This window comes from Enterocloster sp. 210928-DFI.2.20 (genome assembly GCF_020554465.1).
Classification (GTDB): Bacteria; Bacillota; Clostridia; order Lachnospirales; family Lachnospiraceae; genus Enterocloster; species Enterocloster bolteae.
In genome coordinates, this window is the sequence record NZ_JAJCHK010000004.1 from 115,344 (window position 1) to 230,686 (window position 115,343).

The 115,343-nt window shown below is 50.7% G+C and carries 110 protein-coding genes and 2 riboswitches (2 of these 112 cut by a window edge); of the genes, 105 read left to right on the top strand and 5 right to left on the bottom strand.

Annotated elements, in window-relative coordinates:
- Nucleotides 1-1,322: the 5' portion of an NAD(P)/FAD-dependent oxidoreductase gene (locus LI015_RS06205; protein ID WP_002566318.1), read on the bottom strand. Its footprint begins 91 nt before the window's first position; the window shows 1,322 of its 1,413 coding nt (coding positions 1-1,322); it begins with the start codon at nucleotides 1,320-1,322; its stop codon lies beyond the left edge, outside the window.
- Between the two features lie 58 nt (nucleotides 1,323-1,380).
- Nucleotides 1,381-1,476: riboswitch (purine riboswitch) on the bottom strand.
- Nucleotides 1,477-1,760: 284 nt separating this feature from the next.
- Here LI015_RS06205 and LI015_RS06210 point away from each other — a divergent pair.
- The 3 genes from LI015_RS06210 (at nucleotide 1,761) to mfd (ending at nucleotide 6,966) form a co-directional block, all read left to right on the top strand.
- Nucleotides 1,761-2,474, top strand: a complete 714-nt coding sequence (locus LI015_RS06210; RefSeq protein ID WP_227124315.1) for a biosynthetic peptidoglycan transglycosylase — start codon at nucleotides 1,761-1,763, stop codon at nucleotides 2,472-2,474.
- Between the two features lie 219 nt (nucleotides 2,475-2,693).
- Nucleotides 2,694-3,344: an aminoacyl-tRNA hydrolase gene (gene pth, locus LI015_RS06215; protein WP_038282527.1), complete on the top strand. Its 651-nt coding sequence runs from the start codon at nucleotides 2,694-2,696 to the stop codon at nucleotides 3,342-3,344.
- Nucleotides 3,345-3,363: 19 nt separating this feature from the next.
- On the top strand, nucleotides 3,364-6,966 hold the full coding sequence (gene mfd, locus LI015_RS06220; protein WP_227124316.1) for a transcription-repair coupling factor: 3,603 nt from the start codon (nucleotides 3,364-3,366) through the stop codon (nucleotides 6,964-6,966).
- Between the two features lie 84 nt (nucleotides 6,967-7,050).
- On the opposite strand, the gene LI015_RS06225 is transcribed toward mfd, so the two are convergent.
- Both LI015_RS06225 and LI015_RS06230 read right to left on the bottom strand, forming a co-directional pair.
- The gene (locus tag LI015_RS06225) at nucleotides 7,051-7,368 is read right to left on the bottom strand and encodes a DUF1622 domain-containing protein (RefSeq protein WP_002566314.1); all 318 of its coding nucleotides are present in this window, start codon (nucleotides 7,366-7,368) and stop codon (nucleotides 7,051-7,053) included.
- Between the two features lie 17 nt (nucleotides 7,369-7,385).
- Nucleotides 7,386-7,637, bottom strand: a complete 252-nt coding sequence (locus LI015_RS06230) for a TM1266 family iron-only hydrogenase system putative regulator (RefSeq protein WP_002566313.1) — start codon at nucleotides 7,635-7,637, stop codon at nucleotides 7,386-7,388.
- 432 nt (nucleotides 7,638-8,069) lie between these two features.
- On the opposite strand from LI015_RS06230, the gene LI015_RS06235 reads away from it, so the two are divergent.
- The 58 genes from LI015_RS06235 (at nucleotide 8,070) to LI015_RS06520 (ending at nucleotide 63,091) form a co-directional block, all read left to right on the top strand.
- Nucleotides 8,070-8,849, top strand: coding sequence for a nucleotide-binding protein (locus LI015_RS06235; protein WP_002566312.1), 780 nt, complete (start codon nucleotides 8,070-8,072; stop codon nucleotides 8,847-8,849).
- Nucleotides 8,842-10,191, top strand: coding sequence for a nitrogenase component 1 (locus tag LI015_RS06240; protein WP_227124317.1), 1,350 nt, complete (start codon nucleotides 8,842-8,844; stop codon nucleotides 10,189-10,191). Before LI015_RS06235 ends, LI015_RS06240 begins: the two co-directional genes overlap by 8 nt.
- Complete coding sequence (locus LI015_RS06245) at nucleotides 10,173-11,408, top strand: nitrogenase component 1 (RefSeq protein WP_117627130.1); 1,236 nt, start codon at nucleotides 10,173-10,175, stop codon at nucleotides 11,406-11,408. Before LI015_RS06240 ends, LI015_RS06245 begins: the two co-directional genes overlap by 19 nt.
- A 72-nt stretch (nucleotides 11,409-11,480) precedes the next feature.
- Nucleotides 11,481-12,713, top strand: coding sequence for an ABC transporter substrate-binding protein (locus tag LI015_RS06250; RefSeq protein ID WP_002570465.1), 1,233 nt, complete (start codon nucleotides 11,481-11,483; stop codon nucleotides 12,711-12,713).
- 45 nt (nucleotides 12,714-12,758) lie between these two features.
- Nucleotides 12,759-13,778: a FecCD family ABC transporter permease gene (locus LI015_RS06255; protein WP_002566308.1), complete on the top strand. Its 1,020-nt coding sequence runs from the start codon at nucleotides 12,759-12,761 to the stop codon at nucleotides 13,776-13,778.
- A complete protein-coding gene (locus LI015_RS06260; RefSeq protein WP_002566307.1) occupies nucleotides 13,775-14,584 on the top strand; it encodes an ABC transporter ATP-binding protein in 810 nt (269 codons plus the stop codon). The genes LI015_RS06255 and LI015_RS06260 overlap by 4 nt, the downstream gene beginning before the upstream one ends.
- Nucleotides 14,584-15,657, top strand: coding sequence for a [FeFe] hydrogenase H-cluster radical SAM maturase HydE (gene hydE / locus LI015_RS06265; RefSeq protein WP_118017125.1), 1,074 nt, complete (start codon nucleotides 14,584-14,586; stop codon nucleotides 15,655-15,657). The genes LI015_RS06260 and hydE overlap by 1 nt, the downstream gene beginning before the upstream one ends.
- Nucleotides 15,658-15,764: 107 nt before the next feature.
- Nucleotides 15,765-16,313, top strand: coding sequence for a stage V sporulation protein T (gene spoVT, locus LI015_RS06270; protein WP_002566305.1), 549 nt, complete (start codon nucleotides 15,765-15,767; stop codon nucleotides 16,311-16,313).
- A 173-nt stretch (nucleotides 16,314-16,486) separates the two neighbouring features.
- Nucleotides 16,487-17,806 (top strand): C40 family peptidase, encoded by a 1,320-nt coding sequence (locus LI015_RS06275; RefSeq protein ID WP_319638719.1) that lies wholly within the window; start codon nucleotides 16,487-16,489, stop codon nucleotides 17,804-17,806.
- 29 nt (nucleotides 17,807-17,835) lie between these two features.
- The gene (locus LI015_RS06280; RefSeq protein WP_002566294.1) at nucleotides 17,836-19,056 is read left to right on the top strand and encodes an N-acetylmuramoyl-L-alanine amidase family protein; all 1,221 of its coding nucleotides are present in this window, start codon (nucleotides 17,836-17,838) and stop codon (nucleotides 19,054-19,056) included.
- A 22-nt stretch (nucleotides 19,057-19,078) separates the two neighbouring features.
- Nucleotides 19,079-20,287 carry an N-acetylmuramoyl-L-alanine amidase family protein gene (locus LI015_RS06285; RefSeq protein ID WP_227124350.1) on the top strand — a complete coding sequence of 403 codons (1,209 nt, stop codon included), beginning with the start codon at nucleotides 19,079-19,081 and terminating at the stop codon, nucleotides 20,285-20,287.
- A gap of 445 nt (nucleotides 20,288-20,732) precedes the next feature.
- Nucleotides 20,733-21,038 carry a flagellar hook-basal body complex protein FliE gene (locus LI015_RS06290; protein WP_002570457.1) on the top strand — a complete coding sequence of 102 codons (306 nt, stop codon included), beginning with the start codon at nucleotides 20,733-20,735 and terminating at the stop codon, nucleotides 21,036-21,038.
- 29 nt (nucleotides 21,039-21,067) lie between these two features.
- Complete coding sequence (fliF, locus tag LI015_RS06295) at nucleotides 21,068-22,675, top strand: flagellar basal-body MS-ring/collar protein FliF (protein WP_002566291.1); 1,608 nt, start codon at nucleotides 21,068-21,070, stop codon at nucleotides 22,673-22,675.
- A gap of 1 nt (nucleotide 22,676) precedes the next feature.
- Nucleotides 22,677-23,684: a flagellar motor switch protein FliG gene (gene fliG / locus LI015_RS06300; protein WP_002566290.1), complete on the top strand. Its 1,008-nt coding sequence runs from the start codon at nucleotides 22,677-22,679 to the stop codon at nucleotides 23,682-23,684.
- Entirely contained in the window at nucleotides 23,677-24,483 is an 807-nt protein-coding gene (locus tag LI015_RS06305) for a FliH/SctL family protein (RefSeq protein ID WP_002566289.1), read from the top strand. The genes fliG and LI015_RS06305 overlap by 8 nt, the downstream gene beginning before the upstream one ends.
- Nucleotides 24,484-24,495: 12 nt before the next feature.
- Nucleotides 24,496-25,800: a flagellar protein export ATPase FliI gene (fliI, locus tag LI015_RS06310; RefSeq protein WP_002566288.1), complete on the top strand. Its 1,305-nt coding sequence runs from the start codon at nucleotides 24,496-24,498 to the stop codon at nucleotides 25,798-25,800.
- Between the two features lie 10 nt (nucleotides 25,801-25,810).
- Nucleotides 25,811-26,260, top strand: coding sequence for a flagellar export protein FliJ (gene fliJ, locus LI015_RS06315; RefSeq protein WP_002566287.1), 450 nt, complete (start codon nucleotides 25,811-25,813; stop codon nucleotides 26,258-26,260).
- A gap of 32 nt (nucleotides 26,261-26,292) precedes the next feature.
- Nucleotides 26,293-27,717, top strand: a complete 1,425-nt coding sequence (locus LI015_RS06320) for a flagellar hook-length control protein FliK (RefSeq protein WP_002566286.1) — start codon at nucleotides 26,293-26,295, stop codon at nucleotides 27,715-27,717.
- Nucleotides 27,718-27,748: 31 nt separating this feature from the next.
- Entirely contained in the window at nucleotides 27,749-28,435 is a 687-nt protein-coding gene (locus LI015_RS06325; protein WP_227124321.1) for a flagellar hook assembly protein FlgD, read from the top strand.
- An 82-nt stretch (nucleotides 28,436-28,517) separates the two neighbouring features.
- Nucleotides 28,518-28,913, top strand: coding sequence for a TIGR02530 family flagellar biosynthesis protein (locus LI015_RS06330; RefSeq protein WP_002566284.1), 396 nt, complete (start codon nucleotides 28,518-28,520; stop codon nucleotides 28,911-28,913).
- 70 nt (nucleotides 28,914-28,983) lie between these two features.
- Complete coding sequence (locus LI015_RS06335; protein WP_002566283.1) at nucleotides 28,984-30,669, top strand: flagellar hook protein FlgE; 1,686 nt, start codon at nucleotides 28,984-28,986, stop codon at nucleotides 30,667-30,669.
- Nucleotides 30,670-30,689: 20 nt separating this feature from the next.
- On the top strand, nucleotides 30,690-30,896 hold the full coding sequence (locus LI015_RS06340) for a flagellar FlbD family protein (RefSeq protein WP_002566282.1): 207 nt from the start codon (nucleotides 30,690-30,692) through the stop codon (nucleotides 30,894-30,896).
- 38 nt (nucleotides 30,897-30,934) lie between these two features.
- A complete protein-coding gene (locus LI015_RS06345; protein WP_002566281.1) occupies nucleotides 30,935-31,819 on the top strand; it encodes a motility protein A in 885 nt (294 codons plus the stop codon).
- Between the two features lie 12 nt (nucleotides 31,820-31,831).
- Nucleotides 31,832-32,938, top strand: a complete 1,107-nt coding sequence (fliN, locus tag LI015_RS06350) for a flagellar motor switch protein FliN (RefSeq protein ID WP_054354131.1) — start codon at nucleotides 31,832-31,834, stop codon at nucleotides 32,936-32,938.
- 2 nt (nucleotides 32,939-32,940) lie between these two features.
- On the top strand, nucleotides 32,941-34,995 hold the full coding sequence (gene flhA, locus LI015_RS06355; RefSeq protein WP_002566279.1) for a flagellar biosynthesis protein FlhA: 2,055 nt from the start codon (nucleotides 32,941-32,943) through the stop codon (nucleotides 34,993-34,995).
- 6 nt (nucleotides 34,996-35,001) lie between these two features.
- Nucleotides 35,002-35,778 carry a sigma-70 family RNA polymerase sigma factor gene (locus tag LI015_RS06360; RefSeq protein WP_002566278.1) on the top strand — a complete coding sequence of 259 codons (777 nt, stop codon included), beginning with the start codon at nucleotides 35,002-35,004 and terminating at the stop codon, nucleotides 35,776-35,778.
- A gap of 4 nt (nucleotides 35,779-35,782) precedes the next feature.
- Nucleotides 35,783-36,523, top strand: a complete 741-nt coding sequence (locus LI015_RS06365) for a flagellar hook-basal body protein (protein WP_002566277.1) — start codon at nucleotides 35,783-35,785, stop codon at nucleotides 36,521-36,523.
- A gap of 13 nt (nucleotides 36,524-36,536) precedes the next feature.
- Nucleotides 36,537-37,304 (top strand): flagellar hook-basal body protein, encoded by a 768-nt coding sequence (locus LI015_RS06370; RefSeq protein WP_054354132.1) that lies wholly within the window; start codon nucleotides 36,537-36,539, stop codon nucleotides 37,302-37,304.
- A gap of 51 nt (nucleotides 37,305-37,355) precedes the next feature.
- Nucleotides 37,356-39,116 carry a DUF342 domain-containing protein gene (locus LI015_RS06375; RefSeq protein ID WP_002566275.1) on the top strand — a complete coding sequence of 587 codons (1,761 nt, stop codon included), beginning with the start codon at nucleotides 37,356-37,358 and terminating at the stop codon, nucleotides 39,114-39,116.
- Nucleotides 39,116-40,516, top strand: a complete 1,401-nt coding sequence (locus tag LI015_RS06380) for a hypothetical protein (RefSeq protein ID WP_002570445.1) — start codon at nucleotides 39,116-39,118, stop codon at nucleotides 40,514-40,516. The genes LI015_RS06375 and LI015_RS06380 overlap by 1 nt, the downstream gene beginning before the upstream one ends.
- A complete protein-coding gene (locus LI015_RS06385) occupies nucleotides 40,503-40,895 on the top strand; it encodes an EscU/YscU/HrcU family type III secretion system export apparatus switch protein (RefSeq protein ID WP_002566273.1) in 393 nt (130 codons plus the stop codon). Before LI015_RS06380 ends, LI015_RS06385 begins: the two co-directional genes overlap by 14 nt.
- An 18-nt stretch (nucleotides 40,896-40,913) precedes the next feature.
- Entirely contained in the window at nucleotides 40,914-41,564 is a 651-nt protein-coding gene (locus LI015_RS06390) for a flagellar brake protein (RefSeq protein WP_227124322.1), read from the top strand.
- A gap of 44 nt (nucleotides 41,565-41,608) precedes the next feature.
- Nucleotides 41,609-42,535 carry a M15 family metallopeptidase gene (locus LI015_RS06395; protein ID WP_227124323.1) on the top strand — a complete coding sequence of 309 codons (927 nt, stop codon included), beginning with the start codon at nucleotides 41,609-41,611 and terminating at the stop codon, nucleotides 42,533-42,535.
- Between the two features lie 207 nt (nucleotides 42,536-42,742).
- Nucleotides 42,743-44,242, top strand: coding sequence for a flagellin N-terminal helical domain-containing protein (locus LI015_RS06400; RefSeq protein WP_117627148.1), 1,500 nt, complete (start codon nucleotides 42,743-42,745; stop codon nucleotides 44,240-44,242).
- Between the two features lie 219 nt (nucleotides 44,243-44,461).
- Nucleotides 44,462-45,232, top strand: coding sequence for a ParA family protein (locus tag LI015_RS06405; RefSeq protein ID WP_227124324.1), 771 nt, complete (start codon nucleotides 44,462-44,464; stop codon nucleotides 45,230-45,232).
- Nucleotides 45,225-45,743 (top strand): late competence development ComFB family protein, encoded by a 519-nt coding sequence (locus tag LI015_RS06410; protein WP_118017136.1) that lies wholly within the window; start codon nucleotides 45,225-45,227, stop codon nucleotides 45,741-45,743. Before LI015_RS06405 ends, LI015_RS06410 begins: the two co-directional genes overlap by 8 nt.
- Nucleotides 45,744-46,138: 395 nt before the next feature.
- Nucleotides 46,139-46,441 carry a flagellar biosynthesis anti-sigma factor FlgM gene (locus tag LI015_RS06415; RefSeq protein WP_002570440.1) on the top strand — a complete coding sequence of 101 codons (303 nt, stop codon included), beginning with the start codon at nucleotides 46,139-46,141 and terminating at the stop codon, nucleotides 46,439-46,441.
- Between the two features lie 12 nt (nucleotides 46,442-46,453).
- Nucleotides 46,454-46,900: a flagellar export chaperone FlgN gene (gene flgN, locus LI015_RS06420; RefSeq protein ID WP_227124325.1), complete on the top strand. Its 447-nt coding sequence runs from the start codon at nucleotides 46,454-46,456 to the stop codon at nucleotides 46,898-46,900.
- 27 nt (nucleotides 46,901-46,927) lie between these two features.
- Nucleotides 46,928-48,397 (top strand): flagellar hook-associated protein FlgK, encoded by a 1,470-nt coding sequence (gene flgK / locus LI015_RS06425; protein WP_002566265.1) that lies wholly within the window; start codon nucleotides 46,928-46,930, stop codon nucleotides 48,395-48,397.
- Between the two features lie 10 nt (nucleotides 48,398-48,407).
- Nucleotides 48,408-49,391 carry a flagellin N-terminal helical domain-containing protein gene (locus LI015_RS06430; protein WP_002566264.1) on the top strand — a complete coding sequence of 328 codons (984 nt, stop codon included), beginning with the start codon at nucleotides 48,408-48,410 and terminating at the stop codon, nucleotides 49,389-49,391.
- 21 nt (nucleotides 49,392-49,412) lie between these two features.
- The gene (locus LI015_RS06435; protein WP_002566263.1) at nucleotides 49,413-50,012 is read left to right on the top strand and encodes a DUF6470 family protein; all 600 of its coding nucleotides are present in this window, start codon (nucleotides 49,413-49,415) and stop codon (nucleotides 50,010-50,012) included.
- A 49-nt stretch (nucleotides 50,013-50,061) separates the two neighbouring features.
- Nucleotides 50,062-50,508: a flagellar assembly protein FliW gene (gene fliW / locus LI015_RS06440; RefSeq protein WP_002570439.1), complete on the top strand. Its 447-nt coding sequence runs from the start codon at nucleotides 50,062-50,064 to the stop codon at nucleotides 50,506-50,508.
- Entirely contained in the window at nucleotides 50,502-50,780 is a 279-nt protein-coding gene (gene csrA / locus LI015_RS06445) for a carbon storage regulator CsrA (RefSeq protein WP_002566261.1), read from the top strand. Before fliW ends, csrA begins: the two co-directional genes overlap by 7 nt.
- Nucleotides 50,767-51,243 (top strand): hypothetical protein, encoded by a 477-nt coding sequence (locus tag LI015_RS06450; RefSeq protein ID WP_002577272.1) that lies wholly within the window; start codon nucleotides 50,767-50,769, stop codon nucleotides 51,241-51,243. Before csrA ends, LI015_RS06450 begins: the two co-directional genes overlap by 14 nt.
- Nucleotides 51,244-51,254: 11 nt before the next feature.
- Nucleotides 51,255-54,131, top strand: coding sequence for a flagellar filament capping protein FliD (fliD, locus tag LI015_RS06455; RefSeq protein WP_227124326.1), 2,877 nt, complete (start codon nucleotides 51,255-51,257; stop codon nucleotides 54,129-54,131).
- A 16-nt stretch (nucleotides 54,132-54,147) separates the two neighbouring features.
- Complete coding sequence (fliS, locus tag LI015_RS06460) at nucleotides 54,148-54,528, top strand: flagellar export chaperone FliS (RefSeq protein WP_002566258.1); 381 nt, start codon at nucleotides 54,148-54,150, stop codon at nucleotides 54,526-54,528.
- Nucleotides 54,529-54,549: 21 nt separating this feature from the next.
- Nucleotides 54,550-54,906, top strand: coding sequence for a flagellar basal body rod protein FlgB (flgB, locus tag LI015_RS06465; RefSeq protein WP_002566257.1), 357 nt, complete (start codon nucleotides 54,550-54,552; stop codon nucleotides 54,904-54,906).
- An 11-nt stretch (nucleotides 54,907-54,917) separates the two neighbouring features.
- A complete protein-coding gene (gene flgC, locus LI015_RS06470; RefSeq protein WP_002566256.1) occupies nucleotides 54,918-55,352 on the top strand; it encodes a flagellar basal body rod protein FlgC in 435 nt (144 codons plus the stop codon).
- Nucleotides 55,353-56,198, top strand: coding sequence for an OmpA/MotB family protein (locus LI015_RS06475; protein ID WP_002570436.1), 846 nt, complete (start codon nucleotides 55,353-55,355; stop codon nucleotides 56,196-56,198).
- Nucleotides 56,191-57,081, top strand: coding sequence for a flagellar motor switch protein FliM (locus tag LI015_RS06480; protein WP_054354136.1), 891 nt, complete (start codon nucleotides 56,191-56,193; stop codon nucleotides 57,079-57,081). The genes LI015_RS06475 and LI015_RS06480 overlap by 8 nt, the downstream gene beginning before the upstream one ends.
- Nucleotides 57,082-57,096: 15 nt before the next feature.
- A complete protein-coding gene (locus tag LI015_RS06485; protein ID WP_002566253.1) occupies nucleotides 57,097-58,068 on the top strand; it encodes a FliM/FliN family flagellar motor switch protein in 972 nt (323 codons plus the stop codon).
- Between the two features lies 1 nt (nucleotide 58,069).
- On the top strand, nucleotides 58,070-58,447 hold the full coding sequence (locus LI015_RS06490) for a FliO/MopB family protein (RefSeq protein WP_002566252.1): 378 nt from the start codon (nucleotides 58,070-58,072) through the stop codon (nucleotides 58,445-58,447).
- Entirely contained in the window at nucleotides 58,440-59,216 is a 777-nt protein-coding gene (fliP, locus tag LI015_RS06495) for a flagellar type III secretion system pore protein FliP (RefSeq protein WP_227124327.1), read from the top strand. The genes LI015_RS06490 and fliP overlap by 8 nt, the downstream gene beginning before the upstream one ends.
- Before the next feature lie 18 nt (nucleotides 59,217-59,234).
- The gene (gene fliQ, locus LI015_RS06500; RefSeq protein WP_002566250.1) at nucleotides 59,235-59,498 is read left to right on the top strand and encodes a flagellar biosynthesis protein FliQ; all 264 of its coding nucleotides are present in this window, start codon (nucleotides 59,235-59,237) and stop codon (nucleotides 59,496-59,498) included.
- 15 nt (nucleotides 59,499-59,513) lie between these two features.
- Nucleotides 59,514-60,293 carry a flagellar biosynthetic protein FliR gene (locus LI015_RS06505; protein ID WP_002566249.1) on the top strand — a complete coding sequence of 260 codons (780 nt, stop codon included), beginning with the start codon at nucleotides 59,514-59,516 and terminating at the stop codon, nucleotides 60,291-60,293.
- Between the two features lie 82 nt (nucleotides 60,294-60,375).
- Nucleotides 60,376-61,437 (top strand): flagellar biosynthesis protein FlhB, encoded by a 1,062-nt coding sequence (gene flhB, locus LI015_RS06510; protein ID WP_002570434.1) that lies wholly within the window; start codon nucleotides 60,376-60,378, stop codon nucleotides 61,435-61,437.
- Complete coding sequence (gene ftsE, locus LI015_RS06515) at nucleotides 61,438-62,169, top strand: cell division ATP-binding protein FtsE (RefSeq protein ID WP_002566247.1); 732 nt, start codon at nucleotides 61,438-61,440, stop codon at nucleotides 62,167-62,169.
- Nucleotides 62,159-63,091: a cell division protein FtsX gene (locus tag LI015_RS06520; RefSeq protein ID WP_002566246.1), complete on the top strand. Its 933-nt coding sequence runs from the start codon at nucleotides 62,159-62,161 to the stop codon at nucleotides 63,089-63,091. The genes ftsE and LI015_RS06520 overlap by 11 nt, the downstream gene beginning before the upstream one ends.
- A gap of 136 nt (nucleotides 63,092-63,227) precedes the next feature.
- Here LI015_RS06520 and LI015_RS06525 read toward each other — a convergent pair whose 3' ends face one another.
- Nucleotides 63,228-65,102 (bottom strand): DUF885 domain-containing protein, encoded by a 1,875-nt coding sequence (locus LI015_RS06525; protein WP_002566245.1) that lies wholly within the window; start codon nucleotides 65,100-65,102, stop codon nucleotides 63,228-63,230.
- Between the two features lie 274 nt (nucleotides 65,103-65,376).
- On the opposite strand from LI015_RS06525, the gene metG reads away from it, so the two are divergent.
- The 31 genes from metG to LI015_RS06680 all read left to right on the top strand — a co-directional run bounded on the left by metG (nucleotide 65,377) and on the right by LI015_RS06680 (nucleotide 97,560).
- Nucleotides 65,377-67,371: a methionine--tRNA ligase gene (gene metG / locus LI015_RS06530; protein ID WP_227124328.1), complete on the top strand. Its 1,995-nt coding sequence runs from the start codon at nucleotides 65,377-65,379 to the stop codon at nucleotides 67,369-67,371.
- Between the two features lie 170 nt (nucleotides 67,372-67,541).
- Nucleotides 67,542-68,933: a glycosyltransferase family 4 protein gene (locus tag LI015_RS06535; RefSeq protein WP_227124329.1), complete on the top strand. Its 1,392-nt coding sequence runs from the start codon at nucleotides 67,542-67,544 to the stop codon at nucleotides 68,931-68,933.
- A gap of 155 nt (nucleotides 68,934-69,088) precedes the next feature.
- A complete protein-coding gene (locus LI015_RS06540) occupies nucleotides 69,089-69,862 on the top strand; it encodes a TraX family protein (RefSeq protein WP_227124330.1) in 774 nt (257 codons plus the stop codon).
- Between the two features lie 4 nt (nucleotides 69,863-69,866).
- Entirely contained in the window at nucleotides 69,867-70,631 is a 765-nt protein-coding gene (locus LI015_RS06545) for a TatD family hydrolase (RefSeq protein WP_002566241.1), read from the top strand.
- A 171-nt stretch (nucleotides 70,632-70,802) separates the two neighbouring features.
- Nucleotides 70,803-71,681: a 16S rRNA (adenine(1518)-N(6)/adenine(1519)-N(6))-dimethyltransferase RsmA gene (rsmA, locus tag LI015_RS06550; RefSeq protein WP_002589317.1), complete on the top strand. Its 879-nt coding sequence runs from the start codon at nucleotides 70,803-70,805 to the stop codon at nucleotides 71,679-71,681.
- Nucleotides 71,682-71,818: 137 nt separating this feature from the next.
- Entirely contained in the window at nucleotides 71,819-73,603 is a 1,785-nt protein-coding gene (locus LI015_RS06555; protein WP_002566239.1) for an oleate hydratase, read from the top strand.
- 103 nt (nucleotides 73,604-73,706) lie between these two features.
- Nucleotides 73,707-74,105, top strand: a complete 399-nt coding sequence (locus LI015_RS06560; RefSeq protein ID WP_054354140.1) for a zinc ribbon domain-containing protein — start codon at nucleotides 73,707-73,709, stop codon at nucleotides 74,103-74,105.
- Nucleotides 74,106-74,312: 207 nt separating this feature from the next.
- Nucleotides 74,313-74,672, top strand: coding sequence for a hypothetical protein (locus tag LI015_RS06565; RefSeq protein WP_227124331.1), 360 nt, complete (start codon nucleotides 74,313-74,315; stop codon nucleotides 74,670-74,672).
- 278 nt (nucleotides 74,673-74,950) lie between these two features.
- Nucleotides 74,951-76,090 carry an ABC transporter ATP-binding protein gene (locus LI015_RS06570; RefSeq protein WP_227124332.1) on the top strand — a complete coding sequence of 380 codons (1,140 nt, stop codon included), beginning with the start codon at nucleotides 74,951-74,953 and terminating at the stop codon, nucleotides 76,088-76,090.
- A gap of 9 nt (nucleotides 76,091-76,099) precedes the next feature.
- Nucleotides 76,100-76,966, top strand: a complete 867-nt coding sequence (locus LI015_RS06575; RefSeq protein WP_117627159.1) for a carbohydrate ABC transporter permease — start codon at nucleotides 76,100-76,102, stop codon at nucleotides 76,964-76,966.
- Nucleotides 76,966-77,877, top strand: a complete 912-nt coding sequence (locus LI015_RS06580; protein WP_227124333.1) for a carbohydrate ABC transporter permease — start codon at nucleotides 76,966-76,968, stop codon at nucleotides 77,875-77,877. Before LI015_RS06575 ends, LI015_RS06580 begins: the two co-directional genes overlap by 1 nt.
- A gap of 94 nt (nucleotides 77,878-77,971) precedes the next feature.
- Nucleotides 77,972-79,417, top strand: coding sequence for an ABC transporter substrate-binding protein (locus tag LI015_RS06585; protein ID WP_227124334.1), 1,446 nt, complete (start codon nucleotides 77,972-77,974; stop codon nucleotides 79,415-79,417).
- A gap of 28 nt (nucleotides 79,418-79,445) precedes the next feature.
- Nucleotides 79,446-80,186: a glycerophosphodiester phosphodiesterase gene (locus LI015_RS06590; RefSeq protein WP_227124335.1), complete on the top strand. Its 741-nt coding sequence runs from the start codon at nucleotides 79,446-79,448 to the stop codon at nucleotides 80,184-80,186.
- Between the two features lie 28 nt (nucleotides 80,187-80,214).
- Nucleotides 80,215-81,066: a Cof-type HAD-IIB family hydrolase gene (locus tag LI015_RS06595; RefSeq protein ID WP_227124336.1), complete on the top strand. Its 852-nt coding sequence runs from the start codon at nucleotides 80,215-80,217 to the stop codon at nucleotides 81,064-81,066.
- 149 nt (nucleotides 81,067-81,215) lie between these two features.
- Nucleotides 81,216-81,325: riboswitch (TPP riboswitch) on the top strand.
- A 196-nt stretch (nucleotides 81,326-81,521) separates the two neighbouring features.
- A complete protein-coding gene (thiW, locus tag LI015_RS06600) occupies nucleotides 81,522-82,058 on the top strand; it encodes an energy coupling factor transporter S component ThiW (protein WP_002566230.1) in 537 nt (178 codons plus the stop codon).
- 23 nt (nucleotides 82,059-82,081) lie between these two features.
- A complete protein-coding gene (thiM, locus tag LI015_RS06605) occupies nucleotides 82,082-82,921 on the top strand; it encodes a hydroxyethylthiazole kinase (RefSeq protein ID WP_227124337.1) in 840 nt (279 codons plus the stop codon).
- Nucleotides 82,908-83,588 (top strand): thiamine phosphate synthase, encoded by a 681-nt coding sequence (gene thiE, locus LI015_RS06610; protein ID WP_118024136.1) that lies wholly within the window; start codon nucleotides 82,908-82,910, stop codon nucleotides 83,586-83,588. The genes thiM and thiE overlap by 14 nt, the downstream gene beginning before the upstream one ends.
- 574 nt (nucleotides 83,589-84,162) lie before the next feature.
- Nucleotides 84,163-85,731 (top strand): anthranilate synthase component I family protein, encoded by a 1,569-nt coding sequence (locus LI015_RS06615; RefSeq protein ID WP_195632681.1) that lies wholly within the window; start codon nucleotides 84,163-84,165, stop codon nucleotides 85,729-85,731.
- Nucleotides 85,728-86,360: an anthranilate synthase component II gene (locus LI015_RS06620; RefSeq protein ID WP_002570419.1), complete on the top strand. Its 633-nt coding sequence runs from the start codon at nucleotides 85,728-85,730 to the stop codon at nucleotides 86,358-86,360. The genes LI015_RS06615 and LI015_RS06620 overlap by 4 nt, the downstream gene beginning before the upstream one ends.
- Nucleotides 86,361-86,420: 60 nt before the next feature.
- A complete protein-coding gene (trpD, locus tag LI015_RS06625; RefSeq protein ID WP_002566225.1) occupies nucleotides 86,421-87,455 on the top strand; it encodes an anthranilate phosphoribosyltransferase in 1,035 nt (344 codons plus the stop codon).
- On the top strand, nucleotides 87,452-88,282 hold the full coding sequence (trpC, locus tag LI015_RS06630) for an indole-3-glycerol phosphate synthase TrpC (RefSeq protein ID WP_002570417.1): 831 nt from the start codon (nucleotides 87,452-87,454) through the stop codon (nucleotides 88,280-88,282). Before trpD ends, trpC begins: the two co-directional genes overlap by 4 nt.
- Before the next feature lie 86 nt (nucleotides 88,283-88,368).
- Complete coding sequence (locus LI015_RS06635) at nucleotides 88,369-88,989, top strand: phosphoribosylanthranilate isomerase (protein ID WP_227124351.1); 621 nt, start codon at nucleotides 88,369-88,371, stop codon at nucleotides 88,987-88,989.
- A 29-nt stretch (nucleotides 88,990-89,018) separates the two neighbouring features.
- On the top strand, nucleotides 89,019-90,203 hold the full coding sequence (gene trpB / locus LI015_RS06640) for a tryptophan synthase subunit beta (protein WP_002566222.1): 1,185 nt from the start codon (nucleotides 89,019-89,021) through the stop codon (nucleotides 90,201-90,203).
- Nucleotides 90,196-90,969, top strand: a complete 774-nt coding sequence (gene trpA / locus LI015_RS06645) for a tryptophan synthase subunit alpha (protein WP_117627168.1) — start codon at nucleotides 90,196-90,198, stop codon at nucleotides 90,967-90,969. Before trpB ends, trpA begins: the two co-directional genes overlap by 8 nt.
- 202 nt (nucleotides 90,970-91,171) lie before the next feature.
- Nucleotides 91,172-91,546 carry a DUF5655 domain-containing protein gene (locus tag LI015_RS06650; RefSeq protein ID WP_002566220.1) on the top strand — a complete coding sequence of 125 codons (375 nt, stop codon included), beginning with the start codon at nucleotides 91,172-91,174 and terminating at the stop codon, nucleotides 91,544-91,546.
- Nucleotides 91,547-91,785: 239 nt separating this feature from the next.
- Nucleotides 91,786-93,813 (top strand): BglG family transcription antiterminator, encoded by a 2,028-nt coding sequence (locus LI015_RS06655; RefSeq protein WP_227124338.1) that lies wholly within the window; start codon nucleotides 91,786-91,788, stop codon nucleotides 93,811-93,813.
- Nucleotides 93,810-94,256, top strand: coding sequence for a PTS sugar transporter subunit IIA (locus LI015_RS06660; protein ID WP_002566203.1), 447 nt, complete (start codon nucleotides 93,810-93,812; stop codon nucleotides 94,254-94,256). Before LI015_RS06655 ends, LI015_RS06660 begins: the two co-directional genes overlap by 4 nt.
- Before the next feature lie 37 nt (nucleotides 94,257-94,293).
- A complete protein-coding gene (locus LI015_RS06665; RefSeq protein ID WP_002566202.1) occupies nucleotides 94,294-94,623 on the top strand; it encodes a PTS fructose transporter subunit IIB in 330 nt (109 codons plus the stop codon).
- 4 nt (nucleotides 94,624-94,627) lie between these two features.
- On the top strand, nucleotides 94,628-95,716 hold the full coding sequence (locus LI015_RS06670; RefSeq protein WP_002577313.1) for a PTS fructose transporter subunit IIC: 1,089 nt from the start codon (nucleotides 94,628-94,630) through the stop codon (nucleotides 95,714-95,716).
- Nucleotides 95,717-95,750: 34 nt separating this feature from the next.
- Complete coding sequence (locus LI015_RS06675) at nucleotides 95,751-96,623, top strand: class II fructose-bisphosphate aldolase (protein ID WP_117627172.1); 873 nt, start codon at nucleotides 95,751-95,753, stop codon at nucleotides 96,621-96,623.
- Nucleotides 96,624-96,642: 19 nt separating this feature from the next.
- Nucleotides 96,643-97,560, top strand: coding sequence for a class II fructose-bisphosphate aldolase (locus tag LI015_RS06680; protein WP_002566199.1), 918 nt, complete (start codon nucleotides 96,643-96,645; stop codon nucleotides 97,558-97,560).
- A 23-nt stretch (nucleotides 97,561-97,583) separates the two neighbouring features.
- On the opposite strand, the gene LI015_RS06685 is transcribed toward LI015_RS06680, so the two are convergent.
- Nucleotides 97,584-98,471 (bottom strand): AraC family transcriptional regulator, encoded by an 888-nt coding sequence (locus LI015_RS06685; RefSeq protein WP_117627173.1) that lies wholly within the window; start codon nucleotides 98,469-98,471, stop codon nucleotides 97,584-97,586.
- Nucleotides 98,472-98,657: 186 nt separating this feature from the next.
- Between LI015_RS06685 and LI015_RS06690 the strand changes: the two genes are divergently transcribed.
- From LI015_RS06690 to LI015_RS06750, 13 genes are all read left to right on the top strand, one after another.
- Nucleotides 98,658-99,071: a hypothetical protein gene (locus LI015_RS06690; protein WP_227124339.1), complete on the top strand. Its 414-nt coding sequence runs from the start codon at nucleotides 98,658-98,660 to the stop codon at nucleotides 99,069-99,071.
- Between the two features lies 1 nt (nucleotide 99,072).
- The gene (locus LI015_RS06695; protein WP_227124340.1) at nucleotides 99,073-100,386 is read left to right on the top strand and encodes an aminotransferase class V-fold PLP-dependent enzyme; all 1,314 of its coding nucleotides are present in this window, start codon (nucleotides 99,073-99,075) and stop codon (nucleotides 100,384-100,386) included.
- Nucleotides 100,386-100,826 carry a SufE family protein gene (locus LI015_RS06700; protein WP_002570406.1) on the top strand — a complete coding sequence of 147 codons (441 nt, stop codon included), beginning with the start codon at nucleotides 100,386-100,388 and terminating at the stop codon, nucleotides 100,824-100,826. The genes LI015_RS06695 and LI015_RS06700 overlap by 1 nt, the downstream gene beginning before the upstream one ends.
- Before the next feature lie 101 nt (nucleotides 100,827-100,927).
- Entirely contained in the window at nucleotides 100,928-102,379 is a 1,452-nt protein-coding gene (locus LI015_RS06705; RefSeq protein ID WP_227124341.1) for a hypothetical protein, read from the top strand.
- Between the two features lie 363 nt (nucleotides 102,380-102,742).
- Nucleotides 102,743-105,352, top strand: a complete 2,610-nt coding sequence (locus LI015_RS06710; RefSeq protein ID WP_227124342.1) for a cation-translocating P-type ATPase — start codon at nucleotides 102,743-102,745, stop codon at nucleotides 105,350-105,352.
- 226 nt (nucleotides 105,353-105,578) lie between these two features.
- A complete protein-coding gene (locus tag LI015_RS06715; RefSeq protein WP_002566192.1) occupies nucleotides 105,579-106,175 on the top strand; it encodes a cytidylate kinase-like family protein in 597 nt (198 codons plus the stop codon).
- Between the two features lie 109 nt (nucleotides 106,176-106,284).
- Entirely contained in the window at nucleotides 106,285-107,586 is a 1,302-nt protein-coding gene (gene guaA, locus LI015_RS06720; protein ID WP_002570402.1) for a glutamine-hydrolyzing GMP synthase, read from the top strand.
- A 528-nt stretch (nucleotides 107,587-108,114) separates the two neighbouring features.
- Nucleotides 108,115-109,476: an alanine/glycine:cation symporter family protein gene (locus LI015_RS06725; protein ID WP_002566128.1), complete on the top strand. Its 1,362-nt coding sequence runs from the start codon at nucleotides 108,115-108,117 to the stop codon at nucleotides 109,474-109,476.
- A gap of 162 nt (nucleotides 109,477-109,638) precedes the next feature.
- Nucleotides 109,639-110,028 (top strand): VOC family protein, encoded by a 390-nt coding sequence (locus LI015_RS06730; RefSeq protein ID WP_002566127.1) that lies wholly within the window; start codon nucleotides 109,639-109,641, stop codon nucleotides 110,026-110,028.
- 184 nt (nucleotides 110,029-110,212) lie between these two features.
- Nucleotides 110,213-110,935, top strand: coding sequence for a FadR/GntR family transcriptional regulator (locus tag LI015_RS06735; protein WP_227124343.1), 723 nt, complete (start codon nucleotides 110,213-110,215; stop codon nucleotides 110,933-110,935).
- A gap of 557 nt (nucleotides 110,936-111,492) precedes the next feature.
- Nucleotides 111,493-113,214, top strand: coding sequence for a dihydroxy-acid dehydratase (ilvD, locus tag LI015_RS06740; RefSeq protein WP_227124344.1), 1,722 nt, complete (start codon nucleotides 111,493-111,495; stop codon nucleotides 113,212-113,214).
- 134 nt (nucleotides 113,215-113,348) lie between these two features.
- Nucleotides 113,349-114,710, top strand: a complete 1,362-nt coding sequence (locus LI015_RS06745) for a GntP family permease (RefSeq protein WP_002566124.1) — start codon at nucleotides 113,349-113,351, stop codon at nucleotides 114,708-114,710.
- Between the two features lie 381 nt (nucleotides 114,711-115,091).
- On the top strand, nucleotides 115,092-115,343 hold the start of the coding sequence (locus tag LI015_RS06750) for a LacI family DNA-binding transcriptional regulator (protein WP_117625724.1). 771 nt of this gene lie beyond the right edge of the window; only the first 252 of its 1,023 coding nucleotides appear in the window; it begins with the start codon at nucleotides 115,092-115,094; its stop codon lies beyond the right edge, outside the window.

Below are 115,343 nucleotides of genomic sequence, written 5' to 3' on the forward strand. Positions count from 1 at the left end.
TCTCCGATTGCCCGCAGTCCCCTGATGCTGGTTTCAAAGTCAGCGTTGACCACCACCTTATTGGAATAGAACTTGACCTCAACACCGTAGAGCAGAGTTTCGTCGCTGGCAATGCCGGGAGTCACCTTGTCCAGGGCCAGAAGCATTTCCTTGATATCCGTCATGATGCGGTGGGGGAATACCAGGGACAGGTCACCCGGCACGGCATCCTTCAGGGTGGGAATCAGGTTGTTGCGGCAGAGGCGCTCCTCCGTGGTCCGGCGTCCTCTCTGGAAGTCACCGAAGGTCTGAACCATGATTCTTCCTCCGCAGAGCATGTTGGACAGCTGGGCAATGTGCTTGCCGTATTCAATGGGTTCGTTGAAGGGTTTGGTAAAGTTCTTGCTTACCAGAAGGGCAAAGTTGGTGTTGTTTGTCTTATACTCCTGGGATTTGTACGCATGGCCGTTTACCACTGCAAGGCCGTTTTCGTAATATTCTGTGGCCACCTCCCCGGAAGGATTGGTACAGAAGGTGCGGACCTTGTCGTCGAAGGTGGGGGTATAGTATACCAGCTTGGCTTCATACAGGTTTTCGTTTAAGAACTTCATAACCTCATCCCGGACTTCCACACGTACGCCTATGTCCACAGTGCCTACCTGGGTCTGGATTCCGTGGTTTCCGCAGATGTGTGAAAACCAGTCAGAACCCTCCCGTCCGATGGCGGAAACCACCTCAGGCGCGTAGTAGGTTTCGTCCTTGTCTGTGATGATGCCCTTTACGGTATCGCCTTCAATAATAATGTCCCTGACCATGGTGTTGAATTCCATGGTAATGCCCTGGGCCAGAAGGTGCTCCTGAAGCCGGGTATAAATCTTATACCCCTCCTCGGTTCCCAGATGTCGGATGGGACATTCAATCAGCTTTAAGTTAGCGCCAATGGCCTTGCGGCGGATTTCCTCTATTTCCTTCTGTTTGTCCATGCCGTATACATTGGTATCAGCGCCGAATTTTAAGTAAATATTATCAGATTCCTTTAAGAGTTCAACTGTTTTATCATACCCCAGGATTTCCGGAAGATTGCCTCCCACATCAGGGGACAGGGACAGCTTGCCGTCAGAAAATGCGCCTGCGCCTGCGAAGCCCGTGGTGATGGAACAGGGTTTGCAGCCCACACATGCCTTGGTGGTGCGTTTTGGGCAGACTCTCTTTTCGATGGGGCGCCCTTTTTCCACCATGAGGATTTTCATGCCGGGTTTCTTCTGGATTAATTCATACGCGCAGAAGATGCCGGAGGGACCTGCGCCAATAATGATTACGTCGTAATTTGTGGTTGGATTCATAGGGAAACTCCTTTCTTTCACTGCCTGATTTGCCTGGTTTCATGGCACAAAAAAACCAGTATACAAAATAGAAGCATGTAGTCAACTATTCCGGTAGCTGGTAGAAACGTTCATCCAATCATGAACTTATACAGGCATCACAACGGTTATAGTTTAGCATAGTATGTGGTGTTATGCAAGGGCGGAAAGCCGTAAAGTGCTTATGGAAAAGGCTTCGGTAAAGGTTCCGGTAAAGGCCTGGAGAAAGGCCCGGTGAAAGGCCTGAAAACCTTAAGAAAAACCAATCAGACCTTTAGAAAAAATTTCATAAATAGTCAGAGAATAGTCACGGTATATTAAGGCAAATTCAAAGATTATTGTATTCTCTTATGCTATGATACATATATGAGATAAGATGATTCCAACATATATGATTCAGAAGAGAAAGCAGGTGAAAGGATGAAGGTGCGTACAGGTATCAAGTGGGTGGCAGCTATAATGCTTATGGTGGTGCTGTGCTTCAGCGTGACAGTGGCTGTGAAGGGATACGGAATGTACCGGGAAGCCGTGGACAGTATGAGCCTTGAAGATAAAGTGGCGTCCATACGTGCCAAGGAAAACTATACCACCTTTGACCAGCTTCCTGAGATTTATGTGGATGCGGTGCTGTCCGTGGAGGACCACAGGTTCTATAACCATCCGGGAATCGACGTGATAGCCATTGGAAGGGCTGTATTCAATGATATAAAGGCAGGGGCCTTTGTGGAAGGCGGAAGCACGGTGACACAGCAGCTGGCCAAGAATATGTATTTCAGCCAGGAAAAGGAGCTGGTCCGCAAGGTGGCTGAGGTCCTGGTGGCATTTGATTTAGAGAGGAATTACAGCAAGAATGAGATTCTGGAGCTGTATGTGAATACCATTTATTATGGAAACGGATATTACTGCGTGAGGGATGCAAGCAATGGCTACTTCGACAAGGAGCCTGAGGACATGACGGATTATGAGAGCACATTGCTGGCCGGGATTCCCAACGCCCCATCCTGCTATGCACCCACTGTGAGCCAGGAACTGGCAGCCAGACGCCAGCAGCAGGTTCTGGACCGTCTGGTGAAATGCGGATATTTTACAGAGGAACGGGCTTTGGAAACCATGGCAGTTGGAAGCAGCCGGTGATGACGGGAATATGATTAACAGATAGAGGCTGGCAGATGGAGGAAAGAGCCCTCCATCTGCTTTACTTTTTAAGCGTAATCTGATAGAATGATGGAACGGAAAAAAGCGTTAGATACCCCCATGTGGTTTGTATCTAACGCTTAAAGGCGTGTTATAAATATAGGAATATATTGGAAAATGCGGGCAAATCATAAAACTGGAAGGCAAAGTGACGGAAAAATGAGCGGAATATGGGAGAAAATAAAAGAGCGGCTGGGATTTGGCAGGAAGGCAGAAGGTGATAAGGAGGATGACAGGGTAATGTACATCATTGCGGGGTTAGGCAATCCCACCAGGGAGTATGAGAAGACGAGACATAATGTGGGCTTTGAGGTTATAGATGTCCTGGCTGACCGTCTGGGCACCACCGTGGAGGAGAAAAAGTTCAAGGGATGTTACGGAAGAGGCATCATCGGCGGACAGAAGGTTCTGCTTTTAAAGCCCCAGACCTTCATGAACCTGAGCGGCGAGAGCGTAAGGGCTGCGGCTGATTTCTATAAAGTGGACCCGGAACATATTATTATTGTATATGATGATATCAGCCTGGATGTGGGGCAGCTGCGAATCCGGAAAAAAGGCAGCGCAGGGGGCCATAACGGGATTAAAAACATCATTTCCCACCTGGGAACCCAGGAGTTCCCGCGCATTAAGGTGGGAGTGGGCGACAAACCTAAGAAAATGGACCTGGCTGACTATGTACTGAGCCGGTTCTCCAAAGAGGACAGGGCTGTCATGGAGGACGCGTTCAGGGAAGCTGCCGGGGCAGTGGAGATGATGATTACTCAGGGCGCTGACGCGGCAATGAATCAGTTTAACGGCCATAAGGGCTGATAAGGGGTGCAGGGATAAAATGGAAAATCCATTATTAGAATTACAGGAGTATGACAATCTGGTTCAGGCACTGAAATCCGGAAAGGGACCGCTGCAGGTAACAGGGACCCTGGATTCGCAGAAGGTACATCTGATGTACGAGCTGGGAGAGGCAAGCGCATTTTCCTGGAAACTGGTGGTCACGTATGATGACACCAGGGCCAAGGAAATCTACGATGATTTACGCAGCTTTACCAGCCGGGTGTGGCTGTATCCTGCCAAGGACCTGCTGTTTTACAGTGCGGACATTCATGGAAACCTGATGGCCAGACAGCGGATTGCTGTGCTGCGCCGCCTCATGGAGGACAGGGAGGGCGTGGTGGTCACCACTATGGACGGCCTTATGGACCATCTGCTGCCGCTCAAATATCTGAGGGAGCAGTCCATCACGGTGGAGAGCGGACAGGTGATTGATTTGGATGTCTGGAAGGAACGCCTGATTGCCATGGGCTATGAGAGGGTGGCCCAGGTAGACGGCATGGGCCAGTTCTCCATCAGAGGCGGAATCGTGGACATTTTTCCGCTGACTGAGGAAGTGCCGGTGCGCATTGAGCTGTGGGATGATGAGGTGGATTCCATCCGTACCTTTGATCTGGAAAGCCAGCGATCGGTGGAGCAGTTAGAGAACATCACCATTTATCCGGCTGCGGAGGTGGTGCTTTCAGCAGACCAGCTGGCTGCCGGAATCAGAAGGCTGGAAAAGGAAGAAAAGACATATGAGAAGGCACTAAGGGAGCAGCATAAACCGGAGGAAGCCCACCGAATCCACACCATTATCGGGGAGCTGCGAAGCGGACTGGACGAGGGGTGGAGGATTGGCGGGCTGGATGCTTATATCCGGTATTTCTGCCCGGATACGGTTTCCTTCCTGGAGTATTTTCCCCAGGGTGAGAGCGTGATCTTTCTGGATGAGCCCGCCAGATTAAAGGAAAAGGGCGAGACCGTGGAGCTGGAATTCAGGGAAAGCATGGTGCACAGGCTGGAAAAGGGGTATCTGCTGCCGGGCCAGACCGAGCTTCTCTATCCAGCGGCCGAGATCCTGGCCAGGATGCAGAAACCATATGCTGTTATGCTTACAGGGCTGGACCAGAAGCTTCCAGGCATGAAGGTAAATCAGAAATTCAGCATAGATGTTAAAAATGTGAACTCATACCAGAACAGCTTCGAGATTCTCATTAAGGACCTGACCAGGTGGAAGAAGGAAGGATACAGGGTTATTCTTTTATCTGCTTCCAGGACCAGGGCCAGCAGGCTTGCCAGCGACCTGAGGGAATATGACCTGAGGGCCTATTGCCCGGATGGGCGGGAAGGGGAAAGCGGAAATGCAGGAGGAGAGGGCGCCGGCAGCGCGGATACCGGAAATCCGGGCGCTGTAAATACCTCTGTCCGCAAGGTCCGGCCAGGAGAGATTCTGGTCACCTACGGCAATCTCCACAGGGGATTTGAATATCCTCTTTTGAAGTTTGTATTTATCACAGAGGGCGATATGTTCGGCGTGGAGAAAAAAAGAAAGCGCCGTAAAAAGACAAACTACCAGGGCAAGGCCATACAGAGTTTCACAGAGCTGTCCGTGGGGGATTATGTGGTCCATGAGGAGCACGGCCTGGGTATATATAAGGGCATCGAGAAGGTTGAGCGGGATAAGGTCATCAAGGACTATATCAAGATTGAGTATGGGGACGGAGGCAATCTGTATCTGCCGGCCACACGTCTGGAAAGCATCCAGAAATACGCTGGAGCAGAGGCCAAGAAACCTAAGCTCAACAAGCTGGGAGGGACCGAGTGGAATAAAACCAAGACCAGAGTCCGTGGGGCTGTCCAGGAGATTGCCAGGGATTTGGTGAAGCTTTATGCGGCGCGCCAGGAAAAGGCCGGATTCCAGTATGGAACGGATACGGTGTGGCAGAGAGAGTTTGAGGAACTGTTCCCCTATGATGAGACGGATGACCAGATGGATGCCATTGACGCGGTGAAGAAGGATATGGAGAGCAGGAGAATCATGGACCGCCTGATTTGCGGTGATGTGGGGTACGGTAAGACGGAGGTGGCCCTGAGGGCTGCATTTAAGGCTGTCCAGGACAGCAAGCAGGTGGTATACCTGGTGCCAACCACGATTCTGGCCCAGCAGCATTATAATACATTTGTGCAGCGGATGAAGGATTTTCCGGTGCGGGTGGATATGCTGAGCCGGTTCTGCACACCGGCCAGGCAGAAAAGGACCCTGGAGGACCTGCGCAAGGGAATGGTGGACATTGTAATCGGCACCCACCGGGTCCTGTCCAAGGATATGCAGTTTAAGGACCTGGGACTGCTGATTATTGACGAGGAGCAGCGGTTTGGCGTTGCCCATAAGGAAAAGATCAAGCACCTGAAGGAAAATGTGGATGTACTCACCCTGACAGCCACGCCTATTCCCAGGACCCTTCATATGAGCCTGGCAGGCATACGCGATATGAGTGTGCTGGAGGAGCCGCCGGTGGACAGGACTCCCATTCAGACCTATGTGATGGAATACAATGAGGAGATGGTGCGTGAGGCAATCAACCGCGAGCTGGCAAGAAACGGTCAGGTGTATTATGTATACAATCGTGTGACGGATATTGATGAGGTGGCTGGCCGTGTTCAGGCCCTTGTGCCGGATGCTGTGGTCACATTTGCCCATGGCCAGATGCGGGAGCATGAGCTGGAACGGATTATGGCGGATTTTATCAACGGGGAAATTGATGTGCTGGTGTCCACCACCATCATTGAGACCGGCCTGGATATATCCAATGCCAATACCATGATTATCCATGATGCGGACCGCATGGGGCTGTCCCAGCTGTATCAGCTGAGAGGCAGGGTAGGGCGTTCCAACAGGACCTCCTATGCCTTTCTCATGTATAAGAGGGATAAGCTTTTGAGGGAGGAGGCTGAGAAGCGCCTCCAGGCCATCCGGGAATTTACGGAATTGGGATCCGGTATCAAGATTGCCATGCGGGACCTGGAAATCCGGGGCGCGGGCAATGTGCTGGGGGCGGAACAGCACGGCCACATGGAAGCCGTGGGGTATGATCTGTACTGCAAAATGCTGAATCAGGCCGTGCTGGCCCTTAAGGGAGAGACCTTGGAGGAGGATTCCTACGATACCGTTGTGGAGTGTGATATTGACGCATATATTCCGGGACGTTATATCAAGAATGAATACCAGAAGCTGGATATCTATAAACGTATTTCCGCCATTGAGACAGAGGAAGAGTATATGGATATGCAGGATGAGCTGATGGACCGCTTTGGGGATATACCGCGCAGTGTGGAGAACCTTCTTAAGATAGCGTCCATCAGGGCTCTGGCACACCAGGCCTATGTGACAGAGGTGGTGATTAACCGCCAGGAGGTAAGGCTTACCATGTATCAGAAAGCCAAACTACAGGTGGAGAAGATTCCGGACATGGTGAGGTCCTATAAGGGTGATTTGAAACTGGTGCCCGGGGATGTGCCTTCCTTCCACTATATTGACAGAAGGAATAAGAACCAGGACAGCCTTGAGATGATGGGGAAGGCAGAAGAGATTCTGAAAAGTATGTGCGGGATACGCATATAAAATACTATGATAACACCCAGATACAGGAAGGCCGCGAGAACAGGAAAATTCCCCTGTTTCTCGCGGCCTTTCTGTGTCAGGACCTTATTCGGCCCGTTCCTCTTCTTTGATTTCCCAGTGAATCAGGAAGGTAAGGGCGGCCCTTAATGCAATGATTCCGGCCACGATTCCGATTTCCTTCCACTCACGGACCACCACCGTGCGCAGGATTTCGCTTCCCATCTTAAATTCCAGTCCCATGGCCAGGCCCTTTGCCAGATAAATCTTGGTGTCCGGGGACCGGCGGAGAAATTTAAGGAAGCTTGTGAGACCTGAGTATATGATGATACCCACGCCGATAAATTCAAAAATAATGATTGCGGTGTTTGCTACCAGAGACAGCAGCCATTCCAAATGTTCCATGGTTTGTTCCCTTTCTTTTACTTGTTCACCGGCACCTGAATGGATTTTACCTTTACACCGTCCACCTTTCCCAGGTCTCCGGCAAAGGAACTGATTTGGTTCTGGGTTCCGTGCAGGACCACGCTGATGACGGATACCCCGTAATCCCGGCAGGGAACACCCAGGCGGGCGATAATCAGACCGGACTGAAGGTGGAATTTTTCATTTACCGTTGCCACGGAATCAGGATTGCTGATGATGCAGCTGATGACAGCCAGACGGTCTTCCATAAAGTATGTCCTCCCTTATTGTTTTCTACCCGGCAGGCTTTTACAGTAGCTGTATTCATGCTTTTTTCCGGGCCGGGGTTATCTGTGGTTATGATATCACGGGTATTGACCTTTCGTAAAGCCCAAACAAGGCGCAGGACAAGATGATTTTTTAACCCTTGCTTTTTCCTTCTGGCTGGAATATGATGGTAATAACTAAATAGAACCTTTCTCTGATGCGAAGCAACCCTGAGATAAAGAGAGAGCGGAACTGTCCTGGCTGTGCAGGAGTTGTTTTGCGTGGTTTGCCAGTGTGTGCCGTATGCAGGCACGGTTGGCATGAACCGCGTATATGTGCCTGTTGGTGAAGCCTCGGTATGCTGATGATATCCTCTCTCTGAATTTCGGAGAGAGGTTTTTTGTGTTTTAAAGACAAGAGGGGGAGGATAGAACATGTTAAAAATAGCGGTTTACGGAAAAGGCGGAATCGGAAAGTCCACCATTTCATCCAATTTATCAGTGGCGCTTTCAGAGCGGGGATACAAGGTGATGCAGATAGGCTGCGATCCCAAGGCGGACTCTACCATACAGCTTCACCAGGGACATACAGTGACCTCTATCCTGGATATCATCAGGGCCAGGGGAGATAAGGCGGGGCTTGATGAACTGGTGACAGAGGGAAGCGGGGGTGTGCTCTGTGCTGAGGCGGGAGGTCCTACCCCGGGCATGGGATGTGCCGGCCGCGGGATTATCACTGCTTTTGAGGCGCTGGAGGAGAGGAATGCCTTTGAGGTCTATAAACCGGACGTGGTCATCTACGACGTGCTGGGCGACGTGGTCTGCGGAGGCTTTGCCATGCCTATCCGGGAAGGATATGCGGACAAGGTATTTATCGTGACGTCCGGGGAAAATATGGCAATCTATGCGGCTGCCAATATAGCCGCGGCGGTAAAGTCCTTTGAAGCCAGGGGGTATGCCAGCCTGGGAGGCATCCTCCTCAACCGCCGCGGCGTGAAGCGGGAACAGGAGAAGGTGGAGGAGCTGGCAGAGGACATGGAAACGGAAATCATAGGCTCCCTGGATTACAGCCCTCTGGTGGGAGAGGCGGAGGAGCTTGGAAAGACTGTCATGGAGGCTTATCCTGACAGCGATATGGCCGGGCAGTACAGGAAAATGGCGGACGCTGTTTTAGCGGCCTGCGGAGAGGAAGAGGTGAAGAAGGCCTATGCTTAAGAGACTGCATGACACTGCGGGGCAGGATACGGCCCTTGCCCTGTCCCAGGTGGACAGCCTGGCACCTTTTACATACGGATTGGAATACAGCGCCCCGGCCAGGGGAGGATGGACCATTGTCCATATAGGAATGCTGCTGCCTGAGAGCCATCAGGTATTCGTATGCGCCCAGAGCTGCCTGAGGGGCGTGGTACTGTCGGCTGCGGAGCTTGGCGACAGCAGCCGTTTTTCTACCATATCCGTGGATGAGGATTCGGTGCTGGAGGGAAACTGCGAGGAGATCATCATTGAGGGAGTGACTCATATTCTGGAGGGACTGCCTGCGCTGCCAAAGGCCCTGCTGCTGTTTACAAGCTGTATCCATCATTTTCTGGGAACGGATATGAAAATCGTATTTGGGGAGTTAAACACACGTTTTCCACAGGTGGGATTCGTGCAGTGCTGGATGAACCCCATTATGAGAAAGACTAAAATGCCGCCGGACCCTTTTATGAGAAAACAGCTGTATTGCCTTTTAAAACCTGCTGATATGTGTACGAAGCAGGTAAATGTCATCGGCAATAATCTGGCTCTGCGGAAAAGTTCAGAGCTTTATAATATCTTGAAAAAAAATGGATTTAATATTAAGGATATATGTACCTGCCGTGATTTCCGGGAATATGAGACCATGGCCTCATCAAAGCTCAATCTGGTGACGAATCCTCTGGGGCGGCCTGCGGCGAAAGAGCTTTGCGGGCGCCTGGGACAGGAATGGGTCTATCTGCCGGTGAGCTATGACTGGGAACAGATAAGGGAACACTGGAAATGCCTGTCGGATTTGCTGGAACTGGATTTTGACTCCATCTGGAAAGAAGTAGAGATGGATCAGCTATGGCAGAAGGCAGAGACGGCCCTGGAAACGCTTGCGGGAGAGCTTGCGGGGTGGTCTGTGGCCATTGACTACACGGCATCTTCCAGGCCCTTTGGCATGGCGAAGCTGCTTGTCAAATGCGGTTTCCGGGTGGAACGTATTTATGCGGATACCATATCGCCGGAAGAAGAGGATACCTTTGCCTGGCTTAAGAAGCAATGTCCCCGGATGCTGCTCTGTCCCACGGTATACCACAAGATGGCGGTTCTGCCCAGGACATGGTGCCGGGAGGCGGGAGGAAAGGTGCTGGCAATCGGGCAGAAGGCAGCCTACTTTACAGGGACTTCTCATTTTGTAAATATGGTGGAGGACGGAGGACTGTACGGGTACGGCGGTATCCTGGAGCTGGCCGCCATGATGGAAGAAGCTGCCGGGGAAGAAAAGGATACGGAAAAACTGATACAGGTAAAGGGATGGGGGTGCTGCTGTTGAAACGGACAAACCGGATTCTGCCGGTATACGCGGCGGATATATCAGGAATCTGCTCGGCCTTATATGAGCTGGGCGGGATGACTGTGATGCATGATGCCTCAGGCTGCAATTCCACCTACACCACCCATGATGAGCCCAGGTGGTACTCCATGGACAGTATGGTGTATATCTCAGCCCTGTCGGAGCTGGAAGCAGTCATGGGGGACGATGAAAAGCTGGTGCGGGATATCGTGGACGCAGCGCTGAATCTTTGTCCGGCATTTATATGCATTGGGGGAACCCCTATTCCCATGATGATGGGAACTGACTTTAAGGGGATTGCCAGAATGATTGAAAATAAGACCGGAATCCCCACGTTTGGTATTGCCACCAATGGAATGCATTCCTATGTCCGCGGGGCAGGGGAGGCTCTGAGGTGGATTGTGAAACGGTTCTGCCCGCCCGGGATTAAGGCGGACAGGCCGGCAGCCCTGAAAGTTAATATACTGGGAGTCACTCCGCTGGATTTTTCCCTTACGGGAAACACAGCAAGATTAAAGGATTTTCTCAGAAGCCATGGAATGGAGACCGTGGGATGCTGGGCCATGGAAAGCGGCCTGGATGAACTGCGGCTGGCGGGTCTGGCCGACGTAAATCTGGTGGTATCGGCAGTGGGACTTCCGGCGGCCGCAGAGTTAAAGAAGATGTACGGAACGCCCTGGGTGGTGGGAACACCTGTGGGCAGGAGAACATCCGGGCGTCTGGCAGAATGCATCCGGCAGGCGGCGCGGACCGGTGAAAACCAAAGCCTGTTTGATGGTGCCGGGTATGTGCCCTCATGGGATGCAGACGCGTGCATCCGGCCTGATTTGGGGCTTGCCGGTCTGCCTGAGGATTTATCCGGCAGAAAGGTTCTTATCATTGGGGAACAGGTCATAGCAGGTTCCCTGCGGTGCTGTCTGCGGGAGGAGTGGGGCGCAGACCAGGTAACCGTGCTTTGCCCCACAGAGGGGGAGAAGGCCCTTGCTCTGGAGGGAGACATCATTGACTGGGATGAGGATGAAGTTATCCGCGCAATAGCGGAAAGTACGGTTGTGGTGGCCGATCCCCTGTACCGTCAGGTGTGTCCTGCCCACAGGAATATTGTGTTTGTGGATTTTCCCCATGAGGCATGTTCCGGCAGAATGTATCACAGTATTATGAGGCCCTTTGTGTGCACCCCGGATGATTCGGTTTAAGGGTAAACAGGTATAAATACAGGTGATACACAAAGGGTAAAAATAAAGGGTTGTAAGGAGAGGAAGAGTATTATGAAAAAGTTAACAGCAATCATTTTAAGCGTGTGCCTTGGGGCCGCCGGATTAACAGGCTGCCAGGCCGGGGCATCAGAAACACCGGCTGCGTCAAGCCGGGCCGCAGACACCAGCCGGCAGCAGGCGGAAAAGGAACCGAAAGAGGAGACAAAAAGCCGGGAAGACTCCGCCGGGGAACCAGATGCATCCCAATCCGGCGGCACTGTTATTATAACAGACCATGCGGGCAGCCAGGTGGAAATACCCAGGGAGGTGAACCGTGTGGTGGTAACGGATATCCTTCCCCTCCCCTCCATCATCACGGTGTTCCTGGGATCCGGGGAGAAAATCGTGGGTATGGCGCCAGCCAGCATGAGCGCCGCCAGGACAGGGCTTCTGGGAGAGCTGTTTCCCGACATCCTGAATGCCAGCACGGATTTTATGAACGGCAGTGATATCAACATGGAAGAGCTCATGAAACTGGAGCCGGATGTGGTATTTTATAATGCGGGCAGCAAGGAAATCGGGGAGGCGCTGCGCTCTGCCGGGTTTGCGGCAGTTGCGGTATCTGTAAATAAATGGAATTACGACAGTATAGAGACTTACGACCAGTGGATTAGCCTGCTGAGCCAGATTTTCCCGGAAAAGGGTGATACGGCGGAGCAGGTGTCCCGGTACAGCCAGAACATATATGAGGATATCCAGAATAAGGTGTCCGGTTTAAAGGATGAGGAGAAGAAGGATATCCTGTTCCTGTTTAATTACAGTGATACCACCATGGTGACCTCGGGTAAGAAATTTTTCGGACAGTTCTGGTGCGACGCAGTGGGAGGCCGCAATGTGGCGGAAGGTGTGGCGGCTGAGAATTCCAATGCGGTTATCAACATGGAACAGGTCTATGAGTGGAACCCGGATATTATTTTTATCACTAACTTTACCCCGGTCCAGCCAGAGGACCTCTATGAAAATGCGGTTGGACAGGACGACTGGAGTCCGGTAAAGGCGGTACAGGACAAGAATGTATATAAACTTCCTCTCGGCACCTACAGAAGTTATACACCCAGCACGGATACGCCCATGACGCTTCTGTGGATGGCAAAACAGGTATATCCGGACCTGTTTTCGGATGTGGACATGACCCAGGAGGTAAAGGATTATTATAAGGAACTATACGGCGTGGATTTAAGCGGAGAGCAGGTACAGAGGATGTACCATCCTGGCCGGGAGGCAGCGGCCGGATATAAGAAATAGGCGTTAATGCACAAAGCCGGAATGATATGAGGGTGGAATAAACGTATGAATGGAAGTAAACGAAGCTGGAACCGGTACTGGACCCTGGGTTCCCTGGCAGTAATTTTTGCAGCCGCGGCCGCGGCCATGGCAATCGGCCGGTTTACCATTGCTCCCAAGGAGCTGGCGGCTGTGCTGATACCTGGTTCCTTCCCGGATGTCCAGGTTTCGGGACAGGTGAGGACGGTCATATCCAATATCCGTTTTCCCAGGGTGGTGCTGGCCCTTTTGTCCGGGGCAGGGCTGGCGGCAGCCGGGGCGGCATTTCAGGGATTATTTGCCAATCCCCTGGCTACCCCGGATACACTGGGAGCTGCCAATGGCGCTTCCTTTGGGGCTGTCCTGGGTATTCTGTTAGGTCTTCCGGCCTTCGGCATACAGACCCTTGCCATGATTACAGGAGTTGCGGCCGTGCTCATGGCCTGGAGCGTGGCCCAGGTAAGGGGCACCATTCCTCCGCTGATGGTTATACTGGCAGGCATGGTGGTCAGCTCCCTGTTTTCCGCCCTGGTATCTCTGGTGAAGTATGCGGCGGATCCCCAGGACGTACTTCCTTCCATTACATACTGGCTTATGGGAAGCATGGCATCCACCACCAGGACCACTCTTATTATGGGGGCGCCTTTTATCCTTGCAGGAAGCCTGCTTTTGTTCCTTTTGAGATGGAAGCTTAATACCATGTCGCTTCCTGAGGACGAGGCAAAGTCCCTGGGCATTCCGGTAAAGAGAATCCGCAGCCTGGTGATTCTGGGGGCAGCCATGGTGACCGCGGCTGTTGTCTCCATGTGCGGACAGATTGGCTGGATAGGACTTCTCATTCCCCACATGGTGCGCATGATATTCGGAAATGACAACCGATCAGTGGTTCCCGCCAGTATGGCATCGGGAGCCCTGTTTATGCTCATAATTGATACCGCGGCCAGGTCGGTCATGGCCACGGAAATACCTGTATCCATATTGACATCTCTTATAGGAGCGCCCTGTTTCATACTGCTCCTCAGAAAGACAGGAGGTATCCGTTTATGATATTTGAGGTAAGGGACGGAGGATTCGGCTATTCCTCCCATGAATGTATATTAAAAAATGTAAACTTCTCCCTGGATGAACCCCAGGTGCTGTCTGTCCTGGGAGCCAACGGCGCAGGAAAGACCACTTTGCTTAAATGTATGCTGGGACTTCTGGAGTGGAACACAGGAGGCACCTTTGTGGACGGCGTCAACATAAAAGACATCCCATATAACCAGCTGTGGCAGAAGATTGGGTACGTACCCCAGGCAAAGGCGTCGGCCTTTGCCTACAGCACGCAGGAGATGGTGATTTTAGGAAGAAATGCCCATCTGGGCACTTTCAGACAGCCTAAAAAGAGGGACTGGGAAATAGCAGAGGCCTGTATGGAAGAGATTGGAATAGGATATCTTAAGGGTAAGCTATGCAGCCACATCAGCGGCGGAGAACTGCAGATGGTGCTTATTGCCAGGGCGCTGGCTGCAAATCCGTCCATTCTGGTGTTGGATGAGCCGGAATCCAACCTGGACTTCAGGAACCAGCTTATTGTGCTGGAGGCCATTGAACGCCTGTGCAGGGAAAAGCATATATCCGCTGTTGTGAACACCCATTATCCGGAACACGCTTTGTCCATTTCCCAGAAAGCCCTGCTGCTCACCGCCCATGGGACCACCCTGTTCGGACCAACGGATGAGATACTGAGCGAGGAACATCTCAATGAGGCGTTTGGGGTGGAGGTCAGGCTGTATCCGTTAACCTTAAGGAACAGGACGTATACCTGTGTCCTGCCTTTGGGACTGAAAGAAAGAATGGAAAGAGGTGCATGATGGAGCGGGTGATTACGCTGGTGGATAAACTGGCCAAGTCTCATGTGCTTTCCAGGGAGGAATTTAGTTTCCTGCTGGATAACATAGGGGAGGAGGACTCATATCTGTACGAAAAGGCCAGGGAGGCAGCCCTTGCTAATTACGGAAACAAGATATATGTCCGGGGGCTTATGGAGTTTAGCAATTATTGTAAAAACGACTGCTACTATTGCGGTATCAGGAGAAGCAACCAAAAGGCTTCCCGATACAGGCTGTCACCGGAGCAGATTATGGAGTGCTGCAGCATTGGCTATGGGCTGGGATTTCGGACCTTTGTGCTTCAGGGCGGCGAGGATCCGTGGTTTACGGATGAGAAGATTGCCTATCTGGTGGAGCGCATGAAAAAGCAGTACCCGGATTGTGCGGTCACACTTTCTGTGGGTGAAAAAGGGTACGATACCTATAAGCGCTGGTTTGATGCGGGTGCAGACCGCTATCTGCTTCGCCATGAAACAGCCAATCCGTGCCATTATGCCAGTCTCCATCCGCCTCAGATGTCTTCTGAGTACAGGAAGGAATGTCTGCATAACCTGAAGGCCATTGGCTACCAGACAGGCTGCGGAATCATGGCAGGCTCACCGTATCAGACCACGGCCCATATAGCGGAGGACCTGGAATTTATGCACGGCCTTCAGCCGGAGATGGTGGGGATCGGCCCATTTATCCCTCATCACGATACCCCCTTTAAGGACAGGCCTGCCGGCACCCTGCGCCAGACCCTTCTGCTGCTGGCCATTGTACGGCTCATGCTGCCGGATGTGCTTCTGCCTGCCACCACGGCTCTGGGGACCATAGAGCCGGATGGAAGGGAACAGGGCGTGATGGCAGGGGCCAATGTGGTAATGCCAAATCTGTCGCCCATGGAAGTGAGAAAAAAGTACATGCTTTACGACAATAAAATCAGCACAGGCATGGAGGCCGCGGCCAATATTAAAGAATTAAAACGCAGAATGGCGTCCATAGGGTACGAGGTGGTCACTGACCGGGGCGACCACAAAAAAATAAAAGAAGTTCCTGCCCTTAAAACCTCATAATTACTTTGAAGGTTACTTTAAGTATAAATTCCTCTGTTTGACAGATACTACATTTACGGGCAACAAAGAAGATAAATGACAGAAAGTAAAATGGAGGAATTTTGTTTATGAAAGCTACAGGAATAGTCAGAAGAATTGATGATCTGGGCCGTGTGGTCATTCCAAAGGAAATTCGGAGGACCCTGAGGCTCAGGGAAGGTACGCCGTTAGAGATATTCACAGACAGGGAAGGAGAAATCATCCTTAAAAAATACTCGCCTATGATGGAGCTCACCTCATTTGCCGTGCAGTATGCAGAGGCCATGGCACAGTCCACCGGCCTTTTCGTATGCATCACGGACAGGGACCAGGTCATAGCTGTGGCAGGAGGGGCCAAAAAGGACCTGCTCCAGAGAAATATCAGCCGTCAGCTGGAACAGGCAATCAATGAGCGGAGCACTGTCATCGCTGCCAGGGAAGACAAGGCATTTATCCAGTTAGTGGACGAGGAGCTGGAGGGAATCAGCGCCCAGGTGGTGGCGCCTATTATCTGCGAAGGCGACGCCATTGGCGCCGTGGCTCTCATGAGCCGTGAGCCAAGGGCCAAGTTCGGGGACGCCGAGATGAAGCTGGCATCCACGGCTGCCGGGTTTCTGGGACGGCAGATGGAAGGCTAACCGTTATATATGGAATTTTCAGTGGTATCCCGGCACGGGGAAGCGTTATCGCAGCCCTGTGCCGGGATGTTTCTGTTTTCAGGCTTTTTTCCTGGTTACATTTGTGTTATACTGGCATTGTTAAAAAGTGATATGTAATTTGGGAAGGGTAAATAGGTATACATAAGAACGGTATGGGAATCAATGGTAACCGGGGGCGCCAAAGGAAGGCGATACTGATTTTGGCAGTCCTTGCGCTGGCGGTCCAGGCGCCTTTGCCGGGCCGGGCATCACCTGTCACGAGGGCTGAACAGGAGAGGCGCAGGGCAGAGGAGGAGAAGTCCAGGGCAGAGTCTGAGGCGCAGCAGCTGGAAGAGAAGCTGGGGCAGTCCAGACAGAAGGAACAGGCCCTGGAGGAAGAATTGGTAAGGCTGCTGGCCCTTAAGGATATACTGGAATCCGATATGGAAGAGCTGAAGACCCAGATTCAGGGGGCAGACAGGGATTACCGTCAGGCCGAGGAAAAACGGCAGAGACAGTATGACATCCTTAAAAAGAGGATTCAGTTCCTGTATGAGGAGGGGGATATCACATATCTGGATATCCTTTTAAAGGCAAAGAACATAGGGGATGTAGTCAGCCAGACCGAATATTTCAGGCAGCTTTATGAATACGACCAGGAAATTATACAGAGATATGAGAAGCTAAAGCAGGAAGCTGCCGGGAAAAAGGAGCTGCTGGAGGAGAAACAATCCCAGCTTGAGGTCATGGAAGAGGAAAATGAGTCCCAGCAAAAGGAACTGGAAGGATTCATTGAGGCGAGGAAAACGGAGAGCAGCAGTTTTGCCCTTGAACTGGAGGAGGCCCAGGCCCGTGCAGCCCAGGCTGCCGGGGAAGTGATAAGGAAAACAGAAGAAATACGTATCCTCAGGGCAAGGCAGGAGGAAGAGCGTATCAGGCAGGAGAAAGAGCGCATCAGGCAGGAGCAGGAAAGCGCAGGGCGGGAGCCGGGAAGCGCAGGACAGGCATCAGGGGCCGCAGGGCGGGAGCCAGGGGCCGCAGGATGGGAGCCAGGGGCCGCAGGGCGGGAGCCAGGAGGCGCAGGACGGGAATCAGGAGGCGCAGGCACGGCCGGCGGCCGGCCTGTGAAAAGCATAGGCGGCACTGAATTCGGCAGAAATGTGGCAGACTATGCCCTGCAGTTTGTAGGCAATCCCTATGTATACGGAGGTACAAGCCTTACCGGCGGAACAGACTGTTCCGGTTATACCCAGTCGGTATACCGGCATTTCGGCGTCAGCATTCCCAGGACGTCGGGGGAACAGGCGGGATTTGGCAGGGAGATACCATATGAGGAAATGGAGCCGGGTGATCTGGTCTGCTATTCCGGCCATGTGGCCATGTATATCGGAGGAGGCCGCATTGTACACGCCAGTTCCAGAAAAGAAGGCATTAAGGTGAGCAATGATCCGGCCTACCGGACCATTGTATCCATACGCAGGCCATGGCAGTAATGGGGATAAAGGATAAGGGGAGGTTTATGATGGGGATTAGGAACCGGTTCATATATTTTGCAGTCAGGGCAGGAGCAGGAGTATGTCTTGTGCTGGGAATATGGTGGTCTTGCGCCATGACTTCTTTTGCAGACGAAGCCATTAAGTCAGTGACCATAGCCGTTACCTCATCCGTGGAGATGGGGGGCAGCGGAAGCGTGTCTGCCACGGCGGACAGCACCAAGTATCATGTGGTGTCCTGCGAGTTTATCAACGGAAAGACATCCTGGAAGGCGGGGGAAATCCCGCGCATATCCATTGAGCTGGCGGCTGAGGAGGATTACTATTTCGGAAGCATCAGTTCCTCCAACGCGCATATACGGGGGGCCGAGTATGTGTCATCCAAGAAAAGCGACGCAAAGCGCAGTCTCACCATTACTGCCAAATTAAAAGGGGTCAAGGGGACTCTGGACCAGGTGGAGGAGGCTTATTGGGAAGAAACGCCTTTGGGAAAAGCCAGGTGGTCTAAGGTAGATGGGGCTTCCTCCTACGAGGTAAAGCTGTTCTGCGACGAGAGCATGGTCTACCATGTGCCCAGGACCAATTCGGTCAGCTATGATTTCTTTCCCTATATGACGGAAGAAGGGGATTACTATTTCAAGGTGAGGGCGGTGGCAAAGACCGAGTCTGAGTCTGATTACCTGAAAGCAGGCGGATGGACGGAGTCTGACAACCAGCAAATCACCAGAAAGGATGCCCAGGCAGCGGATAAGCGGGCTGTGTCCCAGGGAAAGGGAACTGCCGGTGTCAGCGTGAAGGACGGAACCGGCCCCAATGCCCAGGCTCCGGGGTGGGCCCAGGACGGAAACGGCTGGTGGTACAGGAACCAGGACGGAAGCTATCCGGTGGGCTGTTGGCAGGAGATTGGAGGAAAATGGTATCTTTTTGACATAAACGGATACATGCTTACAGGCTGGCAGTGGAAGAACGACAGGGAATACTACCTGACATCCAATGGGGACATGGTTACGGGCTGGCTCCAGTTCAACCGCATTTGGTATTACCTGGACCCGGAGAAGGGAAAACTGACAGGGCAGTGGCTGCAGCAGGGGAATGACTGGTATTATCTGAATCCGGACGGCAGCATGGCTGCCGGGTGGCTGCAATGGCAGGGCAGCTGGTACTATCTGGATCCGTCAAGCGGGCAGATGGTGCGGGATAAAGCCGTGGACCAGCATTATGTGAATCAGGCGGGGATATGGGTCCCGTAGCCGGCAGAAGGAGGAAATGATGATGTATGGATGGAAGAAGGCGGCCGCGGCATTGGGAATCTGGGCGGTCCTCACAGCTGTATTTCCTGCTGTTTCCATAGCAGCAGTCAAGACAGAGACGAGGACACCCATCACCAGCGTATCGCTGAAGGTGCGTTCCGATGTACAGGCGGATTATGAGCTCAATGAGGCCACGGTGTATGCCACCACGGACAGCAGCCTGTATACCATCGGCGCTTATAAATGGGCTGCCAAGAATAATAAGGATTACTGGGAACCGGGGGATGAACCAAAAGTGCAGATTGAGATACATGCCAGAAGCGGCTACTATTTCAACAGGACCACAGGTCCAAGCAAGTTCCAGATTGACGGGGCAACCTATAAGTCGGTGAAAAGGACCAATAATGATGAGACACTGCTTCTTACGGTATTGCTGACTCCTGCTTCCGGCACACTGGAGATACCGGATACAGCTGAGTGGATGGGATACCCGCCGGGAAAGGCTACCTGGGCCCAGGTGCCCTATGCCGGCGCTTACGAGCTGAAGCTTTACCGGAATGGACAGATGGTCCAGGGCATACCAAAGGTGATTGCCACGAATTATGATTTTTACCCCCTGATGACCACAGCGGGAACCTATCAGTTCCGCGTCAGGGCCATACCCAAGGACACGGAGGAGACAGCTTACATCACCAGCAGCGACTGGGTGTATTCCGATGAGCTGGATATAGATGCGGATGAGGTCTGCACTCTGAGCGGAGGCGCGGTGGGCGGTCCGGACAAGGCTGATGCGCTGACCCCTTCCCAGCTGGGATGGATTAAGGATGATGAGGGCTGGTGGTACAGGAACACAGACGGCACCTATCCCATCGGTACATGGAAGAACATTGACGGCAGGTGGTATCTCTTTGATTTCAGCGGATATATGCTGACGGGCTGGCAGCAGAAGGATGGCAATTACTATTTCCTGGATATGAATGGAATTATGCAGACAGGCTGGCTTCAGGACAGCCGGAAATGGTATTATCTGGGAAATGATGGAATCATGTATAAGGGATGGCTTACAGCCGGAGACGGCATGTACTTCTTTGACCAGGACGGAAGCATGCATACGGGCTGGCTGCTGGACGGCGGCAATTGGTATTATATGAGCCCGGAAAATGGGCGCATGGTTAAGAATGCTTATATAGAGGGACGGTACCTGGATGGTTCCGGGATTTGGCATAATTAATGACAGGCAGAACCCATAGAAGGGCTGCAGCTGAGCTGCGGCAGAGGTCTTGTAAGACCGGAATCATATATGGCATAAATCAGATACGGCAGAAGCAGAATACAGCAGAAGCAGAATACAGCAGAAGCAGAATACATACAGAAGCAGAACACAACAGAAGCAGAATACAACAGAAGTGAGATACGGCATAATATAGCACATTAAGTTACCCAATCAGAAAAGAGCAGCAGCAGGTTTACAAAGAAACATCCTGAGGCTGCTTTTTTGTCCCCCATCCATCATATGGGAAAAATTACCAACATCCGGTTTTTCCTATAAACAGAGTCAAAATGGTTACAAAACAGTTTCTAAAACATTTATTTTTGTTGACGGAGTGACTGAATGGGGATATACTTAAAATATTGGATAATTGTGTAAATAACGTGGGTTAAACGGGGGGAAGATTATGTTTATCATACCGGTGACAAGGATGGAGGGGGTAGGAGACTTAACTGACTTAAAAAAGGACAGCACAGTTAAGGCGGTTCCGGAGAAACGCTTTGACAGTGTGCTGAAGGAGGCAGTCAGGGAGGCGGACCAGGCCATTAAGGATACCCAGATTATGGATATGAAGCTTGCGTCAGGACAGGTAGACAACCTGCATACCGCGCTGATACAGGCGGAAAAGACAGCAGCAGCAGTGGAATTCACTACACAGATTACTACAAAGGCAGTGAATGCCTATAATCAGATTATGGGTATGCAGGTCTAATACTGGATGAAGGATGTTACAATTGAATCATGGGGATAAAGGATAAGATAAAACCAGGAGCCGGCGGAAACGGCGTCATAGGACGGATCCTGGGAAGCGGCAGAAAGAAAGCCATGGCGGCTGGGGCAGCAGCGGCAGTAGTAGTAGCCCTGGCAGCCAGCATTATGTTAAACAGAGGAAATGCCGGCAGCTATGTAACATTGTTTCCAGGGATATCCAGGGAAGAGAATAACGAAATTCTGGCAGTGCTGGGCGGAAGAGGCGTGGCTGCCAAAAGGAATGATGAGGGCGAAGTGACGGTTCCGGAGGATCAGTTGGGCGACATCATGATAGAGATGTCAGAGCTGGGATATCCGAAAACGGCGCTTCCTTTTGATATTTTCTCGGATAATATGGGTTTTACTACCACAGAGTTTGAGAAACGGCAGTACCTTCTTATGAATCTTCAGGATCGTCTGGAACGCACTCTGAAGGACATGACAGGCATTAAGAATGCCATTGTCACATTGAATGTGCCGGATGAGAGCGCTTATGTATGGGAGGACGAGGATTCCGGCAGTACAGGTTCTGTCTCTCTGACTTTAATGCCTTCCTATGATTTGTCGCCGGAGAAGGTATCGGCTATCAAGAATCTGGTAGCGGACAGCGTACCGCGTCTGGCGCCTGAGCGTGTGACTGTGGTCAACGCGGAGACCATGCAGGAGATGGTATCGGACGACATAGGAAACACGGCTTACGGCCTGAACCGCCTGGATTTTGAGGCCAAGGTGGAGGAACGCCTGCAGAACAAAATCAAGAATGTGCTGACGCTGGCCTACTCTCCGGATAAGATCCGGGTATCTGCCACGGTCGTCATAGACTATGACAAGATGATAACCGAGAATCTGGAATATGAACCCCAGGAGAACGGACAGGGCGTGGTGGACCACTACCGGGAAAGCAGAGGCGTGGCAGGCGGCCAGATTGGGGCAGGCGGTATTGCCGGGGAAGAGAACAACACGGACATACCTGCTTACGGCACTGCCGGAACAGGCGGTACGGCCCAGGGGACCGGGGATTATTACAGGGATGTGGATTACCTTGTAAGCTACATAAAGAAACAGATTGAAAAGGACAATGTAAAACTTCAGAAGGCAACTGTGGCCATTACGGTCAACGATGATAACCTGACAGAGTCCAAAAAGCAGCAGTTAATTGACGCGGCGTCCAAGGCAGCCAACATTGCGCCGGAGGACATCGTGGTATCCAGCTTCCGCGAAGTGCCGAAGGAGACAGCTCCGGCCAAGCCGGCGCTGCCTGTGCAGGCGCCTGTGGACACGGGAATTGATTACCGGACCATAGCCATTGCGGCCGGAGCCGGAATTCTTCTGTTCCTTCTGATACTGTTCCTGATTTTTGGCCGCAGGCGCAGAAGACAGATGAAGGAGGACCAGGAGCTGTTTGCTCCTTTTGAGGGAGAGGTGCCGCCGTCTGCGGATATGGAAGAGCGGGCGGAGGAGGCAGCGGTGCAGAATGATTTGGGCCGCATGCAGGTGAATCCGGAGGACCCGGTGGAGCAGGTACGTTCCTTTGCACAGATGAATCCGGAAATCATTGCATCCATGATAAGTTCATGGCTGAAGGAGGATAAAAAATAAGATGCCTGCAGAAGAGAGAAGGCCAGCAGAGAAAGCCGCGGCTGTTATATCCATACTGGGAAGCGAACGGGCATCTGAGGTGTTCCGGTATCTCACTGAAAATGAGGTGGAACAGCTGTCCATGGAAATCACCCGTCTTCCCCGTCTGGCTGAAGATGAATTAGAGGATATTGCCAAGGATTTTTATAACTGCTGCGTGACAGAAAAGGTCATAACCGAGGGCGGACGTGATTACGCCAAGGAGGTCCTGGAAAAGGCGTTTGGGCAGCAGCAGGCCAGAAATCTGATGGACCGGGTCAGCAAGGCCCTGAAAACCAAGGCATTCAGTTTTATCAGAAAAGTGGACTATAAGACCCTGATGGCAGCCATACAGAATGAGCATCCCCAGACACTGGCGCTCATCCTGTCCTATGCCACACCGGAACAGGCGTCGAAGATCATTGCAAATCTGTCCCAGGATACCAGAGTGGATGTGGTGGAGCGAATCGCCAACATGGACCGGGCCCTGCCCATGGCTATCAAGATAGCCGAGGAGGTCCTGGAAAAGAAAATCGGTTCCTCCTCATCCGAGGAAACCATGGAGGTGGGCGGTCTCAATTACATAGCGGACGTGATGAACCATGTGGACCGCAGCACGGAGCGGGACATATTCGATGAGCTGAATATGAAAAATCCGCAGCTGGCCGAGGACGTGCGCAAGCTCATGTTTGTATTCGAGGACATCGCCTATCTGGACCCTCTGTCCGTACAGCGGTTCCTGCGTGAGATTGATTCCAAGGATTTGTCTGTGGCCCTTAAGGTTGCCAACAGGGATGTGACGGCAACCATATTCTCCAATATGTCCAACCGTATGCGCGAATCCATACAGAGCGATATGGAATACCTTCATAATATACGTATGAGCGATGTGGAGGAAGCCCAGCAGAGGATTGTGGCTGTTATCAGGCGGCTGGAGGAGGAAGGCGAGATTGTGATTTCCAAGGATGGAAAGGATGAGATAATTGTCTAAGGTATTGAAGCAGGGACAGACCTTTACCGGAAGCGCCAGGGTCAGGGTGTACCAGCCTGAGCCGGGAATGCCGGGACAGGCTGGTACCGGGGAAAGCACAGACGGGACAGAGAATCAGGAAGCGGACAGCGCCGGGGCCGGCGGACAGGACACAGCCGGAAAACGGTATGCCCTCATATCAGAAGAAAAGCGTAAAATTCTGGAACACGCCAGGAAACAGGCAGAACAGTCGGCTGCCAGGATATTGGAGGAGGCATATGCCCAGAGGGATAACATAGTGAACACGGCCCGGGGCGAAGCCGGAAGGATACATGACCAGGCGAAAACGGAGGGCTATAACCAGGGACTAAACCAGGCCCTGGAGGACATTTCACAGGATATGGCCGGCATACAGGCGGCAGTTGACAGGCTGGGGCAGGGACTGGAAGAATTCAAGCGCCAGATGAATGAAAGAGTGGCGGGACTGGCCTTTATGATGGCAGAAAAAATACTCAGGAAAAAAGTGGAGTATGACGAGGCCGAGCTGGCCGACATGGTGGCGGGCGCCGTGCTCTCGGAGCGTGATAAGGAGAATATAACGGTCCACATTCCGGAGGACGCTGTGGGGTTGGTGGAGGCCCTTGAAAAGCGCCTGGAACCCTTAAGGGATAAAATGGGCGGCGTGCTGCGCATTAAGACAGAAAGCAGGCCACCGGGATTTGTCCAGGTAGAGACAGAAGAAGGCATTGTGGACGCATCGCTGGATGTACAGCTGGATAACCTGAAAAAACAGCTGATGGCTTTAAACAGCCGGGAGTAAGGCGGTAAATATATGGAACTGGATCAGATAGAACGGGTAATAGAGAACGCGGGTCTGTATACATACCTTGGCAAGATAGACAAAATTGTGGGAACCACAGTGGAATCCACGGGGCCTGCCTGCAGGCTGGGTGACGTATGCACCATTGATGTGGTGGAGGGCGGTTCTCCTGTCATGGCCGAGGTGGTGGGATTCCGGGAAAATAAGGTGCTGCTGATGCCCTATGGGGAGACAGAGGGAATCGGTTACGGCAGCGCGGTCCGCAATACAGGGGAACGCCTGCACATAGCGGTGTCCAACCATCTCATCGGCAGGACCGTGGACGCCATGGGTAATCCCATAGATGATTTGGGACCTGTGGAGGATGTGTCATACTATTCCATTACAGGCAGACCTTCCAACCCCATGACCCGTCCCAGAATCGACACAATCATACAGATGGGGGTAAAGGCCATAGACGGCCTTATGACGGTTGGCAAAGGCCAGAGAATGGGAATCTTCGCAGGAAGCGGCGTTGGAAAAAGTACGCTGATGGGCATGATTGCCAAGAACGTAAAGGCAGACGTCAACGTCATTGCCCTGGTTGGGGAGAGAAGCAGGGAGGTTGTGGAGTTCATTCACAGGGATTTGGGGGAGGAAGGGCTCAGACGCTCGGTCCTTGTGGTGGCCACCTCCAACCAGTCCGCCATGATGCGTTCCAAGTGTACCATGACAGCTACCACCATCGCAGAGTATTTCAAGGACCAGGGCATGGATGTGCTTCTTATGATGGACTCCCTTACCAGGTTTGCCATGGCCCAGAGGGAGGTGGGGCTGAGTATCGGAGAACCGCCGGTGGCCAGAGGGTATACCCCATCCATTTATTCAGAGCTTCCTAAACTGCTGGAGCGTTCCGGCAATTTTGAGGAAGGATCCATTACCGGTATCTATACGGTGCTGGTAGAAGGAGATGATGCCAATGAGCCCATATCAGATACGGTGCGCGGAATCATAGACGGGCACATCATGCTGTCACGGAAGGTGGCAGCCAGGAACCATTATCCGGCTATTGACATATTATCCAGTGTCAGCCGTCTTATGAATGATATTGTGACGCCGGAGCATAAAGCGGCTGCCGGAAAGCTCCGAAGGCTTTTATCCGTATATGAGAGCAACCGTGATTTGGTCTCCATCGGAGCTTATAAGAAGGGAACAAATCCGGAACTGGACGATGCATTGGAACGAATCGACCGTATTTATGGGTTTCTTCAGCAGAAGACAGATGAGAGTTTTTCACTGGACGAGTCAGTGATTCAGATGATTCAGGCAACAGATTAAGGGGCGGGTCATGAAAAAGTTTGTATTTACGCTGGAGCGCATGCTGGCATACCAGGAACAGAACCTGGAAAAGGAAAAGGGCATTCTTGCAAGGATTATGGCTGAGCGGGATAAGCTGGAGGAGGACAGACGTGATAAGGAGTTAAGAATCCGTCATATCCAGGAGGATATCGGACAGCGCCAGATTCAGGGGACAACTGTTTTTATCCTGAAAGGCTGTTACTCTGTGCTGGAGGGAGTCAGAATCCGGCTGGAAGAGATCGAGACAGAGCTGACCCGGACACAGGCCAGGGCGGAGAAGCAGAGGCGTGTTGTGACGGAGGCTTCCCAGGAAGTAAAGAAGCTGGAGAAGCTGAAGGAAAAACAGATGGAGGAATACCGCCATGAGGAGGCAAAGGAGCAGCAGGATCTTATTATCGAGCATGTTGCAGGAACATTTGTCAGGAATGGCGTTTCCTAAATAGATATTATCTGCGAAAGGAGGTGAAAAAGATGAATGCAGGAACATTAACACAGGCCCTGACAGCCAGCCGTTATAAGGCAAATCCAACGGCCGGATCCAGGGAAAAGCAGGATGATACCGTCAGCTTTATGGACATGTTTGCGCAGAATTTAAAGGATGCCCGCAAGACCGGGACCAAAGCAGCAGACAAGAAAAGGGACGGGGCGGCTGATTCAAAGGCGCAGGAAATGGGAGATACAGGCAGAAACCAGGCGTCTGTTGACCAGGGAAAAAAATCCGAATCCTCTGAACCCATTGAAGACGGAACATGCCGGGATGACAGTAAAAAGGCAGAGTCAGGAGTGGAGAATACGGATAAGGACAGCGATTCCGGAAAGCGCCATAATGAGGGCGCGGCGGAGGAGGCCATAAACCTCCAGGCTATGTCGCTTCTGATGCAGGAGGTGCCGGTTCCCGCGCAGGCAGGGGAAGCGCAGGACAAACAGGCCGCACAGGACGCTGCCATGCTGACGGAATATGTTCCGGAACCAGGAAAGACGGAACAGACCCTTTTATCCAACACAGCTTTAGCGGGTTATGAGCAGACGGCAGCCCTTCAGACTCAGGAGCTGGTTCAGCCGCCATACGCAGAAGCAGTCCGGGAGCAGATGGCTCAGGAAACAGCTGCCAGATCTGCGGCTGGACAGGAACCATCAGGAAAGACTTCAGATACGGTCCGACCGGTACAATCAGATACCATGGAAGCAGATATGACGGCCGTGGTTCAGGGACACAAGGAAACCCGGCAGTCCGGTGAGGATATGTTTTTCAGTGCGGACAGCAGGCAGAACAAGACTCTGAATCAGCTGCGGGAACAGACCGGGACAGCGGATGAGGAACCAAAGGATGCCAACCAGGTGCTGGAGGAACTGAAACGGAACGCAGATGCCAGGGGGATTGACCTGACCGGCAAGGCAGTACAGAACAGAATGAATTACGGCTTAAGGCCGGTGTCTGACGCCAGGGAACAGCAGATAGATACTCCGGTGCTGGAACAGCTTAAGACAGGAGTGGAACGGGCCGCCCAGACAGGAAACAGGGAGCTGACCATCCACTTAAAACCCGAAGGTCTGGGAGATATTGTGGTCCACCTGACAAGCTCCGGGGACAAGACGACGGTGCGAATCGGAGTGACCAATCCTGAGACTGAGAAGCTGGTCACCAGCCAGATGGAGAGTCTTAAGGATATGCTGAGGCCTTTGAATACAGAAGTCCAGGAGGTTTACCACAGCAGCCAGAATGCCATGGATTTTTCAGGATTCAGCCAACATATGCAGGAGCGCCGGGGACAGCAGTCCCATACCGGATACAGTTTCCATGCAGCAGAGGACAGCGGGTCAGAGGAGGAACTTCTGATGGAAGCAAAACGGATGATGGCAGAGAGCCGCATGAGCAGGCTTTACGCCTACATTTAGCTGTATTCAAAAGAAAGAATAGGAGAGAACAATGCCCATACAGTCAAATTACAGCTCGCCGTACACAACGGGCGCAGGCACTGCATCCGGGCCGGGAGCCGGTTCCAGATCCGCACTTTCGGGAACCGCTTCGTCAAAAGCCAGGGCGCTTTCCGATGACAATGGCGAAGATACAGAGAAGTCAAACAGCTCAGATAAGACAAACGGTTCAGAAAAAACAAACAGCAAAGAGGGAACAAACAGTACGGACAGTACAGGCAGCTCCGGCAATGTGATTGACGCTGTCTTTGGAGACGGGGATGACAAGAAAGTCAGCATGGATGATTTTCTTACCCTGATGGTGGCGCAGCTGAAAAACCAGGATTTCATGAATCCGGTGGATGACACCCAGTATGTGACCCAGCTTGCCCAGATATCCACCATGCAGCAGATGGAGGAAATGGCCTACAATGCCAAGAGCTCCTATGTGGCTTCCCTGGTAGGAAAGAATGTGTCCGCTGCTAAGTTTACGGTATCGGGAGAACTGAAAAAGGCAGACGGAGTGGTGGAAAAAATATCCCTGCTGGACGGAAAATTCGTAATTTACGTGGACGGCGAAGCCTTTTCCATGGATGAAATCATGGAGATCAAGGACAAACCGGCAGCAGAAGGTTCCGGCGAAAACAATGAAACCCCGCCCGATGAAACCCCGCCCGATAAGACTCCTCCGGATAAGTAAAACCCGTCCGGCGGTAACGTGTGATGGCTGTTTTTATGAGCAGCCGGTTAATGAACCAGAATAAGGGACTGGAGGATGAACAATGGATTCAATGATTTATAATAAAATGCTTCATACCCCCATCTATACGGGGACTCCGGGTGAGCCGCCCAAGAGCAGGCCCCGGGAAAAAACAAACGACAATGCATTTAAGGAACTGCTGGAGCAGAGACTGAAGGAAGAAAGCCAGGTATCTTTTTCCAAACATGCCATGGAGCGTGTGGTGGAACGGGGCGTGGATGTTTCCTCTGAAAAGCTGGACCGTCTGAACGAGGGCGTCCGCATGGCGGAGGAAAAGGGACTGAGGGAGCCGCTGATTCTGTTGGGGACCACTGCCTTTGTCGTAAATGTAAAAAATAATAAAGTTGTAACTGTCGTGAATGAAGACAGCCTGAAAGGCACTGTTTTCACGAATATTGACGGAACCGTAATGATATAGCCGGTCCTTTTGGAGGCTATCCTTACCCCGAATGACGGACGGGTAAGCGGTTAGAAAAGGAGAATTTAATATGTTAAGATCACTATTTTCAGCTGTGTCCGGTATGCAGGCCCACCAGACAAAGCTGGATGTCATCGGCAATAATATTGCCAACGTTAATACATACGGCTTTAAGTCAAGCCGGGCACGTTTCCAGGATGTATATTACCAGACACTGCAGAGCGCTACAGGCGGTGATAACAATAAGGGCGGTACCAATGCCAGCCAGGTAGGCTACGGCGCACAGCTGGCAGGCGTTGACCTTAATATGGGACGGTCAGCCCTCCAGTCCACAGGCAGACCCATGGATGTTGCCATTACAGGAGAAGGTTTTTTCCAGGTAATGGATTCTGACGGAAATATATTCTATACAAGGGCAGGAAATCTGCAGCTGGACAACAACAGCGGCAATCTGGTGGACGCTAACGGGTATACGGTGCTTGGCGTAACAGGCGATCCCCTTGGAAAGGCTGCAGGAGCTGATAAAATACATTTAAGCATACCGGGAAAGAACAATGCCCAGTCCGCTAACTCCCAGACCATCAACGGAATCGAGTATACCATAACATCCCAGAACACTACTTCCGCAGCCAATGTCACCATTTCATTCCGGCTGGACGACACACTTCCCGACGGGGCGGATATAGTGGTGAAATCAGGGGAGTTAAAGGATTCCAGTATTACGGTGAGCGTGAATAAAAACGCAATCTTTACAAGTTTATCTGATTTTAACAGCAAAATGAACGCCGCCATCACACGGGCCAATAACGGAAAGGCCCACCCGGCAGGGGATTTCACAATAACAGCGGTTCCGGCTGACAAGATATTTAAAACCAGCCTTACGGGGGAGGAATTGTTAGGCGAGAACTTCGGAATCAAGGCAGGTGTCCAGAAATTTACGGATGCTGCGGACATCAAGGACGGCATATTTGGAGGGCTAAAACCTTCCAGCACCAGTACAGAACCTAAATTCACGGCTTCGGGTAAGGTGAGCTATGAAATGACGCTCCAGGCAGCCACGGATACTGAACCTGCTGCATGGATTATCAAGGCTACGGTTGAAAGTGATGACGGATCGAAAAGATATTTTACAGGCAAGGTCAGCGAAAACAGCACCTCAGCCAACAGTGTATGGCTGAAAGAGGACGGAACTACGCCGTTAAACGACCAGCCCGGCCAGTACATCGAACTGAAGCATCCGGGTTATGCCGCCATTAACGATGCGTGTAAGGATCTTGCAACTGGTGACCTGACAAAGACAGATGTAGGCACCATCACTGCCGCAACCAATTCCAATGACCTGGGGCTTAAGAGCAAGAACTTTACCCTGACAAACGGCAGCGAGGGCGGGGATGTGGCCCTGTCAGGCGTGGGTGTGACCATTCTTTCCAACGGTATCATCGAGGCAACCCACCCGGACCTTGGCAAGATTCAGATAGGGCGTATTGATCTGGTTACGTTTGATAACCCCTATGGTCTGGAGGGCGTGGGCAATTCCTACTTCAAGACAACGGCCAACTCCGGCGATCCCAAGCTGTGCCAGGCAGGAGAGAACGGCACAGGCGCATTAAAGACCTCGTCCCTGGAAATGTCCAATGTGGATATCTCCACGGAATTTGCGGATATGATAGTCACACAGAGAGGATTCCAGGCCAACTCCAGAATCATCACGGTATCGGATTCCATCCTGGAAGAGCTTGTAAACCTTAAGAGATAAGATAACGGGAGGGTGGTATCATGATTATCCTTAAAAAGCTGAACGGTGAAGAGTTTGTGTTAAACAGCGAATTGATCGAAACCATTATGGAGACGCCTGACACCACCATACTCCTGACCAACGGAAAGCATCTGATTGTCAGGGAGTCCAAGGAAGAAGTGGTAAAGAAGGTAGTGGAATTCCGCAGAGATGCTTTCCGCGGCATTCTGGAACAGATTAAAGGCTGATGCAGTAAGATAAAAGTTGAGGAAAAGGATGTAAGGGTATGGATGTCTTGTCAATTTTAGGTTTTATATTAGCAGTTGGACTGGTGATGTTTGGTATGACATTTGACCAGGAGTCTATGAGGATTGTGTACCATAACCTTAAGGCTTTTCTGGATATTCCCAGTATGGCCATTACCATTGGAGGTACTCTTGGGGTTATGATGATTTCATTCCCGGCAGGGGCCTTTAAAAAGATTGGAAGCCATCTGAAAATCATTGTCAAACCATATCAGTACAGCCCCACGGATTCAGTGGACCAGATAGTGAATCTGGCCACAGAGGCCCGTATGAAAGGGCTTCTGTCCCTGGAGGATAAGCTGAACGAGATTGACGAGCCCTTTCTGCACAACAGCCTGATGCTGGTGGTGGATTCCGTGGATTCGGAGAAGGTGCGAAAGGCCATGGAGACTGAGCTGGAACAGCTGGATGAACGCCATGCCCTGGACCGGCGCTTCTATGAGAAGGCGGCCAGCTTTGCGCCTGCCTTTGGTATGATTGGTACACTGGTAGGACTGATTCTCATGCTGGGAAATATGTCGGATGTGGACGCTCTGGCAAAGGGCATGGCAGTGGCGCTTATAACCACTTTATACGGTTCACTGCTGGCCAACGTGGTCTGCCTGCCCATGGCAAGCAAGCTGAAAGCGCGGCACGACGAGGAATTTCTGTGCAAACAGCTGGTCATGGAGGGAGTCCTGGCGATTCAGGAGGGGGAAAATCCCAAGTTCATTGAAGAAAAGCTGTACAAGCTTCTTCCGGCCAGCTATAAAAAACCGGCGGATAAGGGCGAAAAGCAGGACGGAAATAACGACGGCAAAAAGAACAGCAAAAAGAAGGGCATAGGAAAACGCCGCAGGTGGAACAAGAAAGAGATTGAGGAATAGAAGGAGTAAACCATGGCAAAGGCAGAGGGAGGCCAGGATGTCACCGCAATGACAGACGGGCAGATGTTTGAAGAACTTATAAAGATTCACGCACAGTCGGCAGGGGAGGCCATATCCTCCATCCTGAGGGCAGACATAGAGATAGGCGCACCCAGACTTCAGGAGATGACAATAAAGGATGTGGAGTACGGCATCCTGGAACCAGCTATCTTTGTAAAGAGCTGCCTGACCTCCCAGGTGGCAGGCAACATTGTCCTGGTTCTTCGCCAGAGGGATATGCAGGTGTTCTTAAATGAGCTCATGGGTGTGGATGACCTTCCGGATCCGGACTTTGTCTTTGACGATGTGGCCATGAGTGCGGCAGGGGAGCTGATGAACCAGATGTCCCATGCCTCCGCCTCGTCCATGGCTGAGTATCTGGGCGACACCATGGATTTGTCAGACTGCCAGCTGGTGCTCTCTGACGGAAGCCAGGACCTGGCTCTTGTCATCGGGGAGCCAAAGGACGCAAAGGTTATGGTTGTCAGCTACACCATGAAGATTAAGGATATGGTGGAGTCAGAGTTTATAGAATGCATCTCGTCCACTGCCATGGACAGTCTGACAGAGGAGATACAGGCCAGAAGAGCGGCCTGTGAAAAAGCCCGCCAGGAAGAGGAGGAGGCCCAAAAGCGCGCCCTTATCATGGAGCAGAATTCCGTCATAGGACAGGACAGGCCCTCCGGCACAGGCGGGGGACAAAGCCCCGCAGATGCAGGGACGCAGAAATCCGCATATTCAGGCGCTGTCCGGGGCACCACTGCTTCCGGCGGCAGATTTATGGGAATGCCGGGATCCATGCTGCAAAACCAGTCCATGAACGGAAACCTGAGCCTTATCATGGATGTGCCCTTAAACGTGTCCGTGGAGATCGGCAAGACAAGGCGCCGGTTAAAGGATGTGCTGAATTTCAGCAATGGCACCGTGGTGGAGCTGGATAAGCAGTCAGACGCCCCTGTGGACATCATTGTCAACGGACAGCTCATTGCCCGGGGAGAAGTGGTTGTGATTGATGATAACTTTGGTGTGCGTATCAGCGAAATAGTAAATACGAGAAGCATTATTGGAAATGGTGAATAAATTTGAAACGGTTTAATATCCTTGTAACAGCGGGAATCATCGGTATCATATTCCTGATACTGATACCCCTTCCCACGCCCATACTGGACTTTTTATTTATACTGAACATATCATTGTCTTTATTGATTCTTGTGATGTCCATGTATATCAGAGAGACGCTGGAATTTTCCGTGTTTCCTTCCCTGCTGCTGATCACAACCCTTTTCAGGCTGGGACTTAACATATCATCCACAAGAAAAATCCTGTTTGACAATGGATACGCGGGACAGGTGGTCAAGACCTTCGGACAGTTTGTTATCCGCGGAAACGCGGTTATCGGTTTTATTATATTCCTGATTATTGTGCTGGTTCAGTTTATCGTTATCACAAAGGGTTCCGAGCGTGTGGCTGAGGTTGCCGCAAGGTTTACCCTGGATGCCATGCCCGGCAAACAGATGGCCATTGACGCTGATTTAAACAGCGGCCTTATCGACGAACAGCAGGCAAGGGAACGCCGGTCTAAAATCCAGAGGGAAGCTGACTTCTTCGGCTCCATGGACGGTGCCACCAAGTTTGTAAAGGGCGATGCCATTATCTCCATTATCATCACCTTTATCAACTTTGTGGGCGGCCTTATTGTGGGAATCATGAACAGCCAGGGAAGCATACAGGATATCATGCAGATTTACACCACATCCACCATTGGCGACGGTCTGGTGTCCCAGATACCGGCCCTGCTCATATCGGTTGCCACCGGTATGGTGGTGACCAGGTCCGCTTCGGAGAACAGCCTCAGCGAGGACCTGACAAAGCAGTTCCTGGCCCAGCCAAGAGTGCTTATGACGGCTGGAGGCGCGGCCGCGTGCCTGTGCCTTATACCCGGCTTCCCTGTTCTTCAGATACTGATTATATCCGCAGGCATGGTTGGGGGCGGTTATTATCTGTACCGGCACCAGAAGAGCCTGGTGGAGGAGACTGCGGAAGAACTGGTGGAGACAGAGGTAACCAGCGAGGCGTCCTATTATAAGAATATTGAAAATGTATACGGTCTGCTGAACGTGGAGCAGATTGAAATGGAGTTTGGCTACAGCCTGATTCCCCTGGCCGATGAAGGCAACGGCGGGAATTTTATTGACAGGGTGGTTATGTTCCGCAAACAGATGGCCCTGGATATGGGATTTGTAATTCCCTCTGTCCGTATCAAAGACAGCGGACAGCTCAATCCCAACCAGTACAGCATCCTCCTTAAAGGGGAGGAGGTGGCCAGGGGGGACATACTCATGGACCATTACCTGGCCCTGCCTCCCGGCACGGATGCAGACGATGTGCCTGGAATAGATACCATTGACCCGGCTTTCCATATACCGGCAAAATGGATAAGCGGGGACAGGAAGATACAGGCCGAGCTGGCCGGTTATACCCTGATAGACCCCACTTCCGTGGTAATCACCCACCTGTCGGAGGTGGTAAAGGAACACCTCCATGAGCTGTTAAACAGGCAGGAGGTCAACAACCTGCTGGAGGCCCTTAAAAAGACCAACAGCAGTATTGTGGAGGACACCATTCCGTCGGTTATATCGGTGGGAGGCCTTCAGAAGGTCCTGGCCAATCTTTTGCGTGAGGAGATTCCCATTCGGGATATGGAGACCATTGTAGAGACATTAGGTGATTACGGCAGCCAGGTAAAGGATACGGATATGCTTACCGAGTATGTGCGCCAGGCATTAAAGCGCACCATATCCCGGCGGTTCTCAGAGGCGGGGCAGATGAAGGTCATCAGCCTGGACGACCGGATTGAGAACATGATTATGTCGTCCGTGAAGAAGATGGATACAGGCTCCTATTTGGCCTTAGAGCCCACAGCCATCCAGAGCATAGTGGCGTCAGCCACGGCTGAGATCAATAAGATAAAGGATCTGGTCAATGTACCCATTGTACTGACCTCGCCTGTGGTGCGGATTTACTTTAAAAAGCTCATTGACCAGTTTTACCCCAACGTAGCGGTGGTATCCTTCAGTGAGATTGACAACAATATACAGATACAGGCATTGGGAAATATTTCCCTTAGCCAGAGGTAACAGGATATGCTGATGGAACAGACAGACAGTGAGGATATGGTTCGGGTTCTGGAGGAGTACAGAAAAAACGGCAGCCAGGAATTGAGAAACAGGCTGATTATGCACTATCTTCCCATTGTGCGTTCCGCGGCAGTGCAGCTGCGGTCCATGGCCGGATCCCTTCTGGAGCAGGAAGAGCTTATAGACCAGGGGGTGCTGGCGCTGATTGAATGTCTGGAACGGTATGACCCGGACAGGGGCGCCAGGTTTGAGACATTTGCGTTCATGCGGGTAAGGGGTGCCATGATTGACTATATACGCAGCCAGGACTGGGTGCCTCACAGAGCGAGAAATTTCCAGAAAAAGGTAGAAGAAGCATGCTCCATTTTGTCCCATAAGCAGATGAGGGAGCCGGATGTAAACGAAGTGGCGGATTATCTGGACCTGCCCGTGGAAAAGGTGGAAAACCACATTAAATATATGAACCACGCCAACCTTCTTTCCTTTGAGTCCGTGCTGCAGGATATGACGGCCATAGTGGCAAAAGGGGAGCTGGAGTCCGGTGATATAGAGGGCAAACCAGAGGAAAACCTGTTTTACAAGGAACTGATGGGAACACTTACATCGGCCATAGACGGGCTGGGGGAAAAGGAACGGCTGGTCATTACCTTATATTACTATGAAGAGCTGAAGTATTCGGAGATTGCCCAGGTTATGGGCATAGGACAGTCCCGGGTATGCCAGATACATACCAGGGCAATCCAAAAGCTGAAAGCCAGCCTGGAAGATTATATGAGAGGATAAAACTATGTTTTCAGGATTTTATACAGCCGCTTCCGGCATGCTGATGAATCAGAGATCATTAAACATGGCTGCCAATAATATAGCCAATGTTAAGACCAGCGGTTACAAACCGAAACGGCTGGTTAAGACAACCTTTGACCAGCAGCTGGTGCGGGAAATGAACGGAAGGACAGAAGGACTGGGCCAGGGGTCCACCATATCGGTGGGAACCAGGGAGATGACAACCCATGGACAGGGGCCTATTGAGGATACCGGAAAGACCTATGATTTGGCTATCAATGGAGACGGGTTCTTTGTCATACAGGGAGAAAACGGCCAGTATCTGACGCGCAACGGCCATTTTACCAGGGATGACGAGGGAAATCTCATGCTTCCGGGAGTGGGCCAGCTTATGGGAGACGGCGGTCCGGTATATGTGGATGAGGAGGGTTTCCGCGTTGGCGCGGATGGAATTATCTACGACAATGAGGACGGCGCCCTGGACCAGATTCAGATAGTGGTGCCGGACAATTACGACAGCCTGGAGTTCTATGACAACGGAACCTACGGCGCGGGGGCGGGCGTGGAGCTCAGCCAGGTTTATCCCACGGTGTATCAGGGAAAGTTAGAACAGTCAGGAGTAAATCTGAACAATGAGATGACCAGGGCCATGGAGGTGCAGAGGGCGTTTCAGTCCTGCGGAAAGGCCCTGACCATCATAGACCAGATGAATCAGAAAACAGCCAACGAGATTGGAAAGCTGTAGGGGGGAACCACAGATGAATATATCGTACTATACAGCAGTATCGGCCATGAACGCATTCCAGAAGGACCTGGATGTGACTTCTAACAACATGGCCAATATAAGCACCAACGGCTACAAGTCCATGCGCAGCAGCTTTAATGATTTATTGTACACCCAGATGGACATGCGGCCTCAGGCCCAGGTGGGACACGGAGTCCGCAATGACGGGCCGGGAACCACGTTCCAGCAGGGGATTTTCCGCAAGACGGACCGGGAACTGGATTTTGCCATATCGGGCAATGCGTTTTTCGCCATCCAGACCAGCGAGGACGAGGAAGAACCGGCTTATACCAGGGACGGCGCATTCCAGATATCCTCCACGGATGACGGCAATTACCTGACCACCAGCGACGGAAGCTATGTCCTGGACCAGGACGGGGAGCCCATAGAGCTGGAATACAAGACATCAGAGGACGGCGGAGACAATGATGCAGGGGAGCTGGACTTAGACGGGCTGGCAGAACGGATCGGGCTGTTTGTGTGTGAGAATCCGGAAGGGCTGCAGCATGTGGGCATGAACCTGTTCCGCACAGGAGAAACCTCCGGTGAATGGCTGTCCATGGATGATTTGGACGATGAACAGGAGAAAAGCAAGGCTATGAGCCATGCCCTGGAGATGTCCAACTGCAACATGTCCACAGAGATGGTCAATCTGATGCAGACGCAGCGTGCGTTTCAGCTTAACAGCCGGATCGTCACAACCGCGGATCAGATGGAAGAGATGATAAATAACTTAAGGTAATGACATACAAGGCAATGACATGCGCTGAACTTACTGAAAGGGGAGATGCCCATGAACGAAAAGAGTCTGATTTACAGCTTGTTTTCCAAGTTCCTGGATGAGGGGCAGGATGAGATACCCCGGGAAGAGGACGGCAAAGAAAGCCCGGAACGGGAACAGGATAAAAAATCACGGCCCCAGGGGCAGCCCTATGACAGAGCGGACGAGACGGAACATGCGGACAGAAACCATGACAACAGGGTGGAAACAGTGGAGGACTGGAATGAAACCGAACAGAGGCGGCGCCAGCAGATGGAGCGCGAGCTTCTGGGGCAGGAGCATCCGGAAAGCGCCACGCAGGAGTCGGAGTCATATGATGAGGACCGGTCCGTTTCCGGGGACGGCGGTGCTTATGAAGGCAGCGGCGCACAGAAGGACGGCATAAAGAAAGAAGAAGTTACCCGGGATGCCTGGGTGGAGGTTCTTGTCTCGGATGACAGGATGTCGGTGTCCATGATGGTTTACGGACCATCCGGAGGCGGAAGTGATATAACGGAGGAAATGGTGTATGATGTGCTGGAGCAGAAGGGGATCTGTTTTGGCATAGACCAGAAGAAGATAAGCTGGGTTGTCAGCGGGCAGCAGTATATGCAGATGGTTATGATAGCTGCGGGCGAGCCTGCCAGGAACGGGGAGGACGGCCATATTAAAGACTATTACCCCAGGAAGGCCCAGATTAAGTACGCTTCCAAGGGAAACGGCGGAATCGACTTTAAAAGCACCAATCTGATACATAATGTAAAAAAAGGTGATGTTGTCTGCGATATTACACTTCCCACGGAACCCGGAGACGGCATGGACGTGTTTGGCCAGCCTGTGCGGGGGAAGAAGGGAACCATGCCGCCCGTTCCCCAGGGCAGGAACATCGTTTATTCTGAAGACAGGGATAGGCTGCTGGCAGCCTGCGAGGGCAATCTGACCTTCCGGTCCGGCCGTTTCCATGTGGAGAATGTATTTACCGTGTCCGGCAATGTGGACAATTCCGTGGGGAATATCAACTTCACAGGCAGCGTGGTGATTCACGGGGATGTTCTGGAGGGATACAGCGTCAAAGCAAAGGGCGATATTACGGTTATGGGAATCGTGGAGGGCGCCCGGCTCAGCGCGGGGGGAGATATTCTGCTGCACAAGGGCATGCGGGGCATGAGAACCGGCGTGCTTGAGGCGGAGGGCGATATCACGGCCAAGTTTCTGGAGGACTGCAATATCTTTTCCAGAAATAATATCCAGGCAGAATATATCATCAACTCGGAGGTGTCCTGCGGCCACGATTTGACATTGATTGGAAAAAGAGGGGCATTTATCGGCGGAAGCTGTTCTGTATATAACTGCATGAATGTGAAGGCAGTGGGAGCACCCAGCCATATCGCCACCTCTGTGACCCTGGGCCTGACGCCCCAGCTCATGGATGAGATGGAGGCAGTGGGCAAGGAGATGATACTGCTCTCCAGAAAGCTGACGGAGCTGAACAAAGATATTTCTTATCTGAGCGGTAAGCTGAAGGAAGGGACCATCACTCCATCCCAGCGGGAACGGTTATCCAAGTTAAAGCTGGAAGCCCCCATTAATTCGCTGAAGGAAAAGAAACTGAAGCAGCAGGGAGCTGAGCTTTCCAGGAAACTGAGGGAGGTGGGCAAGTCCAGGCTTACGGCCAGGGAGGTATACCCCGGAACCGTTATTAATATCGGGGATTGTAAGATGAGCATTTCCAAGAAGGAGGATAGTTGCACCTTCTATTATCTTGACGGGGAAATCAAGAAAGGAATTCGGTAATGGCAGATATCCTGCGGGTGACCTCTCCGGTTATCAACAAAAACATCATACAGCCGGATAAGGCGTTAAAGGACCCGTCGGTTCCCTTTGATATGCAGGAGATCAGGCATATTACAAAGAACCCGTCGGGCAGCGGTCTTTTGGGCCATCACAATGTGCTGGAAGGAGAGGCCGGGGCAGCCACCCTTATGAACCTGTTAAAGGACCCGGCCGTGACCGTCAACTATCTGAAAAATATTTATATGCTGGAGGAAATCATCAATCTGCTTCCGGTGAACAACAATACGGTGACCCAGGAAATCCGCCAGCTCTTTGACGCCCTTCTCATTGACCCGGACCATATCGTGGACGAACTGGTAGACCAGGAGTACGCGTCCACCCTGTTCAAAGGGGAGCTCTTTGATTTGCTGAGGGGAATTCTGGAGAAAGCGCCGGATTTGCGGATGGAGACAGCTGAGCTTTTAAAGGCGGTGAACGCCAGCATATCCAGGCAGGATGTGCTGGACTCTGTGGCCAACAGCCTGGAATACCTGTCTGAGCAGCTGACAGGCAGCAGAAATCTGTCAGGTATGTTTTCACAGCTTGCGGCCCGTGTCAGGGAGAGCCGGGGGAGCCTGGAATTCGAGGAACTGAAGCCCCAGGTGCAGCAGGCCCTAAAGGAGCTGGAGGAGAGCGTGCTCTATACGCCCCAGGCTGCCAGGGTCATTCCCAACATACTGTACAATATGTCCCGCTATCAGGACAATGACGCCTTTCTCCAGGAAGCCCTTATGAATCTTCTCATCCATGTGAACGACAGGGAGGAAAAGGCCCATATCAGGGAACTGGTGAAGGAATATATCGCCGGTTTCAGGGAGCCGGAGCGCCAGATGAACCGTTCCCGCATCATGGACACCCTGGCTAAAATCATTGCCAAACAGGACAGGGAGACTCCCATGAACAGCCTGAACGGGGAAAAGATAGAGAAAATCATCACAAGTCTTTTGTCATCCCCATGCAACTACACGCCTCTCCTGCACTTTGTGATACCTGTGGATTACCAGGGAATGAAGGCATTTTCCGAACTGTGGATAGATCCCAAGGACGAAGGCAGGAATGGGGAGCCGGGAAGCAGGGAGGGCGGTCATGTCCATGTGCTCATAACCTTTGATGTGCCGGGGGTGGGTCAGATGGAAGCCGAGTTTATGATGGCGGGAAAGGAACTGGGATTCCATCTGTATTGTCCGGAATCCTATATAGGTATATTTGAAAGCCTGGTTCCGGAGTTCCGCAATATCATGGAGGAACACGGATACAAGGCGTCAGGCATAGAGGTGGAGCGCATGGACCATGTGCGTTCCCTGATGGAAGTATTCAAAAATCTGCCGTTTAAAAGGACGGGTGTAGATGTCAAAATATAAGAAAAATAAAGCGGTTGCTTTAAGATACAATGTAGATGAGGACACATCCCCGGTGGTGATTGCCTCGGGGTATGGAACGGTTGCGGAACACATCATTGATATTGCGGAAAAAAAGGGGATTCCGGTGTTCAAGGACGACAGCGCGGCATCCCTGCTGTGTATGCTGGATGTGGGTAGCAATATACCGGTGGAGCTGTACGAGGTGGTTGCAGCCATTTACTGCAAGCTCATTGAAACCTCCGCCCAGATACGGGGAGTGGAAAAAAGCCGTTCAGAATCCGCATCTGCCGGACATAAAGAGGAAGCCAGCCAGCCCGGCCGCCTGCGCCGGAACCTGGTATCCAGACACAGCAAGGATGACAGTCAACAGACAGTATGATAACAGGGGGTGTGGAAGATGGTTGATTTGCTGGACGGGTATGTAGGTTCGTCCTGCGTCATAAAGGCTAAGAACAACGACCTGATCAGTATGGGGGTACTGCATCGTATAGGCAAAAACTTCATAGATGTGGGCAGTTCCCGCAATGAGCTGCCGGGAATTCCGTACAATTTGCTTATTAAGCTGGAGATATACAACACACAGCTTGGATTTAAGGTGCTCATGGGCCGGGTATACCTGTCCTCTCCCAAGCTGGTCCGGATCGTGGAATTAAGCGAGGCCACCAATGACGAGCGCCGGGAGTATTTCCGGATCAGTACCAGGGACGAGGGAATCATTTATAACTGCATACGTGGAAATGACACCCTGGACATGGGGGAGGAGTCAGAGGATTACAACGGCCTGAAGGTGCGTCTGGTGGATATCAGCCTGGGAGGCCTGATGTTCTGCACCAGGGAGGAATTCAAGGTCAATGACCGTTTCAACATCGTCATACCGGCCATGGGGGATTCCATGCTGTTCATATGTGAAATACGCCGCCGGGTGGAACGTCCGGAGGGGGGCTTTGGCTATGGCTGCGAATTCGTGGAAATGGCCACAAAGCAGGAGGACCTGCTGTACCGGTATATTCTCAGACGGCAGGGGGATCAGCTGCGGAGAATACGGTAGGTCAGAGAGATGAGAGAAGGGATTGTTAGGAGGAAACGCGTATTATGGCTCAGAGGAGACCCAGGGACCAGCGTGTGGTCAGGAACCGGCGGGTGGCAATCTACACCTTCCTGCTGATCCTGACCCTGTTTTATATATCGGCCCACAGGACGGTCCAGAAGGAGCGGGAGTTGGAGGCGCTGCGGGCCGAGACGGCGGAGGAAGGGCCGGGGGAGCAGGTGAAGGAACTGGCGGAAGGATGGCCGGGAGGGATGCCGGAGGAAGTAGTGGGAGGACAGACAGGGGGACAGCCGAAGGAACCGGTACAGGAACAGCCGGAAGGGTTGCCGGGAGCGCGGGTTTACAAAGAACGAGGCGAGATGGATGCAGATGGAGGTCTTAAAATTCTGCCGGAGGATATGTGGTGTCTGATACTTACCAACGCAGAGTATCCTGTGCCGGAAGACTATGAGGTGGAACTGGAAGCCATTCCCGGTACGGAGCAGTCAGTGGATAAGAGAATCTATGAGCCGCTGATGGCTATGATTGGCGATATGAAGGACCAGGGATTGTCTCCGATAGTGTGCTCCGGCTACAGGACGCTGGACAAGCAGGAAAAACTGTTTAACAGGAAGGTCTTGTCCTTTGTGAAGGCCGGACATACCAAGGAGGAGTCCTACAATCTGGCCAGACAGACCATATCCATTCCCGGTTCAGGAGAGCACTGCCTGGGATTGGCAGTGGACTTCTATACCAGGAGATACCACAAGCTGGAAAGGGCCTTTGAGGATACACCGGAGAGTAAATGGCTGGTGGAACATGCCCAGGATTACGGTTTTGTCATGCGGTATGGGGAGAATAAGACGGATATTACCGGAATCCAGTATGAGCCCTGGCATTACCGCTATGTAGGGGTGGAAGCGGCAAACTATATGAAGGATAATGAGCTGTCCCTGGAAGAGTTTTATATTGAACAGAGTTTATATGGTTAAAGTGCACGAAAATTAACTGTGATTTTTGTGCACTTTTTTGGTGAACAAAATGGGAGGGGCGTACGATAAATATTACAGAGCGGAAGAGATGGAATGTTTCGGAAACTCGGTCCAGTGTCCGACAGGGCCCGTCGCTCATTGGAAGAACAAGAAAATAAGAGGGACAGGGAAGTCCCGGTATAAAACAATTACATGGAGGTAATTAGTATGAGGATTCAGCACAATATTATGGCACTTAATTCCAACAGGCAGTTAGGTGTAAACAACAGCGCAGTAGCAAGGTCACTGGAAAAGCTATCTTCTGGTTACAGAATCAACCGTGCAGGTGATGACGCCGCCGGACTGGCTATTTCTGAGAAGATGAGAGCGCAGATTAAAGGCCTGGAAGCAGCTACCGACAACTCTCAGGACGCAATCTCCCTGGTACAGACAGCAGAGGGTGGATTACAGGAAGTTCATTCCATGTTAAACCGTATGACCGAGCTGGCAACTAAGTCCGCCAATGGTACTTATACGGATGACGTTGACCGTAAGGCATTGCAGGATGAAGTCTCTGCTTTGAAGGATGAGATTAACCGTATTGCAGATGGAACTGATTTCAATGGTATTAAGTTATTAGATGGTACAATGGGTGTTGGAACGACTGGCGTTGAAAAGGAAATTGATTTAACTGCAAATAATATAGCAAAATTCAATGTCACAGTATCAGGAGCCGAAGAAGGAGTACAGGTAGCGTTTGCAGCAGGAGCTGCGGCTGGTGGTACAAAGGTGTCTGCCGCTTGGGATTTAGCAGGTAAACTAACATTTACCATTTCTGGTGCTAACGATACTGCAGAAATTACCCAGGAAGATCTTGATCGTGCATTGTCGGCGGCTAGTGGCGCACCAGATAATGCAAAGAATATTAAGGTAACATTGGATAAGAATATTAAGTTTACCGATGCAGCAGGAAGTACGACGGGGGTAGCATCAGTAGCTACGACTGCGACAACTGGCAAACCCGTTCAGGCAGTTGGAGAGATTGCGGCTGAGAATATAACTGTAACTGCTGATAAAGCAGGCGTAGATACTCGCACCCTTACTTTTTCAAATACGGGAGCAGTTGGAGTAAGCGTTGGTGCAGATGGTAATGTAACGGTGGGATTAGAGTCTGCAAAATCTTATACATCGGCTGAAATTAATAAAATGTTGGCAGATGCCGGTGTTGGCATGAGTGTAAATTATGAGGGTGGTAAGACCGGGGCAGGTTTAAATGCGAAGACGGCTACATTAGGAGCTAAAGTAGCTGGTAGCGGTCTTTCTGCCGGTGGTGGACTTAAATTACAGATTGGTGATACAAGTGAGAGCTATAATCAGCTTGAGTTAAGTATTGCAGATATGCATGTTAATGCCCTGGATCTCTCGTCTGTTGACATCAGCACCAGAGACGGCGCAGCAGCAGCCATGAGCAAAATCAAAACCGCCATCAACACCGTATCCACCAGCCGCGGCAAACTGGGCGCTATCCAGAACCGTCTGGAGCATACCATCAATAACCTGGGTGTTACCACTGAGAACATCACTTCCGCAGAATCCCGTATCCGCGACGTAGATATGGCTAAGGAAATGATGAACTACACCAAGAACAGCGTTCTGGTTCAGTCTGCACAGGCCATGCTTGCACAGGCGAATCAGCAGCCACAGTCCGTATTACAGTTATTACAGTAATTACAGTAATCGGGCAGGTTAACAGTGTAATATCTTCAAACAATAAACAGATAATATAAAAAAGGCGCTGCAAAAAGGCTGTGGCAGCACAGTCATGAAGCAGCGCCTTTTTGAGCCCTGCTATGGGGGTATACAATAAAATACAATTGTCTGTTTCGGCATTTCTTGCTATAATATATCATAATGTGAGAGAAATATTAGGTCCCTGGGGGAGTAGCCATGTCGTTAACAATTGTGTTGTCCAATCAGAAGGGCGGTGTTGGGAAAACCACGTCAGCCTATGTGCTGTCAACAGCGCTGAAGGAAAAGGGTTATAAAGTCCTTGCGGTGGATATGGATCCGCAGGGTAATCTGAGCTTCGCCATGGGGGCGGACACTGAGAGCGCCACCATATACGATGTGTTAAAGGGGGAGTTAAAGCCCAGGTATGCGGTTCAGAAATCAGCCCTGGTGGATATCATTCCCTCTAATATACTTCTCAGCGGCATTGAGCTGGAGTTTACCGGCGCGCGCAGGGAGTTTCTTTTGAAGGAGGCGCTGGAATCACTAAAAAGTTCCTATGAATATATTCTCATTGATTCTCCGCCGGCCCTGGGAGTGCTGACCGTGAACGCGTTTACTGCGTCTGATTACGTCCTGGTGCCCATGCTTTCCGATATATTCAGTCTTCAGGGGATAACCCAGTTGGATGAAACCATATGCCGTGTCAGGAATTACTGTAATCCCCGGATCCAGATACTTGGGGTATTTCTCACCAAGCACAACCCCAGGACAAATTTCAGCAAAGAAGTGGAAGGCGCCCTGCGCATGGTGGCAGAGGATTTGGATGTTCCGGTTCTGGACACATTTATCCGGGACAGCGTTGCGCTTCGGGAAGCCCAGTCCCTTCAGCGCTCCGTGCTGGAGTATGCGCCTGAGTGCAATGCGGTGCAGGATTATAAGAAGCTGATACAGGAATTGATTCAAAGGGGGCTTAAGGCAGATGTCTAAGAGCAGGACAGAGATTGACAAGGAAATAATGTACCGCAAGATTATGCCGTCTGCCTCTAAAAGAGATGCAAAGACGGCGCAGGCAGATACCGGAAATTCAGGCGCAGGGCAATCAGATACCGCGCTTTATGACCGTGTAAATGGAGGCGAAGGCGCCATGGGTATGCCGGCCTTATCAGCGCCTTCGGCTGCTGCTATGGCAAAGACCCTTAAGCGCAGCCCGGTAACATTTCCTTTTAAGGAAGAAAATAATATGGTATTGGTAAACCTTATGGAGGAACTGGTGATTAATAAGCTGGATTCCACCCTGGACCGGTTTAACTGCTGTAAATGTGATAAGTGTAAGAAGGACATAGCGGCGCTGGCCCTGAACCGTCTGAAGCCGCGGTATGTGGTGATGAAGGAAGTAGAACAGGAAAAGCGCAGGAAGGCGGAGCTGGAAAATGGTTCCGAGGTAACCGGGGCTCTGGTGCAGGCTATCCTGGTTGTGAAAAAGGCACCCTGGCACTGATAGGTATTGGATCGTACACATTGGATGGTGCCAATTATAGGAAGCCAATTAAATAAATACCATGGGCCGTTAACAGGCAAAATCCCAGGATTCTGCTTGTTAGCGGTTTTTATTAACCCTGAAATTATTTCTCCCATCTGTCACCCTGCCTGCTGTCACCCCACCTGTCTCTTGACCGGTCACTGGATAATCCGGACCCGACCACGTCCTTCCCCCTTCCGTCCACACCCCTGTCTAACCCGGCAAACCTGCCGCAATCATATTAAAAAAATAAAAAAAATTCCCTGGCACACTATAAAGTTTTATCCGCCATGTACGATAAGTACTATAGAAATATCACAACCACTTATCAGGACCACCATACAAAGAGCATGTAAGGAAAGGAAGCCGGACATATGGATATAAAGGTATCAAGAAATTACGCAGCCTATCAGAAGGCAGTAAGCAATGCAAAACATACGGAAAAAAGCCTTTCCGCTCCCGTACAGGCAGCCGGTAAGGCTAGAGGAGACGCTATCTGCATCAGCAGCGAGGGTGTGAAAAAGAGCGGTGCATCCTCATTTTCAGCCGCACTGTCAAGGTCCATGGAAGAAGGGGCTCCGGCTGACCGGATTGCCGCCATAAAGCAGCAGGTGCAGGAGGGGACATACCAGGTGCCGGCAGAGCAGATTGCCAGGCGCCTTATGAGCGGTCTGTAGGAGGGGAAAATATTGGAAGAAATCATTGATTTTTTGGGAGAATATGCAGAAACACTGGAGGCCATGGAACAAAAGCAGATTGAAAAGCTGGGACTTCTGATGACCAGGGAACTGGATAAGGTTGAGCAGACCATCATGATGCAGGAGGCCATGGATAAGAAGCTGGAGAACATGGAGCAGAGGCGCCGGAAGCTGTTTGTCTCCTATGGGATTGAGGGCAGGACCTTAAAGCAGATTGCTGAGGATGCAGGCCCGGAGCAGAGTAAGGAACTTATGGACCTGTACCGTAGAATGGACGGAGCCATTGGCAATATACAGTATTACAACCAGAAGGCGGAGGCGTTAGCCAAGTCGGAGCTGGAACAGATGGGAATTGACTCCCGGTATGTGGGAAATCCCACCGGCATCTACGGGCGTCCCGCGTTCAGCAAGGGCAGTAAACTGGAGAAAAAGGCCTGACAGAGGCTGACATAGGAGAGTGGTAAAGTGAGACCGACATTTATGGGGCTGGAGACAGCCAAAAGAGGAATTCAGGTTAATCAGAAGGCCATTGATATTGTAGGCAATAATATAAGCAATTCCAAAACAAAAGGGTATACCAGGCAGCGTCTGGATACAGTGAGTGTCCATACCTATGGAAGCAGCCAGTATAACTACAGTTCCATCCCCCTGGCCGGGCAGGGTGTGGATGCCAGGGGAGTGGCGCAGATCCGCAATCCGTACCTGGATGCCAAGTTCAGGCAGCAGTACGGCGATGTGGGGTATTACGACCAGAAGGCAGCCATTATGGACCAGATAGAGGGAATCATCAGCGATCCGGAGGTAGAGGGAACCGGTATCAAGGCAGCATTGACCACCTTATCCCAGGCACTGGCGGATTTCAGCCAGTCCCCTTATCAGGAGACCAATGCCAACATAGTCATGAACGCATTTAAGGGTGTGACCCAGGTCCTCAATGAGTATGACGCCAATTTAAAAACCCTGATGGAACAGACTAAAAATGACCTGTCAGTGGCTGTTGAGGATATCAACACAAAATTGGACCAGCTGTCTGAACTGAACAGCTCCATTGCCCATGAGATATTCAGCAACAACGATTATGATGGAGTCAACTATGGGCCCAATGACCTTCTGGACCAGAGAAATGTTATACTGGATGATTTGTCGCGGTACGGCGATGTGCAGGTAACGGACCTGGAGGACGGAAAGATTCAGGTTAAAATCAATGGGAAAGTGGTGGTGGACGCTTCTGGGGCTTCCTACACCAATGATAAGCTTAACATAGGCAGCGACGGCGTTACTCTGACGTGGAACAGCAACAACCAGAATGCCAATCTGGGAGCAGGGGCCATCAGAGGATTTACGGATATGCTGACTGGTGCTGACCCAATCAATGCGGGAATACCTTACTACCAGAATAAGATGGACAATTTTGCCCAGACCCTGGCAGATGTGTTTAACAATAAAATTCATGCGGATGACCCTGATTTCCCTGATAAGTACAAGTTTCTTCTCCAGGGAGGTGTTGACGGCAAGGTTACAGCGGGAAATATCAGCATCAGTGACCAGTGGGCCGATGACGTGTCCTACATAATCCGCAAACAGAATCCGGACGGAGAGCTGGACAATCAGGATATTCTGGATATGAAGGCGGCGTTTGAGCAGGATTTTAATTTTGGAGGGGAATACACGGGTACATTCAGCGAATTTATTACCAGCGTCACCAATACACTGGGAAGCGGAATCAAGACAAACAGCGCCAGGATGAGTGCTTCCCTGGCTATTGCGGAAAGCGCTGATTCGGAGCGTATGGGCGTGTCCGGCGTTTCCCTGAATGAAGAAGGAATCAGCATGATGACATACAACAAGGCTTATCAGGCTCTGGGAAGGCTTATGACCACCATGGACGAGCAGCTGGATATGATTATCAACAAGATGGGCATAGTAGGGCGTTAAGGAGGAGCATATGAGAATCACGGAAAATATGATGACATCTACCTATAACAGGAATCTCCAGAGGAATATATCTGATTTGGCGTCCTCCAACCTGAAGCTGTCGTCCAAGCGTCAGTATAATCATGTATCGGAGGACCCGGCAACAGCGTCAAAGGCCTTTGCCATCAGGGACCAGATTGCCAGGTCTGAGGAACATATCAGCGTGGTGAAGAACGCAAGGGGAGAGCTGGATACAGCGGATTCCAACATTGTTACCCTGAACTCCATACTTGAAACAGTATACGAAAAGGCCACCAAGGCAGGCGGCGCCAGCAGCCAGGATTCCATGGATGCCATTGCGGAGGAGCTGGGCGGTCTTAAGGAGGAGATTCTGCAGACCATGAACGCCAAGTATGGGGACAAATTCCTGTTTTCCGGTTCGTCCAATAGCGAAGCTCCGTTCACCGTGGATGGGGACGGAAATCTGCTGTTTAACGGCAAGCCGGTGGATGCCTATGATAAGAACGATCCGGACACGTATTTTGACGAGAATAAGCCGGTTTATCTGGATATCGGATTCGGTACATACGCGTCGGGAACCAACACGGCAAAGACAGGAATTAAGATTTCCACATCAGGCGTGGATGTGCTGGGATACGGAAAGGACGAGAACGGGCTTCCCAACAATCTGTACAGCCTCATAGGCAAGGTGGAGGAGCAGTTAAGGGGCGGCGATAAGGAGGGGGCAATGGATACCCTGTCGCAGCTTAAGAAGAAGCAGAGCAATATTTCCATTGCCACATCTGAGCTAGGAACAAGAGAAAAACTTCTGGACCGCACAGAGGACCGTTTGGAGACAGGACTTATTAATTTACAGAAGAGCCAGACAGACCTGGAGTCGGTTAAGATTGAGACGGAGGCTATTAACAACAAATCATGTGAGACAGCCTGGATGATTACCCTTCAGCTGGGATCCAGCATCATACCGCCGTCCATATTTGACTTTATGAAATAAGTTGAAAAGAGGTGTCTGAGGATGAACGTCCTAAAAATCACATCTACCCCCATTAAGCTGTCCATGACCTCCCAGCGCGCCAGGCTTGAGAGCAGGCTGCCGGACCCTGAGGTGGGAATCATCCGCAATCCGGGGAAGCTGAACATGAAATCAGATCATATCAAGGTGGATATTGATACGTCCCGTTCCAGGGACAGCCTGGGATTCAAGACCGCCAGAGGGCTTATGAAGGATGCTGCCAGCGCAGGCCTTAAGGCTGCATCGGATGCCACTGCCCAGTATTCCAGGGTGGGCAACCAGATGATGCAGATTCAGGACGGGGTGACGGTATCCGGCATTATAAAGAATCAGATGATGGCCCAGACCAATGTGGTCACGGGGATTGCCTTTATTCCGTCAGTAGGTCCGGATATTTCCTGGGAGCCCGCTGATCTGTCCATTGACTTTGCGCCTGCCCAGCTTGCGTTTGATCCTCAGGTGCAGGAGCCGGCGGCTAGGTATGTGCCGGGCGAGCTCAGCGTAAATGTGGAACAGTATCCCAAAGTAGAAATAGAATATATGGGAGATCCCATATACGTACCGCCCAGCGCCAATCCGGCCGGAAATGAAGGGCCGCAGTAACAGGCGGTATGAATGACACCAGGGCCAGGGATGAGATAGGGGGATATGCTTGAAGATAGAGACGCGGGATTTTGGAATCCTTGAGATAGAAGAAAGAAATATTATAACATTTAAACAGCCCATATTCGGATTTGAAGAATATACGCAGTTTGTACTTGTAAATGATTCCAACATGGGAAATGGAATCTGCTGGCTGCAATCCATTGAGCAGAAGGACATATGCTTTATCATGCTGAATCCTCTGGAAGTAAAACGTGATTATGCTCCGGTTGTGATGCAGGATATATTAATCCTGCTGCAGGCGGTTCCTGAGGATGATTTGGACTGCTGGGTTCTCATGGTCATCGGAGAGACGTTCCGCAATTCCACAGTAAACCTGAAAAGCCCTGTCATCATTAATCATAAGACGAATCTGGCTGTCCAGGTAATACTGGACCAGGATTATCCCATACGGCAGTCCATATTCAGCCAGGGAGAGAGGGACGGCCTATGCTGATTTTATCCAGGAAAAAAGGCGAATCAATTAAAATTGGCGATGATATTGAGATATTTGTGTCCGAGATTAAAGGCGACAAGGTGCGGCTTGGCATTTCAGCGCCCGGCGATATGAAGATATGCCGCACGGAGCTGTATCTTACCATGGAGAATAACAAGGAAGCATCGGATAAGGTGGATCTGCTTAAGGTGTTCCAGCTCTCCAGAAACCTGAAAGCTCTTGCCCAGGAGGATGAAAAGGAAGTTAGGGAGGAGAAAAATGGAAGTGCTTGAGCAGATGAGGATGCTGCTCAGGGAAAAGGCCATTCTGTTCGGACAGTATGAGCAGGAGACCCTGAGACTGGATACGGATGACCTGGACGCGGTGGACGATATCGTGGATGCAGTACAGGCACGGCAGGCCCTTATAGATAAGATAAACGGACTGGACCGGAGGATTGCCGCTATCGGGGAAGCATCGGCTTACGGCGCGCGCTGTTTTCATATTGGGAAAAATCAGTGCGATTATGCCGGCCTTACTGAGGCTGAGCAGGCAGTATTCCGGGTCGGGCAGGAGGTATTTGCCATCATGACCAGAATCCGGGAGCTGGAAGAAGGAATACCGGGAAAGATGGCAGTGATTCAGGAACAGCTCCAGGAAAAGATAAAAAAGAATAATGTAAACGGTAAATTTACCGGATATCTGAAACAGATGGGACAGGGGAGCAAAGGGGTGCTCTATGATAAACGCAGATAGGGGGACAAACAATGTCATCAATCAATACAGTCAGCGGCAACGGCAATAAGAATTACGTATCAGGTCTTGCTTCCGGCATGGATACGGAGAGTATTGTCAAGAGTTTTCTGATGGGTACCCAGACCAAAATAGATAAGCAGTCAGGATTAAAGCAGCAGCTTGAATGGAAACAGGATATTTACAGGGACCTGATAACAAAAATCAATACCTTTAGTGATAAATATTTTTCTTATTATGGTTCGGGCGATACCAATCTCATGAGCCAGAGCCTGTTTAAGACAATGACCGGAATCAGCAGTTCCGGTGCCATTAAGATAAGCTCTGTCTCATCCAATGCGGTCAGCTCCATGAATATAAGCGAGATACAGCAGCTGGCAACAGCTTGTTCGGTAAAATCATCAGGTAACGTGACCGGTGATCCAAAGGGACAGGAGGCAAAGCTGTCCGAGTTGGAACCGGGAGAGCACTCTTTTTCCCTAACACTGGATGGGGTAAACAGGACCATAACGTTTACAAAGGGAGCAACGGAGCAGGATACGATTAATAATATTAACCAGGTGTTATACCGTAATTTTGGTACATCGGTGGGGATGGACCTGGTTAAAGTTGGTGAAGATGATAGCGGCAATGACATAAATGTCGTGAAGCTTGTAAAGCTGAATGAAGAAAGGAAATCTGCTGGCGAACCCGTGGACTCATCCAGAAGAGTTATCATAGAGTCAGCCGGCAACAATGATACGATTTCCAAGCTGGGATTTTCCGGCGGATTTTCCAACAAGCTGGATTATGGTACATCTATAAAAAATATGAATTTTGCCACGCCCCTTGAGGGAAACAGATACGAGTTCCAGATAAACGGCGTGACCATAAAAGGACTGACCGGGGAATCTACGCTCAGTGATGTAATCAGTGCTATCAACAGCAGCGACGCAGGGGTAAGGGTATCCTATTCCTCGGCGGCTGATAAATTTATCATGGAATCATCTTCAACCGGAGAGATATCCGATATAAAGATGTCCCAGACCTACGGGAATCTGCTGACCACCATGTTCGGCGTGGAGGCAACGGGTGTGCAGTCATCGCTGTTTTCCCAGGAAATCCCTAGTGCAAGTTCCGTGGACTTTAATGCCATTGTAGAGAATCTTAATAGTGGAAAGGACCAGTCCCTTACATTCCAGGTAGATGGAGAAGATTACACGGTAAAGTTGGAAGGAAAAAACGGTGTTGGTAATTATAAGAACACGCAGGCTGTTATTGACGCCATTAATTCCAAGCTTTCCAGGGAGTTTGGCAGCGGGAAGGTGAACTTTTCGACGAAGAAGGACCCTAGCAATGCAGTATACGATTTCGTAGTAGTGGAATCATCTGAGCATAGGATTAATTTTACATCTGATAATATAAATGGCGGTGGGGCTAAGGCGTTTGGATTTGCTGAAAACCAAACTAATGTGCTCGGCAAAGACACCACATGGAATGATGCTGGGCTGATAGGGGAGATAAAGGTTAATGGTGGAGCAGCAATTAATATTTTGGATAATCCCACATTGGAAACGGTGGCTTTCAGGCTTCAGACTGCTATAGGTGGAAATGCAAAGGTAGAGTATAAGGATGGCAGGTTTAATATAACCGGGCTTACTAATGATGTAATAATTGAGGGTGTTGATGGAAATGTAACAAATCCAGATGGAAGTGTCGTAAAGAAAAATCCTGTAAATATGATGTTTGGTAAGAGTACCATAGAGATATCTCATAAATCCTATAGACCTTTAATCTCAAAACAGGTCAAGAATACTGATTTTTTAAAAGGAAAGTTAAAAATAACTGTCGGAGAAACAACCACAGATATTAACGTCAACACTCTGGGAACTTCTGAAAGCTTTGATAATTTGCTACAGGAACTTCGGAATGTTACCGGGGGAACTGTAACGTACGCAGATAATAAAATACAAATAGATGGGGTAGAGCTCACTATAGAGGGAACGGATGCAGACGGTAAAGCGTTAATGAACAGCCTTTTTGGCAGTGATACGATATCGAACCACACGTCCGCTGACATAACCGCCGGCCAGAACGCCCGCCTCACAGTAGACGGCACTGTCATTGAGCGTAATTCAAACACCTTTGAACTGGATGGAATTACCATGGAATTAACCTCGGAATACCATGATACAGGCACCCCAATACGCTTGACTACATCCCGGGATACTGATAAAATAGTAGACAGTTTAAAGAGTTTTGTAGAAGATTACAACGCGCTTGTGGAAGAACTGAATGAACATCTGAAAGAGACTGCAAATTATAAGAAATACGCGCCTCTCACCGATGAACAGAAGAAGGAAATGAGCGACAAGGAGATTGAACTCTGGGAGGAAAAATCCAAGGAGGGCCTTCTCCACAATGACGCCAACATTACCAGCTTTCTGGGCGATATGAGAATGGTTCTTTACAGCAGTGTGGAGGGCGCAGGGCTGTCCCTTTATGATATCGGCATTGAGACATCCGATAACTGGAGGGATAACGGCAAGCTGGTCATTGACGAGGATGTTCTTAAATCCATGGCCGCCACCAACCCTGATGCCATATGCAAGCTGTTTACAGACAGGGACCAGGGGCTGGGAACCGGCATGCAGAATGCCCTTAAGGACGCAGCCAATGTCAGCAGCGGAAGCCCCGGCACCATGGTGCGCTATGCGGGAACAAAGGATGTTCTTACCACCAGCAATACCCTCTATGAGGAGATGAAGCACATTTCAGAGACGCTTTCCAATCTGAATACCAAGTATCAGCTGGAAAAGACACGGTACTGGAATCAGTTTAATGCCATGGAACAGGCCATATCGAATATGAACAGCCAGAGTTCCTGGCTTACCCAGCAGTTCTCATCATGATGAAGGAGTAATCACTATGCAGAATCCATATGCAAAATATAAACAGCAGTCCATAATGACCATGACCCAGGGAGATATGATTAACCTTCTGTTCGATGAGACAATCAACCGTCTGAACAAAGGTCTTGCGGGGCTGGAGGCAGGGGACTGCGAAGCAACCAATACCCATTTTAAGAAGGCCCAGGCTATTATCAGCCATCTGGCATCCACACTGGATCCCCAGTATCCGGTTTCCAAGGGATTGTCTTCTCTCTATGAGTATTTTAATTACCAGATCATACAGGCCAATGTGAGGAAGAACCCGGAGACGGTGAACGAGATTCTCCCCATGATAGAGGAACTGAAAGAGGCATTTGCCCAGGCGGATAAACAGGTACGTATAGGCCACACAGGCTGATGAGAGACAAGGAGGCGGAACATGCCGTTATTTGATGACAGGGCTTTGGGAGCTCTGGAAAGAGGTATGGATGGCATGTGGCTGAAGCAGCAGATTGCCAGCCACAACATTGCAAACGTGGAGACGCCGGGTTATAAGGCGAAGAAGGTGGAATTTCGGGATGTTCTTTACGAGACAGCCCAGGGAACAGAGCGTATATCCAAACCAGTGGTGGAAGAGGATGGAAACACCCAGGCCAGGCCGGACGGCAATAATGTCCAGGTGGAAAAGGAAGAACTGGAGCTGTGGAAGGCCTATACCCAGTATTCGGCTCTCACAGGGCGTGTGTCAGGCAAGCTGTCCACGCTGCGGTATGTAATTAATAACACAGGCAAATAAAGGAGACAGATATGGGGTATTTGGATTCTCTTAATATAACGGGTTCCGCTCTCACAGCAGAGCGGTTCCGCACGGATATCATCATGCAGAACCTGGCAAACCAGAACACCACCAGGACGGCAGAGGGAGGTCCCTACAAGAGGAAGCAGGTTGTGTTCAGGGAAAATACACTGAACTTTAAGAGCGAGCTGGGAAAGGCCATGACAAAGGCGGAGAATGGCGGCGTATTTGTGGAGGAAGTGGTGGAGAGCCAGAATCCTTCGGTGCCGGTCTATGATCCGGACCATCCGGATGCGGATGAGGATGGGTATGTGATGATGCCCAATGTGAACAGTGCGGAGGAGATGGTGGATCTGATGGCTGCCTCCCGCGCCTATGAGGCGAATGTCACGGCCCTTAATGTTGCAAAAAGCATGGCTCTAAAAGCACTGGAGATTGGTAAATAAATGAAAAGGCAGAAGGATGAAGAAGGAGGCCAGGAGTGGTTAAATACCTACGCGGATATGATAACCCTTGTCCTGACCTTTTTCGTATTATTATACAGCATTTCAAATGTAAACCTGACCAAACTGGAGGAGGTTGCGTCTGCCATGCAGAGGCAGCTGGGAATCGAGGCAAAGACCGAAATTGAGGACGTGCCTTCCGATTTGAAATATCCTGTTGTAGGGGAAGGCGCCCAGGCGCCGGAAGACGCGGAGGCACCGCTGCAGCAGACACAGCAGCAGTACCAGGCATCGGCCAGGGAAATGGCTGATATGGCCAGGGATATACAGACATATTTTGATTCGGAGAATCTGGACGCGGTTGTCAGCAACAGTGAGAACGCGGTGTACATCCGTTTTAAGAATGATTTACTGTTTGCGCCTGACAACGCAAATCTTACGGATGCCAGCAAATCCATGCTGGACGCGGTTGGAATCATGCTGAAGGAAAAGCAGGACAATATCCTGGCCATTTACATAAACGGACACACGGCCCAGGCAGCCAATTCCCTGATTAACGACAGACTCCTGTCCTCAGAGAGGGCGGATAATGTGGCCATTTACCTGGAGGAACAGGTGGGAATCCCCCCAAAAAAGCTGATATGCCGCGGTTACGGAAAATATTATCCTATTGCGGATAATACCACCAGGGAAGGCCGCGAACAGAACCGGCGGGTGGATATGATTATTCTCGGAACCGGATATAAACCGCCGGATACGGTCCAGGGAATGGAGACAATGGATCCCCTGTTTCCGGTGACCATGCCGGGGGATGAGACTATGATGCAGGAAGGAACAGCCAGTGATTAAGAGTTACGATTTTAAATCACCAAAGAAATTTACAAAGGAGCGCATGAGTACGGTGGAGAATCTGTATGACAGCTTCGCCCGTGCCCTTGCGCCGTATCTCACAGGTCTTCTCCAGTCGTTTTGCGAGATTAATATTAATGGTATAGTGGAGAAGCGTTACCAGGAATTCAGCAGTTCTGTGCAGGATCATTCCCTTTTTGGCATGATTACCATGAGTCCTGCAAATAAAGATTATAATGAGGCGCCTCTGACCATGGAAGTGGATACCAGGCTGGCGTTTTTTATGATTGAACGTCTTTTGGGCGGAGTCGGGTCAGAGTATGATTTATCCAGGGACTTTACGGATATTGAGAAGGCTATTTTACAGTATGTCCTGAAAAAAATCACTGAGTTTTTAGGGGAAGCCTGGGGACAGTACCTGGACATCGAAGCATCCCTGACAGGGCTTCAGACCAACCCCCACCTGCTTCAGATGAGCGCCCAGGAAGATGTGGTTATCCAGGTGGAGCTGGAGGTGGTAATTGAGAAACTGAGAGCCAGAATCAACATGGTGATGCCGGCCCCCAATGTGGAGGAGCTCACTTCCAAGTTCGGCTATTCCTTTGCGGTCAGCCATAAGAAACAGGATGAGGACAAACAGAAATCCAAACGGCACTATATTGAACAGCACCTGTTGGAATCGGAGGTTGAGTTGAGGGCCATACTTCACGAGTTTACCCTGGATGCCCAGGATATACTGCAGCTTGCTCCGGGGGATGTGATTCCCCTCAATAAAAAGGTGGACAGCGCCATATCCCTCTATGTGGAGGATGTGGCCTGTTTTGAGGCCAGGGCGGGTCAGACAAAGATGCGCAAGGCAGTGGAAATCAGCAGAGAATTGTAGCCAGGAGGAAAAGGCATGTTATCAATGGACAAAGAAGCCATAAAGGAGCTGACGGAGATGGAAGCAGTTCCTATATGCAATATATTAGGCTCCCTGCTGGGCAGAAGCGTGAAGATGTCGGTGTCAAAGGTGGAGGAGACAGACATGGGTTCGCTGGCAGAGGGCCTGCCCCACTTTAATGTGGCCATAGAGAGCAGAAAAGCTGTGGGGGGCATGTCGGCGGACCAGCTGTACATCTTTGCCAAGGAGGACATGATAAGGCTTACCAACTATATCATGGGTGTGCCGGTGGATGCCCAGAGCCCCCTGGATGAGATTGCCCTCAGCACCTTGAAGGAAGTTGCTTCCCAATGTGTGGGCGCTGCCATGGATGAACTCAATGACTTCCTGGGAAGGGATATGAGGGACACAATAACCAGGATATCGGCGTTTGACAACACAGAGAGGATCCAGGATATTATTCGCAGCTGGAATGCGGAGGATTCCGTGCTTTTAATGGGGCTGCACTATGTTATTGACGGGGTGGTGGAGTCAGATGCATATATTGTTGCCGCCCAGGCACTAAAACAGGTGCTGGGTATTTCGGATATGGCGGACATGCCCTGTCAGGAGACAGGGGGGCAGACCCCGGGGATGCCGGCAGCAGGGATGCAGACGGCAGAACACAAGGAGGCCATTGCCGTCCAGGAGGTGTCCTTTCCGGAATTTAAGTACACACCTATCGTGTATGCCAAAGAACAGATAGGGGAAGAAAAAAAGAAGTTGCTGGACATAACGCTGGATGTATCAGTAAGGCTTGGCAGTACGGTTTGCAGTGTAAAGGATATACTTTCCCTTAAGGAGGGTCAGCTGTTGGTACTGGACAAGCAGGCAGGTTCACCGGCTGATGTGGTTGTGAACGGAGAACTGATTGGCAGAGGGGATGTGCTGGTAACCGGGGACCGATTCGGGGCGCGTATCATCGAAGTCGTGGGCAAGAGGGAATAATATGGCATTTTTAAAGATACTGTTTTACCTTATTGTCCTGATTGCGGTACTGGTGCTGGCCTATTACACCACCAGGATGCTGGGGCGGGGAATGGGACGGACCCGGGGTACCGGGGGAATGGAGATTCTGGACCAGATGGCACTGGGCCGTGACAGCTATCTGCTGGTGGTAAAGGTGCAGGAGAGGATTTTCCTGATAGGGGTATCTCCGGGCAGGATATCCAAGGTAGAAGAGCTGGAATCCTACGATAAGAAGGGGGAGACAGAGGGGGCGCCGGATTTTGTTTCCCTTCTGTCATCCCATATGAAGGAGCATTTTCAGGAAAAGGGACAGAGGAACAGACAGGATAAAAAGGCAGGAGAAAAGAATCATGAGTAAAATACTGCGAAAGACAGGGAAAATCATAGGCGCCGGGACCTTTGCCTGGATGTGGGCGCCGGGCGCTGTTACATCCTATGCGACGGATGTGTCTCTGACCCTGCAGGGGTCCTCCGGCACAGGAAAGCCCATGGATATGCTGGATATCATGTTTTTATTCCTGTTTCTGGCTGTGGTTCCCTCCCTTATCATTATGATGACAAGCTTTACCAGGATTGTGATTGTGCTGTCGTTTCTGCGCAATGCTCTGGGCACACAGCAGTCGCCGCCCAACCAGATTCTGGTAGGGCTTGCCTTGTTTCTGACCTTATTTATCATGAGTCCTGTAATTGCCTCGGTCAACACCCAGGCATACCAGCCTTACCGGGAAGGGAAGATTACCAGGGAACAAGCCTTTGAGCGGGCCCAGGAGCCCATGAAGGAATTTATGCTGAAACAGACTGAGAAAAAAAGCCTGGATCTGTTCCTGTCCATATCCAAAGCACAGCCGCCGGATATATCCCAGGGGCAGGAAGGGTATATGAAGCTGGGGCTTACCACCATAGTGCCCTCCTTTATTCTCAGTGAGCTGAATAAGGCATTTACCATGGGATTCCTTATATTCATTCCCTTTCTGATTATCGACCTGGTGGTGTCCAGTACGCTTATGTCCATGGGCATGGTTATGCTGCCCCCTACCATGATTGCACTACCCTTTAAAATCATGATGTTTGTGCTGGTGGATGGATGGAGTCTGGTGATTAAGACCCTGGTCCAGAGTTTCAGGTGACGCTGAGGAGGAATTTGTATGAGCGCTGAACAGGTAATGGAAATCATGAAGGAGGCCATGCTGGTTGCATTTGAAATCGCAGGTCCCCTTCTCATCATAAGTATAGCGGTTGGGCTGCTGGTGGCCATCTTCCAGGCAGCCACCCAGATTCATGAACAGACCCTTACGTTTGTGCCCAAGCTGATTGTCATTGCCCTGGTGCTTTTAGCCCTGGGGTCCTGGATGAGCAAGGTCATGAATGAATTTGTAGTGGAGCTGTTTGCCATTATGGCAGCTCTTTGATGAGAGTGGTGCGGTATGGACAGCAGTGTATTTGAGTATTTTGATATCTTTCTTTTGGTCCTGGCAAGAATGGGAGGACTGGTCTTTATCAACCCCGTGTTTTCACGCAGAGGAGTTCCGCCCATGGTACGCACCGGGCTGGTGCTGGCCCTCAGTCTCCTGATTGCGCCCGGAGTCAGAAGCGGAGCCGGACAGGTCATGGCTTTTAGTACCTTTGACATGGTGGAGTCCCTTATAAGAGAAGTCATACTGGGCCTGGTGATTGGCTGTGTGTTTCACATATTTTTTTATATGCTCTATGTGGCAGGGGACTTTCTGGACACGGTGTTCGGACTGGCCATGGGAAAGGTCATGGACCCGGCAGGCGGAGTCCAGACCTCTATTCTGGGCCAGTTTGTCAACGTGTTTTTTTACCTCTATTTTTTTGCCACGGGCTGCCATCTGACCATGGTGCGTCTTTTTGCCTACAGCTACCAGGTGGTGCCGGTGGGAGCCGGGGCCATACTGGGAGGGCGTATCCTGTGGTATATCATAACCCTGTTCGGTTCTGTATTCCTCATGGTGATAAAGCTGGTTCTGCCTTTTGTGGCAGCGGAGTTCATTCTGGAGATGACCATGGGAGTGCTTATGAAGCTGATTCCCCAGATTCATGTGTTTGTCATCAACATACAGTGCAAAATCCTCCTGGGAATCATGCTGATGATGCTCTTTGCCTATCCCATGGGCGCATTTATGGACCGGTATACAGAGGCCATGATGACGGAGGCCCAGAAGCTGCTTATGATGTTTGGGTGACGGGTTCTGGGCATAGCCCCGGTTAATGTTGAATGACCGGGCGCGGATTGAAACAATACATGGGGAGAGGAAGTGGTGACAGGTGGCTGCTGAGGAAAAGACTGAGAAAGCCACGCCAAAACGGCGGCAGGACGAGCGCAAAAAGGGAAATGTGTTCCAGAGCAATGACGTGGCTGCGGTGTGCTCGCTGCTGGTGCTGTTCCACTCCCTGAAGGCCCTGGCGCCCATGATGTATGAGAGCTTTGGGGAGTGTATGCATCTATTTTTTTCATATGCCTCATCGCCGGATATATTCTGGCAGGAAGGGGGGAAGGGACTGTTTATGAAGGCCGTGCTGGTGTTCTTCAAGGCGTCCCTGCCCCTGCTTTTTATCGGGGTGCTGACAGCGGTTATCGTCACCTTTTTCCAGACCAGAATGGCATTTTCATGGGATGTGCTCAAATTCAAGTTTGACAGAATCAGCCCCCTTAAGGGTTTTAAACGTATGTTTTCCCTGAGATCTGTGATTGAACTGTTAAAGTCCCTGATTAAGATTACAGTGCTGGGATGGGTGGTGTGGTTTTTCCTCAAAGGCAGACTGACGGAGCTGACAGGACTCATGGAGGGCACAGTGGCTTCTGCCTTGATTTATGTGGGCAATACAGTGGTTTCCCTGGTGGACACAGTGGGAATTGCCTTTGTGTTCCTGGGAGCCGTGGACTACCTTTACCAGTGGTGGGAATATGAGAAGAATCTGCGCATGAGCAAACAGGAGATAAAGGAAGAGTATAAGCAGACGGAAGGCGACCCGCAGATCAAGGGAAAAATCCGTGAGAAGCAGCGCCAGATGGCATCCAGGCGCATGATGCAGAATGTCCCCAATGCAGATGTGGTAATCCGTAACCCGACCCACTTTGCAGTGGCCCTGGGGTATGATTCCGAGAAGAACAGGGCGCCTGTGGTGCTGGCCAAGGGGGCGGATCATCTGGCCCTTAAGATAGTGGAGGTGGCTGAGGCCAGCGGCGTGTATATCATGGAGGACAGGCCCCTGGCCAGGGGACTCTATGATACGGTGGAAGTTGACATGGAGATTCCGGAGGAGTATTATCAGACAGTGGCTAAGATACTTGCCTTTGTCTATAAACTCCAGAAAAAGGACATGTGATTGTGGATAAATTTCCTGGAAATGAGGTTTGCAGTGGATAACAGTATGATTTTCTTTGACAGGGTCACTAAAATATACGGAAACGGGCAAAAGGCCCTGGATAATGTGAGTCTTAAGGTTGGCAGGGGGGAATTTGTGTTTCTGGAGGGGGACAGCGGTGCGGGAAAGACCACTATGCTGGAGCTGATTTTAAAAGAGACCGATCCCACCCAGGGGAATATACAGGTCAATGGGATTGAGCTGGCAGGCCTCAGAGAACGTCAGATTTACCAGTACCGCCGTTATATAGGGATGGTATTTCAGGATTTCCGGCTCTTTTCTGATTTTACGGTATATGAGAATGTGGCATTTGCCCAGCGGGTCGTGGAGGCGGATTACAAAACCATGAAGCGCAGGGTTATGGAAGTGCTGAATCAGGTGGGGCTTGGTTCCAAGGCAAAGTACTACCCGGACCAGCTCTCCGGCGGGGAAAAACAGCGTACCGCCATTGCCAGGGCCATTGTGAACCGGCCGGTGCTTCTTCTGGCCGATGAGCCTACGGGCAATCTGGACCAGAAGAACGCAGAGGATATCATGCGCCTGCTGGAGCGGATTAACGGCCAGGGGACAACAGTGCTGGTGGTTTCCCATAACCAGGAGCTGGTAAGGAGCATGCACAGAAGGCAGGTGGTGCTGCGCAGAGGACAGGTGGCCAGGGACCTTGCAAGGGAGGCAGCGGCATATGGGTATTAGGACATTGCTCTACCTGTTCCGTCTGGGGCTTAAAAATCTGTGGCATCACAGAGTGTATACGGCGGCGTCTGTCATTACCATGTCGGCCTGTATTTTTCTGTTCGGCCTGTTTTATCTGGCGGCAGCCAATGTGGACAGCATGGTAAAAAAGACAGAGCAGGAAGTCTATGTGGCTGTGTTTTTTGATGAGGGAATACTGCCGGAGCGGGTGGAAGAGATAGGAAACCTGATTCAGAGCCGTCCGGAAGTGCTGCGGACCGTGTATGTGTCGGCAGACGAGGCCTGGAGCGGGTTTAAAGAGAAATATTACGAGAATGCGGAGGCATTGGACGGAATCTTCGAAACGGATAATCCGCTGGCTTCCAGTGGGAACTACCAGGTATATATTGACCGGATAGGCAGCCAGGAAGGCTTTGTGGAGTATGTGCAGAGCATTGAAGGCGTGAGGAAAACCACCCATTCAGCGGATACGGTCATGGCGCTTTTAAAGCTGCGCCAGGGGGCGGCCCGCCTGATTGCGGGAAGCGCGGTGCTGCTGGTACTGATATCAGTGCTGCTGATTCACAATACCCTGTCTGTGGGCATTGAGGCCCAAAAGGAGAAAACAAGGGTCATGCGCCTTATGGGAGCGCGGGAAGGCTTTGTGAAAATTCCTTTTATGGCGGAGGCTGTTGTTATGGGAGCGGCAGGAGTGGTTATCCCGCTGATTCTTCTGATGTGGCTGTACCGTTGGGGACTTGCCTTTGCCGTTTCCGGTCTGAATGGTCTGGGCAGCCTGAGAGGACTGGAGTCCGGGCTTCTCACCGAGGCCCAGGTATTTCCCGGACTTATCCGTGCATCCGTACTTCTGGGGATTTTTACAGGGGTTGCGGGAGGATTGTCTGTTATGGGGAAGTTGAAGCGCAGGAAGAAAGAGCGTTGATGTGTGTGGTTTCATATAATGGGGACTTAATATAATAAAGCAGGATTTCCGCCCTTTGGAAGGGAGGGAAATCCTGCTTTATTATTACTTTTTATTTGGGCCTGCTGATATTGCGCTGCGGCGGAAATTACGGGGATCAATTCCGGCTTTCCGTATTCTGTCTCCCGGCCTCATCCTGCCGCGCCAGCCACTCCGCAAAATATGGTTTAATGACGCTGAAGGGAGCCGGGCCTATATCCAGAAGGAAACGGTTGAATTCCATGTTGGTATAGCGGCTGCCAAGGGTTTTCTTGGCCTCGCGCTGCATGCCCAGGATTTCCAGGTAGCCCACATAATACTCCAGGTAATTGGCCGGATTCTCCGCAATGTCATAATAGATGGTGGTAATAACAGAGGAATCGCTGATGCGGAAGTAGTGGTTTAAATAGTCCTCCACCTGCTTGATATCCCAGCCCTCATAGTGGATATTCACATCCAGAATAGCGTACAGGGCAAGGGTGAAGGCGGCATTGTGCTGAAGCAGCTCTCCCAGGTCCGGGTCCAATCCGTTGTTCAGGCTGTAGGAATAGTATTCCACATAGGTGGCCCAGCCTTCTGAATAGCTGCTGAAGCTCAGGAGCTTGCGCAGGTTGCAGGTGTTATGTTTGTTGAAATAGAGGGTTTGGTACATGTGGCCGGGATAACCCTCATGGGCCAGGGTGGAGTACAGGTTCCTGGCGGTATTGGTGCTTCCGTTGTTGATGTAGATGGAATTGTCCTGGGGGCGGTCAATGGGCACGGTCAGGTAGAAGGCCGGGCTCAGGGTGGCCTCCAGGGCAGCGGGCACATTTTTAATGCTGCATGTGTAATCCTCGATGGCCGGGAAATCCTTTGCGCACTGTTTCCTCAGGTCCTCCAGAATCTGGTTGGGATCGGTGAGGGCGAAGGAGTAGGAGTACAGTTTTTTTGCCAGGGTGGGATTTTCGGTCAGCAGCTCATCCATGGCAGTCAGGTCATCCATCATCTGATCACTCATGGCTTTTTTCAGGGCAGGAATATCCTGATAGGAAGTGCCGGTATATGCGTTCACCAGGTACTGGTAATATTTCTTGCCCTGGGGGAAGTAATACAGCCCTTTATCATTGGTTCCGGTGCCTTTCAGGGGAGTCAGCCCCTCGATCAGCTTCTGGTATGCGGGCACGAAGTGTTCGTCAATGGCAGTATGGTTCCTGGCAATGAAATCCTCCTTTTCCTGCTTTGTCAGTCCCTCCACCTGCTCCAGACGCTCCGCAAATGTTTCCGCCATGAAGCTGTGGTCCGCGTCCAGAAGATAGGCGTTGCAGGAATTGAGGATACGGTCGATGACCGTGTCGCACAGCCCCAGTCCGGCATCGGTTTTTTCCTTCTCAAAGGCAATGATGCTGTCATAGTAGGTGTCAATGGAGGACAGGAGGGAAAGGTAATCCTCCACATCCTGTTTACTGTAAAATACATACTCGGACAGAAGTATGGGAAGCTGCGCCTGTATGCCCAGGGAGGAGGAAAGAGGCTGGTCGTAGAGCTCCAGTCCTTCACTGTCCAGCATGGTATTTAAATAGGATGACAGGATGTTGTATGTGAGCAGCTGGTCCTCACGGAGCAGGCGGCTGTCTATATCATTTAATTGTACTTTCAGGGATTTTGCATCATTAAGAGCCTGTTTACTGTCCTCCAGGGATACGGTTCCCAGGGTTTTATCGTAGTCAGTGATGCCGTAGGCGGCCGGATTGGCCAGGGTGTAGTGAAGCGTGATAAGGGAATTGTCAACTTCGTCCAGGAACAGGTCGTTGGTCAGCTGGTCAAAGGACGCCTGGGCATCAATGGTTTTCTTCTCATATTGTTCATAGGACTGGGTACTTTCCTGGGCAGCGGATTCCTTTGCCAGAGGAGCGGATGCCTGAGGACGCGCAGGCGCCACGCATCCGGCTGTCAGGCAGATAACCAGAAGCAGGGATAAAAGATATTGTAAAAATATAGTTTTTCGTTGTCTCATTCTAAACAAATCCTCCATTGGGGTGTCTGCTGCATTTTTATTACGACATTATATAGTATATGAGCGGAAATTACAACTTATGAGCCGTGAAAAAACTGGCAGGCCCTTCCAAAGAGGGAAAAAACAGGGGGCACGTCTTGACGAACATGGGGGAAACGCTTATACTTAAAACTATTAAAATAAGCGGATTGGGCGCTGCGGCCGCCGGAGCATTTTTATGAACTGCTCTGCCCCGGCTCTTTGTTTCCGCTCAGAAAAAGAGGGAATTAATCATATGTGTCAGGATTGTAAAAAGCCATATTATATTACCACGGCCATTGCCTATGCTTCCGGCAAGCCGCATATCGGCAATACCTATGAAATCATTCTGGCTGACAGCATAGCCAGATATAAGAGGGAGCAGGGATATGACGTGTTCTTCCAGACAGGTACGGACGAGCATGGACAGAAGATTGAAGAAAAGGCTGAGGCAGCAGGTGTGACTCCCCAGGAGTTCGTGGACAAGGCAGCTGCTGAGATAAAGCGGATTTGGGATTTGATGAACACTTCCTATGATAAGTTTATCCGCACCACGGACCAGGACCATGAGGCCCAGGTGCAGAAGATTTTCAAGAAGCTTTACGACCAGGGCGATATCTATAAGGGATATTACGAGGGGCTGTACTGTACTCCCTGCGAGTCCTTTTTCACTGAGTCCCAGCTGGTGGACGGCAAGTGTCCGGACTGCGGACGCGAGGTAAAACCTGCCAAGGAGGAGGCGTATTTCTTCCGCATGAGCAAGTACGCTCCCAGGCTGATCGAGTATATCAATGAGCATCCGGAGTTCATCCAGCCCGTATCCAGGAAGAATGAGATGATGAACAACTTCCTTCTCCCGGGACTTCAGGATTTATGCGTGTCCAGGACCACCTTCAGCTGGGGCATCCCCGTTGATTTTGATCCGAAGCATGTGACCTATGTATGGCTGGATGCCCTGACCAACTATATCACCGGTATTGGTTATGATTGTGACGGCAGCAGTACAGACCAGTTTAAGAAGTACTGGCCCGCTGACCTTCATCTGATTGGCAAGGATATCATCCGATTCCACACCATCTACTGGCCCATTTTCCTGATGGCCCTGGATGTGCCCCTTCCCAAGCAGGTATTTGGCCATCCATGGCTGCTGCAGGGCGACGGTAAGATGAGCAAGTCCAAGGGCAACGTGCTCTACGCAGATACCCTGGTGGATTTCTTTGGCGTGGACGCGGTGCGCTATTTCGTGCTTCATGAGATGCCGTTTGACAATGACGGCGTCATTTCCTGGGAGCTGATGGTGGAGCGCATGAACTCCGACCTGGCTAATATACTGGGCAACCTGGTAAACCGCACCATTTCCATGAGCAACAAGTATTTTGACGGCGTGGTCTGTGACAAGGGTGTATGCGGGGAAGCGGACGAGGATCTTAAGAAGGTAGTGCTGGAGGAAGTGAAGAAGGCTGATGCCAAGATGGAGCAGCTGCGTGTGGCAGACGCCATGACGGAAATCTTTAATATCTTCAGAAGATGCAACAAGTATATTGATGAGACAACACCCTGGACACTGGCCAAGGATGAGAGCCAGAAGGACAGGCTTGCCACCGTGCTCTATAACCTGACAGAGGCCATTGCCATCGGAGCATCCCTTCTGTACTCCTTTATGCCGGAGACAGCTGAAAAGATCCTGGCACAGATTCATACGGGCAAGCGTGAACTGTCCCAGATGGATGCCTTTGGATTATATCCAAACGGACAAAAGGTGACGGATAAGCCGGAGATTCTCTTTGCCCGCATGGACATCAAGGAAGTGCTGGAGAAGGTGGAAGCCATGCATGGGGCTGAGGCAGCAGACCAAAAACAGGCAGGCGGCCAGGACGGATCCTCTGATAATGCAGAGGACAGCGGCATTGACCTGGAGGCCAAGCCGGAGATAACCTATGATGATTTTGTGAAGCTTCAGTTCCAGGTGGGGGAAATCATCAAGTGCGAGGCAGTTCCCAAATCCAAGAAGCTCCTTTGCTCCCAGGTAAAGATTGGAAGCCAGGTGCGTCAGATTTTAAGCGGCATTAAGGCTTACTACTCTCCAGAAGAGATGGTGGGCAAAAAAGTTATGGTAGTGACCAACTTAAAGCCGGCCAAGCTGGCAGGCATGGTGTCTGAGGGTATGATTCTCTGCGCAGAGGACGCAGAGGGCAGCCTGGCACTTATGACGCCGGAGAAAAGTATGCCGGCAGGAGCCGAAATCTGCTGATGGTTCGGTTAGCTGTGAGACATTAAAAAGAATATGATGAATACCGGACAGGAACCGTGGAAAGCGTGTGCTTTTTATGGCTGCCCGGAAGGCAGGAGCGGGCGGTGATGACCTGCTCCTGTTTTTAAATCAGGCGTATTTTGCATGATAAACTGGAAATGGAGGGGATTATGAGGATACTGAGCATAACAGCCCAGAAACCCCACAGCACGGGGAGCGGTGTTTATCTTACCGGCCTGGTAAAGGGTTTTGCCGCACTGGGGCATGAACAGGCCGTGGTGGCAGGGGTCTATGAGGAGGACGAGATGCATTTTCCCGAAGGGACCCGGGTCTATCCGGTATATTACAAAACAGAAAGCCTGCCCTTTCCCATCGCGGGTATGTCGGATGAGATGCCTTATGAGAGCACCATATACAGCCGGATGACAGAGGATATGGTGGACGCATTCAAAAGGACATTTCTGGAGAAAACAAGGGAGGCGGTGGAATGCTTCCGGCCGGATTTGATTCTGTGCCATCATCTGTATCTGCTTACGGCAGTGGTGCGGGAGGCATTTCCCCAATATAAAACAGCAGCCATATGCCATGGCACAGGCCTGCGCCAGGTAAAGAAAAACAGCCTTGAACGGGATTATATCCTGGCTCACATAAAGGAATTGGATATGGTGTTCTGCCTTCACAGGGAACAGAGGGAAGAAATCAGCCGGATATACGGCGTGCCGGGAGAGCGGCTGGAAGTGATTGGAAGCGGATTTGATGATTCTATTTTCCGCTATATGCCGGTTCAAAAGGAGAATGGGGTCAAGCGGCTGATTTACGCCGGAAAGCTGTCTGAGAAGAAAGGTGTTATGAGTCTGCTGCGGAGCCTTACGTATCTGGAACAGCTGCAAAGAAAGGATGGGGAGCAGCAAGGACAGGGCATAGGACAGCCCGCGGATCCTATGAAAATAGAGGTATGGCTGGCCGGGGGATATGGAAACCAGCTGGAGTATGAAACCATTAAGAAGCTGGCGGACCAGTCCCCTTACCCGGTGAAATTCCTTGGAAGGCTGGCCCAGCCCCAGCTGGCAGAACGGATGAATCAGGCGGATGTTTTCGTGCTCCCGTCCTTTTACGAGGGTCTGCCTCTTGTGGTGATAGAGGCTCTGGCCTGCGGTCTGCAGGTGGTCTGCACAGACTTGCCGGGGGTCAGGCCCTGGCTGGAGGAAAATATCGGAACATGTGCCGTGAAATTTGTGCCCCTGCCAGCTATTGTAAATGCGGATGAGCCAGTTGAACAGGAGCTTCCGCAGTTTGAACGGCGCCTGGCTGAGGCGATAGCTGAAAGCCTGGAAGCGGATGGAAGCAGGCAGGGAGCGGATAGCAGCAGGCAGGGAGCGGATGGCAGCAGGCAGGGAGCGGATGGCAGCAGGCAGGGACCGGATAGCAGGCCGCCGGAAACACCGGGCGGAGAAAGTTTGGCCGCAGCGGGTCCGTCCATAGCATCCCCGCCGCCCGATTTGAGCCGCATATCCTGGACAGGCATAAGCAAAAAGATATTAGAATCCTGCAATCTTATATAAATCCCCTAAAATCTGGATGAAAATGGGAGAACCATACCCTGTTTCCTGGAAAAATCGACCTGAAGTGGGAGAAACTTGCAATTTTCGCCATTTTGGAGTATGATGAAAGGAAATTAAAACATGAGGGGGCTATAAAGCCCGAAAGAGGGTACGATATGGGTAGAGGACGCAGCCGCGGGCCATACGGCGGCCGCCGACAGGGGCTTACGGGAAACCAGCTGAAGATTCTGGGAATTGTGGCAATTCTAATTGATAATATTGGAGCAGTGGTGATTCAGGGAGGGATTCTTCATGGAACAGACAGTGCTCTTTATCATGCAGTGCTGCTGACGCCTTCCGGACATTACTGGGTGATAGCAGGACAGGTCTGCCGTTATGTGGGGAGACTGGGATTTCCTATCCTGGCATATCTCACGGCAGAGGAATTTGTGCGCACCAGGGACCGCCGGTGGTACGCCGTCAGGATGCTCCTGTTTGCCCTGTTGTCTGAAGTGCCCTTTGATTTGGCTGTGTACCACACCATGTATTATCCCCACTATCAGAATATGATGTTTACCCTGTTTGCCGGGGTGCTGGTTATGGCTGTCATGGAGTCCACCCAGAATCCGTGTTTGAAGGCAGTGGCTCTGGCAGCGGGATGCGCGCTGTCTTGGGTGCTGCAGTTTGATTATAATGTGGTGGGAGTCCTGTTCATAGCTGCCATGTACTGGTTCCGCCGCAGTGATACGGCCCAGGTGGTTGCGGGAGTGGCAATCTGCGCAGTGGAGAGCATCAGCTGCTATTGTGTGTCAGCCTTGTCTTTTGCGCCTATTGTATTGTATAATGGAAGGCGGGGGGCATTTCAGCTTAAATATATGTTCTACGTGTTTTACCCGGTACATTTTCTGGTGCTGTATGGTGTGAGCATGTGGATTGCAAAAGGAGTTTAAAATCATGATATTTGACACACATGCCCATTATGATGATGAGGCATTTGACGGGGACCGGCCGGAACTTCTGGGACGTTTGAAAGAAGCCGGCGTGGGTGCGGTTATGAATGTAGCTGCCAGCCTGGGGAGCTGCCGAAGTACCCTGAAGCTGGCCGAAGCCTATGACTGGATATACGGGGCCATGGGAGTCCATCCCAGTGAGACAGGGGAGCTGGACCAGGAGGGCCTACAGTGGATTAAGGAACAGTGTGGCCGCCGGAAGATAAAGGCCGTGGGCGAAATCGGCCTGGATTACTACTGGGAGGAACCGGCCCACGATATACAGAAAAAATGGTTTGAGGCACAGATGGATTTGGCCAGGCAGGTTAAGCTTCCAGTCATCATCCACAGCAGGGATGCCGCAAAGGATACCCTGGATATGATGAAGGCGGCTAAGGCCGGGGATATCGGAGGCGTCGTCCACTGCTTTTCCTACACCAGGGAAATGGCCAGGGAGTACCTGAACATGGGATTTTTCCTTGGAATCGGAGGCGTCCTTACTTTCAACAATGCAAGGAAGCTGAAAGAGGTGGTGGAGTATATACCTCTGGAGTCCATTGTATTGGAGACAGACTGTCCCTATCTGGCGCCGGTTCCCAACCGCGGAAAGAGAAACTCATCCCTCAATCTTCCCTATGTGGTGGAGGCTGTCAGCCAGCTTAAGGGAGTGGACCCGGAAACCGTTGTGAAGGTCACCTGGGAAAATGGAAAAAGGCTCTACCGGCTGTAGGCAGCCCGGTTATGGGAAACAGAGTTGAAAAATAGACAAAAAGCGCTGTAGTGTACGATATACAGCGCTTCTTTTTTGACTGTTCTTTTGCCCAGGCATTGACTTTTGGACGGGAATCCATTACTCTTAAAAGAGGGCCGAATCCGGTCCGCAGAAAGGAAATTATAATACATGGCGACTTTGGGTAATCCGAAAAATACCATTGAAATCATACAGAAATATCAGTTCGCATTCCAAAAGAAATTTGGTCAGAATTTTCTCATAGATACCCACGTGCTGGACAAAATCATAAGTGCCGCAGGGATTACCGGGGATGACTGCGTGCTGGAAATAGGACCGGGCATCGGAACCATGACCCAGTACCTGGCGGAGCATGCAGGAAAAGTGGTTGCAGTGGAGATTGACACCAATCTTCTGCCCATACTGGACGAGACGTTAAAGGGCTATTCCAATGTGACGGTTATCAACAGTGATATACTGAAATTAGACATGAACCAGCTGGTGGACGAGTATAATGATGGAAGGCCTATCAAGGTGGTGGCCAACCTCCCATATTATATCACCACGCCCATTATCATGGGATTGTTTGAGAGCAATGTGCCCATTGACAATATCACTGTTATGGTGCAGAAGGAGGTGGCGGACCGGATGCAGGTGGGACCCGGCTCCAAGGACTACGGCGCCTTGTCCCTGGCAGTGCAGTACTATGCAAAGCCTTATATCGTGGCAAATGTACCGCCCAACTGCTTTATTCCACGCCCCAATGTGGGATCCGCGGTTATCCGCCTGACAAGGTATAAGGAACCACCGGTACAGGTGGACGAGCCAGGTGTCATGTTCCGGCTTATAAGGGCCTCGTTTAATCAGCGCAGGAAGACGCTGCAGAACGGATTAAATAACTCGCCGGAGGTTCCGTATACAAAGGAGCAGATAGCGGCTGCCATTGAGAGCCTGGGTGTTCCTGCTTCTGTCAGGGGGGAAGCATTGACGCTGGAGCAGTTCGCCGGCTTGTCCAATTATTTTACCCGCACAGCGGGAAATGGGGCTTAAGGTTCGCAATATGATGCCAGGAATATAAAAACGGGGTCCGTGGTGTATTTCACGGGGATAAAGGGGAATAATCCTGGAAGGACAATTATCTGAATCATCAGAGAAATTATATATAAAACAGAAAGGAAGGTAAGTCGATGAACAAAAAAGTGGGTAAAATCCTGACAGCTGCGGCAGCAGGAGCAGCAGTGGGCGTGGCAGTGAAGAAGCTGCAGGACAGCCGGAAGGAAAAGGAAGATGAGAGGATTGCCGCCATTGAGGAAGCGGTGATGAATAACCGGGATTATGGCGACAGGAAAGCTTATCTGGTAGGCGGAGGCCTGGCCACCCTGGCTGCCGCCGCGTATCTGATCCGGGACTGCAGGTTCCCTGCCAACCAGATAACGGTTTACGAGGGCATGCACATACTTGGGGGAAGCAATGACGGTATCGGTACGCCGGAGCAGGGCTTTGTATGCCGCGGCGGACGTATGCTCAATGAGGAGACCTATGAGAACTTCTGGGAGCTTTTTGGATCCATTCCATCCCTGCGCCAGCCCGGACGCAGCGTTACGGAAGAAATTCTGGAGTTTGACCATGCCCATCCTACCTGCGCCAAGGCAAGGCTGGTGGATAAGGACGGCAACATTCTGGATGTGAAATCCATGGGATTTAACCAGGCTGACCGGATGGCCCTTCTGAAGCTGCTGATGACAGATGAGAAAAAGCTGGACAACCTGACCATCCAGGACTGGTTTAAGGAAACACCCCATATATTCGAGACCAATTTCTGGTATATGTGGCAGACCACCTTTGCATTCCAGAAATACAGCAGCCTGTTTGAGTTCAGACGGTATATGAACCGCATGATTTTTGAGTTCAGCCGTATCGAAACCCTGGAGGGAGTTACCAGAACTCCGTTAAACCAGTACGACAGCGTGATTCGTCCTCTGGAGACTTATCTGAGGAAGGCCGGAGTCAACTTCCGTGAGAACTGCGAAGTGACAGATATAGATTTTGCGGACGGACCCGGAATTACGGTAAAGACCCTGTATCTGAAAAAGAAGGTGGAGAGCACAGATGACTCAGGTGAGGAATCAGACGCTCCGGCCGGTCCTTCCTATGTGACGGAGGAGGTCCAGCTAAATAAGAGCGATATCTGTATCATGACCAATGCGTGCATGACGGACAGCGCTACCCTGGGAAGCCTTTACAAACCCGCGCCCGCGCCTGAGAAGAAGCCGATCAGCGGTGAACTCTGGGCCAAGGTGGCCGGAAAGAAGCCGGGCCTGGGAAATCCGGAGCCATTCTTTACCAAGCCTGAGGAGACAAACTGGCTCAGCTTTACTGTTACCTGCAAAGGCGATGATATTTTAAAGACCATTGAGAATTTTACCGGCAATGTACCTGGCAGCGGCGCTCTGATGACCTTTAAGGATTCCAGCTGGCTTATGAGCAGCGTGGTTGCGGCTCAGCCTCATTTTGTGAACCAGCCCGCCGACCAGACCATTTTCTGGGGATATGGACTGCACACAGAGGCCATTGGCGATTATGTAAAGAAGCCTATGAAGGATTGTACCGGCCAGGAGCTGTTAAATGAATATCTCCATCATCTTCATATTCCGGAGGACAGGATTGCGGAACTGATGAAGACGGTTATCAATGTGATTCCCTGCTATATGCCTTATGTGGATGCACAGTTTGAGCCGCGCAAGATGAGCGACAGGCCGCCGGTGATTCCGGCAGGTTCCACCAACTTTGCAATGGTGAGCCAGTTTGTGGAGATTCCGGAGGACATGGTATTTACTGAGGAATATTCGGTACGCGCTGCGCGCATTGCAGTTTACGGCCTTTTGGATGTAAAGAAAAAGATTTGCCCGGTGACGCCTTACAACAGGCAGCCTAAGATTCTTTTGAAGGCGCTTAAGAAATCATATCTGTAGAGGGGCATATCCATCATATGGTTAAATATCGGGCCGGCTTCTGCCGGCCCGGACTTTTGGAATACATACAGGCGGAGTACATACAGGATAGGAGACAATACCAATGATATTTATAGGAGGAATCAGTCAGGGGCAGAAAATACTGGATTATGTAAAGACTGTCATATGTGACCGGTGCGGCGGATACGGGCGATACCAGGTTTACATGACCTATATGTATTTCAGCTTTTTCTTTATTCCCCTGTTCAAGTGGAATAAGAGATTTTATGTAAAAATGTCCTGCTGTGATGCTGTCTATGAGCTGGACCAGGAGGTGGGAAAGGCGCTGCTTCACGGCCAGCAGGCAGATATAAAAAGTTCCGACCTGACGTTGGTTCAGGAGGGGCGCCGCAGGGGCTATTACGACAGCGGAACCTATAAGACCTGGAAAAAATGCGGAAATTGCGGATTTGAGACAGAAGAGGATTTTGAGTACTGTCCTAAATGCGGCAGGAGACTGTGACGGACGGCGGTGCACAGACGGCAGCAGGAGAGAAATCAGCAGCCCCTGCTGATATGAGACCGAACCAAGAATTTTTCTAAACTTCAACCTAGCCATGGCTCTTCTGGTATAGTATAATGGAATCAGCCTTTACGGGCATCTGATATTTGGAGAGGTGTTGGATGCTGCAATGGTTAGCAGCCATTGCATAAGAGAAAGGATGGGAAAATGATGGAAAATCAGAAGATGGATTTGATCCTTCAGAAGTTAGGAGGGATCGAAGGAGGCCTTGCCTCGGTAAGAGAAGATGTGCGGTCGCTGCAGGGAGACATGCAGACACTCAAAGGAGACGTGAAGACGCTCAAAGAGGATGTGCAGACGCTTAAAGACAGGGTAACCAACATAGAGATTACCTTGGAGAATGAGACCAACAGGAATATCCAGCTGATAGCAGAGGGACATTTGAACCTGGCTCGAAAGCTGGATGAAGCGTTAAAGGAATTACAGCCTAATATCATGTATCATTTAAAAGTGAATCACCTGGATGGCGAGGTCACCAAGATGAAGCGTATGTTGAATATGGCATAAAACGGATACCGGTATGGAATGCCGCAGTTCAGTTTTCACGGTTCAAATTTCATAACAATTTCAGCAAACAAGAGAGGATTTTGCAAGGCAGTAACCAGCTGCATTGCAGAATCCTTTTTGCGTTTTTGGCCCTCCATACAAGCTGTATCCATAGCCGCGTACAGGAAGGACCAGGAAACTCTGCATGTTTTTACCTTTATTTTACGCGAACCTGCTTTTGGATTTTACCTGGACAATTTAGAATCTATAAGTAGATTTGGGAGGAGAAAGGAACGGAAATGGCGGATATTTCACTGGTAAATGTATGTAAAACCTATAAAGGGGGCCAAAATGCGGTCAAGGATTTTAATTTGGATATCAGGGACCGGGAGCTGATTATTTTTGTGGGGCCGTCAGGCTGCGGAAAATCCACTACACTGAGAATGATTGCAGGACTTGAGGATATTTCCTCAGGGGAATTATGGATGGATGACTGCCTGATGAACATGGTCGAACCTAAAAACCGGAATCTGTCCATGGTATTTCAGAATTATGCCTTATATCCCCATATGACGGTGTATGAGAACATGGCCTTTGGACTCAGGGTACGCAGGACCGCGCCCGGTGAAATTGATGCCAGAGTAAGGGAGGCAGCCCGAATTCTGGAAATCAGCCATCTGCTGGACCGCAGGCCGGCTGCATTATCAGGAGGACAGAAGCAGAGGGTTGCAATCGGAAGCGTGATTGTGAGAAAGCCAAAGGCTTATCTTATGGACGAACCCCTGTCCAATCTGGATGCCAAGCTGAGGGCACAGATGCGGGTGGAAATAGCAAAGCTTCACAAACAGCTTAACGCCACCATCATATATGTGACCCATGACCAGGTGGAGGCCATGACTCTGGGTACCCGGATTGTTGTTATGAACCAGGGAATGATACAGCAGGTAGCACCTCCCGCAGAGCTTTCCCGGAATCCTGTAAATAAATTTGTGGCGGGATTCATTGGTTCCCCCACTATGAATTTTCTGGATGTGGATGTGCTGGAAGAGGATGGGACAGTCTGGCTTCTGGGACAGGGATGGCGGCTTCCTCTGGAAGGATACCAGGCCAGGAAATTAAAAGAAAAAGGGTTTGCGGGAAAACGGGTAACTCTGGGGATCCGGCCGGAAGACCTTCATCAGGAAGAATGCAGCCGGAAAAACGGTTCCGACGGTTTGAACGGAAATGACAGCGGGTGGATTGGAGTTTACATAAGTGTCAGGGAAATGCTGGGAAGCGAGGTGCTGCTTCACGGCAATACAGGGGATACGGGCCGGCTGTCGGCCAGGATGCCGGCGTCCTGCCGGGTGAAGCCGGGAGAATTCCTGCGCCTTTACGTGGATATGCCTCAGATTAAGCTGTTTGATATACAGTCAGAAGAAAATATTTTATTTGATTAGGAGACAGTGATGAAATCAGATTCATTATTAAAAAAGGCAGGGCCCTATGGATATATTTTACCGGCTCTCCTGGTGTTTGCCGTATTCCTGTTTTACCCGTTTTTCAAGACCATTTACCTGAGTCTTTATAAGACAAATAAAATGGGGCAGGCCAAGCTGTTTGTGGGACTGGGAAATTATATGGAGCTGTTTCAGTCGGAATCATTTTATAACAGTCTGGCAGTAACCCTTCTGTTCGTGGCAATCGTGGCGGCGGGAAGCATGGCCCTGGGACTCCTGGCAGCTGTCCTGTGCAATAAGGCATTTCCGGGAATCCGTATATTCAGCACGGCTTATGCGCTGCCCATGGCCATTGCGTCCAGTTCCGCAGCCATGATATTTAAAATCATGCTTCATCCTTCCATCGGTATTGTAAACAAGCTGCTGGGACTTGATATCAATTGGATTAACGACCCCAAATACGCGCTCATATGCGTGGCCCTGCTGACAGCCTGGCTTAACAGCGGAATTAACTTCCTGTATTTCAGCGCCGGACTCAGCAATATTGATGAGACTATCTACGAGAGAGCATCCGTGGATGGGGCCAACGGGATTCAGAAATTTTTCCGGCTGACACTGCCGGGTCTCAGCCCAATCATGTTTTATACCATCGTAGTGAATATCATCCAGGCATTCCAGTCCTTTGGCCAGGTGAAGATTCTGACCCAGGGCGGACCGGGGGAATCCACAAACCTGATTGTGTATTCCATTTACAGGGATGCGTTTTTTAACTACAGGTTTGGCAGCGCGGCGGCACAGTCCGTCATACTGTTTGCCATCATCATGGTCATGACGCTTATGATGTTTAAGGCAGAGAAGAAAGGAGTCAGCTATTAATGGAACAGACAATGACCATAAAGGGACGCAAAAGAGTCAGCCGCGAGGAAATCATTAAAGTACAGGAGAAAGCCAACAGAAAAGCCATGACTGTAAGGAGAGTCAGGACCGGAGCCCTGATTGCAGCCAATGTGCTGGTATCCCTCTTCGTTCTTCTGCCGCTGTTATATGCGGTCAGCGTGGCGTTTATGCCGCCCGGCGAATTGTTTACCACGGAAATGAATCTGGTGCCCAGGCAGCCTACATGGGACAATTTCAGGCAGGCCCTGGTAAAAATACCGCTGGTGCGGTTTGTGTGCAACTCCTTTATCACAGCCGGGCTGATTACAGCGGGACAGATTATTTCCTGTTCTTTGGCTGCATTTTCCTTCTCCTTCCTGGAGTTTAAGGGTAAAAACGCACTTTTTATGCTGGTAATGGCCACCATGATGATTCCGGGAGAGGCCACCATCATATCAAATTATCTGACGGTGAGCCGGTGGAACTGGCTGGATTCCTACCAGGTGCTCATTGTGCCCTATCTTACGTCAGCAATGGGAATCTTTCTGTTCCGGCAGTTTTATAAATCATTTCCCATCTCTCTGTATGAGTCGGCAAAGATTGACGGCTGCGGAAATCTCAGGTTCATTTTCCGCATCCTGCTTCCGCTTACCAAGTCGGCCATAGGGGCCATGGCGGTGTATACCTTTATCAATGCCTGGAACATGTATATGTGGCCTTTGCTGGTGACCGGATCCAATGAAATGAGAACCGTGCAAATTGGCATCAGCATGTTAAACAGCGTGGACGCCCAGTCCATTGCTTTGATGATTGCAGGCGTGGTCATGATTATCCTGCCCTCCATTTCTATCTTCATATTGGGGCAGAAGCAGCTGATCCGGGGGATGTTCTCAGGAGCAGTGAAGGGTTAGGAACACCCGGAAAGGGATTACAGAAGTAAATAAAAGAAGAAAAAGAAACAAGAAAATGAAATAAGAATAAAAAATAAACGGAGGAATAACAATTATGAAAAAGAGATTAATCGGTTATGCTGCAGCCTTACTGGCAGTATCCATGCTGGCAGGGTGCGGCGCGCCGGCAGCAGGCACGGGCGTTGCGGCTGACCCGGGTTCCCAGGCAGGTGCATCCCAGCCAGGTACATCCCAGTCAGGAACATCCCAGGCAGGCACATCCCAGGCAGGCACATCCCAGACAGATGCCTCCCAAAGTGCAGGCGCAGAGGGCGCTTCCATCACCTTCTGGCATTCCATGGGCGGAGTGAACGGAGAGGCATTGGAGTATCTGGTAAATAAGTTTAATTCAGAAAACACCATGGGAATCCAGGTGGAGGCCCAGTATCAGGGAGAGTATGACGATGCCATCAATAAACTGAAAAGCGCCCAGATTGGCAATATGGGTGCGGATTTGGTACAGATTTACGACATTGGAACCAGGTTCATGATTGATTCCGGGTGGGTGGTGCCCATGCAGGAGTTAATCGACGCGGACGGATGGGATAAAACACAGATTGAACCTAACATCGCTGCGTATTATACTGTAGGTGACACCTTATATTCCATGCCCTTTAACTCATCCACGCCTTTGCTGTACTACAACAAGGATATGTTTGACAAGGCAGGCATTACACAGGCGCCTGGAAGCCTTGGTGAGATCGGCCGGATTGCCGATGATTTGGTGAACAAGGGCGGGGCAGGAGAACCTATATCCCTGAGCATTTACGGTTGGTTTTTTGAACAGTTTACCTGCAAGCAGGGACTGAATTATGTAAACAACGGAAATGGACGTGAGGCAGCTGCCACAGCGGTTGAATTTGACCAGAACGGGGCTGGGGCAAAGACACTGGCGGCCTGGAAGGAACTGTACGACAAGGGCTACGCGCCCAATGTGGGCAGAGGCGGCGATGCGGGACTGGCAGATTTCAGCTCCGGCAAGTCGGCCATGACCCTTGGATCCACTGCCTCCTTAAAGCAGATTCTGGAAGATGTAAATGGCAAGTTTGAGGTGGGAACCGCTTATTTCCCCATGGTCAATGAAAGCGATAAAGGCGGAGTGTCTATTGGAGGCGCCTCTCTCTGGGCCCTGAACAATGAGGATGAGGCTAAGAAGGCCGCCACATGGGAGTTTGTTAAGTTCCTTGTTTCACCAGAGAGCCAGGCTTACTGGAACGCCCAGACAGGATATTTCCCTGTGACTGTCAAGGCTCATGAGGAACCTGTATTCAGGGAGAATCTGGAAAAATATCCCCAGTTTGGCACTGCCATTGACCAGCTTCATGATTCCGCTCCGCAGTCAGCAGGCGCCCTGCTCAGCGTATTTCCTGAGGCAAGGCAGGTGGTTGAAACGGAGATAGAGAACATGCTTAACAACGGAACCAGCCCGGAGGAGGCTGCATCTGAGATGGCGCAGCAGATTAATAAGGCAATCGGGGAATATAACCTGCTCAATGAATGATAATCATGGACTGGAGGGTATACTGAGTATGAAGACACAGGTTTGGGCCCACAGAGGCGCGTCGGCTTACGCGCCGGAAAATACGCTGGAGGCATTCCGTCTGGCAGCGGAAATGGGAGCCGACGGGGTGGAGCTGGATGTCCAGTTAAGCAGGGATGGTGAGCTAGTGGTGGCCCATGATGAGACCATCGACAGGGTGAGTAACGGCACAGGGTATATAAAGGATTATACCCTGGCCCAGCTTAAGAAACTGTCTTTTAACAGGCTGTTTCCCAACTTTAAGGACGCCCGGATTCCCACGCTTAAGGAAGTCTATGAACTGTTAAAGCCTGCGGGGCTGACAGTAAATGTGGAGCTTAAGACCGGCATCATACTCTACCCTGAGATTGAGGAAAAGGTACTGGCTCTCACTGCTTCCATGGGGATGGAGGACAGGGTGATTTATTCATCCTTCTGCCACCCCAGCCTGGTAAGGCTTAAGGAACTGGACAGCGGCCTTAAGACAGGGCTTCTGTACTCGGATGGCTGGATTGGCGCGGCAGACTATGGGCGGCGTACAGTGGGAGCGGATGCCCTGCATCCGGCCCTGTACCACATGCAGGATCCGGATCTTATCCCGGCTGCCAGAAGGCAGGGACTGGCAGTGAATGTATGGACGGTCAATGAAGAACCGCATATGGAAATGCTGATGCAGCAGAAAGTGGACGCTATCATTACTAACCGGCCGGACCTGTGCAGGCGGGTCGTTGACAGGTACACAGACCTATGACAGAATATTTGACAGAAAGCAGGCATATATGATAAGACTGGTTGCAATTGACATGGACGGCACCCTCCTGCGCCCTGACGGGCATATTTCAGAGAGGAATGTGCGTGCGCTTAAAGGACTTAAGGCTATGGGAGCCGAGTTTTTGATTTGTACGGGACGCAGCTATATAGACGCATTGGAACCCCTTAAGGAGGCCGGACTCAGGGCGCCTGTGGTGTGCATGAACGGAGCCGCTGTGTATGATTGGGACGGCAGGCTCATGGACGAGATACGGCTTTCTGAGAGACAGGTAAGGGGAATCCTGGACTGCTGCCAAAAGGAGGACATTATCTTTGATTTCATGACGGACAGAGGCAGCTATACCACAGCCAGGGAGGCACAGTTTAGGGCATGTTTTGAACGGAATGTGCTGCTTCCCATGGCGGAGTTTACCTATGAGGGAGTGAGAGACCGGTTCTCCTTTGTGGAGGAAGGACAGCTCTTTGAGCTGGGTCTGGCATTTTATAAAATATCGGTCATCCATGAATCGCAGGAGGTTCTGGGCAGAATTAAGGAGCGCCTGTCCGGTATAGCGGAACTGGCGGTTGCGTCCTCCTTTGCCACCAACCTGGAGCTGACCCACAGCTATGCCCAAAAGGGCCGGGCTCTGGCTTTTTACGCGTCCTCCAGGGGCGTGAGACCGGATGAAATCATGGCCATAGGAGACAGCGAGAATGACTATTCCATGCTGTCCATGGACATAAAATATACGGTTGCCATGGGAAATGCCATGGAGAGCATTAAACGTATCGCCAGATGCCAGACCCGCTCCAATATACAGGATGGTGTGGCATATGCCATAGAAACCCTGGTTCTAACCAGGGAGGCCAGGGCGTATTAAGCCTCTGAGTGATGGGGACGGAGCATAATTTTACAGGTGATAAGCAAAGAGTCCGCAGGCTCTGCCCCGGCTCTTTTTTTGTTGTATTCAGAAGGTATGTGAGAGTTTGAATGATTTCGGATTGACAAATAAATAGTCCGGTGCTATGCTAAATGACAACAGGGAGCTTGTGAAGCAGGCTGAGAGGAAGTAATCGAACTTCGACCTATCGCACCTGATTTGGGTAATGCCAACGTAGGGAAATATGAGACATGTATGTGTATTCAATGCATAATTTAAGTCCATATCCCGCGCGGTATGGGCTTTTTTATATCAGAGAAAAGTTCCGGCCTTTTGCGCGGTATGGATATAAGCAGGATTTAACGCTGTGCAGGAAATACGCCGCTGTACCAGAAAATATGCCTCTCTACCAGGAAGATAGGCGGGCTCCAAGTAAAAAACATGGAGGTATGACTATGAAAGTAAACATTAAAAAACTGGCGGTAAGCGCCATGCTGACAGCGGTGGCCGTGTCTTTATCCGGCTTTTCCATCCCCATAGGGGCATCCAAATGTTTTCCGGTTCAGCACCTTGCCAATGTACTGGCCGGTGTTTTCCTTGGGCCGTGGTATGGCGTGGGAATGGCGTTCTGCACATCCTTTATCAGGAATCTGATGGGGACAGGCAGTCTGCTGGCATTTCCGGGCAGCATGGTGGGCGCATTTTTAGGGGGGTATCTGTACCAGCGTTTCGGCAGACTGACACTGGCCTACGTTGGGGAGGTGTTCGGCACCGGCATACTGGGCGGAATGCTCTGCTATCCGGTAGCCACACTGGTGATGGGGAAGGAAGCAGCCATTTTTGCCTATGTAATCCCATTTCTTATGAGCACCATGTGTGGTACGGTCATTGCCGCGTTCCTGATTGGCGTGCTGTATAAGTCCGGGGCGTTTCAGTATATGAGGCGGATGCTGGATCTGGATGTACAGACCGGCAAAGCCATGGGAAGATAACAAGAAAAAGGATAAATCAGATAATGCAGAGACAATGGATGAAGGACTTAAGGGAGCGCTCTCCCAGAGTCCACTGTATAACCAATTATGTTACGGCAGGGGACGTGGCCAATATGGTCCTGGCCGCAGGCGGCTCTCCTGTTATGGCCCAGGGGCTGCATGAGGTGGAGGATGTTACCTCCATCTGCAGCAGCCTTGTCCTTAACCTGGGGACCCTGGAAGAAAGGACCATACCGGCCATGGAGGCAGCGGGAAGAAAAGCGGCCGGCCTGGGCCTTCCCGTTATCCTGGACCCGGTAGGAGTCACTGCATCACGGTTTCGCAGACAGACAGCCATTGATATAATCCGGAAGACATCCCCTTCTGTGATCCGGGGAAATGAGGCGGAAATCCGGGCCCTGAACCAGGAACTGAGAGGACATGAGGCGGGCAACACCTGCGGTGTGGATTCGGAAACCTTTGGTACCATTGAGAGCCGTATGGAAACGGCCTGTTCCCTGAGGGACCTTACAGGCGCGGTTGTGGTTATGACCGGGGTAGAAGATGTGGTGGCCGGAAAAGAAAAAAAGTTCATTGTCAGAAACGGCCATCCCTGGATGGCCAGGATTACAGGCAGCGGCTGTATGCTGGACGGGCTTATGGGAGCGTTCTGCGGTCTGTATGGGGAACCGGGACTGGCCGGTCTGACAGAGGAGGCTGCGGTCACGGCTCTCAGCGCACACGGGCTCTGCGGAGAACTGGCGGCCGAAGAGACTGCAAAGCGGGGAGGCGGGACAGGCACATTCCGCATGTATCTGCTGGATAAAATGAGCCTTCTGGATGACGGGACACTGGAGAGAGGTAAGAAAATTGAGATTCGATAGAAGACAGCTTTTGATTTATGCAGTAACCGACAAGGCATGGACCGGTAAGCTATCCCTTAAGGAGCAGGTGGAGGAGGCGTTAAAAGGCGGCGCAACCATGGTTCAGCTCAGGGAAAAGGAACTGGATAAAGGAAATTTTGAGGAAGTGCTGAGAACGGCCTGGGACATCCGCAGAATCACAGAAGAATATAATGTGCCCCTTATGATTGACGACAATCTGGAGCTGGCTCTGGCCTGCCGCGCGGACGGCCTACATGTGGGCCAAAACGATATGGAGGCGTCTGAGGCCAGAAGGCTTCTGGGGCCTGACCGTATACTGGGAGTTACGGCAAAAACAGTGGACCAGGCCAGAAAAGCCCAGGCAGCAGGTGCAGATTATCTGGGCAGCGGGGCCATATTCGGCACCAGCACAAAAGCAGATGCGCGTCCCATGACAATGGAGACCCTGAATGCAATCTGTGACTGTGTGGACATTCCTGTGGTGGCCATCGGAGGAATCTGTCTGGATAACATAGGACGTCTGGCCGGCAGCCATGCAGCGGGAGCAGCCATTGTTTCAGGCATATTCGGGGCGCCGAATATACGGGAGACCACAGAAAAGCTGGTAAAAGCAATGGAGGAGATAACACGGCTGTCCGGGCAGGACCTGCGGGCCGGCTCAGTGTAAGAAAATGGAAAAAATATAAAAACTTTGTAAAAAACCATTGACATTTGGAAATGGGCTGATTATAATGAGTTCAACATTCAACAAAACATAAAAAACTGTTGAGCAGGAGTAAGTAAGATTGTAATTCCAGGCGCAGAGAGCTTCCGGCCGGTGTAAGGGAGCATTGGATTAGAGTCTGAATGGACCTGCGAGGGCAGCTGGAAACCAGGGTCATAGAGATATGTCTGATGGGAGTATGGGCTGACGGGTATCCCACCGTTACCAGGGAGAACGCATGATGGTGCGTTGCAGAGCGGGCGTATTTTATTTCTTTGTTCGATGACACAGCATCAGGTTAATTTTAACTTGATGCTTTTTTAATTCCCAGACCGGAGAATGGCGGGGAGAGTGCAGGACATGGAAAGCGCCAACCAGGGTGGTACCGCAGAAGCCGGAAGAAGCTTTTGTCCCTGCTGATTACAGATGTAGTCAGCAGGGATAAGGGCTTCTTTTTTTGATGAATGTGATGCCCGGACCCGGGGATGGTGAAGGGTTCAGAATAAACAGCCGGTTTGAAGGAAAGGAGTTAGGGTAAATGATAATCCCAGCTTGTGATGAAATATTAAGTCTGTCGGGGGAATACGATATAATTCCCATCTGCCGCGAGATTTACGCGGATGTAGTGACCCCCATAACACTGCTCAGACGTATAGCGGAGAGGAGCAGCCGTTTTTACCTGTTGGAAAGCATAGAGGGCGGCGAAAAATGGGGACGCTACTCCTTTCTCGGATATAACCCGGTGATGCGCGTTGCCTGCCGCTGCGGAAAGGTGAAGATTGAGAGCCATGTCAGCCGTTTCCCATCCAGGGAAATACAAACAGATCATCCCATGGATGTGCTTCGTGAGATATTGGCACAGTACAAGTCGCCCCGGCTGAAAGGGCAGCCGCCCTTTACCGGTGGATTTGTGGGGTATTTTGCATATGCAATGATTGAGTACGCAGAGCCCACCCTTCATATCAGCAGAGGCGGCGCAAATGACTTTGACCTGATGCTCTTTGACAAGGTCATAGCCTATGACCACCTGAAACAGAAGATACAGATTGTGGTTAACATGAAAACCGGCAGGACAGAACGGGGAATCTGTGAAGAGCTGGAGCGGTGCGAAGGCCGGAAGCGTTGTGAAGGCCGGGAAAATGGGAACACCTCCGGCGGTCTGGAATATTTGATGAAGGAGTACAAAAGGGCCTGTGAGGAAATACAGGAAATGGCCTCCCTTATCAGTGACACGGCACCTCTTAAGAGGCTGTCCTCGCCGGAGAAACCATCCTTTGTATGCAGTGTTTCCAAAGAAGAGTTCTGCGGTACGGTGGAAAAGACAAAGGAGTATATTCTGGACGGGGATATCTTTCAGGCGGTTATATCCAGACAGTTTACCAGTTCCTATGAAGGCAGTCTGCTGAACGCCTACCGGGTTTTAAGGACGACCAACCCATCTCCTTACATGGTTTATATGAACATAGACCAGGATGAAATCATCAGTACATCCCCGGAAACACTGGTCCGCCTTGAAAACGGGCGCCTTACTACCTTTCCGGTAGCTGGTTCCCGGCCCAGGGGAGCCGGGGACGAGGAGGACAGAAGGCTGGAGGAAGAACTTCTGGCAGATGAAAAGGAACTTTCCGAGCACAATATGCTGGTGGATTTGGGAAGGAATGATATTGGACGCATCGCTGAGTTCGGGTCCGTGGAGGTGACGGAGTACAAGATGATACACAAGTATTCCAAAATCATGCATATCTGTTCCCAGGTGGAAGGAAATATAAAACCCGGCCTGGACGGCTGCTCGGCGGTAGAGGCCCTGCTTCCCGCAGGCACCCTATCGGGAGCGCCTAAGATAAGGGCGTGTGAGATTATTGAAAAACTGGAGTCGGTTCCCCGCGGAATCTACGGGGGAGCCCTGGGATACCTGGATTTTACCGGAAACCTGGACACATGCATCGCCATACGCATGGCGGTAAAGCAGGCAGGAAAGGTTACGGTCCAGGCGGGAGGCGGAATCGTGGCGGACAGTGTTCCAGAACTGGAATACGAGGAATCAGCAAATAAAGCCAAGGCCGTCATTCAGGCCATTCTTCAGGCAGGGGAGGTAGACGACAGATGATCGTATTAATTGATAATTATGACAGCTTTTCCTATAACCTGGTACAGATGATTGGGAGTATTGAGCCGGATATAAAGGTAGTCCGCAACGACCAGGTAACCGTGGATGACATAGAAAGCATGAAACCAAGCCACCTGATACTGTCGCCCGGACCGGGATATCCCCGGGATGCCGGCATACTGGAGGAAGCAGTGATAAAGCTTAAGGGAAAAATGCCCATTCTGGGCGTGTGCCTGGGACATCAGGGTATATGCGAGGCTTTCGGCGGAACCATTGCCCATGCAAAGAAGCTGATGCACGGAAAGCAGAGCGATATCAGGCTGGACAGTCATATAAAGGAAGAAAAGTCCGGACTTCCGGAAAAGATGGGATGCGGATGCCGGTTATTTGAAGGTCTGCCGTCCGTTATACCGGCTGCCAGATATCATTCCCTGTCCGCAGTGCCTGAGAGCCTGCCCGAGGAACTGGAAGTGGTGGCCCTGGACTGTATGGAAGGAGAGGTCATGGCAGTTTCGCACAGGGACTATCCCATATACGGGCTGCAGTTCCATCCCGAATCCATATTAACGCCGGATGGAAGGAAAATACTGGAAAACTTCCTTAATATCAGGACGATACAGGCAATGTAAATGGTGAGAGACAAACGAAACAGAAATAAAAATCAGGCATTGTAAAAAAGGAGAATGACTATGATACAGAAAGCAATTCATGAATTGGTAGAAAATAAGAATCTGGATTTTGAAACAACCAAGGAGGTTATGGATGAAATCATGAGCGGAAATGCCACCCAGGCGCAGATATCCTCATTTCTCACAGCCCTGAGGATGAAGGGAGAGACCATTGATGAGATTACGGCCTGCGCCACTGTTATGCGTGATAAGGCGGTAAAGCTGTCGCCGCCCTTTCCGGTGATGGACATTGTGGGAACAGGAGGAGACGAGGTGGGAACCTTTAACATTTCCACCACCAGCGCATTTGTGGCTGCCGCCGGAGGCATACGGGTGGCAAAACATGGAAACCGCAGCGTATCCAGTAAGAGCGGCGCGGCAGATGTGCTGGAAAGACTGGGGGCAGAGCTGGCTCTGACGGCGGAACAGGCTGAAACTGTTTTAGAGGACACCGGAATGTGCTTCCTGTTCGCGCCGGCATACCATTCTTCTATGAAATATGCGGCTCCTGTGAGGAAAGAAATCGGAATCAGAAGTATATTTAACATATTAGGCCCCCTGTCCAATCCGGCAGGCGCATCCATGCAGCTGTTAGGGGTGTACAGCCGGGACTTGGTGGAACCGCTGGCCCAGGTGCTGGCTAACCTGGGAGTTACCAGGGGAATGGTGGTATGCGGGGGAGACGGACTGGATGAAGCGACACTTACCGGCCCCACCCATGTATGTGAAATCCGTTACGGGAAAATTACGGCTTATGATATGACGCCTGAGGAATTGGGCCTGACCGTATGCAATCTGGAAGAACTCATCGGAGGCACACCTGAGGAGAATGCACAGATAACAAGGAATATCCTGTCCGGAAGCCTGAAAGGACCGAAGCGGGATGTAGTGGTTTTGAACGCGGCCATCAGCTTATATCTGGGAATTGATGACTGCACGGTGAGGGACTGTGTCAAGACGGCACAGGACATGATTGATTCCGGAGCAGCCATGGCTAAGATGGAAGAATTTATCCAGGCAACCAAAAAAGCAGCAGGAGAGGTGAAGGCGTCATGATACTGGATACCATTGCCCGGTCCGCCGGGAAACGGGTGGAGCAAAGGAAGCAGGTAAAACCGCTGGAACAGGTGATGAAGGAAGCCTTCAAATGCAGAGAGAGAGAAGGCATAAAGAGGGAAGATATTAAAGGGGAAGACGGAACAGGCGGAGGATATTCTTTTAAGGCGGCGCTGTCTAAACCGGGAGTCTCCTTTATCTGTGAGGTTAAAAAGGCTTCGCCCTCAAAGGGACTGATTGCTCCTGATTTTCCTTATGTGGAAATAGCCAGACAATACCAGGAAGCCGGCGCAGATGCCGTATCCGTATTGACCGAGCCTGAATTCTTTTTAGGAGCTGACCGATACTTGGAGGAAATTCATGGTGAGATAGGCCTTCCGCTGCTGCGCAAGGATTTTACCGTGGACGAATACCAGATTTATGAGGCAAAGGTGCTGGGAGCCTCTGCTGTCCTGCTGATCTGTTCCCTTTTGGACATGGAACAGCTCAAACGGTATATGGGCATCTGCGGCAGACTGGGCCTTAGCTCCCTGGTGGAAGCCCATACGGACCGGGAAGTGGCTATGGCAGCAGAGGCAGGGGCCGATATTATTGGAATCAATAACCGCAATCTGGGCACGTTCGAGGTAGACTTCACAAACGCCCTGAGGCTCAGGAAGCTGGTGGACCGGGGCACCATATTTGTGGCAGAGAGCGGAATCAGGACGCCTGAGGATATAGAGCTTTTGGCGGAGAACCAGGTAGATGCGGTTCTTGTGGGAGAGACACTGATGCGGGCGGCAGATAAAAAGCAGGCTCTCAGGGAACTTAAGTCCCGGATACGGTAGAGCCGGACATGAACCGGGACAGATAGAGGAAACAGGACAGATAGGGAATCAGAACAGATAGAGGAAACAGGGCAGGGAGATGAATGATGAAGACATGCAGGCTTAAGATATGCGGTCTCAGCCGGTTTGGAGATATACTGGCGGCCAATGACATTCTGCCGGACTATATCGGCTTTGTATTTGCCGAGAGCAGCCGCAGGGTTACGCCTGATAAGGCCGCCCAGTTAGGGCGGGAGCTGGATAAGAGAATCAGAGCCGTGGGCGTATTTGTCAATGCGCCCATGGAGGAGATACTGGAGCTGGCAGGGCACCGGGAAAAGGAAAGGGTGATTGACCTGATACAGCTCCACGGAGATGAGGATGAGGCGTACATAAGACAACTGAAGAAACACACCCCGCTTCCGGTCATCAAGGCGGTGCGGGTCAGAAGCAGGGAACAGATTTTAAAGGCCCAGGAGCTGTCCTGCGATTACCTGCTTCTGGACACCTATACAAAGGGCAGGTACGGAGGCAGCGGCACCCAGTTTGACTGGAATATGATACCGGAGTTAAAAAAGCCTTATTTCCTGGCAGGCGGCATCCATCTGGGCAACATAAGACAGGCGGCATCCCATGGACCCTACTGCATTGATGTCAGCAGCGCGGTGGAAACAGGGGGCAGGAAGGACAGAAGGAAGATGGAGGAAATAGCCCAGGTCCTGCGGTAAAAAATCGTTTTAAAAAAGGAGAAACAGAAATGTCAAGAGGAAGATTTGGAATCCATGGCGGCCAGTTCATACCGGAAACACTGATGAGCGCTGTCACGGAATTGGAAGAAGCATATGAGTATTATAAAAAGGATCCACAGTTTAAGGCTGAGTTAAAGTATCTGCTGGAGGAATACACAGGCCGTCCGTCACGTCTCTACTATGCAGAGAAGATGACAAAGGACCTGGGCGGGGCCAGGATTTACCTGAAACGGGAGGACTTAAACCACACCGGTTCCCACAAAATCAACAACGCACTGGGGCAGGTCCTTCTGGCCAAGAAGATGGGAAAGACCAGGGTTATAGCCGAGACAGGGGCCGGACAGCACGGTGTGGCCACTGCCACCGCAGCTGCCCTGTTGGGTCTGGAATGCGAGGTTTACATGGGCAAGGAGGATACGGACCGCCAGGCACTTAATGTATACCGTATGGAGCTGTTAGGGGCCAAGGTGCATCCGGTGACCAGCGGAACCCAGACATTAAAGGATGCTGTCAATGAAACGCTCAGGGAGTGGACTAACCGTATCTCTGATACACATTATGTCATAGGTTCTGTCATGGGTCCCCATCCCTTCCCCATGATGGTAAGGGATTTCCAGAGTGTTATCAGCAGGGAAATCAAAGAGCAGCTTATGGAGAAGGAAGGAAAGCTTCCCGATATGGTAATTGCCTGTGTGGGCGGCGGAAGCAATGCAATGGGAGCCTTTTATGAATTTATAGATGAAAAGGACGTGAAGCTGGTAGGCTGCGAGGCAGCGGGCCGGGGTGTGGAGACAGAGCAGACCGCAGCTACCATAGCAACAGGCCGTCTGGGCATTTTCCACGGCATGAAATCTTATTTCTGCCAGGATGAATATGGGCAGATTGCACCGGTGTATTCCATCTCAGCTGGTTTGGATTATCCGGGTATCGGGCCGGAGCACGCGCAGCTGCATGACAGCGGCAGGGCACAGTATGTTCCTGTGACAGATGATGAGGCAGTGGATTCCTTTGAATATCTGTCACGTATGGAAGGAATCATACCGGCAGTGGAGAGCGCGCACGCGGTGGCCTATGCCAGGAAGATAGCTGGTTCCATGGATAAAGACCAGATTATTGTTATCAATCTTTCCGGCAGGGGAGACAAGGATGTGGCGGCAATCGCCAGATATAAGGGGGTAGAACTCTATGAATAGGATACAACAGGTGTTTGAGAATAAGAAGGCGTTCATACCTTTTATAACAGCAGGCGACCCGGACCTTTCCGTGACAGAGGCCCTTGTGCCGGCCATGGCAGAGGCAGGAGCGGATTTGATTGAGCTGGGCATACCATTTTCCGATCCGGTGGCGGAGGGAATTGTCATCCAGGAGGCTGACCTTCGGGCTCTGGCTTCAGGAACCACCACAGATAAAATATTTGATACGGTGCGCCGGATACGTCAAAAAACAGATGTGCCGCTGGCATTTATGACCTATATTAACCCTGTGTTTGCATATGGTGTGGATAAGTTTATGAAAAATGCAGCTGATTGTGGAATAGACGCCCTGATTGTACCGGATATGCCCTTTGAAGAGCGGGAGGAACTGCTGCCGGCATGCAAAAAATACGATATGACCCTGATATATCTGGTGGCTCCCACATCCAGGGAACGGGCCCAGGCCATAGCCAGGGAATCCGACGGATTTGTGTACTGTGTATCATCTCTTGGAGTCACTGGCGTCCGAAGCGAGATTACCACCAATATTAAGGAAATGGTGGACACCGTAAAGCAGGGCAGGAATGTGCCATGTGCCATAGGATTCGGCATCTCCACTCCGGAACAGGCCAGCAGGATGGTCTCACAGGCAGACGGGGTTATCGTGGGAAGCGCCATTGTGAAAATGGTTGCCAGATACGGAATAAACTGTGTGGAGCCTGTCTGCGATTATGTAAAGCAGATGAAGGCGGCGGTTGGAGTATAGACAGTACGGACCGGTACTAATTGACAGGCACTAAAGGGGCCGCGGCAGAGTATGCCGCAGGGCCCCTTTTTGATGGAAAAAACTATATTTTATACATGTTCATGGAAAATACTCACAGACAGCAGGTAAGAATAAATAATTCAGGATTAATCTTGTGATATAATCGGAATAGGATACATCACTTTCAGAAGGGAGGAGTCATATGGATTCATCAGTACTGTTGTTTTTTGAAAAAATGCCCCAGGCCCTGCCCATTTATGAGGCGTTCACAAAGCGTCTGCTTAAGGAGCTGGGACCCGTTCAGGTTAAGGTCCAGAAATCGCAGATTGCCTTTTCAAACCGTTACCAGTTTGCTTTTATCTGGCACCCTTCCAGACGGTTCAGGGGCAGAAAGGGTGTTTATATGGTTGTAACGTTCGGAGTAAGCCATCGCATAGAAGACAGCCGGATTGAGGCGGCAACAGAGCCTTACCCCAACCGTTGGACCCATCATGTGATTGTACAGAGTGCGGATGAGATAGATGATAAGCTGATGGGGTGGATCAGGGAGGCTTATGAGTTTGCGTTGGTGAAATAGGGAAACAGCCAATCAGGGGAAATTGAAGATTGAATGCGATATGCGGTTTGTCCGGCGGGGGACAGCCGCATATCTGCGTTTTTGGCATAAGAGAGGGGGCGTATGTTTGACCTTGATAAAAGGCGCATCATGGATTTTGGAAAAACTATTGAACAAAACAAAAGCGTTCTGTCAATATTTTGGAAATAGCAAATAGGGGAAAGCTGTTAATATAAGATTATCGAAGGGATGGCAGTGCTATGGAACAGGAAACAGGAGGGAACATGATGCAGGAACGGCAATATAAAATTCTGAAGCTGCTGTACAGGTCAGATGGATTTGTGACTGTGGAGCGTCTGGCGGCAGATGTGAATTGTTCCCTTAAGACTATCAGAAATGACCTGAAGCAGTTGGGAAGCTTCCTGGAAGAATATGGGCTGGGAAAGGTTGTCTCTAAGAGCAACAAAGGCGTGTGCCTTATAAAGGACAAGGACTGGGACACGGCAAAGCAGGCATGGAATGATGTGAACCAGATGGAGCTGTATGGCACAGACAAGCATTTCCAGATACTGGAACTCCTGCTGAAGCAGAGAAGCATACAGAAGATGAAACTGGAGAAAAGGCTTCTCATTAGCAGGCTGGATGCTGAAAAAGCTACCAGCCAGGCATCTGTATGGCTGACGGCTCATCATGTAGCCGTTACCTGTAAGAGAGGCCAGGGATTGCAGATTGAGTGCAGCGAGTATTACTGGCGCATGGCCATGTGGGAACTCTTTGCAGATATATCCAGAAAGCGGCAGGAGTTTGGGGACCAGACCCTGAAAAGCCAGACAGAAAAGTTCCTGTGGGGATTTGATATGGCCGGGGTAACAGGGGCCATTGCAGGGCTGGAGAAAAAATTTGGGATACACTACAGCTTCGACGGGTACCAGCAGCTGTCATTTCTCCTGTCACTGTGTGTTATACGAATCAGGAAAAAGGAGTATGCAGAGATTCCTGCGGATTTTGGGCATCAGAGGGCAGAATGGCAGGGCCTGGAATATGACCTCAGTATGGCCGAAACATGTATGGAAAGTCTTAAGGAGTATTATCATACCGACTTCCCGGAAGGAGAAAAGCAGTTTACGGTATTAGTTTTAGGGGCTGCCGAGATACAGGAGTTTACAGACGAGGCGTCCAGGCAGACTTATATGGAGGCCAACCAAAACATCTGCCGGGTGACAGACAAGGTGATTTCCATTACCGGCAATATTCTGGGACAGGGGCTTGACAGGGATGATTACCTTTTTGACAGCCTCCTTCTGTATATGAAATCCAAGACCTTGAAACTGCGGTGCGGCATCCTGGAGGAAAATCCTCTGAAGGAGGTAGTGAAGTCCAAGTATCCCAATATTTATGCCGCTGCCTGGTCGGCAAGTCTTATCATTGAGTCTGAACTTGAAGTGAGAATCGGGGAAGATGAGGTGGCGTACCTGGCATTATATATAGGCGGTGCCATTGAGCGGCTGAACGTGGGAGTGGAGGTGTGCATCCTGTGCAATCATGGTATCGGAATATCCAGAATTCTCAAAGAGCAGATTGAGCGCTCCATACAGAATATTAATGTAGTGGATGTCCTGACCACAAGGGATACATGTAAGATTCAGAGGAGCCAGTGTGATTTTCTTATATCATCTGTTCCGGTGGGGGATGTGTTTGCAGGCAGGGATGTGGTACAGATTGGAAATGTGCTGCAGCCCTGGGATATACAGCAGATTCAGAATAAGATGAAACAGGTGCGGAAAAAGAAGATGAGACGGATTGCCGAAAAGACAGAGCTCTCCGAGTACCAGCTGTTTCATCCGTCCCTTGTATACCATTTTCCGGAAAGGACACATAAGAAGGAAATCATATCCTTCCTGTGCGCCAGGCTGGCAGAGGCGGGTTATGTTACAAAGGATTATGAGCAGACTGTACTGGACAGGGAGGAAACCACATCCACTGTGCTGGAACTTGGGGTGGCCATTCCTCATGGAGCTGCGTTTTGTGTCTGCCGCCCGGTCATTGCGGCCGCCATATTGGAGGAACCGGTAGATTGGGGCAGGGACAGGAGAGTGGACCGGATTTTTCTTCTGGCATTGAATCTGGATGAACGGTTTAAGGCAAAAGGGCAGATTATCCGCTTTTATTCCGCCATTGTGACTTTATTGGACGACAAGGAAGCCTATGAAGAATTCCACAGCCTGAGAGGGCAGGAAGAAATAGCAGGCTATTTAAATTCTATAGTAAAAGGAGACAGGAAAGCATGAATCTGCTGGAGGTAATCAATGAAAATGCAGTGGCCGTCAATGTAAAGGCGCAGAATAAGGAGGAGGTGTTTGAATGTGTGTGCGACCTTCTTTTAAAGGACGGCAGCATTACATCCAAGGAAGAGTTCAAGCAGGATTTATATATACGGGAATCTCAGGGAAAAACAGGCATAGGGGACGGAATCGCCATTCCCCATGGAAAGTCGCTGGCAGTGAAGCGTAACTGTATATCGGTCCTTAAGCTGGAACAGCCCATACAGTGGGAGACGCTGGATGGCCTGCCTGCCCAGGTTTTCATTATATTTGCCATCAATCAAAAGGACAAGGATGACTACTTCCTGCGCCTCATGGCCAGCGTGGCTAAAAAGCTGGCACAGGAAGGAACATGCGGCAAACTGATGGGAAGCAGCACAAAGGAAGATATTCTGGAAGCATTTTGCTAGGGAGACCACACCACTAAGAACGAGGAGGAAATAAAGGATGAAGATAGTAGGGGTTACGGCATGTACTGCGGGTATTGCGCATACATACATTGTCAAGGAAAAGCTGGAGCAGGCAGCACGGAAGCTGGGATATACATGCAGAATCGAGACCCAGGGGAGCATCGGAATCGAGGAGCAGCTGACACCGGAGGAAATCCAGGAGGCAGATGTGGTCATCCTGGCCATTGATGTGAAAATATCAGGGGAAAACCGGTTTAAGGGTAAACCAGTGGTGCGCATGAGCACGGAAAAGGCCATGAAAAATACGGGAGCAATGCTTCAGAGTATTGAGGAAGCTCTGACAAAAAAGAAAAACGGAGGGAATTAAGATTATGGGTGGGTTAAAACTATCAGAGATTAAGAAGCATGTGATGACAGGAATATCGTTTATGATTCCCATAGTTGTGGGCGCCGGCTTATGTATGGCTCTGGGAACTGCCATTGGCGGGACCAAGGTATCAGAGGCAGAGGGTACCCTGATATGGTACATCTGGAGAACCGGTAAGATTGGCATGGGCTTTGTGGTGCCTGTGATCACTGCTGCCATCGCGTATTCCATCGCGGACAGGCCGGCCATTGCCCCCGGACTGATTCTGGGGTCCATTGCATCGGAAATTTATACAGGATTTATCGGAGGCATTATTGCGGCATTTCTTGTGGGCTATACGGTACTGTTCCTGAAAAAATATCTGAAGGTGCCTAAGACCATGCAGGGGCTGGTTCCTGTACTTATTCTGCCCTTCCTGACAACGCTGATTTGCGGAGCCCTTATGTTTGCTGTCATAGGGAAACCGGTTGCCTTTGTCATCAATGCATTGCAGAACTGGCTGATAGGACTTCAGGGGGGATCCAAATTCATCCTGGGAGCCATAGTGGGAGGTATGTGCGGTGTTGACTTTGGCGGGCCTATCGGCAAGACCGCATCCCTGTTTGCCAATGGTCTTCTGGTGGACGGTATCTACGGACCGGAGGCAGTTAAGCTGGTTACATGTATGATTCCTCCTGTGGGCGTGACCCTTTCCTACATCCTTACCAGAAACAAGTACACAAAGGCCGAGAAGGAGGCGGTAAAGGCCGCGTTCCCAATGGGCATCTGCATGATTACAGAGGGTGTGATTCCTTTGGCTATGAACGACCCGCTGCGCGTAATCGGTTCCTCCGTGATTGCCACCTCCATAGCAGGAGGCCTGACCATGGTTCTGGGAATTGAGAACTATGTAACAGCAGGAGGATGGTTTATCATCCCGCTGTCCAATAAGCCAATGATGATGGCAGCCATGGTGGCCCTGGGAGGCGTCATCATGGGAGTGATACTCTCCCTGTGGAAGAAAGTGGTGACGGAAGACGATTCCATGGACTTTGGAATGGAACAGGAAAATGGGGAGAGCACCACAGAAGGAATGACATTTGAGAACTTTTAACACATTCGGGTATGTTTTTACAGGAGGATAAAAAATGCTGCTGAATCTGCGGGAAATACTGGAACCTGCCGTAAAGGATAATTTTGCAGTGGGAGGATTTAATGTAACAGAAAGTACCATGTTCAAAGCCATTGTGGAGGAGGCGCAGTACCGGGAAGCCCCGGCCATTATCCAGGTCTCTCCCAATGAATTCCAGTTCTCGGAACGGGAACTGTACCTGTATTTCTCGGTCCGCCTGCAGCGCAGCAGGAATCCCTTTGTACTGCACTATGACCACAGCAAATCCTATGAGGGATGCATCCGCGCGATCCAGGCAGGCTTTACCTCTGTCATGTTTGACGGCTCGCAGATGGAGTATGACCAGAATGTGGAGTGTACACGCCGGGTCGTGGAGGCGGCCCATGGGGCCGGCGTATCGGTGGAAGGGGAGATTGGCACCATAGGGGAGACCGAGGACTATTTAAACGGCACGGTCCGGGATATGGTATATACATCACCGGAGCTGGCCAGACGGTTTGTAGAGGACACCGGCGTGGACGCCCTGGCAGTTTCCATTGGCACGGTACACGGCATTCTTCCAAAAGGATATGTGCCTAAGCTGCAGCTTGGGCTTCTGAAAGAGCTGGCAGCTGCGGTGCCGGTGCCGTTAGTTCTTCACGGAGGTTCCGGCACGCCCCATGATGAGGTTGCGGCTGCCTGCAGGACAGGCATACACAAGGTAAATATATCCAGTGAGTTCAAACATGCCTATTACCAAAGCGTAAGGGAATTTGTAACAAATCATCCAACCCTGGTCAGTCCCACACTGGTCCTTAAGGATGCAGTGCAGGAGGTTAGAAATGTGGCAGGGACAAAGATGCAGGTGCTGGGCAGTACCGGGAAATCGCATTGCTATAGGAAATACTAAAATTTAAGGGGAGTACATAATGTATACAGATATCAAAACAATTCTTGATGATGCAAATAAAAACAACTATGCTGTTCTGGCGGCATCCGCATTTAACATGGAGCTGGCCAGGGGACTTATAGCGGCAGCAGATGAAATGCAGGCGCCGCTCATTATCCTCATGGGCCAGGCCCAGATGACAAAGCACGCCAGGCCGGAGCTGATGGTTCCCATGATTAAGACCCTGGCAGAACAGACCAATGTGCCGGTGGCCCTGATTCTGGACCATGGCAGGGACTGGGAGAAAATTACATGGGCTTACAGGCAGGGATTTTCCTCCATCATGGTGGATGCCTCGGCCTATGACATGGAGGAGAACATTGCCAGGACTAAAAAGGCGGTGGAGCTGTGTCATGTACAGGGACTGGCAGTGGAGGGCGAGCTGGGTCATGTAGGCCAGGCCGCCACTCTGGACGGATGCGACGTGTCGCTGTACACAAAGCCGGAGGAAGCCGTGCGATTTGTGCAGGAGACCGGGGTGGACAGCCTGGCCATTGCCTGCGGCACTGCCCATGGGGATTATCCCAAAGGCTTTATCCCCACCATTAATTTTGATGTTATAAAAGGTGTGAAGCAGGCAGTGAACATGCCTCTGGCGCTTCACGGCGGATCCGGATCCGGAGACGAGAACATCAGGAAAGCAGTGGAAGCAGGAATCAACAAGGTGAACATTGCCACCGAGATATTCAATGCATGCCGGGATTACGCAAAAAACCGTCTGGATGAAAAACCGGACCTGGATTATATGTCCCTTATGATGGAAGTGGAACAGGAATGTAAGAAAACAGTAAAGCATTTTATCAGCCTGACCGGTTCTGAGGGGAAGGCAGCCGGATTTAAGAAAAAGTATGCATTCTGCCACGGAATCAGCCAGATTGATACTGGGATTGGCGAATAGGGATATGCGCTGCAGCACCAAGCCTAATCCGCATGCTTCCTCCGGTACTGGATTGGGCTGCATCCGGCCTGCTCTTTGAAGACCCTGGAAAATGAACTGAGGTTGGTATATCCCACGGCCTGTCCAATCATTTCCACGGAGTAATCCGTATTAATGAGAAAGTCCTTTGCCCTGGTGATGCGGTATTCTGTAATATAGTCGCTCACTGTCATCCCGGAGATCTCCTTAAAGACATAATACAGCTGGGTCTTGCTGATTAAAAACAGCCGGGACAGGCTGTCCGTGCTCAGATTGTCGCTGTAATGGCCCCCGATGTATTCATAAATATCATATACCAGCCGGGCATGCTCCTGGTAGGCAGCCGTGTTTAGAGGGCCAAACCTCTCGGTGTAGAGCTGGTTGGTCAGCAGAAGAAATTCGCCCAGCAGAAATTTAAGGTGCAGATCTCTACCGTAAACAGGTGAAGCAGAGCCGCCGCTTTCCGGCCTGTTGTAATCCTCCATCCTGGAGAGCACGGAGAGAAAGGAGTCCAGCTGCCGGTCCGGAACAGTGAGTACCACGGGCTGATTACCGGGACGAAACAGGAAACATTCCAGCAGATTCACTTCAGGAGTGGAGAACCGGGATATGTAATTGGAGGAAAAATACAGCACATACCGGTCGCAGATTCCTGAACCGTCCTCCGGATAGATATAGTGCAGATCCATCTGGTTAAACAGAATCAACCCATTTCTGGGAATATCAATCTCCCCTGTTTCAAACTTGCATTTTAAGTTGCCGGACAGAGCAAATATAATTTCCATCTGCCTGTGCAGGTGGAAATTCTTTTTTTCAGTTGTCTCAGTTATCTTGTGCCTTACGGAAAATTCCTCCGGCAGCTTTTCCGTGTAGCGTGAAAACGGGATGTCCATGGGAACCTCCTGAACGGTTATCTGTCATACGTTGAAACACGTTTTAGTATAGCACGGTTTGAAGAAAATGCAAAGTGCCGGGATAATCTGCAAAAAAAGGCCGCAGCACATCAGATATAATATGAAATGTAAGAAAAACAGGATAATATGTAAGCGAATCTAAGAAAAAATAAGGAAACAGCTGCTATGATTGATGAAATTGTAAAAAGCACAAGGGAAGCCTCAGCTGTGCTGGACCGCATAAAGTCCATGCCCTGTGAAGGATTAGAAAAAGAAGTAATTCTGCCTTTGCTGAGAAAAGCAGTTAACCTGAAGCTTATGATTCAGGAGGACACCCAGACAGATATCAGAAAGCTTGTCATTATAAGCATCAAACGCCAGGATTTGCGGAAGGGAAATCTGCCGGATGAGGTGATTCAGAGGGAGATAAAGAAATACGACTGCCACCAGACCAGCCTGGCGGTGCAGAAAAAGGCACTGCTGCTTATGTTTATAGAGAGGGAGCTGGGAATTGCCATGGAGGATGATGAGGCCTCGGACATTGAGAATCTGGATGAATTGGCTGACGCTGTCATAAGGCACCTGAAAGGGGGAAAATGATATGGATGTAACTGAAATCCGCAGGGATTTTCCAATTCTGAACCAGGAAGGAAAACCGTTAGTCTACCTGGACAACGGGGCCACAACCCAGAAGCCCCAGGCTGTTATTGACCGGCTGTGCAGGTACTATTCCATGGAGAATTCCAATATACACAGAGGAAGCTACCCCCTCAGCAGCCAGGCATCCCGTATGTATGAAAGGGCCAGGGAGACGGTCCGGTCATGGGTGGATGCGGAGTATGGGGAGGAAATCGTATTTACCAAAGGATGTACGGAGTCAGTCAATCTGGCTGCCGCGGCTGTATTTGAGACATATGTCTGCCCGGGAGATAATGTAATTGTCACTGAGTTGGAACATTCCTCCAACTATTTTCCCTGGAAGAATCAATGTGAGAAAAAATGCGCGCAATTCCGTGTGGCATTGGCACAGACAGACGGCAGCCTGAGGGCGGAGGATGTGCTGGATCAGATGGACAGCCGCACCAGACTGATTGCCGTCACGGCCATGTCCAACGTGACAGGCTTCTGCCCGGACGTGGACCGTATTATAAGAGAAGCCCACAAACGGGGCGTACTGGTCCTGATAGACGCTGCTCAGGCCGTTGTCCACCGGGCTATATCCGTCAGGCAGATGAAATGTGATTTCCTTTGCTTCTCCGGCCACAAGATATACGGCCCTATGGGAATCGGGGTACTGTACGGAAGAAAGATGTATCTGGAGGAGATGGCTCCCTATCTGTACGGCGGGGATATGGTGGTGAAAGGAGACCGGGGAGAAGTTTCATATAAGAAATCCCCATCCAAATACGAAGCCGGTACCCAGGATATAGCCGGAGCGCTTGGACTGGAGGCAGCTCTGCTCTATCTCAACAGCAGGGGATTTGAGGAGATGATCCAATATGAGGCGGAACTGGGCGCGTATCTGAGGGAACGCCTGGAAGCAGTTAAAGGGGTACATGTAATTGGGGAACCGGCTGTGCGGCAGCCCTTATCTGGCAGGTCCGACCCGCAGCCGCAGTCTGGCGGGTCCGTACCGCAGCCGCAGTCTGGCGGGTCCGTACCACAGCTACAGTCTGGCGGGTCCGTGTCGCCCATAGCATTGTTCGAGACAGATAAGCTGGGTGCTTATGACATAGGTGTTCTGCTGGCCAATAGCGGAATAGCGGTCCGAAGCGGTTCCCACTGCGCCTACCCCCTAATGAAACGTATGGGAAAGGAAAGTCTCTGCCGCGTATCACTGTCTTTTTACAATACAAAGCAGGAGATTGAATATATGGCAGAGAGGCTGGAACGGATCTGCGGGAGGGGAAGCTAATGGATGAAAAAGACCAGACAGACATATGCCAATCAGACATATGCCAGACAGACATATGCCGGGCAGAGAAAAAGTATATTGACAGTCTGCTCCGGTTGCAGGACCCTGGAGCCCAGTGTGAATACCTTCTTATGCTTGGAATGGAAAAGCCTTTGTTGGATTCCCTGCGTGTGGACCGGTACAGGATTGGAGGATGCAGGACTGCAATATGGCTCCGGGCAGAGGACCGGGATGGAATGGTACATTTTTACAGTGACAGTGATTCGCTGCTGGTACGGGGCGTGCTTTCCATTCTGGAAGAACTGTACCAGGCAAGAACGCCGGAAATCATAAAGTCCCATCCCATGAGATTTCTGGATTATATATCTGACGATGTGATTTATCCTGAGATAAAGGAAAATGGTTTGTCAAAATGTTATCAGATACTGGCGCGTATGTGAAATATAAAAATCTATACCAACAATGAAAACCATATTAAATGAAAACTATGATAAGTAAAAACGATATCAAATAAAAACGATATAATAAGGAGAGGTCAATTATGAAGTATGCAATGGATGTAAAGGTTAACTTAAAACCAATTTTCAGTAATCTTGTACACACAGACTGGTGGGAAGGCCCGTGCCGCGTAGGGCCTATGGAAGAGGGCACGCCTGAATTTGAGCGCAGGGTGGGGAAGGAACAATTTAAAATCTGGTACGAGGAATTACAGAACAACCTGGATCTGACCCGCTGTAATCTGATGGATCCGGTTTACATGGAATTTGACGAGAGTTTTGTGATGCGGGATTCTGAATTTGACAAGCTGATGCCTGAAAATCATCAGGTGGATTTGTATTTGATTACATACCGCGTACCGGGAATCGAGCGTTTGAACAAGCCAGTTTCCATGATTAATCTGGGACCGACCCCCATCGACCTTGTGGGATATTACAGGGACATCGGACTGGAGGCATATATGGCCCATGACTATGAAGAATACAACCGTATTCTGACCTGCCTCCAGGTGCGTAAGGCTGTCGCAAATACAAAAATTTTAATCCTGTCCAATTCCGAGCAGACGCCGGCATCAGTCAACACCAGCTGCTGTGATCTGGTAAGCCTGTTCACACGGTACGGCATCCGCCATAACCGTATTGACTTCAGACAGGTGTTCAACTATTTTGATGAGATACCGGCAGACGAGGGAATCCATCAGGAGGCCAGGGCCCTGATGGAAGGGGCGGACAAAGTGGATATCACAGAGGAGTACCTGTGCAGCGATCTGCGGTATTTCCACGCGGTGCGCAGGATGATGGAGCGCTATGACTGCAATGCGTTCACCACCCCGTGCAAGGAACTGTGTGCCAGCCGCCTTCCCCAGAAGAATAAGTGTGTTCCCTGCATCACCCACTCCCTGAATAAAGATGACAGGATTCCGTCAGCATGTGAGGAGGATCTGGCTGTATGGATGGCCATGATGATGATGATGTACCTGACCCGCCAGAGCGTGTTCATGGGCAATCCGGTACTGGTGCTTGCCGGAAGCAGGACCTTGGAACAGCTGGGAATGCCCAAGCTTCTGACACCGCCCGGCCAGGTATTTGACCATGATGTACTGGAAATCCACCACGCTGTGCCGGTGCGCAGGATGCGCGGATTTGACCAGCCGGAGCAGAGATATGAGCTGGCCCATTTTACCACCCAGGGCTGGGGCGCCCATTATCATGTGGATATGGCAGAGGAGGAAGGACAGGTGGTTACCTTTGGCCGCTTTAACCGCCAGGGTACCAGGATGATGGTAGCCGTAGGCCATACCCTGGGATGCGAGTTCCGTCCCGTTTACTGCAGTCCTGCGGTGTATTACGAGGTCGAGGGCGGCGCCAGAGAGTTCCGGCAGGCATTGGCAAAGGGAGGTTACGGACATCACCAGGCCATTATTTACGGCAATCATGTAAAGGAATTACAGGAGCTGGGCGAAATCGTGGGCTTTGAGGTGGAGGTGTTCCACTAATCAGAAACCCAATCAGGCCCAATCATTAAATTTTTAAAACCCCTTGACATTTCCGCAAAAAGAGGATAAACTCAATAAAAATTCATAATGAATGCGGAACAGCTCGAAAGGGAGTAGTTTAGATATATTGTCAACAACCTCGGTTCCAACGGAACCTGGCAATATATGCCTTTATGGTTACAAGACTTTTATGCGTGGTTTGCAGATATGTTACATATCCTGGCAGCCATCCATAGAAGTCTTTTTTTGTGGGTTTCCCGGCGCCGGAGCGTGGCGGATAAGCTTTTTTTGCCAGGCCCGGGGCATTTTGGCGCAGGGATTCGCGCATAATAGACTAAGAACTCATAATGAGGAGGAAAGTACATGAAAGAATGGTATCAACAGACAAAAGAAGAGATACTCAGCCAGTTTCAGGTAACGGAACAAGGTCTGACCTCTTCCCGGGCAGAGAAAATCCTGGCTGAGAAGGGAGAGAATGTCCTGGAAGAGGGAAAGCGCAAGAGTACCCTGCAGGTATTTTTGGAGCAGTTCTGCGACCTGCTGGTGGTTATCCTGATTATTGCAGCCCTTATTTCCATGGTGTCAGGCAATGTGGAGAGCACGGTAGTCATCCTGGCTGTTATCATCCTCAACGCCATCCTGGGCACGGTACAGCATGCAAAGGCTGAGAAATCCCTGGACAGCCTTAAATCCCTGTCATCCCCCAACGCCAAGGTGTTAAGGGACGGACAGAAGGTGGAGATTCCGTCTGCCAAGGTGGTTCCCGGAGACATCCTGTACCTGGAAGCAGGCGATCTGGTGGTGGCTGACGGAAGGATTCTGGAGAATTATTCCCTTCAGGTCAATGAAAGCTCCCTGACCGGGGAGTCCACCAATGTGGATAAGAGCGACGGAACCCTGCACAGCGACTGCGCCCTGGCCGACCGGGCCAATATGGTATATTCCAGCGGCCTGGTGACTTACGGACGGGCAGTGGTCCTGGTGACTGCCACGGGTATGGATACAGAGATTGGCAAGATAGCAGCCCTGATGAACGCTACCAAGGAGAAAAAGACTCCGCTGCAGGTCAGCCTGGACCAGTTCGGCAGCCGTCTTGCCATGGCAATCATGGTCATATGCGCCCTGGTATTCCTGCTGAGCCTGTACCGAAAAATGCCTGTCCTGGATTCCCTGATGTTTGCAGTGGCCCTGGCAGTGGCGGCCATACCTGAGGCACTGAGCTCCATTGTAACCATTGTACAGGCCATGGGCACCCAGAAAATGGCAAAAGAACATGCCATTATCAAAGAGTTAAAGGCTGTGGAGAGTCTGGGCTGCGTCTCTGTCATCTGCTCGGACAAGACCGGAACCCTGACTCAGAATAAGATGACGGTCCAGAACATTTACACCAATGGGCAGACCATTACCATAGACCAGTTGAATCTGAAGAACCAGCTTCACCGTTATCTTCTCTACGATGCCATACTTACCAACGATTCATCTATCGTTGACGGAAAAGGCATCGGAGATCCCACAGAGTTTGCGCTGGTGGAGATGGGAAGAAAGGCGACCGTGGACGAAAACCTGCTCAGAGAGCTGATGCCCCGTCTGGAGGAGATACCCTTTGACTCAGACCGGAAGCTCATGAGTACCAAATACGAACTTCACGATGTGCCCACCGTACTTACCAAGGGAGCCTTGGATGTACTTTTAGACCGCACCGTGAAAATCCGTATGGAAGAAGGAATCAGGGACATAACCCAGGAGGATAGGGAGGCCATTCTTCAGAAGAACCTGGAGTTTTCCCAGGAGGGATTAAGAGTCCTGGCCTTTGGATATAAGGAAGTACCTGAAGACTATACCCTGTCCCTGGACAATGAGAACGACTTCATTTTCCTGGGCCTGATATCCATGATGGATCCCCCAAGGGAAGAATCAAAGGCAGCAGTTGCAGACGCCAAGCGGGCCGGAATTAAGCCTGTCATGATAACCGGCGATCACAAGATTACCGCCACTGCCATTGCAAAGCAGATTGGTATTTTTGAGGACGGCGATATAGCCATGACGGGCCGTGAACTGGACGCCATGTCAGAGGAAGAGCTGGACCGCAAGATCACGGAGATATCTGTCTACGCCAGGGTTTCACCTGAAAACAAAATCCGCATTGTGGACGCATGGCAGAGGCGCGGATCCATCACGGCCATGACCGGAGACGGAGTCAATGACGCTCCTGCCCTTAAGAAGGCGGACATCGGAGTGGCTATGGGCATCACCGGCACCGAGGTTTCCAAGGATGCGGCAGCCATGATACTGACAGACGATAATTTCGCAACCATCATCAAGGCGGTGGCCAACGGACGAAACGTATACCGCAACATAAAGAATGCCATCAAGTTCCTGCTGTCAGGCAACATGGCAGGTATCCTTTCTGTATTATACACATCCCTGGCAGCCCTGCCTGTGCCGTTTGCCCCGGTACACCTGCTGTTTATCAACCTTCTGACCGATTCACTGCCGGCCATAGCCATCGGCATGGAGCCGGCTGAGAAGGATTTACTGTCGGAGGCGCCCAGAAATCCGAAGACAGGCATCCTGACAAAGGACTTCATGACCACTATTCTGACCCAGGGCGGAATCATAGCTGTCTGTACCATGATCGCCTTCCACACAGGTCTCAGAACCGGCAGCGCGGCCACAGCCAGCACCATGGCGTTTGCAACCCTGACCCTGGCCCGTCTGTTCCACGGATTCAACTGCCGCAGCAAGCACAACATTTTCAAGCTGGGCTTCTCATCCAACTGGTACAGCCTGGGAGCATTTGCGGCAGGTGTGGTGCTGTTAGGTATTGTCATGTTCGTTCCGTTCATGCAGAACCTGTTTTCCGTAACACCGCTGACCCAAAGCCAGCTGATCAATGTCTGTCTCCTGGCCGCAGTACCCACGGTACTGATACAGATGTTTAAGATTATAAGAGATATTAAGCATAGGAAATAATGGGGAATTGTGGTATAATGTCCACGTAGGCAATGAGCAGTGCAAAAAAGTGGTGGGCATATATCCGTTGGGAGCTTGCTCACATAAGGATATATGCCTGCCGCTTTTTTTATAGGGCTAAGCCCGTGAACCAGCGGCCTTGGCCGCGATGTGCACTGCTGACTGAGCCCATTCAAAGCTCATCCTACCCAAAACAAAACCAACCAAAGGAAAGGGGCGGTGCTTAATGGATAAGGTCATAACAGTAAGCCGCGAATTCGGAAGCGGAGGCCGTGAGCTTGGGGTAAAGCTGGCAGAAAAGCTGGACATCCCATTTTACGACAAGGAGTTAATCTCCATGGCTGCGGACGATATCAATATTGCAGAAGAGGCATTCCAAAACTACGATGAGCATATCGTGATTCACGACCCGTTAGACAGGCAGTATTACCATGCCTTTTCTGACATTTACAAAGTACCCATGTCGGACCAGATTTTCGTGGCCCAGTCCAATGTCATCCGCAGGCTGGCTGCTCACGGTCCATGTGTCATTGTGGGACGGTGTGCAGACATGATTCTGGATGACAGCATTAACCTGTTCATCTACTCCAAGATGAGGGACCGGATTAAGCGTATGCTTATTTTGGAACCGGGTTCTGATGAGAAGGAGATGGAGCGCCGTATCCGGGAGGTGGACCGGAAACGCAAGGAGTATTACCAGTACTACACCGGCAACACATGGGGCCGGGCCCAGAACTACCACTTATGCCTGGACAGCGGGCTGACAGGGGTGGACGGCTGCCTGAGGGCGGTGCTGGCTTATCTGGGAGAACTGTCGGAGTAAAGCATGGGACGGGCGGTACAGGCGTTTCGGTCAAATGAAGAATCAGGAAGAACCAAGAAGGATATTTTAACAAAAGAAGCAAAATTCTAATAATTTCAGGAGGCAGAAGATGAAACAGGATATGATTGTAATTCTTGACCTGGGAAGCACAGAGAACACAAAACTGGCCAGGGACATCAGAGAGATGGGGGTGTACAGTGAGATTTATCCCCACGATATCACAGCCAGCGAACTGAAGGAACTTCCCAATGTTAAGGGAATCATCATCAACGGCGGCCCTAACAATGTTGTGGACGGAACCCCCATTGATGTGCGTCCGGAACTGTATGAGGCAGGATACCCGGTAATGGCGGCAGGCCACGGCGCGGCGGCCTGTGAGCGTTCCATACATAGCTGGGATGAGGCTGACAGCGCCCAGATTCTCCGTTCCTTTGTATTTGATACATGTAAGGCCCAGGCCAACTGGAATATGAAGAACTTTATTTCCGACCAGGTGGAATTAATCCGCCAGCAGGTAGGAGACAGGAAAGTGCTGCTGGCTTTATCCGGCGGCGTGGACAGCTCCGTGGTAGCGGCCCTGCTCATCAAAGCCATTGGAAAACAGCTGACCTGCGTCCATGTAAACCATGGTCTTATGAGAAAAGGGGAATCCGAGAGTGTTATTGATGTATTCAAAAACCAGATGGATGCAAACCTGGTATATGTGGATGCTGTAGATCGTTTCCTCGGAAAGCTGGCCGGAGTGGCTGATCCGGAACAGAAGCGTAAGATTATCGGCGCTGAATTCATCCGCGTGTTTGAGGAGGAGGCCAGAAAGCTGGAGGGAATCGAGTTCCTGGCCCAGGGAACCATTTACCCTGACATCGTGGAGAGCGGAACCAAGACAGCCAAGGTAGTAAAATCCCACCACAATGTGGGAGGGCTTCCTGAGGATTTGAACTTCACCCTGGTAGAGCCGCTGCGCCAGCTGTTCAAGGATGAGGTACGCGCCTGCGGACTGGAGCTGGGTCTGCCTCACAGCATGGTATACCGTCAGCCCTTCCCTGGTCCCGGATTAGGCGTGCGCTGCCTGGGAGCCATAACCAGAGAACGTCTGGAAGCGGTCAGGGAATCAGATGCCATTCTCCGGGAGGAATTTGCAAATGCCGGCCTGGACAAGACAGTGTGGCAGTATTTTACCATTGTGCCGGACTTTAAATCAGTTGGAGTCAGGGACAATGCGCGCTGCTTTGATTATCCTGTCATCATCCGCGCAGTCAATACAGTAGACGCCATGACTGCCTCCATTGAGCGCATTGATTATGACGTGCTGCAGAAGATTACGGACCGTATATTGAAGGAAGTTAAGAATGTGAACAGGGTGTGCTATGATTTGAGTCCGAAGCCTACGGCTACGATTGAGTGGGAATAGTAAGCCCCGCCGCCTCTCATAAGAAACCATATAATCACAAACATAAAAGCTGGGAATCCTGAAATGCAGGAAACCCAGCTTTTTCCATTCGTATTTATATGCCAATAGTATTTTGTCAAGCTGAAAATGAGATAAATTTTAAAAAAGTATAAAATTAACTAAAATTCTCTAAAAACTAAATAAATAATTATTGAATTTATGGGTAAAGTATGATAAAATAAAAACAATCTATAAAAATTCCTTTTTCTGCCAGCGCAGGTATAGATTTTTTCTTTATGAATAATGTAGTACCATGCTGGAGGAATCAGGAAAACTCCAGAGAGATTCTGTGAGAGCGCGAAAGCGCAGGACAGATATAAGCGTCCATAAAATCTTCCATGCTCACAGGCAAAAGGGAGGCATACTATCCCATCTTTGGTGGGTGTCCCTATTGTATGTTTACATCCCGCTCTTTGGAGCGCTGATTACATCAGCACAAATATGAATGCCGCTATATGCGGCCAATTAAATGTATAGGGGGAATTAGGAATGGACGTTATTACAAATCTCGTAGCAAAAGGTAACAGTTTTCTCTGGAGTTTTTTGTTGATTGTTCTTCTGTGCGGCACCGGAATTTATTACACGATCCGCCTGAGGTTCATCCAGGTGAGAAAGTTTGGTGAAGGCTGGAAACTGGTATTCGGGCACCTCAGCCTTAATGGTGAGAAGCACGAAAAAGGTGAGATGACACCGTTCCAGTCAATTGCAACCGCAATTGCAGCCCAGGTTGGTACCGGTAACCTGGCAGGTGCAGCCACTGCACTTTTAGGAGGCGGACCTGGAGCTATCTTCTGGATGTGGGTAAGTGCGTTCTTTGGTATGTCAACCATTTACGCAGAGGCAACTCTGGCCCAGAATTTTAAGACTGAGGTAAATGGTGAGGTTACCGGCGGTCCTGTTTATTACATAAAGGCAGCTTTTAAGGGCACTCTGGGCAAGGTTCTTGCAGGATTATTTGCAATCTTTATTGTACTTGCGCTGGGATTCATGGGCAACATGGTTCAGGCCAACTCTATCGGCGCTGCATTTACAGAGGCTTTTGGGGCATTTAACATAACTATCTCTCCGGTTGTCATTGGTGTTATCGTAGCAGCCGTAGCAGCATTTGTTTTCCTGGGCGGAACACAGAGGCTGGCATCTGTTGTTGAGAAGGTTGTACCTATCATGGCAGGCGTGTATATTGTGGGAAGTTTGATTCTTATTATCATGAATATTGCTAATCTTCCTGCAGCTATTAAGATGATTTTTGTAGGCGCATTTGATCCTCAGGCAGTTTTAGGCGCAGGCGCAGGTATTGCAGTTAAAGAAGCCATCCGTTTCGGTGTTGCCAGAGGCCTTTTCTCCAACGAGGCTGGTATGGGTTCCACACCTCATGCACATGCAAGGGCTACCGCAGAGAATCCTCATAAGCAGGGACTTTGCGCTATGATCAGCGTATTTATTGATACATTTGTAATCCTTAACCTGACTGTATTTTCCGTACTGACCACAGGCGCTCTTGAGTCTGGCAAGAATGGTACCGCTCTTACACAGGCAGCTTTCATGAGAGGATTTGGTACCTTCGGTATTGTATTCGTTGCAATATGCCTTTTGTTCTTCGCTTTCTCTACGATTCTGGGCTGGCATTTCTTCGGCCTTATCAATGCGAAGTATCTGTTTGGCGATGGCGCAGCAAAGATTTACTCCTTATTAGTAGTGGTTTGCATCATAATCGGTTCTGCTTTGAAGCTGGAGCTGGTATGGGATTTGGCGGACTTCTTTAATGGTCTGATGGTTATACCTAATGCCATGGCCCTGCTTGCCCTAAGCGGTCTTGTGGTAAAGATATGCAATAAGTACAGTGATAAATAGCATATGACGTATGAAGAATAAATAGTTTAGCAGCGGCAGCTTTTCCGGAATATCATCCGGGGGAGCTGCTGCTTTTTCTTTTCTTCCTTGTACCGAATGAAAACCTTGATGGGAGGGAATTATTTATAGTAAAAAGAAAGCAGAAATGAGGAAATGTGAATCATGATAGACTCCATTGGAAAGATAACGCTTTACGTGAATAATCAGAATGAGGCCAGGGATTTCTGGACAGAAAAGATGGGATTCATCGTGCGCCTGGAACAGCAGATGGGTGCTGACCAGAAATGGCTTGAAGTGGGACCGGAATACGGAGGCGGGACATCCTTTGTTCTTTATGACAAAGAAAAAATGAAGACTCAGAATCCCGATGTGAATGTAGGCCATCCATCTGTTATTTTATGCACCGGCGACCTGGAGAATGCCCATAGAGAAATGAAGGAAAGAGGCGTCAGAACCGGAGACATCATGAAAATGCCTTATGGCAGCATGTTTCAGTTCTACGATATGGATGGGAATGTGTTTTTGCTGAGGGAGGAAGCCAGGGTGCATTAAACTTCCGCGTACGGTTCCGGGCCTTCCCTTTAAACGGATACCGGAGCCGGGCCATGGAAGTATTCCGGCTGCCGGATGGATAGTTGGCGCGTTCATGCATGTATTTGTAAACCGGTTTAAAATGTGTTAGAATGTATAGGATTAGAGCACACAGCAATAACCGGGAAAGGATGTCTTTAGGAAAATGCAGAAGGCCAACAAAGGAGAACTGTCCAATCTGAAAAATAAACTGCTGGCAGAGCAGGTTCAGGAGCAGATATACCAGTATATACTGGAAACGCCCATAGCCGTAGGCGCTAAACTTCCCAATGAATTTGAACTGGGAGACAGGTTCAGCGTGGGAAGGAGTACCATCCGGGAAGCGGTGAAACTTTTGATTTCCAGAGGAATTCTGGAAGTCAGGAGAGGATCCGGTACGTACGTGGTCAGCACTACGCCGGTGGACATGGACCCCCTGGGCCTGGGGGCGGTGGAGGACAAGATGGCCCTGGCCCTGGATTTGGTAAATGTACGCATCATACTGGAGCCGGGAATCGCAGAGATGGCGGCTCTCAACGCAACCCAGGAGGATGTTCTGAAGCTGAGGAATCTGTGTGACAGCGTTGAACGGAAAATAAAGATTGGAGACAGTTACATAGAAGACGACATCGCCTTCCATACCTGTGTGGCTGAATGTTCCAAGAATAAGGTGGTGGAACAGCTGATCCCTATTATTGATACAGCAGTCCTTATGTTTGTCAATGTGACCCACAAAAAGCTGACCCACGAGACCATCATGACCCACCGGGCCGTGACCGAGGCTATTGCGGAGCACGACCCTATCGGTGCCAAAACCGCCATGATGATGCATATGACTTTTAACAGGAATATGATCCGGCAGCTGATGAAGGATGGACGTGAGGCGTAGGAGCGTGCCGGTAGTGTGACAGCAGTGCGGGAATGTGACGGCAGTGCGGGATGCGACGGCAGTGCGGGTATGTGACAGCAGTGCGGGAATGTAGCAGCAGTGCGGGATGTGACAGCAGTGCGGGAATGTGGCAGCAGTGCGGGATGCGACGGCAACGTGAGAGCATAAGAACCATGCAGAAGTGTGGTGGTAATACGGACATGGGAGAAAGACAGACCTGATAAATATTTATACCTATAAGTTTTAGCAGACCCCGGAAGCAAATAAAAGGGAATACTTAAACTTATAGGTTTTTTTGTTTTGATTCATTTTAAACCAAAATACATCTGACGACTTTTGCAAAGGAATCAGAACGAAACCAGCTAAACGTGCAGAAAAATGGGGGATTCTGGAAGCGAAATAATACCGGTTTAGATATAGTGCATAAATAAATCAAATTTTTTTGACAATATAGTAGAAAACAAGTCTGATGACTTGAAAGAATAAATCAAAAATGCTACTATAAAACTATAAAGAAGTCAGACGTCAGATGTAAAACAAAAAGAGGAGGCATTATAATGGAATTGAATAGTCAAAAAGTAAGAGCGCTGGCACCGGAGAACGACCCCTTAAAAATAGGTATGGGGTGGAAGGTGGAAGACCTGGATAAACCGCAGATTATGGTTGAGAGTACATTTGGCGACAGCCATCCGGGCAGCGCCCATCTGGACCGGTTTGTGAATGAAGCTATGCGGGGAATCGCGGATGCAGGCGGAAAGGGAGCCAGGTATTTTACCACAGACATATGCGACGGCATTGCCCAGGGACATGACGGTATCAACTATTCACTTGCGCACAGGGATATGATTGCCAATATGATTGAGATTCACGGCAATTCCACAGGGTTTGACGGAGGCGTGTTCATCGCAAGCTGCGACAAATCTGTGCCTGCCTGTCTGATGGGACTGGCAAGACTTGATATGCCGTCTATCGTGGTGACCGGCGGCGTTATGGATGCTGGCCCCGACCTGCTGACCCTGGAACAGATTGGCGCCTATTCAGCCATGTGCCAGAGAGGTGAGATTACCGAAGAAAAGCTTACCTATTATAAGCACAATGCCTGTCCATCCTGCGGAGCCTGTTCCTTTATGGGTACTGCCTCCACCATGCAGATCATGGCCGAAGCTCTGGGGCTGATGCTTCCCGGCTCAGCGCTGATGCCTGCAACCTGCGAAGATTTGAAGGAAATGGCGTATAAGGCAGGCCTCCAGGTCATGGAACTGGCCAGGAAGGGGCTTAAGGTAAGCGATATCGTGACCATGAAATCATTTGAGAATGCCATTATGGTGCATGCTGCCATATCCGGTTCAACCAATTCCCTGCTTCATATTCCTGCCATTGCCCATGAGCTGGGACTGGAGATTGACGCTGACACATTTGACCGTATGCACAGGGGAGCTCATTACCTGCTGGATATCAGACCTGCCGGAAAATGGCCGGCACAGTTCTTCTACTATGCAGGCGGTGTTCCCGCTGTGATGGAGGAAATAAAGTCCATGCTGCACCTGGATGTGATGACTGTTACCGGAAAGACCCTGGGAGAAAATCTGGAAGAGCTTAAGGCTGGCGGATTCTACGACAAGTGCGACGGATATCTGAAAAAATGGGGGCTGAAGCGCACCGATGTTATCAGGACCTTTGAGGAACCCATCGGGACAGACGGAACCGTGGCCATATTGAGAGGAAATCTGGCGCCGGAGGGTTCTGTGGTGAAACATTCTGCTGTTCCTAAGGAGATGTTTAAGGCAGTCCTGAAGGCAAAACCTTTTGACTGTGAGGAGGACGCCATTGAGGCAGTTATTTCCAGGAAGATACAGCCGGGAGATGCCGTGTTTATCCGGTATGAAGGACCTAAGGGATCGGGAATGCCGGAAATGTTCTATACCACAGAAGCTATCTCCTCTGATCCGGAGCTGGGAAAAACCATAGCGCTTATCACGGACGGCAGGTTCTCCGGGGCATCCAAAGGGCCAGCCATCGGACATGTATCACCTGAGGCAGCGGACGGTGGACCCATTGCCCTGGTGGAAGAGGATGACCTTATCAGGATTGATATACCGGAGCGCGTTCTGGAAATCATAGGCGTGAAGGGAGAGGAACTTCCCAAGGAAGAGGTAGAACGTATTCTTGCAGAGCGCAGAAAAGCCTGGAAACCAAGGGAAGCCAAGTATAAAAAGGGCGTACTTAAAATTTATTCCGAGCATGCCGTATCACCCATGAAGGGCGGTTACATGGTCTGATTGACGGAAACTGGCCGGGAAATATTTGTGGGAAGTATGGACCGGAGCTATTGTTGAAACATGAACGAGAAATATTAGATGGAAGTATCAGCGGAAATAGGGATATTGTGTGAAATTATAGGAGGGTAATAAGTATGACAACAACAACAGCTGCAGCTCTGGATCCGACCAGACTGATTATCGCGGCCTTGGCAGGGCTGGTGATTCTGCTGCTTTTAATCATCAAATTCAAGGTGCAGGCAATGATCTCCATTCTGGTAGGCGCAGTGGCCATCGGGCTGATTGCAGGCATGCCCTTTACGGATATCATAAGCTCTGTAAATGAAGGAATTGGAAGTACTCTTAAGGGAATCGCCCTGCTTGTGGGTCTGGGCTCCATGTTCGGTTCCATATTGGAGATATCAGGAGGCGCTCAGACACTGGCAGTCACCATGGTAAAGAAATTCGGCGACAAGAAGGCTGCCTGGGCTTTGGGAATCACGGGACTTGTCATAGCCATGCCGGTATTCTTCGATGCGGGACTCATTATTCTGATTCCTCTTGCCTTTTCTCTTGCAAAGAGAACCAAACGCTCCTCCCTGTTCTATGCCATTCCCCTGCTGGCCGGTCTGGCGGTAGGCCATGCATTTATTCCGCCCACACCGGGGCCCGTGCTGGTGGCTACCATGCTGGGCGTGGACCTGGGCTGGGTCATTATGGTAGGTATTGTGTGCGGTATTTTTGCCATGATAGTGGCCGGTCCCATATGGGGGACTATCTGCGGAAACAAGTACGATATACCGGTTCCGGAACACATTGCCAACCAGGAGGATTTTGACGAATCAAAGCTTCCAAAGTTCGGAACAATCGTGGGAATTATTTTGATTCCGCTGGTTCTCATTATCCTGAATTCCATTGCAAAGGTGGTTCCTGCCCTTGCCTCTGTACAGCCGGTGTTAGGATTCCTGGGTGAGCCGTTTGTGGCTCTCACCATAGCGACGGTTGTGGCTATGTTTCTTCTGGGATACCGTCACGGATACAGCAACGAGGAGCTGGAAAAGGTACTGACAAAGTCTCTGGAGCCTACGGGCCTGATTCTTCTGGTAACGGCCTGCGGCGGCGTGCTGCGGTTCATGCTGCAGAATTCCGGTCTGGGTGATGTGATTGGCAATGCAGTGTCATCTGCCTCTCTTCCGATTGTGGTAGTGGCTTTTGTGGTGGCTGCTCTGGTGCGTATTTCTGTTGGGTCTGCTACAGTTGCCATGACCATGGCAGCCGGCATCATCGCGGCCATGCCGGAAATTGCAACCCTGTCCCCTCTGTACCTGGCCTGTGTCACAGCGGCAGTGGCAGGAGGAGCAACGGTGTGCTCTCATTTTAATGATTCCGGCTTCTGGCTTGTGAAATCACTGGTGGGGTTGGATGAAAAGACCACTCTTAAGACATGGACTGTCATGGAGACGCTGGTGGGCGGCACGGGATTTGTAGTGGCTCTTATTATATCCTTCTTTGCATAGCAGCGGTCAGGTGATGTCATTATATACTCAAATTAAGATGTGAATTGATATTTTTATAGATTTAGCATTTCATGAGTTGGGATTAAAAGGGGAGACAGTCTTTGGGCTGTCTCCCTTTGACTGTATAAGCGGACTTAAAGCATTATAGACTGCTGTATAACAGCCAGATCATCCGATCCATTTGGCAGATTTTCTGTATGTATCCTATAGGGGGTTAGCCGGGATACCCATCTTAAATTATTTCCACTGACTTCCTATTGACTTTATTGTGAAAAAATGATAAAAACTATTTATATTTAACAATCTATGTGGTAGTATTATATATGTAACCGGTTACAGATTATGCTGGCATGGTTACAGGAAAAAGAGAGGGGAAGGGTCATGAACATTAAAGAAATTGCACGCCGGGCAGGCGTCTCTTCCGCTACGATTTCCAGGGTTCTCAATAATTCAGGATACGTGAAAGAGGAGACCAGGCAAAAGGTACTTAGGGCAGTGGAGGAGTATAATTATGTACCCAGCGCCATCGCCAGAAGCCTGAGCATTCAGGACAGCTTAAGCGTGGGAACCATCATCCCGGATATTGAGAATGAGTTTTTTTCCAAGGTTATAAGCGGAATCAGCGAAGTGGCT

Bases quoted from the DNA above. Each gene is read 5' to 3' on its own strand.
- LI015_RS06595 (WP_227124336.1), top strand. From the start codon at position 80,215: ATGATAAGACTGGTTGCAATTGACATGGACGGCACCCTCCTGCGCCCT.
- hydE (WP_118017125.1), top strand. From the start codon at position 14,584: ATGGAGCGGGTGATTACGCTGGTGGATAAACTGGCCAAGTCTCATGTG.
- LI015_RS06555 (WP_002566239.1), top strand. From the start codon at position 71,819: ATGAACAAAAAAGTGGGTAAAATCCTGACAGCTGCGGCAGCAGGAGCA.
- LI015_RS06255 (WP_002566308.1), top strand. From the start codon at position 12,759: ATGAATGGAAGTAAACGAAGCTGGAACCGGTACTGGACCCTGGGTTCC.
- LI015_RS06520 (WP_002566246.1), top strand. From the start codon at position 62,159: ATGGGTATTAGGACATTGCTCTACCTGTTCCGTCTGGGGCTTAAAAAT.
- LI015_RS06635 (WP_227124351.1), top strand. From the start codon at position 88,369: ATGAAGACATGCAGGCTTAAGATATGCGGTCTCAGCCGGTTTGGAGAT.
- trpD (WP_002566225.1), top strand. From the start codon at position 86,421: ATGATACAGAAAGCAATTCATGAATTGGTAGAAAATAAGAATCTGGAT.
- LI015_RS06730 (WP_002566127.1), top strand. From the start codon at position 109,639: ATGATAGACTCCATTGGAAAGATAACGCTTTACGTGAATAATCAGAAT.
- LI015_RS06415 (WP_002570440.1), top strand. From the start codon at position 46,139: ATGGATATAAAGGTATCAAGAAATTACGCAGCCTATCAGAAGGCAGTA.
- LI015_RS06405 (WP_227124324.1), top strand. From the start codon at position 44,462: ATGTCGTTAACAATTGTGTTGTCCAATCAGAAGGGCGGTGTTGGGAAA.
- ilvD (WP_227124344.1), top strand. From the start codon at position 111,493: ATGGAATTGAATAGTCAAAAAGTAAGAGCGCTGGCACCGGAGAACGAC.
- LI015_RS06670 (WP_002577313.1), top strand. From the start codon at position 94,628: ATGGGTGGGTTAAAACTATCAGAGATTAAGAAGCATGTGATGACAGGA.
- LI015_RS06505 (WP_002566249.1), top strand. From the start codon at position 59,514: ATGGACAGCAGTGTATTTGAGTATTTTGATATCTTTCTTTTGGTCCTG.
- thiM (WP_227124337.1), top strand. From the start codon at position 82,082: ATGCAGAGACAATGGATGAAGGACTTAAGGGAGCGCTCTCCCAGAGTC.
- LI015_RS06570 (WP_227124332.1), top strand. From the start codon at position 74,951: ATGGCGGATATTTCACTGGTAAATGTATGTAAAACCTATAAAGGGGGC.
- LI015_RS06705 (WP_227124341.1), top strand. From the start codon at position 100,928: ATGAAGTATGCAATGGATGTAAAGGTTAACTTAAAACCAATTTTCAGT.
- LI015_RS06620 (WP_002570419.1), top strand. From the start codon at position 85,728: ATGATCGTATTAATTGATAATTATGACAGCTTTTCCTATAACCTGGTA.
- LI015_RS06585 (WP_227124334.1), top strand. From the start codon at position 77,972: ATGAAAAAGAGATTAATCGGTTATGCTGCAGCCTTACTGGCAGTATCC.
- LI015_RS06380 (WP_002570445.1), top strand. From the start codon at position 39,116: ATGGCAGATATCCTGCGGGTGACCTCTCCGGTTATCAACAAAAACATC.
- LI015_RS06665 (WP_002566202.1), top strand. From the start codon at position 94,294: ATGAAGATAGTAGGGGTTACGGCATGTACTGCGGGTATTGCGCATACA.
- fliF (WP_002566291.1), top strand. From the start codon at position 21,068: ATGGGGATAAAGGATAAGATAAAACCAGGAGCCGGCGGAAACGGCGTC.
- metG (WP_227124328.1), top strand. From the start codon at position 65,377: ATGTGTCAGGATTGTAAAAAGCCATATTATATTACCACGGCCATTGCC.
- LI015_RS06525 (WP_002566245.1), bottom strand. From the start codon at position 65,102: ATGAGACAACGAAAAACTATATTTTTACAATATCTTTTATCCCTGCTT.
- LI015_RS06680 (WP_002566199.1), top strand. From the start codon at position 96,643: ATGTATACAGATATCAAAACAATTCTTGATGATGCAAATAAAAACAAC.
- LI015_RS06695 (WP_227124340.1), top strand. From the start codon at position 99,073: ATGGATGTAACTGAAATCCGCAGGGATTTTCCAATTCTGAACCAGGAA.
- LI015_RS06225 (WP_002566314.1), bottom strand. From the start codon at position 7,368: ATGGAACATTTGGAATGGCTGCTGTCTCTGGTAGCAAACACCGCAATC.
- LI015_RS06735 (WP_227124343.1), top strand. From the start codon at position 110,213: ATGCAGAAGGCCAACAAAGGAGAACTGTCCAATCTGAAAAATAAACTG.
- LI015_RS06485 (WP_002566253.1), top strand. From the start codon at position 57,097: ATGTTATCAATGGACAAAGAAGCCATAAAGGAGCTGACGGAGATGGAA.
- LI015_RS06685 (WP_117627173.1), bottom strand. From the start codon at position 98,471: ATGGACATCCCGTTTTCACGCTACACGGAAAAGCTGCCGGAGGAATTT.
- LI015_RS06545 (WP_002566241.1), top strand. From the start codon at position 69,867: ATGATATTTGACACACATGCCCATTATGATGATGAGGCATTTGACGGG.
- LI015_RS06580 (WP_227124333.1), top strand. From the start codon at position 76,966: ATGGAACAGACAATGACCATAAAGGGACGCAAAAGAGTCAGCCGCGAG.
- LI015_RS06490 (WP_002566252.1), top strand. From the start codon at position 58,070: ATGGCATTTTTAAAGATACTGTTTTACCTTATTGTCCTGATTGCGGTA.
- fliI (WP_002566288.1), top strand. From the start codon at position 24,496: ATGGAACTGGATCAGATAGAACGGGTAATAGAGAACGCGGGTCTGTAT.
- LI015_RS06260 (WP_002566307.1), top strand. From the start codon at position 13,775: ATGATATTTGAGGTAAGGGACGGAGGATTCGGCTATTCCTCCCATGAA.
- LI015_RS06430 (WP_002566264.1), top strand. From the start codon at position 48,408: ATGAGAATCACGGAAAATATGATGACATCTACCTATAACAGGAATCTC.
- LI015_RS06275 (WP_319638719.1), top strand. From the start codon at position 16,487: ATGGGAATCAATGGTAACCGGGGGCGCCAAAGGAAGGCGATACTGATT.
- LI015_RS06370 (WP_054354132.1), top strand. From the start codon at position 36,537: ATGAATATATCGTACTATACAGCAGTATCGGCCATGAACGCATTCCAG.
- LI015_RS06675 (WP_117627172.1), top strand. From the start codon at position 95,751: ATGCTGCTGAATCTGCGGGAAATACTGGAACCTGCCGTAAAGGATAAT.
- fliQ (WP_002566250.1), top strand. From the start codon at position 59,235: ATGAGCGCTGAACAGGTAATGGAAATCATGAAGGAGGCCATGCTGGTT.
- LI015_RS06565 (WP_227124331.1), top strand. From the start codon at position 74,313: ATGATGGAAAATCAGAAGATGGATTTGATCCTTCAGAAGTTAGGAGGG.
- LI015_RS06660 (WP_002566203.1), top strand. From the start codon at position 93,810: ATGAATCTGCTGGAGGTAATCAATGAAAATGCAGTGGCCGTCAATGTA.
- LI015_RS06340 (WP_002566282.1), top strand. From the start codon at position 30,690: ATGATTATCCTTAAAAAGCTGAACGGTGAAGAGTTTGTGTTAAACAGC.
- fliP (WP_227124327.1), top strand. From the start codon at position 58,440: ATGAGTAAAATACTGCGAAAGACAGGGAAAATCATAGGCGCCGGGACC.
- LI015_RS06450 (WP_002577272.1), top strand. From the start codon at position 50,767: ATGGAAGTGCTTGAGCAGATGAGGATGCTGCTCAGGGAAAAGGCCATT.
- fliJ (WP_002566287.1), top strand. From the start codon at position 25,811: ATGAAAAAGTTTGTATTTACGCTGGAGCGCATGCTGGCATACCAGGAA.
- LI015_RS06560 (WP_054354140.1), top strand. From the start codon at position 73,707: ATGATATTTATAGGAGGAATCAGTCAGGGGCAGAAAATACTGGATTAT.
- guaA (WP_002570402.1), top strand. From the start codon at position 106,285: ATGAAACAGGATATGATTGTAATTCTTGACCTGGGAAGCACAGAGAAC.
- LI015_RS06285 (WP_227124350.1), top strand. From the start codon at position 19,079: ATGTATGGATGGAAGAAGGCGGCCGCGGCATTGGGAATCTGGGCGGTC.
- LI015_RS06325 (WP_227124321.1), top strand. From the start codon at position 27,749: ATGCCCATACAGTCAAATTACAGCTCGCCGTACACAACGGGCGCAGGC.
- LI015_RS06365 (WP_002566277.1), top strand. From the start codon at position 35,783: ATGTTTTCAGGATTTTATACAGCCGCTTCCGGCATGCTGATGAATCAG.
- LI015_RS06590 (WP_227124335.1), top strand. From the start codon at position 79,446: ATGAAGACACAGGTTTGGGCCCACAGAGGCGCGTCGGCTTACGCGCCG.
- flgC (WP_002566256.1), top strand. From the start codon at position 54,918: ATGGGGTATTTGGATTCTCTTAATATAACGGGTTCCGCTCTCACAGCA.
- LI015_RS06745 (WP_002566124.1), top strand. From the start codon at position 113,349: ATGACAACAACAACAGCTGCAGCTCTGGATCCGACCAGACTGATTATC.
- LI015_RS06435 (WP_002566263.1), top strand. From the start codon at position 49,413: ATGAACGTCCTAAAAATCACATCTACCCCCATTAAGCTGTCCATGACC.
- thiW (WP_002566230.1), top strand. From the start codon at position 81,522: ATGAAAGTAAACATTAAAAAACTGGCGGTAAGCGCCATGCTGACAGCG.
- LI015_RS06395 (WP_227124323.1), top strand. From the start codon at position 41,609: ATGGCTCAGAGGAGACCCAGGGACCAGCGTGTGGTCAGGAACCGGCGG.
- LI015_RS06390 (WP_227124322.1), top strand. From the start codon at position 40,914: ATGGTTGATTTGCTGGACGGGTATGTAGGTTCGTCCTGCGTCATAAAG.
- LI015_RS06210 (WP_227124315.1), top strand. From the start codon at position 1,761: ATGAAGGTGCGTACAGGTATCAAGTGGGTGGCAGCTATAATGCTTATG.
- LI015_RS06385 (WP_002566273.1), top strand. From the start codon at position 40,503: ATGTCAAAATATAAGAAAAATAAAGCGGTTGCTTTAAGATACAATGTA.
- rsmA (WP_002589317.1), top strand. From the start codon at position 70,803: ATGGCGACTTTGGGTAATCCGAAAAATACCATTGAAATCATACAGAAA.
- LI015_RS06700 (WP_002570406.1), top strand. From the start codon at position 100,386: ATGGATGAAAAAGACCAGACAGACATATGCCAATCAGACATATGCCAG.
- LI015_RS06725 (WP_002566128.1), top strand. From the start codon at position 108,115: ATGGACGTTATTACAAATCTCGTAGCAAAAGGTAACAGTTTTCTCTGG.
- LI015_RS06320 (WP_002566286.1), top strand. From the start codon at position 26,293: ATGAATGCAGGAACATTAACACAGGCCCTGACAGCCAGCCGTTATAAG.
- flgB (WP_002566257.1), top strand. From the start codon at position 54,550: ATGCCGTTATTTGATGACAGGGCTTTGGGAGCTCTGGAAAGAGGTATG.
- LI015_RS06240 (WP_227124317.1), top strand. From the start codon at position 8,842: ATGCTTAAGAGACTGCATGACACTGCGGGGCAGGATACGGCCCTTGCC.
- LI015_RS06710 (WP_227124342.1), top strand. From the start codon at position 102,743: ATGAAAGAATGGTATCAACAGACAAAAGAAGAGATACTCAGCCAGTTT.
- LI015_RS06615 (WP_195632681.1), top strand. From the start codon at position 84,163: ATGATAATCCCAGCTTGTGATGAAATATTAAGTCTGTCGGGGGAATAC.
- LI015_RS06250 (WP_002570465.1), top strand. From the start codon at position 11,481: ATGAAAAAGTTAACAGCAATCATTTTAAGCGTGTGCCTTGGGGCCGCC.
- trpB (WP_002566222.1), top strand. From the start codon at position 89,019: ATGTCAAGAGGAAGATTTGGAATCCATGGCGGCCAGTTCATACCGGAA.
- csrA (WP_002566261.1), top strand. From the start codon at position 50,502: ATGCTGATTTTATCCAGGAAAAAAGGCGAATCAATTAAAATTGGCGAT.
- LI015_RS06535 (WP_227124329.1), top strand. From the start codon at position 67,542: ATGAGGATACTGAGCATAACAGCCCAGAAACCCCACAGCACGGGGAGC.
- LI015_RS06650 (WP_002566220.1), top strand. From the start codon at position 91,172: ATGGATTCATCAGTACTGTTGTTTTTTGAAAAAATGCCCCAGGCCCTG.
- pth (WP_038282527.1), top strand. From the start codon at position 2,694: ATGAGCGGAATATGGGAGAAAATAAAAGAGCGGCTGGGATTTGGCAGG.
- LI015_RS06345 (WP_002566281.1), top strand. From the start codon at position 30,935: ATGGATGTCTTGTCAATTTTAGGTTTTATATTAGCAGTTGGACTGGTG.
- LI015_RS06330 (WP_002566284.1), top strand. From the start codon at position 28,518: ATGGATTCAATGATTTATAATAAAATGCTTCATACCCCCATCTATACG.
- fliD (WP_227124326.1), top strand. From the start codon at position 51,255: ATGTCATCAATCAATACAGTCAGCGGCAACGGCAATAAGAATTACGTA.
- LI015_RS06715 (WP_002566192.1), top strand. From the start codon at position 105,579: ATGGATAAGGTCATAACAGTAAGCCGCGAATTCGGAAGCGGAGGCCGT.
- LI015_RS06540 (WP_227124330.1), top strand. From the start codon at position 69,089: ATGGGTAGAGGACGCAGCCGCGGGCCATACGGCGGCCGCCGACAGGGG.
- LI015_RS06245 (WP_117627130.1), top strand. From the start codon at position 10,173: ATGGGGGTGCTGCTGTTGAAACGGACAAACCGGATTCTGCCGGTATAC.
- LI015_RS06360 (WP_002566278.1), top strand. From the start codon at position 35,002: ATGCTGATGGAACAGACAGACAGTGAGGATATGGTTCGGGTTCTGGAG.
- trpC (WP_002570417.1), top strand. From the start codon at position 87,452: ATGATACTGGATACCATTGCCCGGTCCGCCGGGAAACGGGTGGAGCAA.
- LI015_RS06690 (WP_227124339.1), top strand. From the start codon at position 98,658: ATGATTGATGAAATTGTAAAAAGCACAAGGGAAGCCTCAGCTGTGCTG.
- trpA (WP_117627168.1), top strand. From the start codon at position 90,196: ATGAATAGGATACAACAGGTGTTTGAGAATAAGAAGGCGTTCATACCT.
- fliN (WP_054354131.1), top strand. From the start codon at position 31,832: ATGGCAAAGGCAGAGGGAGGCCAGGATGTCACCGCAATGACAGACGGG.
- LI015_RS06410 (WP_118017136.1), top strand. From the start codon at position 45,225: ATGTCTAAGAGCAGGACAGAGATTGACAAGGAAATAATGTACCGCAAG.
- LI015_RS06375 (WP_002566275.1), top strand. From the start codon at position 37,356: ATGAACGAAAAGAGTCTGATTTACAGCTTGTTTTCCAAGTTCCTGGAT.
- fliS (WP_002566258.1), top strand. From the start codon at position 54,148: ATGCAGAATCCATATGCAAAATATAAACAGCAGTCCATAATGACCATG.
- LI015_RS06230 (WP_002566313.1), bottom strand. From the start codon at position 7,637: ATGGAAGACCGTCTGGCTGTCATCAGCTGCATCATCAGCAATCCTGAT.
- fliG (WP_002566290.1), top strand. From the start codon at position 22,677: ATGCCTGCAGAAGAGAGAAGGCCAGCAGAGAAAGCCGCGGCTGTTATA.
- LI015_RS06475 (WP_002570436.1), top strand. From the start codon at position 55,353: ATGAAAAGGCAGAAGGATGAAGAAGGAGGCCAGGAGTGGTTAAATACC.
- LI015_RS06280 (WP_002566294.1), top strand. From the start codon at position 17,836: ATGGGGATTAGGAACCGGTTCATATATTTTGCAGTCAGGGCAGGAGCA.
- LI015_RS06655 (WP_227124338.1), top strand. From the start codon at position 91,786: ATGGAACAGGAAACAGGAGGGAACATGATGCAGGAACGGCAATATAAA.
- mfd (WP_227124316.1), top strand. From the start codon at position 3,364: ATGGAAAATCCATTATTAGAATTACAGGAGTATGACAATCTGGTTCAG.
- LI015_RS06400 (WP_117627148.1), top strand. From the start codon at position 42,743: ATGAGGATTCAGCACAATATTATGGCACTTAATTCCAACAGGCAGTTA.
- LI015_RS06235 (WP_002566312.1), top strand. From the start codon at position 8,070: ATGTTAAAAATAGCGGTTTACGGAAAAGGCGGAATCGGAAAGTCCACC.
- spoVT (WP_002566305.1), top strand. From the start codon at position 15,765: ATGAAAGCTACAGGAATAGTCAGAAGAATTGATGATCTGGGCCGTGTG.
- LI015_RS06335 (WP_002566283.1), top strand. From the start codon at position 28,984: ATGTTAAGATCACTATTTTCAGCTGTGTCCGGTATGCAGGCCCACCAG.
- LI015_RS06575 (WP_117627159.1), top strand. From the start codon at position 76,100: ATGAAATCAGATTCATTATTAAAAAAGGCAGGGCCCTATGGATATATT.
- LI015_RS06290 (WP_002570457.1), top strand. From the start codon at position 20,733: ATGTTTATCATACCGGTGACAAGGATGGAGGGGGTAGGAGACTTAACT.